We start from the raw sequence: 115,343 nt of genomic DNA, 5'->3' as shown, positions 1-115,343 counted from the left end.
CGCCGGGTCCTCGAAGCCGTCGCGGCGGCAGGGCAGTTCGGTATCGGCGTCGGTTTCGGTTTCGGTGTCGGCTTCGGTGTCGGCGGGGCCACGGGGGCCGAGCCGGACCACGCGTACGGCCGCGGCGGTGTCCGGCGCCCGCCAGGTCCCGGTCACGCCGGAGCGACCCGAGGTGACCTCCAGGTCCGTCACCTCGGGGGCGACCAGCAGCGGCGTGCTCGTCCGGGGGAGGCCGGCGATCCGGCCGTCGCCGATGGGCAGGACGGAATAGCGCACCCGGGTGCCGGTCACCGCGCCGGTGTCGAGGATTCCCGCGCGGCCGTGGCCGGACCCGAGCCGGACCGACTCCTCGGGGTGGTCGGCGAGGTGGCGGACGACATGGAAGCCGAGATCGGTGTGGTCGACCGGAGCGGTGTCGTCGGTCCAGCCGGTCCAGTCGGTCCAGCGCACCCGTAACGCGTCGCCTTCCCACTCGGCGCGCACCTCGGGGGCGGGGGTGTCCGGGGTCGTCCGCAGCAGGCCGGCCAGCGCCCGCTCGTCGTCGGCCGCCAGCCGGGCGGCCCGCAGATAGGCGCGGGCGGCGGCCGCGTCGTCGCCGCCGTCCGCGCGGCGGGCCGCCTCCGCCAGCAGGGCGTCGGCCTCGCGGGCGGCCCCGGCGATCGCCGCCAGCAGCTCGGCCAGCAGGGGGTCGGCCGGAGCGGCCGGCAGCCTGGCGGCCAGGGCGGTGGCGCGCCGCAGCCGTCCGTGCTCCCAGGCGCTCTGGACGCCCTCGGCCGCCTCGCGGTCCAGCCCGCCCAGCGGCAGGGCCGCACCGAGGGCGGCGGCGAGGATGTCGGCCTCCCCGGCGGCGAGCCCGAGCGATATCGCGGTCCGGGCGCGTTCCGGGCCCGGCTTGTCCTGGAGCAGCACGGCGAGTTCGTAGAGGACCACGCGTCGCAGGCACATCGCGTCGGCGGCCAGCGCCGCGTCCAGGCGGTCGGCGAGCGCCTCGGCGGCGGCGGCGCGGCCCTGGCGCCAGCGCGCGACATACGCCCGGTCCACCCGCTGCCAGGCCAGCCCCCGGCCCCGGAACCACAGACCGTCCAGCACTTTGAACCCGGCGGCCGGCGCGCCGGCCGCGGCGGCGGGGAGCAGCGCCTGCGCGGTGTGCCGTACGCCGAGGTCGTCCAGCCGCGCGGCCCAGTGCGGATAGTCGGCGACCCCGGGGAAGAGCGGTATCCCGGGCAGCACCGCAGGCCGCCGCCGAGGATGCCCCGCACCCCCGTGGCCTGCCCCCCGTGCCCCCTCGTACACCAACCCCTCGGCCCCCCAGCTCGCTCCGCCCATTCCACCAGACCCCGCCTGGCGCCGGGTCACTTTCCGTCAACCCATCCCGGGGGCGGGGGTGGCGGGGCCGGCCGGGGCCCTGGCTACGGGGGTGTCGCCACGGTGGGGCTTCCGGCGGACCCCGGGCCTGATGCCATCGTCATCCATGCCGACGACAGCGACTCCGAGCGCCGGCAGCGGACCCCAGGGGCCGCTGCCGGTCAGGCCGGGCGCCGGCTAGGCCACGCCCAGCCATGTCTCCAGGCCGAAGCTGCCCTTGATCTCCGAGGCGATCGTCTCGTGGTTGACGAGGAAACCCAGCTCGTAGACGGTGGTCTTCTCGCGGCCCTGGACGCGGACGCGGACCGGGCTTTCGCCGGGGTGGGCGGCGAGGATGCGGCGGAGTTCGCTGATCGCGGGGGGATTGACCTTGTGGGCGCGCATGAAGAGCTGGACCGGGGGTTTGCCGCCGAACTCGGCTGAGGAGATGTCGAGTTCGAGGAGTTCCTGGCCGGCGATGTTGATGGAGCCGTCACGGTCGTTGATCCGCCCGGTGACCGCGACCACGCTGTCCTCGATCAGCGCGTGCTGGACGAGCTGGTAGGACGCGGGGAAGAAGCACACCTCGATCGAGGCGTCACGGTCGGAGAGGTAGACGATCGCCCAGGCGTTGCCCTGTTTGGTCATCCGGCGCTCGACGCCGGTGATCAACCCGGAGAGTTTCACCACGCCCTGGGTCTGGCCGGAGGCGATCAGGTCCGCGATGGAGGTGCTGCGGTTGCGCGCCAGGATGTGCTCGGCGCCGTCCAGCGGGTGCGCGGAGACATACAGGCCGAGCATCTCCCGCTCGATGGTGAGGAGTTGCTTGCGCGGCCACTCGGTCTCCCCGATGGCCACATCGAGGCCGAAGCTGGCCTCGGCGTCACCGCCGCCGTCGTCGAGCGAGCCGAACAGGTCGTCCTGGCCGTAGGCCTCCGCCTTCTTCACCGGGATCACCGCGTCGATCGCCACGTCGTGGGCGGCCGACAGGCCCATCCGGGTGTGGCCGAGGGAGTCGAACGCGCCGGCCTTGATGAGGGATTCCACCGCGCGCTTGTTGAGCGCGTTGATCTCGGACTTCTGCAGGAAGTCGGCGAACGAGGTGTACTTGCCCTTGGACTTGCGCGTCCCCACCAGCGAGTCGATGACGCCGGTGCCCACATTGCGCACCGACTTCAGCCCGAACCGCACGTCCTCGCCGACGGCGGTGAAGTCCGCCACCGACTCGTTCACATCCGGCGCCAGCACCCGGATGCCCATCTTGCGGGCGTCGGCCAGATAGACCGCCGCCTTGTCCTTGTCGTCGTCCACCGAGGTGAGCAGCGCGGACATGTACTCGGCCGGGTAGTTGGCCTTGAGATACGCGGTCCAGTAGGACACCAGTCCGTAGCCGGCGGTGTGCGACTTGTTGAACGCGTAGCCGGAGAACGGCAGCATGACGTCCCACAGCGCCTTGATGGACTCCTCGGAGTAGTCGTTCCCGAGCATTCCGTCGTGGAACTTCTGCCACTGCGCGGCCAGTTCGGCCGGCTTCTTCTTGCCCATCGCGCGGCGCAGCACATCGGCGCCGCCGAGGGTGTAACCGGCCAGCTGGCGGGCGATGGCCATGATCTGCTCTTGGTAGACCAGCAGATGGAAGGTGGTGCCGAGGATCGGCTCCAGCGGGTCCTTGAGTTCGGGGTGGATCGGCTCGATGGCCTGCCGGCCGTTCTTGCGGTGCGCGTAGTTGGTGTGCGCGTTGGCCGCCATCGGGCCGGGACGGTAGAGCGCCAGTACGGCGGCGATGTCCTCGAACCGGGTGGGCTCCATCAGCCTCAGCAGCTGCCGCATCGGGCCGCCGTCGAGCTGGAAGACGCCCAGGGTGTCGCCGCGGGCCAGCAGTTCATAGGTCTTGACGTCGTCCAACGGCATGCTCTCGGTGGACAGTTCGATGCCGCGGTTGTCCTTGATGACCTTGATCGCGTGATCGATGATGCCCAGGTTGCGCAGACCCAGGAAGTCCATCTTGATCATGCCCATGGATTCGCAACTGGGGTAGTCGAATCCGGTGATGATCACGCCGTCCTTGTCCCGCTTGTGCAGCGGGATCAAGTCGAGCAGGGGGGTCTTGGAGAGGATGACCGCGCAGGCGTGCACGCCGGTGGTGCGGACCAGGCCCTCGATGCCCTTGGCGGTGTCGATGACCTTCTTGACGTCCGGCTCGTTGTCGTACATCTGCCGGACCTCGCCCGCCTCGCCGTAGCGGGGGTGGCCGGGGTCGAAGATGCCGTCGAGCGGGATGCCCTTGCCCATCACGTCGGGCGGCAGCGCCTTGGTGATCCGGTCGCCCATCGAGAAGGGGTAGCCCAGGACCCGGGAGGAGTCCTTGATGGCGGCCTTGGCCTTGATGGTGCCGAAGGTGTTGACCTGGGCGGTGTACTCCTCGCCGTACTTCTCGGTGACATAGCGGACCATCCGGTCGCGCTGGCGGTCGTCGAAGTCGAGGTCGACATCGGGCGGGCTGATCCGCTCGGGGTTCAGGAACCGCTCGAACAGCAGCCCGTGCTCCAGCGGGTCCAGCTCGGTGATCCGGGTGGCGTACGCGACCAGCGATCCGGTCGCCGATCCGCGGCCGGGGCCGACCGGCACGCCGTTGTCCCGCGCGTACTTGCAGATGTCGGCGACGACGAGGAAGTACGAGGAGAAGCCCATCGGACCGATGACCTTCATCTCGATCTCGAAGCGCTCCATCACCTCGGCCGGGATCGGCGAGCCGTAGCGCCGCTCCAGCCCGCGCATGCACTCCTTGCGCAGCCACGACTCCTGGGTCTCGCCCTCGGGGACGTCGAACTGCGGCATCTGGTCGACTTCGCCGAAGACCTCGTCGTAGGACTGGATCCGCTCGGCGACCAGCAGGGTGTTGTCGCACGCCTCGGGCAGCTCGGCGAACAGCTCGCGCATCTCGGCGGCGGTCTTGATGTAGTAGCCGGTGCCGTTGAAGCGGAAGCGGTTCGGGTCGTCCTTGTTCTTGCCCACGCCGATGCACAGCAGGGTGTCGTGGGAGTCGGCTTCGCTCTCGTGCACGTAGTGCGAGTCGTTGGTGGCCAGCAGCGGGATGTTCAGCTGCTTGGCGATGCGCATCAGGCCCTCGCGGACGTTGCGCTCCAGGTCGAGGCCGTGGTCCATCAGCTCCAGGAAGTAGTTTTCCTTCCCGAAGATCTCCTGGTATTCGGCGGCCGCCTTCAGCGCCTCGTCCTCCTGGTTGAGACGCAGCCGGGTCTGGACCTCGCCGGAGGGGCAGCCGGTGGTGGCGATGATGCCGCCGGCGTGCTCGGAGATCAGCTCCTTGTCCATCCGGGGCTTGCTGTAGTAGCCCTCGAAGGAGGCGAGCGAGGACAGCCGGAAGAGGTTGCGCAGCCCGGTGGCGTTCTCGGCCCACATCGTCATGTGGGTGAACCGGCCGCCGCCGCTGACGTCCTTGCCCTCGCCGTCGTCGGAGACGGCCCGCTGACCGCCGGGGCCCCAGAAGACGGGCTTCTTGTAGCGGCGCGACTCGGGGGCCAGATAGGCCTCGATCCCGATGATCGGCTTGACCGGGGTCTTCTTCGCCACCTGGTAGAACTCGTACGCGCCGAACATGTTGCCGTGGTCGCTCATGGCGACCGCCGGCATGCCCTCCTCCTCGATCTTCTTGAAGAGGATGGGCAGTTTCTGGGCGCCGTCGAGGAGCGAGAACTGCGTGTGATTGTGCAGGTGGACGAAGCTGTCGGACACCGGACAGTCACCTCCGGGGCTGGTCTCGGGAAGGCTCCACCCTATCCCTCCGGGGCGGCCGGCGAGGAGCCCGGCGGGGTGTCGGCCGGCGGCCGTTCACCGCCGCCGGGGCCCCGGGCGCGGCGACGGCCCGCCCCCGCGCCGGAAGGGGCGGGGGCGGGCCGTCAACGGAAAGACCGACGGAAAGACTGAGGAAAAATCAGCCTTCGAGCTTGCTGACGTCGCGCACCGCGCCCTTGTCCGCGCTGGTGGCCATCGCCGCGTAGGCGCGCAGCGAGGCCGAGACCTTGCGCTCGCGGTTCTTCGGGGCGTAGACGCCGTTCAGCGCGGCGCGGCGGGTGTCGAGGGTCTCCTGGGGAACGAGGAGTTCCATCGTGCGGTTGGGGATGTCGATCCGGATGCGGTCGCCGTCCTCGACCAGCGCGATGGTGCCGCCCGAGGCCGCCTCCGGAGAGGCGTGGCCGATGGACAGGCCCGAGGTGCCGCCGGAGAAGCGGCCGTCGGTGATCAGGGCGCAGGACTTGCCGAGGCCGCGGCCCTTCAGGAAGGACGTGGGGTAGAGCATCTCCTGCATACCGGGGCCGCCGCGCGGGCCCTCGTAGCGGATGACGACGACATCACCGGGGGTGACCTCCTTGCGGAGGATCTTGTCGACGGCCTCCTCCTGGGACTCGCACACCACGGCCGGGCCCTCGAAGGTCCAGATCGACTCGTCGACCCCCGCGGTCTTGACCACCGCGCCGTCCACCGCCAGATTGCCGCGCAGCACCGCGAGGCCGCCGTCGGCGGAGTAGGCGTGGGCGACGTCACGGATGCAGCCGCCGGCCGCGTCGGTGTCGAGGGTCTCCCAGCGCTCGGACTGCGAGAAGGCCAGCGCGGAGCGGACACACCCGGGCGCGGCGTGGAACAGCTCCACCGCCTCCGCGGAGGGTGAGCCGCCGCGGACGTCCCAGGTCTCCAGCCAGTCCTTGACCGAGGCCGAGTGGACGGTGTGCACGTCCTCGTTGAGCAGCCCGCCCCGGTAGAGCTCACCGAGGATCGCCGGGATGCCGCCGGCCCGGTGCACGTCCTCCATGTAGTACGTACCGCCGGGCGCGACATTCGGCGCCACCTTGGCCAGGCAGGGGACCCGCCGGGAGACCTCGTCCATCTGGGTGAGGCCGTAGTCCAGCTCGGCCTCCTGGGCGGCGGCCAGCAGGTGCAGGATCGTGTTGGTGGAGCCGCCCATCGAGATGTCCAGGGCCATGGCGTTCTCGAAGGCGGCCGTGGTGGCGATGGCGCGCGGCAGCACCGTCGCGTCGTCCTGCTCGTAGTAGCGCTTGGCCAGGTCCACCACGGTGGCGCCGGCCCGCTGGTAGAGGGCCTTGCGCGCGGTGTGGGTGGCGAGCACCGAGCCGTTGCCGGGCAGCGCCAGGCCGATCGCCTCGGTGAGGCAGTTCATCGAGTTGGCGGTGAACATGCCGGAACACGAACCGCAGGTGGGGCAGGCGTTCTCCTCGATACGGAGGATGTCCGCGTCGGACACGTTCTCGTTCACCGCGTCGGAGATCGCGTTGATCAGGTCCAGCTTGCGGACCGTGCCGTCGACCAGGGTCGCCTGGCCGGCCTCCATCGGGCCGCCGGAGACGAAGACGGTCGGGATGTTCAGCCGCAGGGCCGCCATCAGCATGCCGGGGGTGATCTTGTCGCAGTTGGAGATGCAGATCAGGGCGTCGGCGCAGTGCGCCTCGACCATGTACTCCACCGAGTCGGCGATCAGGTCCCGGGACGGCAGGGAGTAGAGCATGCCGCCGTGGCCCATGGCGATGCCGTCGTCCACCGCGATGGTGTTGAACTCGCGGGGCACCGCGCCCGCGGCCGAGATCGCCTCGGAGACGATCCGGCCGACCGGCTGGAGGTGGGTGTGCCCGGGTACGAACTCGGTGAAGCTGTTGGCGACCGCGACGATCGGCTTGCCGATGTCGGCGTCGGCGACGCCGGAGGCGCGCATCAGCGCGCGGGCGCCCGCCATGTTCCGGCCGTGGGTGACCGTACGTGACCTCAGCTCGGGCACGGTGTCCACTCCCTTGGGTTCACTCGCGAATCGGCTCGCCGCCGGGGCTGATCCTTGCTGATCGGTGCCGGGCGGTTCGTTCCACCGGCCGCCCCGCGGCGTGCTGACGAGGGTACGCCGGTCGCCCAGGATTCGGACATACGGTCCGCGATACGGGACGAGGGGGGACGTACGTGCTATGCGGTGCCGGAGGTGGGGACCGGTCCGGCGGGGCTCAGCGGCTGACCTTCGCGGCGGCGGCGGCCAGGTGCAGCCGGGTGAAGGCCAGCGCCTCGGCCAGGTCGGTCTCCCGCTCGGCCGCGGACATCGCCCGCCGGGTGTTGACCTCGACCACGATATGGCCGGTGAACCCGGAGCCGGCCAGGGACCCCAGCAGCTCGGCGCACGGCTGATTGCCGCGCCCCGGCACCAGGTGCTCGTCCTTCGCCGAGCCGACGCCGTCCGCGAGGTGCACATGGGCGAGCCGGTCACCCATCCGGCGCACCATGGCCAGCGCCTCCACCCGCGAGGTGGCGGTGTGGGACAGGTCCACGGTGAAGTGGCGGTAGTCGTCCTGGGAGACGTCCCAGTCGGGGGCGTAGGCGAGCATTTCGCGGTCGCGGTAGCGCCAGGGGTACATGTTCTCGACGGCGAACCGTACGTCGGTCTCGTCGGCCATCCGCCAGATGCCGGCCACGAAGTCCCGGGCGTAGCCGCGCTGCCAGCGGAACGGGGGGTGCACCACCACGGTGGAGGCGCCGAGCAGGTCGGCGGCCTTCTTGGCGCGCTGGAGCTTGACCCAGGGGTCGGTGGACCACACGCGCTGCGTGATCAGCAGGCAGGGGGCGTGCACGGCGAGGATCGGGATGCCGTGGTAGTCCGAGAGGCGCCGCAGCGCGTCGACGTCCTGGCTGACCGGGTCGGTCCACACCATCACCTCGACGCCGTCGTAGCCGAGCCGGGCGGCGATCTCGAAGGCGGTGGCGGTCGACTCCGGGTAGACCGAGGCGGTGGACAGGGCGACCTTGACGTCCGGCACGCAGGCGTCGCGGCCGGCGTCCGCCGTGCCGCCACGTCGCTGGGAATCCCGTCGTCGAGCCACGCCTCACAGCGTACGGTGCCCTACGGGCGGTCCCACCGGTCAGGCTCCGGGTGGCGCCCCGGGGCGCGCGATCCTTTTGCCACCGGGGACGCGGGGTGCGCCCGAACCCGCCCCACCGGCCGGTGGGTGGCTTCTCGCGCAGTTCCCCGCGCCCCTTCCACCCGGGGCGGTGGGCCGCGGTCGTACCCGCCCCACCGGCCGGTGGGTGGCTTGTCGCGCAGTTCCCCGCGCCCCTTCCACCTGGGGTGGTGGGTTGGGGTTGTTTCCGGACCTTCTGCCCGGTGGCGGGTTACTCGCGCAGTTCCCCGCGCCCCTGCGGGGCCGCGACCCCGCGGGGCCACCGACCCGACCGGCTGCCGCGCCCCGTCACCGGACCACCGGCCGGTGACCGGTTGCCCGCGCAGTTCCCCGCGCCCCCTTGGGGCGGGTCCGCCTCCGCAGAGACATCCGCCCCGTCAGGGGCGCGAGGAACTGCGCGACCAGCCCACCGCCGGACAGAAGATCCGGACACGACCGCAACCCACCGCCCCGAGCGGAAAAAGGGGCGCGGGGAACTGCGCGACAAGGCGCCCACCGGGCGGGAGGTCCGGACGCGGCCGGGACCCAGCACCCCGGGCGGGCCCCGTCACGGCGTGGGGCGGCGCCTGCCGTGGGCGACCGCCGTGACGGACGTGCCGCGTTCGGCCACCGTGTCCGGCTCGGCCACCGCCTTCGACGGCTCGGTGACCATGACGTCGAGCTTGCGGAGGATGACGCCCTCCCGCAGCGCCCACGGGCAGACCTCCAGCTCTTCGACGCCGAAGAGATCCATCGCCCCCTCGGCGACCAGCGCGCCCGCGAGAAGCTGGCGGGCGCGGCCCTCGGAGACGCCCGGGAGGGCCGCCCGGCGGGCCGCGGTCATGGCGGACAGCTTCGGCACCCATTCCTCCAGCGCGGAGCGCCGCAGCGTGCGCTGGACGTAGAGCCCCTCCGCGCTGCGGGCCGCGCCCGCGATCCTGGCCAGCTGGCGGAACGTCTTCGAGGTGCCGACCGTCAGGTCCGGGCGGCCCAGCCGGGCGAAGTCCGCGACCGTACGGGCGATTTCGGCCCGGACATGGCGGCGCAGGGCGCGCACGTCGTGGTGGGAGGGCGGATCGCCGGGCAGCCGGGCGACGGTCAGCCGGCCGGCGCCCAGCGGCAGCGACACCGCCGCGGCCGGGTACTCGTCCATGCCGAAGCCGACCTCCAGCGAGCCGCCGCCGATGTCCAGCACCAGCAGGCGGCCGGCCGACCAGCCGTACCAGCGGCGTACCGCCAGGAAGGTCAGCCGGGACTCGTCCTCGCCGGACAGCACGGTCAGCCGTACCCCGGTCTCCCGCTCGACCCGGGCCAGCACCTCCTCGCCGTTGGCCGCCTCCCGCACCGCCGAGGTGGCGAACGGCAGCACGTCCTCGACGCCCTTGTCCTCGGCGACCCGGACCGCGTCGGCCACCGTGGTCACCAGCCGGTCGACGCCCGCCTCGCTGATCGCGCCCCGCGCGTCGAGCAGCTCGCCCAGCCGCAGTTCCGCCTTGTGCGAGTAGGCGGGGAGCGGGCGCGCGCCCGGATGCGCGTCCATCACCAGCAGATGGACGGTGTTGGATCCCACATCGAGCACTCCGAGTCGCATGGGCTGACGCTAGCGCGAGCGGCCCCGCGTTCGCCGGGCGGACGACCGGCGTATACGAGTCCCGTTGTGGCATTCCGCGCATTCCGGTCGTACGGCATACGCTTGGGCGCGTGGCGAAGGCGAAGACCCGTAAGGGCGGCGGCAGAAGCAGGGGCAATGGCGGCGGTGACGGCGAGCGCGCGCCGGACGAGGCGGAGCTGGACTTCCCGCGGGCCTGGGTGGAGTTCATGGACCCGGCCGACGAGGAGCAGGTCTTCCGCTGCGACCTGACCTGGCTCACCTCGCGCTGGACGTGCATCTTCGGCAGCGGCTGCCAGGGCATCGTCGCCGGGCACGGCGCCGAGGGCTGCTGTTCGCTGGGCGCGCACTTCGCCGATGACGACGACGAGAAGCGGGTCGCCTCCCATGTGGCGCGGCTCACCCCGGAGACCTGGCAGTTCCACCCCTTCGGCGCCGGGGACGACGGCTACTGGGCCGAGGAGAACGAGGACGGCGAGCGGCAGACCCGGGTCGTCGACGGCGCCTGCGTCTTCGCCAACCGGGCCGGATTCCCCGGCGGCCAGGGCTGCGCGCTGCACGCGCTGGCCCTGCGCGAGGGGCGCGAGCCGCTGGAGACCAAGCCGGACGTCTGCTGGCAGCTGCCGATCCGCCGCACCTTCGACTGGGTGGACCGGCCGGACGACAGCCGCGTGCTGGTCGTCTCGATCGGGGAGTACGACCGGCGCGGCTGGGGGCCGGGCGGCCACGACCTGCACTGGTGGTGCACCTCGGCGACGTCCGCGCACGGCGCCGGCGAACCCGTCTATGTGTCCTACAAGCCGGAGCTGACCGAGCTGATGGGCCCGGCCGCGTACGAGCAGCTGGTCGGCCTGTGCGACGCGCGGGTGGCCGCACCGGGCCTGCCGCTGGTGGCTCCCCACCCGGCAGACCCGGTGGCCTGAACGGCCGGCGGCGCGGTCCCGGGGGTCAGGGCTGCGGGGTCCACAACGCCGCGTGGTAGGCGCCGTTCGCGGTGAAGATGTCCGGCGGCGTGGTGGCCGCCTGGCCGACGATCTCGCCCGCGTGGTCGGTCCCGACCGCCTGGGAGTTGAGGCCGCCCAGTGACGGGAGCTTGGTGAGGGTGCCGGTGTCGGCGCGGTAGGCGAAGCCGAAGGAGTTGGCTGCGTAGTAGTTGCCGACGACGAGATTCCCGCTGATCGCCTTGGGCTCGGTGACGCCGATCCCGCCGACCAGGGCCTGGGTGTTGGTCTTCAGGTCGTACGCCCAGCCGACCATGCTGTCCGACCCGACGACGGTGTGCCCGCCGACCAGCGGGTGCACGAACAGATTCGTGCCGAGGTCGGTCCACGCCCCGGTCCGCACGTTGTACGCGAAGCCGTGGGTGCCGCCGAAGTTGCCGCCGCCCAGCGGGTAGGTCCCGACGACGGTGTGGCCGGCCGCGTCGTTGACCGTGCTGCTCGCGGCGCCGTGCGTGCCGATGTCGGTGAAGGTGCGCGTCCGCAGGTCGTAGACATAGCCGTGCAGCACGGTCGAGGGCTGGCCGGTCACGGTGGAGTTGCCGACGACATAGCGGTCCTGGAGGATCTCGCCGGCGCCGCTGCCGCCGGTCGGTCCGGCGAGGGAGCCGATGTCCTTCATCCGGTGGGTTCTGACGTTGTAGACGAAGCCGTGGGTGAGGGTGTCGCCCGCCAGGCTCGAACTGCCCACGAGAATGTTCCCGCTCAGCTCGCCGACGGTGCTGGTGCTGCCGCCGAGGGTGCCGATGTCGGTCAGGGTGTGCTGGCGCAGGTCGTAGACGAAGCCGTGGCTCGCGCCGGTGGCGGTCGGGGAGTTCCCGATGACATAGCGGCCGTGCACCGCGACGGCCGTGCTGCTCGGGCCGCCGAGGGTGCCGAGGTCCTCGATCTGCTGGGTGCGGCGGTCGTAGGCGAAGGCGTGGGTGGTGGTGTTGCCGGTGAGCTGGGAGTTGCCGACCACCGTGTCGTGGTCGACCGCGACGGCGAGGCTGGAAGTGCCGCCGAGGGTGCCGAGATCCTGGATCGCGTAGGCGGGCGTGTCGGCCCGGGCCGGCCCGGCGGTCAGGCCGAGCAGTACGGACGCGGCGGCTAAGCCGGCCGCGCTGGCGGTGGAACGTGCCGAACCTGCTGAACGTCCTGCCCGTGCTGAACGAATCGTCCTCACGATGCCCCCTGAAGGCGTAGGCGGCCGGCGCCGCGGCCCTTGGGCGCCCGGCCGGTCCCTTTCCTACCCCTGCGGCTTCCCACGCGGCCAGTTCCGGTGGCGGATCTGCGCTCGCCGCATGAGCGGGGGCTGCGGCTTACGGCCCGCGTGTCCTGCTTTCGCCTGCGGATACGACCCGGGAGTGGTTACGGCGATCAGCCGGCGGTGGGCGCGGGGGTGGTGGGCGGCGGTGGCGAGGACGGTGGCGGCGACGGGGAGTCGCTCGGGGTGGGGGTAGGGCTCGCGGTGGGCGGCGGCGGTGCGGGCTTGGGTGTGGTGGGGACCGGGGCCGGGGTCGTCGGCGCGGGGGCCGGGGAGGCCGGGACCGGGGGCGGGACGGACCGGGTGGACGAACCGTGCAGGATGACCGTCGCGTGGCCCGGGGTGAAGCCGATCCGGGCGTCCCAGGAGCCCTCGGGTTCGAGGGAGCGGTCCGCGGTGATCGCCACGGTGACCGACTGTCCGGGCTGGAGACTGCCGCCCCGGTCCGACAGCCGCAGCCAGTAGGCCGAGGTGGACGCCTGCCACCGCACCGGCTCGTCGCCCACCGCGGTGAGGACGACCACGGTGCGCCCCGTCCCCGCGTGGGCGGCGACCGTCACATATCCGGAGCCGTCGGCGGGCGGCGGCGCGGGGGGCGAGGACACGGCGACCGTGGTGGCCGTGGGAAGGCTGAGGCCGGGCGCGCCCGACCCGCCCCCGAGGCCCGTCCCGCGCCGCGCCGCCCCCGAACCGCCCGCTCTCTCGTAGGACACGCCGTCGAGCCCGTCCGGCTCGCTGGTGGCGCGGTCCGAGGCCTGGCCCTCTCCGAGCGGCGCGGCGTGGTAGGCGGCCCACAGGGCGAGCACGGGCGCGGCGATCACCGCCGCCACCACGGTGCCGGTCACCGCCCGGTGCCGCAGCCGCGCCCGCCGGGCGGCCCGGTCCTTGAGGCCGAGCGGAAAACCGCGCCGGTCGAAGCGGGGCGTGGCGTCGCGGGTCCGGCCGAGGCCGGCGTCCATCGCGTACAGCTGCGCCGCGTACGCCGCCGAGCGGGGCGCCTCGACCAGGGCGAGCACCGCGGTCGCGTCGGCGGTGTCCGACGGGCCGGCCGCCCCCGGCCAGGGGCCGGCCGCCACCACCCGCTCGGCCGTGCGCCGACACGCCCCGCAGTCGTCCACGTGCCGCACCAACTCGTCGCGCAGCGCCGGGCCGAGCAGGACCCGGGCGTCTCCGGCGAGTCGGACGAGGGCCGGGCAGCGCCCGGTGTCCACCACCGCCAGCGCCGTACGGGTGCGCTCCACCGCGCAGGCGGCCTGGGCCAGCAGCGCGCGGGCCGCTTCCGGGTCGAGGCCGAGCACATGGGCGACCTCGCGGGCCGACAACTGGTGGCGCACCGCGAGTTCGAGCGCCTCGCGCTGCTCGGGGGTGGTGCCGGCCGCCTCGGGCCAGGCCAGCGCGGCCAGTTGGGCCCGGCGCTGCTCGGCCACCGCGTCCGAGGCGGGCGGTACGGCGGGCGGGCCGGCGGCGAGCCGCCGCAGGCAGGCCCAGCGGGCCAGCGCGTACAGCCAGGGGGGCCGCAGCGCCGGATCGCGCAGCTTGGCCCGCTGGCGCTCGGCCAGCGCCAGCACCTCGCCGAGGGCCGACGCGGCGGCGTCGTGCTCGCACAGGACGGACAGGCAGTACGTGAACAGGCCGTCGAGATACGGCTCGTAGTGGGCCGGCGGCTGCATGGGCAGCGTGCCCTGCGGGCGCCGGTCGCGGCTCCGGGCGCCCTGCTCCCTGCCGTGGCCGGCGTCCGGGAACGGGGCGCGCGCGGTGGCGGTCGCGGAGCCGGTGTCACCGGTGGTCCCGCGTCCGCTGTCCCGGCCGCTCCGCTCCCGTCCGGCCGGCGCGCGGTGCTTGCGGTGCGCGCCGGTGCTCTGCGTGGGGCTCTCCTGCCTGCTCATCACCGGGCGACGGTAGGCCAACGAGGGCCCGCGCCGCGGCGTTCCGGGCTGACATTAATCCTTATGGGTAGCGATCTGCCCCAAAAGGGGACAGGACGACCCCTCACACGGGTGATCGTACGATCGCGCGCCCGACTCTCTTTCCGCTCGGTTTCCGCCCGCCCCCGGCCCGGACCGACCCTCGCGCGGTCCGCGCTGTCGTACCCGACCGCTACGGTGAACCGCATGGCCACCCGTAAGCCCGCCCCGAAGGACCGTCCCTCCTACCGCTGCGCCGAATGCGGCTGGACCACGGTCAAGTGGCTCGGCCGGTGCGGCGAGTGCCAGGCCTGGGGCACCATCGAGGCGTTCGGCGGCGCGCCCGCGGTCCGTACGACGGCGGCCGGCCGGGTCACGACCGCGGCCCAGCGGATCGGCGATGTGGACGGCCGGCAGGCCACCGCCCGCTCCACCGGCGTGCCCGAGCTGGACCGGGTGCTCGGCGGCGGGCTGGTGCCCGGCGCCGTGGTGCTGGTGGCGGGCGAGCCGGGCGTCGGCAAGTCCACCCTGCTGCTGGACGTGGCGGCGAAGGCGTCCTCCGCCCAGTCGCCGACGCTCTACATCACCGCCGAGGAGTCCGCCTCGCAGGTGCGGCTGCGCGCCGACCGGATCGGCGCGCTGGCCGACCACCTGTTCCTGGCCGCCGAGACCGATCTGTCGGCGGTCCTGGGCCACTTGGACGATGTGAAGCCGGCCCTGCTGGTGCTGGACTCGGTGCAGACCGTCGCCTCCCCGGAGATCGACGGCGCGCCGGGCGGCATGGCCCAGATCCGCGAGGTCGCGGGGGCGCTGATCCGGGCGTCGAAGGAGCGCGGCATGTCCACGCTGCTCGTCGGCCATGTCACCAAGGACGGCGCGATCGCGGGTCCGCGGCTGCTGGAGCACCTGGTCGACGTGGTGCTGAGCTTCGAGGGCGACCGGCACGCCAGGCTGCGGCTGATCCGCGGCATCAAGAACCGCTACGGGGCCACCGACGAGGTGGGCTGCTTCGAGCTGCACGACGAGGGCATCGTGGGGCTGGCCGACCCGTCGGGGCTCTTCCTGACCCGGCGTGACGAGCCGGTGCCCGGCACGTGTCTGACGGTCACGCTGGAGGGCCGCCGCCCGCTGGTCGCCGAGGTGCAGGCGCTCACCGTGGACACCCAGATCCCCTCGCCGCGCCGCACCACCTCGGGTCTGGAGACCTCCCGGGTGTCGATGATGCTGGCGGTGCTGGAGCAGCGCGGCCGTATCAAGGCGATCGGCAAGCAGGACATCTACACGGCGACGGTCGGCGGGGTGAAGCTGTCCGAGCCGGCCGCCGACCTCGCGGTGGCGCTGGCGCTGGCCAGTGCGGCGATCGATACGCCGCTGCCGCAGAATCTGGTGGCGATCGGTGAGGTGGGGCTGGCGGGGGAGGTGCGGCGGGTCACCGGGGTCCAGCGGCGCCTGTCCGAGGCGCACCGGCTCGGCTTCACGCATGCGCTGGTGCCGCCGGATCCGGGGAAGATTCCGGCCGGCATGAAGGTGATTGAGGTCGCGGACATATCCGACGCGTTGCGGGCGCTTCCGCAGCGGGCGTCCCGCCCGTAGGCCGGCGGGGCGCCCCCGGGAGCGCCTTCTCCGCCTCGGGGCGGCGGGTCACGGTCCTATTTCCGCCCGAGGGGGCGAGTTGCGGTCGTACCCGGTCCTACGGCCAGTGGGTGGCTTGTCGCGCAGTTCCCCGCGCCCCTGTCTCCGCCCGAGGGGGCGAGTTGCGGTCGTACCCGGTCCTACGGCCAGTGGGTGGCTTGTCGCGCAGTTCCCCGCGCCCCTGACGGGGCGGATGTCTCCGCGGAGGCGGACCCGCCCCAAAGGGGCGCGGGGAACTGCGCGAGCAGCCGCTCACCGGACAGAAGGTCCGGGCACAACAGCCACCCACCACCCCCGGCGGAAAAAGGTGCCCACCGAGCGGAGGTCCGGGGCCGGCAACGGACAAAGCGGGACGCGTCGGTGCGCGCCGCGCCCGTGGTTGGGGTGGGGGGAAGTCGTGATCGGCGGCGGGGTCGGGGAGGCGGGCCCCCGGGCCCAGGGGGCGGCGTGGGCCGGTAGGGGGCGTGACGGAGGGCCGCCGGGAGGCGGGACCGCGGGGGGAGGGGGCGCCGGGGGCAACCCCCACCACCTCCGCCGGAGTCCTCTTCTCCGCGCCCCACAGCGCGGACGACGTAAACTTTGCCCTGGTCTCGCCTCTCGCCGAGCAGGCAATGGGCATCCGTAGCTACCGGAGGATTGCAGAGTGGCAGCCAACGACCGGGCCGGGGGCACCACCCCGGCCCGAAGGGCAGCGGGGGACTCTGCCGGCAGGTCCGGCGGCGCCCTCGGCGCCGACGGCGGGCTGATGCGCGCCTCACTGAGCGCCGTCGCGCCCGGCACCGGCCTGCGCGACGGCCTGGAACGGATCGTCCGGGGCAACACGGGCGGCCTCATCGTGCTGGGTATGGACAAGACGGTGGAGTCGCTGTGCACCGGCGGCTTCGTCCTCGACGTGGAGTTCTCCGCGACCCGGCTGCGCGAGCTGTGCAAGCTGGACGGCGCGCTGATCATCGACAAGGACATCACCAAGATCCTGCGGGCCGGGGTGCAGCTCGTGCCGGACCCGACGATCCCCACCGAGGAGACCGGCACCCGGCACCGCACCGCCGACCGGGTCAGCCGGCAGGTCAACTTCCCGGTCGTCTCGGTCAGCCAGTCGATGCGGCTGATCGCGCTCTATGTGGACGGCCAGCGGCGGGTCCTGGAGGACTCCGCGGCGATCCTGTCCCGGGCCAATCAGGCGCTGGCCACCCTGGAGCGCTACAAGCTGCGGCTCGACGAGGTGGCGGGCACGCTGTCCGCGCTGGAGATCGAGGACCTGGTGACGGTACGGGACGTCACCGCGGTCGCGCAGCGGCTGGAGATGGTGCGCCGGATCGCCACCGAGATCGCCGAGTACGTCATCGAGTTGGGCACCGACGGCCGACTGCTCTCACTCCAGCTGGACGAGCTGATCGCGGGCGTCGAGCCCGAACGCGACCTGGTGGCAAGGGACTACGTACCCGAGCCGACCGCCAAGCGGACCCGTACGGTGCCGGAGGCACTGGCCGAGCTGGACGCGCTGCCGCAGAACGAACTGATCGAACTCACCACCGTGGCAAGGGCGCTGGGTTACACCGGCTCGCCCGAGTCGCTGGACTCCGCGGTCTCGCCGCGCGGTTACCGGCTGCTGGCCAAGGTGCCGCGGCTGCCCAACACGGTGATCGAGCGGCTGGTGGACCACTTCGGCGGACTGCAGAAGCTGCTCGCGGCGAGCGTGGACGATCTGCAGGCGGTGGACGGCGTCGGGGAGGCACGGGCCCGCTCGGTCCGCGAGGGACTCTCCCGGCTGGCCGAGTCCTCGATCCTGGAGCGCTACGTTTGAAGCAGGTTCGTCTGAGCGCTTGACCGGTCGGCCACGCCGACCCGGGTCCGTACGGCTCCGGGTCAGTCGGTCGACAGCACGAAGGACACCTGCTTGGCGCCCCAGCCCGGCAGCGCCGCCTGCACCAGGTACGTGCCCGGCGTGGCCTGCTGCCCCTTGGGCTTGGCGCACTTCGGCGAGCTGGTCTTCTCGTTCCAGCGCAGGGTGTACGCGGTGGTGCTGTGGGCACTCACCTGGAGCAGGTAGGAGCCGCTGGCGGGACAGTCGTTCGACGCCCATACGTGGGTGTTGTCCGGGCCGCCGGTGATGGTGAACACCGCCTTGGCGGGCGCGAAGTCCATCTTGCAGGTGATATCACCGGAGTTGGTGGCCCGCAGCTGGAAGGACGGGACATCGCCGGGCGAGTACGCGTTGTGCGCGCTGGCCAGCGACAACTGCACCGAGCCCGGGGAGCAGTCGGGGAGCGACGAGCCGGCCGGCAGCCGCACGGGGGCGGCCGCGCCGCCACCGGACGAGCCCGCGGTGCCGCCGGAAGTCGCCTCGGCGCCGGCCGAAGTGCCCCCAGTCGAGCTGCCGGCGACCGAGCCGGACCCCGAACCCGCGTCCGTACCACCGCTGGTGGTCGTGTCGCCGGTCGCGCCGCTGGTGGCGCCCGCACCGGGCGTACCCGCTGTGGCGCCCGAACTCGCGCCGCTGGAGCCGCCGTTGGTCGAGCCGTCGTCGGCGGGCGAGGTGTCCCGGCCGCCGGGGCGCCCGCTGATGTGGGTGCCTGTGGGGGCTGGTCCCGCGGTGATCGTGCCCAGCGGGGTGTGCGAACTCGTGGGCACCGCCGAGCCCTTGCCGTCCCCGCCGCCACCGGAGTTGAGCCCCCAGAGGACGAGCGCGGCCACCAGTGCGAGCAGGCACACCGCGATGACCCGCCGCCTCCAGTAGATGGTGGAAGGCAGGGGTCCCACGGGATTGCGCATCGAGCCCACGCACGAACTCTAAGGGAGATCACCCGGCTGCCGCCGCATCACCCGCCGCTCGTCTTACGGTCTTTGCCGATCATCACGTTTACTCGTGCGGGTGATCGGTTCCGCGCGGCCGTACGGTCGCGGTCCGTGATCCTCCCTCGCCGAGTGTCGCCGACTGTCGCCGGCATGTCGCGGACGTCGCGGAACGTCGCCGATCGTCACGGTCCGTTCGGGTCCGGTCTCCCGCGTATGCGAGGATCGAACCGTCATGAGCACAGACTTCCGCGACACCGCCGCACCCTCGTCCTCCCCCCTTGGGCCCCTCGGGCCCACCGCGACCGCCCCCGCCCCGGCCTCCGCCGCGACGACCGAGCTGCACGGCCTGGTCATCGACTGGTTCGACGAGCACGCCCGGGACCTGCCGTGGCGCCGCCCGGACGCGGGCGCCTGGTCGGTGATGGTCAGCGAGTTCATGCTCCAGCAGACCCCGGTCAGCCGGGTGCTGCCGGTGCACGCCGAGTGGCTGGCCCGCTGGCCGCGCCCGGCCGACCTCGCCCGGGAGTCACCCGGCGAGGCGGTACGCGCCTGGGGCCGGCTGGGCTATCCCCGCCGCGCGCTGCGGCTGCACGCGGCGGCCACCGCCATAGCGCAGCAGCACGGCGGCGAAGTCCCGTACGACCACGCGGAGTTGCTGGCGCTGCCGGGTGTCGGCGAGTACACCGCGGCGGCGGTGGCCTCGTTCGCGTACGGGCGGCGGCACATCGTGCTGGACACCAATGTCCGCCGGGTGTTCGCCCGGCTGGTGACCGGCGTGGAGTATCCGCCGAACGCGACGACGGCCGCCGAACGCCGCACCGCGGGCTCGCTGTTGCCCCCGGACGAGGAGACGGCGGCCCGCTGGGCGGCGGCCACCATGGAGCTGGGCGCGCTGGTGTGCGGGGCCCGCTCCCCCGAGTGCGGGGCCTGTCCGGTGGCGGCACGCTGCGCCTGGCGGCTGGCGGGTTCCCCCGCGCACGAAGGGCCGCCGCGCAAGGGCCAGTCGTACGCCGGCACCGACCGCCAGGTACGCGGCCGGCTGCTCGCCGTCCTGCGGGCGTCGACCGGGGCTGTGCCGAAGGCGGCGCTGGACACGGTGTGGCACGAACCGGTGCAGCGGGCCCGCGCGTTGGACGGCCTGGTCGCCGACGGGCTGGTCGAGCCGCTGGACGGCGACCTGTTCCGACTGCCGGTCTAGCACCCGCCGGTCCACCCGCTCCGCCCCCTTTGTCCTCGCCGTTACACAACCGATGGGCCGCTGAGCGTCCGCCGAGCGCTCACGGTGAGGAAAGCCCAACATCCGCTCCGTAGCGTCGCATCGTCGGCCGGTGGGAGAGCATCCCCGCCGGCCGCGGCACGAGGCGACAGGCGATGGGGTGGAGGCACCGATGACGGCGAGCGGCGCGGTACTGGAGTTCGAGGAGTATGTGAGGACCCGGCAGGACGCCCTGCTGCGCAGCGCGCGCCGGCTGGTCCCCGATCCCACCGACGCCCAGGACCTCGTGCAGACCGCGCTGGTGCGCACCTTCCCCCGCTGGGACGGCATCAGCGACAAGGCCCTGGCCGACGCGTACATGCGGCGCGTGATGATCAACACCAGGACCGAGTGGTGGCGCGGTCGCAAGCTGGACGAGGTGCCCACCGGCGAACTGCCGGACGCCAGCGTGGACGACGGCGCCGAGCAGCGGGCCGACCGCGAGATGCTGCGCGACGTGCTCCAGGTGCTCGCGCCCAAGCAGCGGCAGGTCGTCGTGATGCGGCACTACGGCCAGCTGACCACCGAGGAGACCGCCCGGGCGCTCGGAATGTCCACGGGTACGGTGAAGAGCACCCTGCACCGGGCGCTGGCCCGGCTCCGCCATGAGCTGGAGCACGGCAGATACGGATATTCGCGCAAGGAGGACGTGTGCGCCGCATAGCCCCGATCGCCACGGCCTGCGCGCTGAGCTGCGCGTGTGTCGTGGCCGCGGGCTGCGGTACGACCGCCACCGGCGCCCGGCGGGAGGGTCCGGCCCCCAGCGTCACCATGAAGACCCCGCCCACCGCGGCGCCCGCGATCGCCTCCGACCCGGCGGCGCTGGCCGGGATGGTCCGCCGGGACACCAGCATCAGCGAGGACGTCCGCGAGGATCTCACCCCGTGCCGGGACGACACCTACCCGATGGACACCGACGCGGGGAATCTCACCGCCGGCGACGGCCCCGACCTGGTGGTCAACGTCACCACCTGCGGCGAGGGAATCGGGATCGCGGCCTATGTGTACCGGATGGTCGGCGGCAAGTACCAGTGCGTCTTCGCCGACGAACGCGGCCCGGTCTACGGCACCGTGGACGACGGCCGGCTGGAGGTGGTGCACGAGGTGTATCCGAGCGACGACCCGGTGGCCTTCCCGACCGGCGAGGACGCGGTGACCTACGTCTGGAGCGTCGACCGCTTCGTGCAGACCGCCCGCTCCTTCACCGACTTCGCCGCGGCCTCGCCGACCGCCTCGCCGGAGCCCACCTCGACCGAGCCGGCGGCGCCGCCGGACGCCGCGCCGCTGGACCCGGACCTGCCCGGGCCGGCCGCGACCCCGGCCGGGAAGGGGCACTGACCGCGTGACCGCCTTCCACACCCACCGTGCCACCCATGTGCTCTTCGTCGAGGACGACGACGTGATCCGCGAGGCGACCACCCTCGCCCTGGAACGCGACGGCTTCCAGGTCACCGCCGCCCCCGACGGCCTGACCGGCCTGACCGCCTTCCGCGCCGACCGGCCGGATCTGGCGCTGCTCGACGTGATGGTGCCGGGTCTGGACGGGGTGAGCCTGTGCCGCCGGATCAGGGACGAGTCGACGGTCCCGGTGATCATGCTGTCCGCGCGGGCCGACTCCATCGACATCGTGCTGGGCCTGGAGGCCGGGGCCGACGACTACGTCACCAAGCCGTTCGACACCGCCGTGCTGGTCGCCCGGATCAGAGCGGTGCTGCGCAGATTCCGCGCCAGTACGGCCCCTGAGGAGGACGGCGCCCCGATGTCCTTCGGCGACATCGCGATCGACGCCGAGGGGATGGAGGTCACCCGGGGCGGCGAACGCCTCGCGCTGACCCCGACCGAGATGCGGCTGCTGCTGGAGTTCGCCGCCTCGCCCGGCACCGTGCTGTCCCGCGAGCGGCTGCTGGAGCGGGTGTGGGACTACGAGTGGGGCGGCGACACCCGGGTGGTGGACGTCCATGTGCAGCGGCTGCGGGCGAAGATCGGCCAGGACCGGCTGGAGACGGTCCGCGGCTTCGGCTACAAGCTGAGGGCCTGATGTCCGGTTTCCCGCGCTTCCTCCGGCCCCGCCGCGGCTTCTTCCGCGGCGGGCTGCGCTGGAAGATCAGCGCGGCCATCGCCGTGGTCTCCGCGCTGGTGGCGCTGGCGCTGAGCCTGGTGGTGCACAACGCGGCCCGGGTCAGCATGATCAACAGCACCCGCGACGTCCAGGACGAACGGGTCCAGTCCGCGCTGCGGATCTACGAGGCCACCGGTCGGCTCGTCTTCTTCGCCGAACTCGACGACCGCGACCTGCCCAAGGAACTCAAGGCGTACGCGGCCAAGGGCCAGCGCGCCACCTACGTCCAGGACAACAACGCCGAGTCCCCGACCGTCTGGGCGGCCACCCCCGCCTCCGACGGGCACATATTGTCGCTGAAGAGCACCTTCAGCGACCGCTATTCGGTGCTGGACGACCTCGACCAGGCGCTGGTGGCCGGTTCGCTGGCGGTGGTGGTCGGCGGTACGGCGCTGGGGGTGCTGATCGGCGGCCGGATGTCGCGGCGGCTGCGGCTCGCGGCGACCGCCGCCCGCAAGGTGGCCGACGGCGACACCGAGGTCCGGGTCCGGGAGGCGATCGGCGGCCGGCGGGTGCGGGACGAGACGGACGAACTGGCCCGCGCGGTGGACGCGATGGCCGACGCCCTCCAACTGCGCCTGGAGGCCGAGCGCCGGGTCACCGCCGACATCGCCCATGAGCTGCGCACCCCGGTGACCGGGCTGGTCACCGCCGCCGAACTGCTGCCGCCCGGCCGCCCGGCCGAACTCGTCCGCGATCGGGTCCGCGCGCTGCGCACCCTGGTGGAGGACGTGCTGGAGGTGGCCCGGCTGGACGGCGCCGCCGAGCAGGCCGATCTGCAGGAGGTGGGTCTCGGCGACTTCGTGCGGCGCCGGGTGCGGACGCTGGCGCCGGAGGCGACGGTCGTGGTGGACGAGGACGCCGTCGTGCAGACCGATCCCCGGCGGCTGGAACGCATCCTCGGCAATCTGCTGGCCAACGCGGACCGCCACGGCCTCCCGGTGATCGAGGTGGTGGTGGACGGGCCCTTCGTCCGCGTCCGCGACCACGGCCCCGGCTTCCCGCCCGATCTGCTGCGCGAGGGGCCGAGCCGCTTCCGTACCGGCGTCCCCTCGCGGGCCGGCAGCGGCCACGGCCTGGGCCTGACCATCGCCACCGGCCAGGCCCGGGTGCTGGGCGCCCGCCTCACCTTCCGCAACGCGCCGCGCTCGGACGGCGGCGGCGCGGTCGCGCAGTTGCTGCTGCCCCGCGCGTGACGGTCCGGGGCCGATGGACCGGTGGACTACGCCGGCTCACCCGGGTTCGGTGCCCGGGTGCGGGCCAGCAGCAGCGCGATGTCGTCGTGGGTGGACTGCCCCTTCATCATGCCGGGCAGCACCACGCCCAGATTGCGCCGCGCCTGCGGCATCGCGCCCGGCGTCATCGTGGCGATCACCTCGGCGCACCGCCGGTCCAGCGAGCCGCAGGGGCGGGCGAGGGCCTCGCCCAGCCGGCGCATCCCGTCGTCCAGATCCGCGGTCCGGGTCTCGATCAGGCCGTCGGTGTACAGCGCGATGACGCTCCCCAGCGGCAGCCGCACCGTCACGGACTCGTAGGGCGTCTGGCCCAGGCCGATCGGCGGGCCGGTGGGCACCTCGGGGAAGGTGACCTGTCCGTCCGGCAGGACGATCGCGGGCGGCGGGTGGCCTGCGGACGCCATCGTGCAGCATCGGGTGGCGGGGTCGTACACCGCGTACAGGCAGGTGCCCGCCATCACCAGGGACGGCCGGCCGACCTCGCTGTCCTCCCCCCGGCCGCCCTGATTCCCCTCGATCAGGCGGACCACGAGCCGCTCCAACCGGGCGAGCAGGCCTTCGGGCGGCAGGTCCTGGTCGGCGAGCGTCTGGACGACCGTACGGAACTGGCCCATCATCGCCGCGGCGCTGATGCCGTGCCCGACGACGTCGCCGACCACCAGGCCGACCCGGTCGTCGTACAGCGGGATCACGTCGAACCAGTCGCCGCCGACGCCCTGGTGCGAGTCGGCCGGCAGATAGCGCCAGGCCACCTCGACCGCGCTGCCGCCCGACAGGTGCTGGGGCAGCAGATTCTGCTGGAGCGCGATGGACGCCGCCCGTTCACGGGTGAAGCGGCGCGCGTTGTCCAGGCTCAGCGCGGCCCGCCCGACCAGTTCCTCGATGAGGACGAGTTCGTCCCGGGAGAAGGCCATCGGATTGTCGGTGCGGACGAACACCGCTTCGCCCAGGACCTTCCCGCGTGCCTGGAGCGGGACGATGATCAGCGAGTGGACGCCGGTCGCCGCGATGACCCGGGCGCGGTCCGGGTCCTGTTCGAGCCAGGACCCCGGTGAGGTGTCCAGCACGGGTTCGTAGTGGCTCTCCCCCGAGAACAGCGGCCGGGTGAAGGGGGACTTGGGCGGTACGAAGACCACGTCGCCGATCTGCCACAGGGACTCCGGCGTGCCCTCGTGGATGGACGCCATGCCGGCCCGCCGGAAGACCGGGATCCGCGCGTCGGTGGACGGCAGCCGTTCCAGCGGTTCGCCGCCGAGCTGGACGGACTCCGCGAGGTCGACGGTGACGTAGTCGGCCATCAACGGCACCGCGACATCGGCGAGTTCCTGGGCGGTCCGCAGCACGTCCAGGGTGGTGCCGATCCGTTTGCTGGCATCGCTGAGCTGGAGGAAGTGCTGGCGGCCGCGCGATCGGGAGACATCGGTGGCCATGGTGCACACGCCCAGCGGCTCGCCGTCCGCGCCGTCGAGCCGGAAGTAGCTGGCCGAGAAGACCCGCTCCTGATCCTCGCCCGGCGGTGTCCAGCGGTACTCCCGCTCGATCACCGGCTCGCCGGTCTCGAAGACGCCGCGCTCGACGGCCTCGACCGCCCTGCCCTCGTGGCCGGGGTAGACCTCGGTGATCGTGTGTCCCAGCCGGTTCCGGCGCATCTCGGCGTCCCAGCGCCGGGACTCCGCGTTCATCCAGACGCAGCGCCCGTCGCGGTCGGTGATGGCCAGGGCGATCGGGGCGCGGTCCAGCAGCGCCGCCGATACAGGAGCCGGGCCCGGCGGCCGGCTGGCGGCCTCGGGCGGTACGTCCGCCGCCACGAACCAGTCGGTCCTGCCCTCGCCGCCGGACAGCGGGGTGACCTCGATCCCCAGGGCGACGCCCTTCCCGTCCCTGCCGCGCAATTCCGCCACCCCCGCCCACGCCTCCCCCATCCGGGTCCGCGCCGTCCACTCCGCCAGGTCCGCGCCCGCCCGGCCCGGCATCAGCAGGCAGGCGGCGGACCGGCCGACGACTTCCGCGGCGCGGTATCCCAGCAGGTCCCGGGCGCCCCGGGTCCAGCCCAGCACCGTGCCCCGGCTGTCGACGACCGCCGCCGCGACACCCGTACGGGAGGGCTCCGGTGTCCCCTCCCCGGGGTACCGGCCGGTGGGGTGGCCCATCAGAACCGTTTCCGGGCGGCGGCCTCCGCCGAGGTCAGCACCCGGGTACGGGCCAGCAGCAGCGCGATGTCGTCCTCGGAGGCCCCGCCCGTGCGCGGGTCGTCGGGGCTGCTGGCGGCCTCCTGCCAGGCGTGCGGTGTCATCGCGCCGACGACCTGCGAGCACAGCCCTTCCAGTGAGGTCCCGGCCCACGCCAGCGCGGCGCCCAGCCGGCCCATGCCGACGTCGAGGTCGGCGGTACGGGTCTCGATCAGGCCGTCGGTGTAGAGCGCGATCACGCTGTTCTCGGGCAGCTCCAGCGCGAAGGGCTCGTAGGACATCATGCCCAGGCCGATCGGGGGCCCGGCCGGCACCTCGGGGAAGTGGACCATGCCGTCCGGGTAGAGCACCGCGGGCGGCGGGTGGCCGGCCGAGGCCATGGTGCAGCGGCGGGTGACCGGGTCGTAGACCGCGTAGGCGCAGGTGCAGCTCATCACCGGGCCGGCGAAGCCCTCGGCATTGCCGTCCTGCTCGGTCATCAGGATGACCAGCCGATCCAGCCGGGCCAGCAGTTCCTCGGGCGGCAGGTCCTGGTCGGCGAGGGTGCGCATCACCGTGCGCAGCTGTCCCATCAGCGCCGCCGCGTTGATGCCGTGCCCGACGACGTCGCCGACCACCAGGCCGACCCGGGCGTCGGGCAGCGGGATCGCGTCGAACCAGTCACCGCCGACGCCCTCGTGCGTATCGGCCGGCAGATAGCGCGAGGCCAGCTCCACCGCCCCGCCGCCGGACAGGTTGTGCGGCAGCAGATTGCGCTGGAGCGCGATCGAGGCGGCCCGCTCGCGGGTGAAGCGGCGCGCGTTGTCCAGGCTCAGCGCGGCCCGGCCGACCAGTTCCTCGAGAAGCAGCAGATCGTCCGCGGAGAAGGGCGTCTTGTTCTCGGACCGGAGGAAGACGGCCTCCCCCAGCACCGTCCCGCGCGCCTGGAGCGGGACGACGATCAGCGAGTGCAGCCCGATGTCCTCGACGGTCGCGGCGCGGGCCCGGTCCTCTTCGAGCCAGCTGCCCGGCGACATGTCCAGCACCGGCTCGAAGTAGGTCTCGCCCGAGAACAGCACCCGGGCGAAGGGCGATGTCGGCGCGACGAAGACCGCTTCCCCGACCCGCCAGGGGGATTCCGGGATCCCCTCGTGGATGGAGGCCAGCCCGGCCCGGCGGAAGACGGGGACGCCGGACGCCGATGACGGCACCCTTTGCAGGGGTTCCTCGCCCAGCGGGACGGTCTCCCCCAGGTCGACCGAGACATAGTCGGCCATCAGCGGTACGGCGGCGTCGGCCAGCTCCTGAGCCGTCTTGATGACGTCCAGGGTGGTCCCGATCCGGTTGCCCGCCTGGCCGAGGATGAGCAGGTGCTGGCGGGCCCGGGACTTGTCGATGTCGGTGGCCATGTTGACCACGCCGATCGGCTCCCCGTCCGCGCCGTCCAGGCGGAAGTAGGACGCGGACAGCACCCGCTCCTCGTCCTCGCCGGGGATGTGCCAGGTGTACTCCCGCTCGATGATCGGCTCGCCGGTGTCCAGCACCTGCCGCATGGCGGACGAGATCGCCTTGCCCGGGTTGCCGGGCTGCACATCGGTCATCAGCCGTCCCAGCCGCTGCCTGCGCAGGACGCCGTCCTGGCGCTCGGCCGCGCTGTTCAGCCAGATGCAGCGCAGATTGGTGTCCCAGATGGACAGCCCGATCGGCGAGCGGGCCAGCAGCGCCGCCGACACGGAGGACCCGGCCGGCGACCAGGACGAAGCCTTGCCCGAGGGATCACTGCCAGTGACGAACCAGTCCGTTCGGCCGTCCCCGGTCAGCGGCGAGGCCTCCAGCATCATCCGTACGACCGATCCGTCCTTCACCCGGACCTCCACCACCCCCGACCACGGCTCCCGTGTCTGCTCCCGCCCGGCCCACGCCACCAGCTCGGCGGCCGTCCCGGAGCTCGCCAGCAGCCGCCCGGCCGACTGCCCGACCACCTCTTCCGCGCTGTACCCCGTGGCCCGCTCGGCGGCCCCGGTCCACCCCAGGACCACCCCTCGGGCGTCGACCACCGCGGTCGCGGCCCCGACCAGCCCGAGGGTGTCCTCGGCGGACCATGCGGTACCTCTGGTGGAATCGGCCATCACCTGCACCCCATCGATCGATGCGGTTACCTACGATTTACTCCTTTTTCGGCAGTCCTCACCAATTGTCCGTCACATCCGCCGGTGGCGCGGCCCGGGCGGCGCCGGACCCCGGCGGGCGGGGCGGGCCCGCCGAACCGGCTCCGACCGGCGCCGGCGGCTCAGGGGGTCAGGGGATCAGGACGATCCGCCGGCCGGGCTCGGCCGGGGTGTTCCACGCCTGCTCGACCCGGGCCAGCGGCATGGGCAGCGGGTCAACGGCCAAGGTGCCCGCGGCGATCTCGGCGGCGAGGGACGGGAGCTCGGCGACGATGCCGGCGGTGCTGACGGAGCCCTGACCGCTGCCCAGCACGGTGAGGTTCGCCGCGCGGAGCAGCGCGGCGGGCAGGGTGATGTCCTGGCCGGCCATGGAGCCGATCTGGATCCAGGCCAGGGCCCTGGAGCGGTCGGCGCGGGCGGTCAGCAGCGCGCGCATGGCCTGCTCGGTGGGCCGCCCCCACACGTAGTCGATGACGACGTCCACCTCGGCGGCCACCCGTCCGAGCCGCTCGGCGACATCCTTGTCGTCGCCGTCCAGAGCGACCACGTCGTCGGCTCCCAGACCCTTCAGCAGGTCGAGGCGCCGCGGATCGCGGCCGGCGCCGACCACGTGGCCGGCCCCGAGCTGCCGGGCGATCCGGACGGCCAGCCGCCCGGCGCCGCCGGTGGCCCCCAGGACCAGGACGGAGTCGCCGGGCCGGAAGGAGACCCGGCGGCGCAGGGCCACCCATGAGGACATGCCGGGGTTCATGGCGGCGGCCATCGGGACCGGGTCGGTGCCCGGCGGCAGCGTGACGGCCCGGCGGCGGTCGACGACGGCCCGCTCGGCCATGGTGCCCGGCCCGGTGTCCGGGGCGACGAAGTAGAGGAGCTCGCCCTGCGGGGTGCGGCCGACCGCGTCGATCCCGGGGACCAGCGGCAGCGCGCCGTCGGAGGTGTAGTGGCTGCCGTCGGCGGCCGAGCGCACCCGGGGGTGCAGGCCGGCCGCCAGGACGTCGACCAGGATCTCGTGCTCGCCGGAGGCGGTGGGGGCCGGGAAGCGCTCGAAGCGGGGCGGGGCGCCGAAGGAGCGGACGACTGCGGCGTACATGAGGGGTCTCCTGTCCGCCCCCGCCGTCGTGGCGGCCGGAAGCGCGAAGGGGTGACTGCCGCGACCATCTGGTACGCGGCACGAACTACTTCGAAGATAGTTCGCGCCGCGTACCAGGTCAACTAGAGTGACCCCATGACCACCGAAGCCACCCCGGCGGCGACTCCCGACGACCGCCCGCTGAACACGGTGGACGCCCTTGTGCAGCTGTCGTTCCTGACCCAGCGCGTCCTGTCGCTCACCGGCGCCGAGCACGACCTGTCGGTCGTCCAGATCAGGCTGCTGGGCATCCTGCGGGACCGGCAGGCCGGCATGCTCGAACTCGGCGGCCATCTCGGCCTGGACAAGTCCTCGATGACCGGCCTGGTGACCCGCGCCGAGAAGCGCGGCCTGGTCCGGCGCTCCCCCTCCCCGCACGACGGCCGCGCCGTCCTGGTCTCCCTGACCCCCCTCGGCCGTCGGCTCACCGCCGACTGCACCGCCGAGATCACCCGCCGCCTCACCGCGCTCACCGACCGGCTGACGGCCCCGCAGCGTGACCGGCTCACCGAACTGGCCACCGCCCTGCTGGACGCCCCGGCCGCCGGCTGATCCGGCCCGGAACGCACCCGGCCCCCGCCGTGACTGCCACGGCGGGGGCCGGAACACGGCCGGAGCGGCCGGGAGCGGGTGCTCAGATCGCGTCCGCCATCACCGGCGGCTCCTGCGACGACCCGGACTTGGGGGCCGCGCCGCGCAGCGGGGTCTCCACCAGGAACCAGGCGGCGACGAAGCCGATGACGCTGACCACCGCGCCCCACAGGAAGACGATGTGGGTGCCGGAGGCGACCGCGTGGAAGTAGGAACTCTTCAGCGCGGGCGAGAACTTGGCGATGGTGGCCGGGTCCAGCTGGGCGCCGTTCGAGGTGGCGGACGCGCCGGGGGCGCCGGCCATGCCGTCCTGGATCTTGTGGGTGAACAGCGCGCCGAACAGCGAGACGCCGAACGAGCCGCCGATCGTACGGAACAGGGTGGCGGAGGACGAGCCGACGCCGATGTCCTTCAACTCCACGCTGTTCTGGGCGATGAGCATGGTGATCTGCATGATGAAGCCCATGCCGGCGCCGAGCACGGCCATGAACACACCGGAGGTGAACCTGCTGGTGTGGACGTCCATGGTGGACAGCAGATAGAGGCCGACGGTCATCAGGCCGCCGCCGATGATCGGGAAGATCTTGTACTTGCCAGTGGCGGTGGTGACCCGGCCCGCGATCATCGAGACCGCCATCATCCCGAGCAGCATCGGCAGCAGCAGCAGACCGGAGTTGGTGGCCGAGGCGCCCTGGACCGTCTGCTGGTAGAGCGGCAGGAAGGTCATCGCGCCGAACATCGTGAAGCCGACCAGGAAGCCGATCAGCGAGATCAGCGAGAAGTTGCTGTTGCGGAAGATGTGCAGCGGCATCACCGGCTCGGCGGCGCGGGTCTGGCTGTAGATGAAGGCGGCGAGGCTGACCAGGCCGAGCACCAGCAGACCGAGGATCATCCCGGAGCCCCAGGCGTACTGCGTACCGCCCCAGGTGGTGAGCAGCACCAGCGAGGTGATGGCCACGGTCAGCAGCGCCGCGCCGAGGTAGTCGATCCGGCCCTGGCCGCGCTTCTTCGGCAGGTGGAGCACGATGGTGACCATGGCCAGCGCGACCGCGCCGATCGGCAGGTTGATGTAGAAGCTCCAGCGCCAGCCCCAGTTGTCGGTGATGGAGCCGCCGACCAGCGGACCGCCGATCATGGCTATCGCCATCACACCGGCGATCAGGCCCTGGTACTTGCCGCGTTCACGCGGCGGGATCAGTTCGCCGATGACCGCCATCACACCGACCATCAGACCGCCGGCGCCCAGGCCCTGGATGGCCCGGAAGGTGATCAGCTGGTCCATCGACTGCGAGGCGCCGGACAGCGCCGAGCCGACCAGGAACAGCACGATGGAGGTCAGGAAGATCCCCTTGCGGCCGTACATGTCGCCGAGCTTGCCCCAGATCGGGGTGGAGGCGGCGGTGGCCAGGGTGTAGGCGGTGACCACCCAGGACAGGTGGTTCAGGCCGCCGAGTTCGCCGACGATGGTCGGCATCGCGGTGCCGATGATCATGTTGTCGAGCATGGCGAGCAGCATGGCGATCATCAGGCCGACCATGACGACGCGGACACTGCGCTGGCGCGGCCCGGTCTCGGCCGCCGCCGCGAGCGGCACGCCTTCCGACGACTTCGAGTCTGTTTGGGACATGACCGGTTTGCCTCCCCCGGAGAGGGCGGTCGCTCCAGCCTCACGCGGCACGCGGCTCCGTGGCCGCGCGTCCACCCCGTGCTACTTACCTGCCGCCCGACTAGTTATCTGTACGGCATCAAGCTACGGACCTTACTAGCCGGGCGTCAAGTAAGTGCGTAGGGTCGGGGACAGGCCGTAACGTTGGCCGCTAGACATGTCACACCGTGACCGCGTTGTGACGCGCAGTACAGCAGGAGAGCGACGCCATGGCCACACCGCATCACCCGCGCCGGAGTGACACCCGGCGGCGTATCCAGGATGTCGCGCTGGAGCTGTTCTCCGAGCACGGTTACGAGAAGACCTCGCTGCGCGAGATCGCCGAACGGCTCGATGTCACCAAGGCGGCGCTCTACTACCACTTCAAGACCAAGGAAGACATCCTGGTCAGCCTGGCCGACGACCTGGCCGGGCCGGTGGACGAGCTGATCGCCTGGGCCGAGTCGCAGCCGCGCAATCTGGCCACCAAGCAGGAGATGCTCCGCCGCTACAGCGACGCGCTGTGGAACGCCGCCCCGCTCTTCCGCTTCATCCAGGAGAACCAGGCGACGGTCCGCGATCTGTCGATCGGCGAGTCGATCAAGAGCAGGGTCAACGCGCTGAACGAGATGCTCAAGGAGCCGCGCTCGTCGGTGTCGGCGCAGGTCCGCTGTATGACCGCGCTGTTCGCGATGCACGCGGGGATGTTCGCCACGCAGAACATCGAGGGCGACCCGCAGGAGAAGCGCGCGGCCATCCTGGAGGTCGCCCTCGATCTCGTCGCCCAGGCGGAGGCGAGCGTCGTCCCGGGCTGAGCCGCCGGTGGGGGAACCCGGGAGGGTCCCGCACCGACTCGGTCGTTCATCCTTACGGGTCCCCGTCGGGTTCCCGTCCGGGTTCGCCGCGGGTCGCCTTACGGGTTCACGCCGTGCGCCCGCAGGAAGTGCAGGGGCTCGACGGAGGAGCCGTAGTACGGCGTGGTGCGGATCTCGAAGTGCAGGTGCGGGCCGGTCGAGTTGCCGGTCGAGCCGGACAGGCCGATCGTCTGGCCGGTGATCACGCGCTCACCCAGCGAGACACCTATGTGCGACAGGTGGCCGTACTGCGAGTACGTGTGGTCGTCGTGCTTGATCACGATGTTGTTGCCGTAGGCGCCGCCCCAGCCGGCCTCGACCACGGTGCCGGTGTGCGCGGCCCGGACGGTGGTGCCGGAATTGACCACGAAGTCCTGGCCGGAGTGCTTGTGCGCCCAGTGCGGTCCGGCCTGGTCGTAACCCGCGCCCAGCACATAGTGGGCGGTCGGGGTCTCCCAGGAGGCGATGCGGGCCTTGAGGTCGGCGGCGGCCTTGGCCGCGGCCTTCTCCTTGGCCTGCTCGGCGGCCCTCTTGGCCGCGACCGCGGCCTGGCGGGCCTGCGCGGCGTGCCGCTCGGCGGCCAGGTGCGAGGCCTTCGCCTTCGCGGCGGCGGCCTCGGCCTTGGTGGCGGCGGCCTTCTGCGCGGTGGCCTGATGCTGCACGGCCGCGGAGACACTGCTGGCGGGCCGGTCGGCGAAGGCACCGTCGTGGTGGTGTCCGCCGTCGGCGGCGAACGCCGCTGTCGAGCCCAGCGCGATCGCCGCGACCACTCCTCCGGTCACCACGGCGACCCGGCCGCGCGTGACGGACTTCGGGGTGCGGTTCTTCCACGTCGAGTTCAAACGCATGGCGAAAACAACCTCACTGCTCGGGGAAGCAACAGGAGAGCGGCAGTTTCCGGCTGCCTTCTGTTGCCAATCCTTGGTAACCCGGCATTCCACGGGTGACAAGGACCCCCATTACTACCCGCGGCCGTAGTGCGGGCCGCCGCGATCACCGCGCCCCGCCTCGACGAAAACATAGGGAAAGTCCGAAATGCACCCACGGGACATCGGGCTAAGCGGGCCATAAGGGGTCGCCCGCCTTCACCCGCGCGGTCCGGCACCGAGCGGCGAACGGAACGCGGTGGATCGACCACTATTCCGATTAGTAAGTGGTCCGGCTCACGTGCCGTACATCACCGGCGCCCTCCGCCGACGCCGAATCCGCGCACCGGAGACCTATGCCGGGGGCCACATTGCCCGCCCGCTATTCCGCGGAATTCGTGGCGCCGGTCACATTCGCTCGACTAGCGTTGGCCTCCGGGACGGTTTCACGAGGGGGAACACCATGGGGACACAGGACGACGGCCTGGTGCCGGTGACCGGTATGGAACTGGCCGACGCGGTGGAGGCGATCCGGCACGGCCTGCTGACCGGAGCCGCCCGCGGCGCGGGATCGGCGGTGCGGTTCGAGGTCGGTGAGATCCGGATGGAGTTCGCGGTCGAGCTGCGCCGCGAGCGCGGCGGCCACGGCGGCGTCAAGGCCTGGGTGGTGGAAGCGGGCGCCGACGCCTCCCGCACCGCGGGCCGCACCCACACCGTCTCCGTCTCGCTGCAGCCGAAGGACGCGGCGACCGGTGGCCACCTGGACATCGGCGCCCCGCGCGAGGGCGACCCGTCCGGCCTTTCCTACGAGGGGTGAGGGCGCGGTGACCGGTCCGGTACGGGAGCGGCTGGCCGTCGTCCAGTGCGGCGGCCGGCAGGGCAGCGGATATCTGCTGACCCCGACGGTGGTGCTCACCGCCGCCCATGTGGTCGCGGGCACCGAGGAGGTGCGGGTCACCACGCCGGGATCGCGGGGCGAGGTGGTCTGCGGCCGGCTCGGCTCCTGGTACCGCGAGCAGTCCGGCGTCGATGTGGCGCTGGTCGCCGCCACCGAGCCGCTGACCCCCGAGCAGCACTTCTTCGGCTGGGCGGACCGCCACTGGGCCGACATCACCGCGCTCGGCCAGATCCCGAACTGCACCGCGATCGGCTTCCCCTACGCCCAGCGCGGCCCCGGCGGCCTGCTCGACAGCGAGCAGGTCAACGGCACGTACAAGCCGGGCTCCGGCCTGTTCAGCCGGCGCAATGTGCTCACCGTGGACGGCACACCGCCCGCCGCCCGGCCCGACGGCGTCTCCCCCTGGGCCGGCATGTCGGGCGCGGCCGTCTTCGTCGGCGGCGTCCTGCTCGGCGTGATCACCGCCGACCCGTCCGGCTGGCAGCACGGCCGGCTGACGATCACCCCCATGCACCGGCTGCTGGGCGAGGAGGGCTTCCTGGCCGTCCTCGACGCCCTCGACTTCCGCGCCCGCCGCACCTCACCACCCGGCCAGATCATCGACGAGTCGGCCGAGTTCGAGCAGCGCTACGGCGCCTACCTGGGCAAACACCACGGCGCGCTGCGGATCTTCGGCATCGACCTCACCGCCCGCCGCCGCGCCACCTGGCCGCTGGACACCGCCTACTACAGCCTGGAGGCGACGCGCACGGCGCTGCCGGTCGCCCCCGTCCTGGGGCCGGCCGAGGAGCCCGGCGACCTGCCGGGACCGCCGGACAGCGCCGGCCAGGACTGGACCGCCCTGCTGCCGGCCCCCAGCGGCCCGATGCCCGCCGAGCAGGCGCTGGCCGGGCACAAGCGGGTGCTGCTGCGCGGGGTCGCCGGGTCGGGGAAGACGACCCTGGTCCAGTGGCTGGCGGTCGCCACCGCCCGGCGGGACCTCGGGGAGCACCTCCAGCACTTACGGGACCTGGTGCCGTACGTCCTGCCGCTGCGCACGATCGCCCGCCGCGACCACCTGCCCGCCCCCGCCGACTTCCTCGCCGCGGTGGACGCGCCGCTCACCCCGCCGGCCGGCTGGGCGGAGAAGGTGCTGCGCGACGGCCGGGCCCTGGTGCTGATCGACGGCGTGGACGAGATCGACGAACGGGCCAGGGAACGGGTCGGCGGCTGGCTGCGGCGCCTGCTGGCCGCCTATCCCGGCAACCACTGGCTGGTGACCTCCCGCCCGTCGGCGGTCGCCGACTCCTGGCTGGCCGACGAGGGCTTCACCGAGCTGACCCTGTCCCCCATGAGCCGCCGCGACGTCCGCGCCTTCGTCAACCGCTGGCACGACGCCGCCCGCGGCACCCCGGGCGGCGACCCGGAGGAGCTGTCCCGGCTCGACCACTACGAACGCACCCTGCTGGACGCCCTCCAGACCAAGCAGGACCTGGCCCGGCTGGCCGCCAACCCCCTGATGTGCGGGCTGATCTGCGCCCTGCACCGCGACCGCAGCGGCTATCTGCCCACCGGCCGCAAGGAGCTGTACGACGCGGCCCTGTCGATGCTGCTGATCCGCCGCGACCGGGAGCGCGACCTGGGACCCCAGCTCACCGAGGAGCCGCAGGTCCAGCTGCTGCAGAAGCTGGCGTACTGGCTGGTGAAGAACCGCCAGGCCGAGATGGACCGCAGCGACGCGGTGCGGCTGATCGCGGGCGCGCTGCCGTCGATGCCGACCGTGGCCACCGCGGTCGGGGACGCGACGGCGGTCTACGACTACCTGCTCAACCGCAGCGGGCTGCTGCGCGAGCCGACGGTGGCCACCGTCGACTTCGTCCACCGCACCTTCCAGGACTATCTGGCCGCCCGCGCCGCCGTCGAGGAGCTCGACTTCGACCTGCTGGCCGACAACGCCCACCACGACCAGTGGTCCGATGTGATCCGGATGGCGGTGGCCCACGGGCGCCCGGCCGAGCGGGCCCGGCTGCTGCGGAAGATCATGGACCGCGGCGACCGGTTCCCGGACCACAGCACCCGGCTGCACCTGCTGGCCACCGCCTGCCTGGAGCACGCGACCGAGCTGGACCCGCAGATCCGGGCGTCGGTGGAGGCACGGGCCGAGACACTGATCCCGCCGCAGACCACCGTGGACGCCCAGGTGCTGGCCGGGGTCGGCCCGATCGTGCTGGAGCTGCTGCCGGGCCCCGAGGGGCTGGCGTCGGCCGAGATCGAGGCGGTCATCCACACCGCCTGGCTGATCGGCGGGGACGCGGCGGTCCCGCTGCTCGCCCGCTACGCGGCGAACGCCTCCCGCGCGGCCCGCTCCCAGCTGGCGCTGTTCCCGCGCGCCACCGACCCCGATCTGTACGCGACCGAGGTGATCGGCCGGGTGCTGGGGCGGGATCTGATGGTCAGCGCCGGGTCGGTGGAGGAGCTGACCGCGCTGACCCGGCTGACCGGCATCCGGCGGCTGAATCTGCGCAGCGCCCGGCTGACCCGCCAGGTGGAGCTGCTGGCCGCGCTGCCGGCGCTGAACTGGCTGTCCATCACGCACCACACGGCCGTGCTGGACCTCGCCCCGCTGAGCGCCCTGCCGGAACTGGCCAAGATCGACTCCTTCGGCCCGGTCCGCAACGAGCACCTGCTGTCGTATGTGAAGGTCACCGTCCACGAGCGGGCGTAGCGGCCCCCGGGCGGGAAGACGCGGGTAACGCCGAAAAGCGGTCGGCCCCGGGGTCCTGGGACCCGGGGCCGACCGCTGAGTGCGTCGCGTCCGGCCTCCGCCGCCGGCTCGGCGGCGGAGGCCGGCTCGCGCTACGCCTCCTTGGAGAGGTTCGGCGGGCCGCCCGCCGTCTCGATGGGCGGGGCGTCCGCCACCGTGACCTTCTCCTCACCACGGAAGGTGAACTTCGCCTTCTCGTGCTCGCCCTCGCCGGTCGCACCCTCGACGTCCACGACGACGATGTGGCCGGGGCGCAGCTCCCCGAACAGGATCTTCTCGGACAGCGAGTCCTCGATCTCACGCTGGATCGTGCGCCGCAGCGGACGCGCGCCCATCACCGGGTCGTACCCCCGCTTGGAGAGCAGGACCTTCGCCTCGGTGCTGAGCTCGATGCCCATGTCGCGGTCGCGCAGCCGCTCGTCCACCCGGCCGATCATCAGGTCGACGATCTGCAGGATGTCGGACTCGGTGAGCTGCGGGAAGACGATCACGTCGTCCACGCGGTTGAGGAACTCCGGGCGGAAGTGCTGCTTCAGCTCGTCGCTGACCTTGGCCTTCATCCGCTCGTAGTTGCTCTTGGTGTCGCCCTGGGCGGCGAAGCCCAGGTTGAAGCCCTTGGAGATGTCCCGGGTGCCGAGGTTGGTGGTCATGATGATCACCGTGTTCTTGAAGTCCACGACCCGGCCCTGGGAGTCGGTCAGGCGACCGTCCTCCAGGATCTGCAGCAGGCTGTTGAAGATGTCCGGGTGGGCCTTCTCGACCTCGTCGAAGAGGACGACGGAGAACGGCTTGCGGCGCACCTTCTCGGTGAGCTGCCCGCCCTCCTCGTACCCGACGTAGCCGGGCGGGGAGCCGAAGAGCCGCGAGACGGTGTGCTTCTCGCTGAACTCCGACATGTCGAGGGAGATCAGCGCGTCCTCGTCGCCGAACAGGAACTCGGCGAGCGCCTTGGACAGCTCGGTCTTACCGACGCCGGACGGGCCGGCGAAGATGAACGAGCCACCGGGACGCTTGGGGTCCTTCAGACCCGCGCGGGTGCGGCGGATGGCCTTGGAGAGCGCCTTGACGGCGTCCCGCTGGCCGATGACGCGCTTGTGGAGCTCGTCCTCCATCCGCAGCAGCCGGGAGGACTCCTCCTCGGTGAGCTTGAAGACCGGGATGCCGGTGGCGGTGGCCAGGACTTCGGCGATCAGCTCGCCGTCGACCTCGGCGACGACGTCCATGTCGCCGGCCTTCCACTCCTTCTCCCGCTTGGTCTTCGCGGCGAGCAGCTGCTTCTCGTTGTCCCGCAGCGAGGCGGCCTTCTCGAAGTCCTGCGAATCGATCGCGGACTCCTTCTCGCGCCGCACTTCGGCGATCTTCTCGTCGAACTCGCGCAGGTCCGGCGGGGCCGTCATCCGGCGGATGCGCATCCGGGAGCCGGCCTCGTCGATCAGGTCGATCGCCTTGTCCGGCAGGAAGCGGTCCGAGATGTAGCGGTCCGCCAGCGTGGCCGCCTGCACCAGGGCCTCATCGGTGATGGACACCCGGTGGTGCGCCTCGTAGCGGTCCCGCAGGCCCTTGAGGATCTCGATGGTGTGCGGCAGCGACGGCTCCGCGACCTGGATGGGCTGGAAGCGGCGCTCCAGGGCCGCGTCCTTCTCCAGGTACTTGCGGTACTCGTCCAGCGTGGTGGCGCCGATGGTCTGCAGCTCACCGCGGGCCAGCATCGGCTTCAGGATGGAGGCCGCGTCGATCGCGCCCTCGGCCGCGCCGGCGCCGACCAGGGTGTGCAGCTCGTCGATGAACAGGATGATGTCGCCGCGGGTGCGGATCTCCTTGAGCACCTTCTTCAGGCGCTCCTCGAAGTCACCGCGGTAGCGGGAGCCGGCGACCAGGGCGCCCAGGTCAAGCGTGTAGAGCTGCTTGTCCTTGAGCGTCTCGGGCACCTCGCCCTTGACGATCGCCTGGGCCAGGCCCTCGACGACGGCGGTCTTGCCGACGCCGGGCTCGCCGATCAGCACCGGGTTGTTCTTGGTGCGGCGGGACAGCACCTGCATGACCCGCTCGATCTCCTTCTCGCGCCCGATCACCGGGTCGAGCTTGGTCTCACGAGCGGCCTGGGTGAGGTTGCGGCCGAACTGGTCCAGGACGAGCGAGGTCGAGGGGGTGCCCTCGGCCGGCCCGCCGGCCGTGGCCGACTCCTTACCGGTGGAGTATCCGGACAGCAGCTGGATGACCTGCTGCCTGACCCGGTTGAGGTCGGCGCCCAGCTTCACCAGGACCTGGGCGGCGACGCCCTCGCCCTCGCGGATCAGGCCGAGCAGGATGTGCTCGGTGCCGATGTAGTTGTGCCCGAGCTGAAGGGCTTCGCGGAGCGACAGCTCCAGCACCTTCTTGGCCCGGGGCGTGAAGGGGATGTGACCGGACGGGGCCTGCTGCCCCTGACCGATGATCTCCTCCACCTGCTGACGGACCGCCTCGAGCGAAATCCCGAGGCTCTCCAGGGCCTTAGCGGCGACACCCTCACCCTCGTGGATCAGGCCCAGGAGGATGTGCTCGGTGCCGATGTAGTTGTGGTTGAGCATCCGGGCTTCTTCCTGAGCCAGGACGACAACCCGCCGCGCACGGTCGGTGAACCTCTCGAACATCGTTAATCGCTCCTCAGAGCGGTCGGGCAGTGAGGGGTCGGTCCCCTCCCAGTCCTTCCGCATGCTAGTCCCGCACAGCGGCGCCGCTCACGTATCACCCCCACTCGCGCGAGGGAAGCTGCGCTACCGGCTGACGTCACTCCCACAACCTCGATGGTGCGAGACGATGTTCCCGCAGGCCAGGCGAATAGCTCGTTATCAAGTACGCCCGTGGCGAACGCCCGCCCCACCTGCTCGAACACCAGCCCTTCTCACTAGGTACTTCTTACCCTCAGCCGCTGGTAATCCACACCGCGCCACCACTTCTCGTGCGCTAAGGGCGAACAAGCTCAGCGCCCCCCGGTGCTTCCAGCGTGCGCCCCCGTCCCGCCGCCGCGCTACCCGGGCACCACCGGCCGGGAATCCGGCCCCGCTCCGGCCGCCGTGCGTCACCGAAAGCGGCCGAACAGAAACGTTACGTAACCCCCGCCGCCTGCGGCAGTTGCATACGGCATGGGCTGGTACGAGCAGGAGCTGGGGTGGCCGGTGACACCGGGGCCGCCCCCGGGGCTGGTCACGGGGGTGCGGTTCGACGCGCTGGAGGTGCCGGCGACCGCGGGCTTCGCGATGCTGAGCAGATTCTCCAAGCCGGACGAGCTGGGTCCGGTCGCGCTGGACGGCCACCGGATCAGGCTGCTGGTCGCCGCCGGGTCGGCGGAGGAGCTGCCGGGGCTGCTGGAGTGGCTGGAGTGGGGCGGTATCCCGCTGGATCTGACCGCGCTGGGCGCCGGGCAGCGGATGCGGGCGCCGGCGCACCCCGAGTGGGCCCGCCGGGAGGCCGCGTACGACCGGTCGGCACCGGTGTGGCTGCGGCCTCCTCGGCCGGGATTCGACGTGGAATCCACCGTGCCCGCGCTCTGTGTCACGGGCGAGGCCGATGGCGACGGAACGCCCATCGGTCTGCCGGCACTGGTGGCCGCCCTGGCGACGGCCTGCCATCGGATCACTCTGCGAACGGGCCGCCAGGATCAGCCGTGGGCCTTCTCGTACGCCTCACGGATGGTCGCCGGCACACGGCCGCGGTCATTGACCTCGTAGCCCTTCTCCTTGGCCCACGCACGGATCTTCGCGGTGTCGGGGCCGGAGGCCGCGGCGCCGCGAGGCGCCTTGGTGCGGCCCCGCCCGGCCCGCCCGCCGGTACGCCGGCCACTGTCCGTGTACGGGTTGAGCAGCCCGCGCAGCTTGTCGGCATTTTCCGTAGTGAGGTCGATCTCGTACGTCACACCGTCGAGTGCGAACGTCACGGTCTCGTCCGCCTCGCCACCGTCGAGGTCGTCAACTAGAAGGACCTGAACCTTCTGTGCCACCGGCTTCCCTTTCATCGAAAACGGATTAACGGTAAAAGCAAAGCGCCTTTCCGCGAAAAACACAAACCCCTTGCACGAACCCTTGCACGAAGAGGCCCCTCCGGGGCAGCGAGATCCGGACAAACCGGATCCTCAGAGTTGCAGCAGCATGCGGCTGTTGCCCAAGGTGTTCGGTTTCACTCGCTCCAGGTCGAGGAACTCGGCGACGCCCTCGTCATTGGAACGCAGCAGCTCCCCGAACACATCGCCGTCCACCGGGGTCTCCCCGATCTCCACGAACCCGTGCTTGGCGAAGAAGTCAACTTCGAAGGTGAGGCAGAAAATGCGCCGGACTCCGAGCCAGCGCGCGGTGTGCAGCAACTTCCCCAGCACCTGGTGTCCGAGACCTTCGCCACGCAGCGTCGGGTCCACCGCCAAGGTCCTGACCTCGGCGAGGTCTTCCCACATCACATGCAGTGCGCCACACCCCACCACGGTGGCGTCCTCATCACGTTCGGCCACCCAGAACTCCTGGATGTCCTCATAAAGGGTCACCGTCGGCTTGTCCAGCAGGATGCCGTCGCGGACATAGGAGTCCAGCAGCCGCCGCAGGGTGTGGACATCGCCGGTGCGGGCGCGGCGGATCGTGACCTCATTCGACTTCAGCGGCATGGGCGGACGCTATCGCCCTTCGGGTTCCTCCGTGCCGGAGGGGTCCACGGACTGGATGACGCGCAATGCGTCCCGCACCGCTTCCCGCTGTTCCGGGGTCATCATGCCGAAGAAGTGGACGAGGGCCTCGGCGCGGTTGTCACTCGCCGCCCATCCTTCGTTCATCAGTGCGGCCGAGTAGGCGGCTCTCGTGGATACCGCCTCATAGCGATAAGCGCGGCCTTCGGCGGAGCGGCGCAGCCAGCCCTTCTGCCGCAGGTTGTCCATTACGGTCATCACCGTTGTGTACGCGATGGATCGTTCCTGCGTCAGGTCTTCCAGTACCTCACGAACCGTGACCGGGCGGTTCCAGTCCCATACTCGGGTCATCACGACGTCTTCGAGCTCTCCCAGTGGTCGTACCACACCGGAAATAGTACGGCTCGATGCACGGAAATGCCCGAATTAGGACGTTCGGTGATCGTCGGCGGTCGCCTGCTTCGCCGCTTCGGCGCGGGCGAACGCGGCGTCCACCGCCGCGTCCTCCTTGGCCTTGTTGGCCCCGCCCTGGTTCTTGATGATCGTGACGATGACGCCGATGAAGAGGACGGCCATCACCAGCGGCGGCACGAGCGCGGAAACGTAATCCATAGGTGCAGGGTAGCCGCGGCCCCCACGGCGTCTTCGCCCGCCCTGGGGGCACTGGGGGCACAGGGGCATGAGCCTCAGGCGCTGCGGGCCTGGTCCGGTTTGCCGGGGGCGGCGGGACGGCGGTGCGGCGGCCAGATCTCGGCCGGGGTGGGGGTGCGGCGGGCCGGCTCCTCGGGGGCGGGCTTGGTCTCCGGCTTCTGCGGCGGGTTCCCCTTGGGCTTCTGCTCGGGCTCGTCGGCCAGCGCCGGACGGTTCGGCAGCAGAGTGAGCAGGCGGCGCGGCGCGGGCATGGGGGCCTCCAGGCGCAGTCGTACGTCGTTCTCCGCGAGGGTCTCGCACTGGCGCAGCAGCGCGGTGCGCCGCAGGTGCTCCGGGGCGGCGCAGGGCAGCGAGCGCAGCTGTCGCAGAGCGGCCAGGTCGGCCGGCGTCGGTACGTAGCCGCCGGCGAGGGCGGTGTCGAGCCGTTCCAGATAGCCGACCGAGCCGCCGGGCAGCGCGTCCCGGTAGCGGCGCAGTTCGTCCAGGAGGAAGGCGCGCAGCCGTCCCGCCTCGTGCGCCGTCTCGTCGACGGCCTCGACGAGCCGCAGATAGTCCTGGACGTACTCGGCGGGGCGGGACACATCGGGTGCGGAGACGCTCCGGCTGGGGTGCAGCACCTCGGCGAGGGCGCGACGCACCACGCGCAGCTCGTCGGCGCTGAACGCCATACCGCCTCGGGTTCCGTGTGGCGTGGGCATGCGTGAACTTTAATTACTTACCGGACAAACTTGGTGTAATACGGCAAGCCCGGGTGCGTCGCGGTCCGGACCGATGCCGATCAGCGGCGATCGGCATCGGTCGGAGCCGGTCAGGTCAGGTCAGGGTTGAGGTCAGGGTGCGGTCAGGTCGGCTCAGGTCACCGACACATTGCGCTCGTACACCAGCCGCAGTCCGATCAGCGTCAGCCACGGCTCGTGCTCGTCGATCAGCGAGGCCTCGCCCAGCACCAGCGGTGCCAGCCCCCCGGTGGCGATCACCGTCACGTCGTCGGGGTCGTCGGCCAGCTCGCGGGCCATCCGCTCGGCGATGCCGTCCGCCTGGCCGGCGAAACCGTAGAGGATGCCCGACTGCATCGCCTCGATGGTGTTCTTGCCGATCACGCTGCGCGGCCGGGCCAGCTCGATCTTGCGCAGCTGCGCCCCGCGCATGCCCAGCGCGTCCACCGAGATCTCGATCCCAGGCGCGATCGCCCCGCCCACGTACTCACCGCGGGCCGAGACCGCGTCGAAGGTGGTGGCGGTGCCGAAGTCGACCACGATGCACGGGCCGCCGTACAGATGCACCGCGGCCAGCGAGTTGATGATCCGGTCCGAGCCGACCTCCTTGGGGTGGTCCACCAGGATCGGCACGCCGGTCTTCACACCGGGCTCCACCAGGATCGCCGGCACGTCACCGTAGTAACGCCGGGTCACCTCGCGCAGCTCGTGCAGCACCGAGGGCACGGTGGAGCAGATCGCGATGCCGTCGATGCCGTCCCCGAGGTCGCCGAGCAGCGGATGCATGCCCATCAGGCCCTGGAGCAGTACCGCCAGTTCGTCGGCGGTACGGCGCGGGTCGGTGGAGATCCGCCAGTGCTCGACGATCTCCTCGCCGTCGAACAGTCCGAGGACCGTGTGCGTGTTGCCGACGTCGATGGTGAGCAGCATCCGCCTCTACGCTTCCGCTCGCAGGTCGAGGCCGATGTCCAGGATCGGGGAGGAGTGGGTGAGCGCGCCCACCGAGAGGTAGTCGACACCGGTCGCGGCGTAGGCGACGGCGTTGTCCAGGGTGAGCCGCCCGGAGGACTCCAGGAAGGCCCGGCCCGCCACCAGCGCGACCGCCTCGGCGGTCTGCTCGGGGGTGAAGTTGTCCAGCAGGATCAGGTCGGCGCCGGCCTCCAGCACCTCACGCACCTGCTCCAGGGTGTCCGCCTCGACCTCGATGGCGACCTCGGGGAACTCCTCGCGGACCAGCTTGAAGGCGTTGGCCACGCCCCCGGCCGCCACCACATGGTTGTCCTTGACCAGCGCCGCGTCGGACAGCGACATCCGGTGGTTGACGCCGCCGCCGCAGCGCACCGCGTACTTCTCCAGCGCCCGCAGGCCTGGGGTGGTCTTGCGGGTGTCGCGGACCTGGGTCGTGGTGCCCTGCAGGGCGTCCGCCCAGGCCCGGGTGGCGGTGGCGATGCCGGACAGCCGGCACAGCAGGTTCAGCGCGCTGCGCTCGCCGGTCAGCAGATCGCGGGTCCTGGCGGTGACGGTGAGCAGCTTCTGCCCGGCGGCGACCCGGTCGCCGTCCTCGACATGCCGCTCGACCTCGAACTCGTCGGTGCAGACCACCGACAGCACGGCCTCGGCGACCCGCAGCCCGGCGACCGTACCGGCCTCGCGGGAGGTGAAGTCGCCGATCGCCCGGGCGTCCTCGGGGACGGTGGCGACGGTGGTGATGTCCACGCCCTGGTCGAGGTCCTCCTCGATGGCCATGTGCGCGACGTCCTCGACCTGGACCGGGTCGAGGCCGGCATCGGCCAGCAGCTGCGCGAGGTCGGGGTCGAGACCGCATTCCAGCGGGTCCAGCTCGTACTCGTCGGCGTCGGAATGCCCGGCACCGCAGCCGCAGCCGTCGCCGCAGCCGCCCCCGCCGGTCTCCGCGGGCGGGCCGAACTGCGGCATTTGGAGGGACACGGGCCCAGGACGGTCGGGGGTGCTCACGGAAACTCCTTCATATTCGGGGCGGCCGCCCCATCATCCCCGAATCCGGGGCCTTCGGTGGTACGGACGTCCAGGGTGCGGTCCGCGGTCAGCCGTACCACCAGGTGACGGCGCCACCGCTCGTCGTCGCGGCCCGGACGGTCCTCCCGCCAGTGGCAGCCGCGGGTCTCCTCGCGGCGCCGGGCGGCGGCCACCAGCACCCGGGCGACCAGGCCCAGATTGGTGGCCTCCCAGGTCTCCACGCACGGCTCGGCGGTCTTGCCGTCCCGGTCGTACGCCTCCACCGCCGCGGTGTCCAGCCGCTCCAGCGCGCCGGCCGCGACCGCCAGGCTCTCCGCGCTGCGCAGCACTCCCGCGCCGGCCGCCATGATGCGCTGCACCTCGAACCGCGCCTCCGAGGCCAGCAGCGGGCCGCCCACCGGGCCCGGCAGCACCGGTCTGCCCGGCGCGGCCGGGTCGGCCAGGACGTCGGCCGCGATCCGCTCGGCGAAGACCAGGCCTTCCAGCAGCGAGTTGGAGGCGAGCCGGTTGGCGCCGTGCACCCCCGTACAGGCCACCTCGCCGCACGCGTACAGCCCCGGCACGCTGGTACGGCCGCGCAGGTCGGTGACCACCCCGCCGGAGGCGTGGTGGGCGGCCGGCGCGACCGGGATCGGCTGCGTCACCGGGTCGATGCCGTGCGCCCGGCAGGCGGCCAGGATGGTCGGGAAGCGCTGCTCCCACATCGCGGCGCCGAAATGCCGGGCGTCCAGGAACATGTGATCGGCGCCGGTCTCCAGCATCCGCCGCATGATGGCCTTGGCCACGATGTCGCGGGGCGCCAGCTCGGCCTGCTCGTGCTGCCCGAGCATGAAGCGCACCCCGTCGGCGTCGACCAGGTGGGCGCCTTCGCCGCGGACCGCCTCCGACACCAGCGGCTGCTGGCCCTCGGCGTCCGCGCCGAGCCACAGCACGGTCGGGTGGAACTGCACGAACTCCAGGTCGCTGACCTCGGCGCCGGCCCGCAGCGCCAGCGCGACACCGTCGCCGGTGGACACCGCGGGGTTGGTGGTGGCCGAGAAGACCTGGCCCATGCCGCCGGTGGCGAGCACCACCGTCCGGGCCCGCACCGCGCCGACCCCGTCGCGCCGGCCGGCGCCCATCACATGCAGGGTGACGCCGGCGGTACGGCCCTGGGCGTCGGTGAGCAGGTCCAGGACCAGGGCGTTCTCGATCAGCTCGATGTCCCGGCCGGCCGCCGGGGCGGTGTGCGCCTCGCGTACCGCCTCGATCAGCGCCCGGGACACCTCGGCGCCGGTCGCGTCCCCGCCGGCGTGCACGATCCGGCGGCGGTGGTGGCCGCCCTCCCGGGTGAGCAGGACGTCGCCGTCGGCGCCGGTGTCGAAGTGCGCGCCGGTCGCCATCAGGCGGCGCACCGCCGCCGGGCCCTCGGTCACCAGGGCCCGCACGGCCGCCTCGTCGCACAGGCCGGCGCCGGCGACCAGGGTGTCGTCCAGGTGCTGCTCGGGGGTGTCGCCCTCGCCGAGGGCGGCGGCTATGCCGCCCTGGGCCCAGCGGGTGGAGCCGTCGTCCAGCCGCGCCTTGGTCACCACAGTGACCTTCGCGCCGGACGCGGCGCAGCGCAGCGCGACGGTGAGGCCCGCCACCCCGGAGCCGACCACGACCACGTCCGCGTCGATCGCCCAGCCGGGCGCCGGGGCGTGCAGGCGTATGCCGGTACTCGCGTTGACGGGGCCGGCGGCGGTACTGGTCATGCGGCTGCTCCGGGCTCAGGGGGCGCTACGGGCGCACCGGCGGGGAATTCCAGCGGGACGTTGTCGATCAGGCGGGTGGTGCCCGCCTTCGCCGCGACGGCCAGCACCGCCGGGCCGGTGTGGTCGGCCTTGGCCTCGGTGAAGCCGGCCGGGTCGATCAGCCCGAGGTATTCGACGTCGAGGCCGGTGGCCCCGGCCAGGATCTCCTCGGCGGCCTCGCGCACCGCCCGCGGGCCGCCGGCCAGCGCGTCCCGGCCGGCGAACAGCGCGCGGGACAGGGCCAGCGCGCTGTCCCGCTCGGCGGGCGACAGATAGCGGTTGCGGCTGGACAGGGCCAGGCCGTCGGCCTCCCGCACGGTCGGCACGGCCACGATCTCGACCGGGAAGTTGAGATCGGTGACCATCCGGCGGACCAGCGCGAGCTGCTGGGCGTCCTTCTGCCCGAAGACGGCGGCGCCCGGCCGGGTGAGGTGCAGCAGCTTGGCGACGACGGTGAGCATGCCGTCGAAGTGGCCGTGCCGCGACGCGCCCTCGTACCCCGCTCCCATCGAGCCGGCCAGCACCGTCACCCGCGGCGGGCCGCCCGGATACATCTCGGCCACGTCGGGCGCGAACACCAGGTCGGCGCCCGCCTGTTCGGCGACTTTGACATCGGCGTCGAGGGTGCGCGGATAACGGTCCAGGTCCTCGTTCGGCCCGAACTGCAGCGGGTTGACGAAGACGGTGACCGTCACCAGGCCGCCGCCGGCCCGGGTGCGGGCGGCCCTGATCAGGGCGGCGTGGCCCTCGTGGAGGGCACCCATCGTCATGACCACGGCCGAGGAGGGGGCGAGGTCGCGGGCGCGGTGCACCAGTTCGGTCATCGGGTCACCAGTTCCGTCATCGGGTCGGTGTTGGGGTCGGTGTCGGGGTCGGTCACAGGGCGGGTCTCGGGGTCGGTCACGCGGTCACCGGGTCCCGTCGTCCGCGAGGGCGCCCAGCAGCGCCTCCGCGTACTCCGCCTTCAGCATGCCGTTGGCCAGCGCGCGGTCGGCGGTGGCCCGGGCCATCGCCACATAGGAGGCGACCGCCTCCGGGGCGTGGAGCCGGAGCTCTCTCAGATGGGCGCTGACCGTGCTGGCGTCGCCGCGGGCGACCGGGCCGGTCAGGGCCGCGTCGCCGGACCGCAGCGCGTTGTCCAGGGCGGCGCCCAGCAGCGGGCCGAGCATCCGGCCGGGCTCGGCGACACCGGCCTCCCGCAACAGGTCCATCGACTGGGCCACCAGGGTGACCAGGTGGTTGGCGCCGATCGCCAGGGCCGCGTGGTACAGCGGGCGGGCGGACTCCTCGATCCACTCCGGCTCGCCGCTCATCTCGATGACCAGCGCCTCGGCGGCCATCCGCAGGGCGTCCGGCGCGGTCACCCCGAAGGGGCAGCCGACCAGCCGCTGCACGTCCACGGCCGTGCCGGTGAAGGTCATCGCCGGGTGCAGCGCCAGCGGCAGCCCGCCGGCCCGCAGCGCGGGGTCCAGCACGGCCGTTCCGTACCGCCCCGAGGTGTGCACCACGAGCTGGCCCGGACGTACGGCCCCGGTCTCGGCGAGGCCTTTCACCAGTGCGGGCAGCGCGTCGTCCGGCACGGTGAGCAGGACGAGGTCGCTGCGGGCCAGCACCCCGGCCGGGTCCATCAGCGGGACCCCGGGCAGCAGATTCTCGGCCCGCCGCCGCGAGGTCTCCGAGACCCCGGACGCGGCGACCACATGATGCCCGGCCAACCCGAGCGCCGCCGCCAGCGCGGCGCCCACCCGCCCGACCCCGACAACCCCCACGGCCAGCCTCGCCGGCTTCTCCTCCACAACCACCACGCCTCCCGGGCCGCCTTCTCGTCAATCCTACGCGAAGCCGCTGCCGCTGGGCCCGACCGTAAGGGGTGACCCCGCCCACCCGCACCTCGCGGGGTCCCCCCGGGGGGGTCCGCGGGCGGCTCGTCGCGCAGTTCCCGCGCCCCCATTTGCGGCGCTCACGCAGCGGGATCCCACCATCGCCGGCCACCGGCCCGTGCGTGGCTGGTCGCGCAGTTCCCCGCGCCCCCATGGGGGCGCACCTCGCGCTCGACGGCACCCCCGCCGCACCGTACAGGCCGCCGGGTCCCTAGCGCCCCGCGGCAACGGAACCGCCCCAAAGGGGCGCGGGGAACTGCGCGACAAGCCACAACGCACCCGCACCCGGCCACCGACCCCGAGGGCCCCGAGGGGGAACCGACCCCCCAAAGGTCCACCCAAGGGAGTAGCGGGGATCGCCCTGGCGGCTGACCCCCGGGCCCGGTCCGCTCCCTACGCTGGGCTGTGTGCAGCGCATCTACGACTTCTTCCGACGGCACCCGACGTGGGTCGACAGCTTCTGGGCCGTCGTCCTGCTCGGCGTGTGCGCCGTGTGGGTCGTCGCGGAGCGCCAATTCGCACCGGCGGCCGGCCCCGCCGCGGCCGTGCCGCTGTCGCTCGCGCTGGCCGCGGTCGTCGCGCTGCGGCGGCGCGTGCCGGAGCGGATGCTGCTGCTGGCGATCGGGACGGGGCTGATCCAGCTGGCGCTGGACGTGCACACGAATCCCGGCGACGCCGCCTTCGTGGTGATCATCTACACCTGCGCCTCGAACGGCACCCGCTGGTCCTCGCGCCTCGCGCTGGTCGCCGGGCTGGCCGCCGCGCCGCTGTCCACGCTGCGCTGGCCGTCGCACGACCGGGAGTCCACCGCCTGGACCTGGCTCATCCAGACCTTCTTCCTCACCGTGATCTTCGCGCTGTCCTGGGTGGTCGGCGACCGCCTGCGCACCCGGCGGGCGTACTACGCCGAGCTGGAGGAGCGCAACGCGCGGCTGCACCGGGAGCGTGAGGCGCAGTCCAGGGCCGCGGTCGCCGCCGAGCGGGCACGGATCGCCCGGGAGCTGCACGATGTCGTGGCGCACAACGTCTCGGTGATGGTGGTCCAGGCGGACGGCGCCGCCTATGTACTGGACGCCGCCCCGGACCAGGCCAAGCAGGCGCTGGCCACCATCTCCACCACCGGCCGCCAGGCACTGGCCGAGATGCGCCGGCTGCTCGGCCTGCTGCGGGCCGGGGACGACGCGGGCGGCGAATACGTACCGCAGCCCGGCGTGGAGCAGCTGGCCGACCTGATAGACCAGGTGCGCGGCGCCGGCCTGCCGGTACGGTTCGAGGTGGCGGGGGACGCCCGCCCGCTGTCCAGCGGGGTCGAGCTGACCGCGTACCGCATCGTGCAGGAGGCCCTGACGAACGTCCGCAAGCACGGCGGCGACGGGGCCAGCGCCAGCGTCCTGCTGGGCTTCGGCGACTCCGCGCTGGACCTGCTGATCGAGGACGACGGCCGGGGCGCCCGGCACGAGCTGTACGAGCAGGGCGGCCGGGACGGCCTCGGCCAGGGGCTGATCGGCATGCGCGAACGCATCGGCATGGTCGGCGGCACCCTGGACGCCGGGCCCCGGCCGGGCGGCGGCTTCCGGATCAGCGCCATGCTGCCGCTGAAGGCCAGCAGGTGACCCCGGCCGAGGCCGCGCACCCCTTTGATCATTTCCCACCCCGTCAGAAGGGCCCCCGAAGAAGATGGCCATCCGCGTCATGCTCGTCGACGACCAGGCACTGCTGCGCACCGGCTTCCGGATGGTGCTGAACGCCCAGCCGGACATGGAGGTCGTGGCCGAGGCGGGCGACGGCGCGCAGGCGATCGAGGTGCTGCGCTCCACCCGGGTGGACGTGGTGCTGATGGACGTCCGGATGCCGCGGATGGACGGGGTGGAGGCCACCCGCCGGATCTGCGGCGGCGACCGCACGCCCGACGAGGGCGACCCCCGGGTGCTGATCCTGACCACCTTCGACCTGGACGAGTACGCCTTCTCCGCGCTCAAGGCGGGCGCCAGCGGCTTCATGCTCAAGGACGTGCCGCCGGACGAGCTGCTGACCGCGATCCGGGCGGTGCACAGCGGGGACGCGGTGGTCGCGCCGTCCACCACCCGGCGGCTGCTGGACCGCTTCACGCCGATGCTGCCCAGCTCCGGCACCGAGAACCGGCACCAGGAGCTCGACCGGCTCACCGACCGGGAGCGCGAGGTGCTGCTGCTGGTCGCGCAGGGCCTGTCGAACGGTGAGATCGCCCGCAAGCTGGTGCTGTCGGAGGCCACCGTGAAGACGCATGTGGGCCGCATCCTCACCAAGCTGAATCTGCGCGACCGGGTGCAGGCGGTGGTGCTGGCCTACGAGTCGGGGCTGATCAGGGCCGGCGGCGGCTCGCTCTGAGCCGCCGCGCGGACCACTCCCCCGCGAGCGCTAGGAGGTCGCCTCGGCGGCGACCGGCAGCCGCTCGCACAGCACCAGTTCCAGCAGTCCCGGGAAGCGGGCCCCGAACTCCGCCTGCCGCAGCCGGTTGAAGCGCTTGGGCCCGATGTCCCGCTGCTCGACCAGCCCGGCGGCGCGCAGCGCGGCGAAGTGGTGGCTGAGGGCCGCCTTGCCGACCGGGACGTCGAAGGAGCCGCAGGAGCGCTCCCATTCGGCCGACGCGGCCAGATCACGGACCAGTTTGAGCCGTACCGGATCGGCGAGCGCGGACAGCGCGGTCAGCAGGGGTACGTCGTCGGGGTGGGTGTGCTCGGGGGGTGACCGGTGGGCGCGGGGCGGCGGAGCCATCAGAAAACGTCCTCCCGGGAAGAACGCAAGCGCTTGCAAGTACTTGCGTGCGATTACCTGTTGCGGACCGTTCGATCAGAACCATACAGTCCTGAGTGTTCGGTTTCCATTGAACTTAGTTTTTCATTGAACAGAACAGCCACGGGGAGCACCATATGCGCGCCATCGTCTTCGAAGAGCTCGGCGGTCCCGAGGTACTCAAGGCCGTCGAGGTGCCGGAGCCGGAGCCGGGTCCCGGCGAGGTCACCATCGAAGTCGCCTACGCGGGGGTGAACTTCGCCGACATCAAGGCCCGCGCGGACGGCTACCGGGTCGAGTCCCTGCCCTTCCGCCCCGGCCTGGAGGTCTCCGGGCTGATACGCGCGGTCGGCGCGGACGTCGGCGACTTCACGCCGGGTCAGGAGGTCGCCGCCTTCATCAACGGCGGCGGTTACGCCGAAGTGGCTCTCGCCCCGGCCAGTTCCGTCTTCGCGATCCCCGGCGGCCTGTCGCTGCGGACCGGCGCGACCCTGCCCAGCGTGCTGCCCACCGCCTACGCGCTGCTGCACGAGGTGGCCCGGCTGCGCGAGTGCGACACCGTCCTGGTGCGCGGCGCGGCCGGCGGGGTCGGCACGGTGGCGGGCCAACTCGCCCGGATGGGCGGCGCGTCCGCCGTCTACGGAGTGGTGTCCTCGCTCGACAAGGCCGAGCACGCGCTCAAGTCCGGCTACGACCAGGTGTTCCTGGCCGACACCTTCGACCTGGACGTCCTGCGGGTCACCGACGGGCGCGGTGTGGACATCGCGCTGGACCCGGTGGGCGGCGAGAGCTTCCGCCGCACCCTGTCGGTCGTCGGCCGGTTCGGCCGGCTGGTCTCCTTCGGCAACTCCAGCGTCGAGGAGCCCTGGCGGATCGGCCCCGGCGACACCTATCCGCTGGGCGTCTCGGTGGCCGGCTTCTCCATCCTCACCCTGGCCGCGACCGACCCGCAGCGGCTGCGCGAGCTCGCCGAGCGGGCCTTCCACACCGTCACCGAGGGCGGGGTCGAGCTGCCGGTGAGCGCCGAGTTCGCGCTGGCGGACGCGGCCGGGGCGCACCGGCTGCTGGAGTCGCGCACGAGCACCGGCAAGCTGCTGCTGCGGGTCTGACCCCGGACCGCGCCCGAGGGGTGGCCGCCTACGCGGCCGGCGCCAGGTGGCGGGCGAAGGACGCCGCCGCGTCCCTGACGTCCCGCTCGGTCCACTCCAGCGCGTCCGCCGCGACGGTCATCTCGATCATCGACAGGCCCGGCAGCCCCGGCTCGCGGAACAGCCCGCGGCCGAAGAGGCTGACCCGGTCCTGCTCGGCCTGCCGCAGCGACGCCTCGTTGAGCGCGTCCGCCGGATACGGCAGCCACAGCTGGAACTGGTGGGTGTGCGGCTCCGCCGGGTGGACGCGGGGCCAGGCCAGACCGCCGTCGGCGAACCCTTCGCGCAGGGCGCGGGCCACCGGCCCCGCGTGGGCCACGTACGAGGGCAGCCGGGGCAGTTCGTCCCGCAGTCCGGCCAGCGCGGACAGAGCGGCGGGGAACTGCTGGAAGAGCAGGCCCCCGTACCGGTGCCGCCAGGCCTTGGCTTCGGCGATCAGCTCGGCGGGCGCGCCGAGCGCGGCGCCGGAGATGCCCTCCAGCGACTTGTAGAAGCTCACATAGACGCTGTCGGCGAGGGCGGCGATCTCGGCCAGCGGGCGGCCGAAGTGCGGTGCGCACTCCCACAGCCGGGCGCCGTCGAAGTGCACCACGGCGTCCCGCTCCCGGGCCGCGGCGACGGTCGCGGTCAGCTCGTCCCAGCTGGGCAGGACGAAGCCGGCGTCGCGCAGCGGGAGTTCGAGCATCAGGGTGCCGAAGGGCTCCTCGAAGTCCCGTATCTCCTCGGCGGCGGGTATGCGGGCCGCGCGGGTCGGATACACCGTGCGCAGCCCGCTGACCACCCGCAGCGCGCCCCGCTCGTGCACCTCCGGGTGCGCGAGCGGATGCAGGGCGACCACATCGCTCCCGGTACGGCCGGCCCACGACCGCAGCGCGGCCTGCTGGGCCATCGTCCCGGTCGGGAAGAACGCGGCGTCCTCGGTGCCGAGCAGCTCCGCCACCCGCCGCTCCAGCTCTTCGACGAGACCGTCCCCGTAGAAGTCGGCCGGCTGCTCCGGCTCGGCGAAGTCCGCCGCCGCGGCCGTCAGCCGGGCCATCGCCTCCCTGATCCCGGGCCGCCCGCGCCCGCTCAGCACCCGCCCGCATCCGGCTACCGCCGCGGCCCGCCGCGCCTTGTCCTCGTCCTGTGCCATGCCGCGATCCTCCCCCGGCCGCCCGCGGGGTGCGGCGCCGGGGGCCGGGAGGCCCGTCAGCCGGCCCGGCGGTGGTTGTTCCGGGTCGAGGCGGATCTGCTGCGCTTCTCGATGTACATCCGCTGGTCGGCGCTGTGCAGGACTTCCTCGGCCGTCATGCCGCAGCCGGCCCAGCCGATGCCGAAGCTCGCGCCCACCCGGACCGCGCGGCCGTCGACGCGTATCGGCGGGATGATCGCGTTGCGCAGCCGGACCGCGAGGTCGGCGGCGTCGGCCGGGGCCAGGTGGTCGGCGAGCACGACGAACTCGTCACCGCCGAGCCGGGCCACCGTGTCGCCGTCCCGGACGACCGCGGTCAGACGGCGGGCCACCTCGATGAGCACGGCGTCGCCCGTGTGGTGACCGAAGCGGTCGTTGATGGACTTGAAGCCGTCCAGGTCGCAGAAGAGGACCGCGAGCCCCTTGCTGCCGCCGTCCTCGTCCGTCTCGTCCGGCGGCACCGTGTGCGTGTGGGAGTCCAGGGTGCCCAGCGGCGCGGCCAGTTCGTCGGGCCCGTAGCCGTAGCTGAAGGCGAAGTCGTCCACGTCCTCGGTCCGCTCCAGCACGTCCGCGGTGTCGTGGGCGTCCCGCTCCTGCGGGCGGGCGCACAGCCGGGAGGACAGCCGGGAGCGCAGCTCGGCGCTGTTGGGCAGGCCGGTCAGCGAGTCGTGGCTGGCCCGGTGCGCGAGTTGCAGTTCGCGGCTCTTGCGCTCCTCGATGTCCTCGACGTGGGTGAGCAGGAAGCGCGGTCCGTCGGTGGTGTCGGCCACCACCGAGTTGCGCAGGCTGACCCACACATAGGTGCCGTCCCGCCGGGCCAGCCGCAGCTCGGCCCGCCCGCCCTCCGCCGAGGTCCGCAGCAGCAGGCCGACATCCTCGGGATACACCAGGTCCGAGAAGGAGAACCGCCGCATGGTGGAGGCGGAGCGCCCCAGCAGCCGGCACAGCGCGTCGTTGGCCCGCAGCAGCTTGCCGTGCTGGTCGCCGCCCATCTCCGCTATGGCCATGCCGCTGGGCGCGTACTCGAAGGCCTGCCGGAAACTCTCCTCGGAGGCGCGCAGCGCCTGCTGGTCGCGCTCCAGCCGGACGAGCGCCCGCTGCATGTTCGCCCGCAGCCGGGCGTTGCTGATCGCGATGCCGGCCTGGAAGGCGTACATCTGGAGCGCCTCGCAGCCCCAGGGCCCCGGGTGGCGCCCGCTGACCGGCCGGTCCACCGAGATGACGCCGATCAGCTCACTGCCGACGGACTGCGAGGAGTGCATGGGGGCGTAGAGCCGGTCGCCGGGGTGCCACTCGTCCGGGAACCGCGGCAGCGGGCCCTCGGTGTGCCACTGCGGCACGTCGTCGTCGATCAGCACCCAGCCCTCGGTGTGCGGGATGAACCGCAGCGACCCCCAGCGCTCGCCCATGGTCAGCCGCCGGTCCCACGACGTACGCGAGCCCGCGCGCCCGAGCAGCAGCGCCTCGCCGGCCGCGCTGCCGGCGAAGGCGGCCACCACGAGATCGCCGTCCGGCCGGACCAGATTGACCGCGGCCAGCTCATAGCCCAGCCCGCGCACGATCCCGTCGGCCACGGCCTGCAAGGTGTCGGCGAGACTGCGCGCGGTGTTGAGATCCGCCACGACCTGATGCAGCTGACGCAAGGTCGCGAGACGGACATACGGCTCCGACTCGGTGTCCATGCCCCTCCCCACGCCTTCGACAGCGACTCCTAGGTGGTGCGGTTCCGATCCCCGTCATCGCGGCTGTGCACGGTGTAATTCACAGTCTTCCAATTACACCGCAACTGAATCACAGCGAGCTGTCCGTTCGGTACACAGGGTCAACGATTCTTGCCGCTTGTGACTCAAGTCACACCTTCCCGTAGTCAGTTGGGCACAGAGTGTAGAACCGTGGTCTCAGCGCCCCGGCGGCTCCCGGCGCACGGGCCGGACCCGGGCCGGACCCGGGCCGGACCCGGGCCGGACCCGGGCCGGTCCTAGGTCCGGACGGCGTACGAAATGGGACCGAAGCCCGATACCCGCCTTCCGTACCGACCCGTACCGTGAAGAGCGTGCTTCGAACTCCGCCGGAACGGCATCCTGGGACCACCATGGGTCAGACCGTCACCACCGATGACTTCCGCGCCGCCATGACCCGCCTCGCCGCGGGCGTGGTCCTCGTCACCGCGCACGACCCGGAGGACGGGCCGCGCGGCGAGGATGTCGGCATGACCGCCACCGCCTTCATGTCGGTGTCCCTCGAACCGCCCCTGGTGCTGGTGAGCGTACGCGTCGGCGCACGGATGGACGAACTGCTCGAACGCCAGCCGCGCTGGGCGGTGTCGGTGCTCAGTGAGAGCCAGCGGCACATCGCCGGCCGATTCGCGATGCGCGGCCGGATCAGCGACCGGCTGCTCTTCGAGGACATCGCCTACTACCGGGGCGAGCAGACCGACGCGCCGATCCTGGGGGGCGCGCTGGCGATACTCGAGTGCGAGACCGACCAGCGCGTCGTGGCCGGCGACCACACACTGGTCATCGGCCGGGTGCTCGCGGCCCGCACCCCGAGCGCGGAGGGCGGCCCGCTGACGTATTTCCGGGGCCGATACCGCCATCTGAGCTGACGTGCCGGCCGGACGGCCAGTCCCACGCCCGGACGCGCCAGTCCCACGCCCGGACGCGCTAGTCCCAGCCCTCGCCGCTGCGGCCCTTCTTCGTCTGGCCGCGCTGCTTCTTCACCCGCAGCCGCCGCTCATTGATGCCGCGGGGGATCTTCGTCGGGCGGCGGGCCTTCGGGGGCGGGGCGGTGGCCTGGGCCAGGATCGCGGTCATCCGTGTCACGGCGGCCTCGCGGTTGCGCCACTGGGAGCGGTGCTCGGAGGCCTTCACGGTCAGCACGCCGTCGGCGGTCAGCCGGCCGGCCAGCCGCTCCAGGGCGCGCTCCTTCCACACCAGCGGCAGCGACTCGCTCGCCGCCAGGTCGAAGCGCAACTCCACCTGACTGTCACTGGTGTTCACATGCTGTCCACCGGGGCCGGACGACCTGGAGAAACGCCACTCCAGCTCGGCCTCCGGCACGGAGACCGAACCGCGGATGAGCAAGGGACCGGACATACCTCCATGATCCCGCTTCCGCGCCGCCGCGTCACGGGGATTTCGCCGCCCGGACGGCCCTGATCCCGCCCGCCGGGGAACCAGGGCATCCCCGGTCCGCGTTCTGACGAATGACGGTACTTTCGTCGGCAACATCTACGACCACAAAAGGGGACTTCCCATGGCGGTAAGCCTGTCCAAGGGCGGCAACGTCTCGCTCACCAAAGAGGCGCCCGGTCTGACGGCCGTGACGGTCGGCCTCGGCTGGGACGTCCGGACGACCACCGGCACGGACTTCGACCTCGACGCGAGCGCCATCGCCGTCAACACCACCGGGAAGGTCTACTCGGACGGCCACTTCGTCTTCTTCAACAACAAGCAGAGCCCCGACCAGACCATCGTGCACACCGGCGACAACCGCACCGGTGAGGGCGAGGGCGACGACGAGCAGATCAACGTCAACCTCGCGGCCCTGCCGGCCGACGTCGACAAGATCGTCTTCCCGGTCTCCATCTACGACGCCGAGACCCGCAGCCAGAACTTCGGCCAGGTCCGCAACGCGTACATCCGCATCATCAACCAGGCCGGCGGCGCCGAGATCGCCCGCTACGACCTGAGCGAGGACGCCGCCGTGGAGACCGCCATGGTCTTCGGCGAGCTGTACCGCAACGGCGCCGAGTGGAAGTTCCGCGCGGTCGGCCAGGGCTACGCCTCCGGCCTGGTCGGCATCGCCACCGACTTCGGCGTCACCCTCTGAGGCCTCCGCGGCCGGACGGCCCCCGCTCCGAGCAGTTCCGGAGCGGGGGCCGTCCGCCTCCCGGCGCGGCCCGGCGGCGGCGTCTGGCAGCATCACCGGGGTGATCGACCTCGGATACGCCCTGTCCCGCCGCTTCCCCGACCCGCCGCAGACCGACTACCGGCGCGCCGACGTCAAGGCACTGCGGCACGACCTCTTCTGCGGGGACGTGTTCCTGGCCGAGGGCGAGCGGGAGCTGTCCACAGCCTGGGGATGGGTGCCGGTGCTGGACTTCGCGTGGGCGCTGTGCGACATCGTCGAGCGGCTGGACCAGGACCCGCGGGGCAGCAGGGCCGCGCGCCCGCAGCACGCCGAGTTCGACTTCACCGAGTCCACCGACCGGCTCCGCTTCGTGCGCCGCTTCGGGCATGTGGACGTGACCGCCGACTGGCAGCCGGCCAACGCGATACCGCTGACCCTGCACCACGGCGAGCTGCGCCGCGAGGCCCGCGACTTCCTGCACGACCTGACCGCCGACCTCACCGACATGCACGAGGGGCTGGACGGCAACCCGGTGGTCTGGGAGCTGCTGGCCCGCTTCCCCCGGCTGTGAGGGCGGCCGCCCGGCTGTGAGGACGACCGCGCCGCCCCGCGACCGGCAAGGGCCGGTGTTCGCTCAGAGCGAACGGCGCCTACCACCTCCGGCGGCCGCCACACGCCGGGCGAAGCGGGGATGAGACACCCGCTTGGGAACTCCTTTACGCTCGCCGAGAGTTCTCAAAGCGCAATCGAACCCCGTCGAGGAGAGACCAGCCATGGCCCTGTGGGACCGCTTCAAGGAATCCGCCCAAGGCATGCAGACCCAGCTCACCGCCAAGAAGAACGACCTCAAGAGCGGCGCCTTCCGTGACGCCAGCATGGCCATGTGCGCGCTGGTGGCCGCCGCCGACGGCACCGTCGACCCCGCCGAGCGGCAGCGTGTCGCCACCTTGATCGGCAGCAACGACGTCCTGCAGAACTTCCCGGCCCTGGACCTCCAGCGCCGCTTCGACGACTACCTGAACAAGCTCACCGCCGACTTCGACTTCGGCAAGGTGGCGATCCTCCAGGAGATCGCCAAGGCCAAGAAGAAGCCCACCGAAGCGCGGGCCGTGATCCAGATCGGTATCGTCATCGGCGGCGCGGACGGCGTCTTCGACAAGTCCGAGCAGGCAGTGGTGCGCGAGGCGTGCTTCGCGGTGGGCCTGAACCCCGCGGAGTTCGACCTCTGAACCGCTGATCGCGTTGATTGCCCGAGCGATTCCTTGAGTGATTACTGAGCGGTTGTCCGGAGGGGCCGTCCGATGCAGGACGACGACGAAATACCTGCACTGGCGCTCTACCAGGCGCTGCGGGCCCGCGGCACCGCCGCCTCGGAAGCCGAGCTGTGCAAAGCGGCGGGTCTGGACCCGGATCAGGCCGAGCGCGGCCGGCGGCGGCTGCAGCGGCTGGGCCTGATCCGGTTCGAGGGCGACGTCCTCGAACCGGTCGACCCGGACACCGCGCTGAGCCGGACGATGGACGCCTATCACGCGACGGCCGCCGCCCAGGTGCGCACCGCGGCCGGCCTCCAGGAACTCACCGACTCGCTGCTCACCGTCTACCGCCCGGCGGTCGCCCGCGAGGCGTCCCTGGTGGAGGTGGAGTACTACAGCGAGCCGCGCAAGAAGGCGCGGCTGCTGCGCGAACTGGACAGCACGGTCCGGCACACCTCCGACTCGGTGCACCCCGGCCCGGTGGCCCCCGTCGAGGTGCTGAACGCGTCGGCGCGGCAGGACGAGGAGATGATCCGCCGGGGGGTGCGCAACCGCACCCTCTATCCGCAGTCGGCCGTCCAGATATCCGCGTTCAACCGCCATCTGCGCGAGCTGTCGGAGCTGGGCGTCGAGGTCCGGCTGATCGACCACGCGCCGTACGACATGATCATCTACGACGGGCAGGTGGCCTGTTTCCGCGGTGATCCGCTGGTGCCCGGCGGCGCCAGCCTGATCGTCGTCGTCCGCGGCTCGGCGCTGATCCAGGCGCAGATCGCGGTGTTCGAGGACCTCTGGCTGCGCGCGGTCCCCTACGAGCCGTCCGCGCCGTCCGCCACCGGCGACACCGAGCTGACCCCGCAGGAGCGGGTGGTCATCCGGCTGCTGGCCGGTGGGCTCAGCGACGACCAGATCGCCCGGAAGATGGGCGTCAGCCGCCGTACGGTCCAGCGCGCCGTCACCAAGCTGATGGAACGGCTCGGCGCCAGCAGCCGCTTCGAAGCCGGCTTCAAACTCGCCCAGGACCCCGACTTCACCCGGTCACGGGGAAAGACGGCCTGACGCCGGACGGTCGGCGCCGCCGCTGGGTGGAGCTGGGTGAATCCGCCGAGCGGTTGGGGGCGTTGGGGCGTTGGGGGTGGTGGGGACCAGCGGGCCGTGCCGATCCCCACCCTCCGCCGGATGGCTCCCCCCCGGGAAACCGGGCGAGCGTGCCGGTTGCTGCCATCGGCGGAACCCGAGCGCGGCGACTCGGGGGAGCCGCGTCCGGGCGCACCTCGCGGTGCTGCGGCAATTCCCGTCAGGTGAGTGCCACCTGCATCTTGCCGCTCCAGATAAGTACCTGATGCCGTCCCCTCGCGACCAGCGGGTTTCGCCGGGGCGGCGGTCCCGTTACGCGGCGAGCACCCCTGCGAGCTGGGCGTTTCCGCCCGGCGGGCCCGCCGTGTCCAAAAAGGGACACGTCCCGATCTGGACACGCCGGGCCCGCGCGCCGGGCCGGCCGCGCGCCGCCGGACCCGCCGGGCGGGGAACGCCGGCTTCCGCCGGGGCCCGGTCCTGCTCGCCGAGCGCACGGCCGGCGGCGGGTCACGGTTCGATTCCGGCCACTTGCGTGGAACCCGAGCGGCCTGATCCGGCGTCGAGACCTGCGACGCGCGCGTGCGCGGCGACGGCTCCCCACCCGTACGGATTTACGGACAGACGTACGGGCGGGAGGAGGAGGGCCGTCGGGGGGTCCGTGAGGGGGACGGCAGACGATGGACGACAACGGCGGGTCCGGCAGATCCGGGTACGGCGGCGGGCCGGAGGTGGGCGCGCCGAACGGGGGCCTGCCGGACGGCGCCGGGCAGTGGCGGGTGCCCGGCTACACGCACGAACGCGAACTGGGCGCGGGCGCCTCCGGGTTGGTGGTGCTGGCGCGGCACGACGCGACGGGCACCCCGGTGGCCGTCAAATACCTGGCCGCCCAGTTCGGCGAGGATGCCCACTTCAGGGAGGCGTTCCGGGACGAGGCGCTGCTGCTCGGCGACCTCGACTCGCCGTACATCGCGCGGTTCTTCGAGTACGTCGAGGACGGCCCGGACGCGGCGATCGTGATGGAGCTGGTCGACGGCATCGCGCTGCACACCCTGCTGCGCCAGGAGGGCGCGACCGACCCCGAGCCCGCCCTGGCCGTCCTCAAGGGGTCCCTGCTGGGCCTGGCCGCCGCACACGCCTCGGGCGTCGTGCACCGCGACTACAAGCCGGGGAACGTCCTGGTCGCCACCGACGGCGGCTCCAAGCTGGTGGACTTCGGCATCGCGGTGCGCAGCGGCGAGCGCGCGGGCGTGGCGGGCACGCCCGCGTACATGGCCCCTGAGCAGTGGTCCGGCGCCCCGGCCACCGCGGCCACCGACGTCTACGCGGCCACCGCCACCTTCTACGAGTGCCTCACCGGCAGCAGGCCGTACGCCGGTTCGACCCTGTTCGAGCTGGCCGTGCAGCACGCCGAGGCGCCCATCCCCAACGAGCGGGTGCCGGAGCCGGTCCGCCCGCTGATCCGGCGCGGCCTGGCCAAGACCCCGCCGGAACGGCCGCAGAGCGCGGCCGAGTTCGTCGTCGAGCTGGAGGCCGTCGCCTCGGCCGCGTACGGGGAGGACTGGGAGGAGCGGGGGCAGCGCAAACTCGCCGCCCTCGTCGCCCTGCTGCCGCTGCTGCTGCCGTCCGGGGGCGCCGGCGGCGCGGCGGGCACGACGGCGCTGGCGCACACCGAACTCGGGTCCGGCGGATCGGCCGGCGGGGCGGTGGGCGGGGTCGTGGGTGCGGCGGCCGGTGCGGCGGCCGGAGCCGGGCTCGCCCACGGTCCGGCCCACAAGGCGCGCCTCGCCGGACGCGGCAAGCTGCTGGTGGGCGCCGTGGTCGGCGTACTGATCGCCTCCGGGCTGGCGGTGACGGCGGTGGCGTCCGGCGGCAAGGGACCGGCGGCGGACGCCCTCACGGCGACGCCCTCGGCGCTGACCTCGCTGGTCTCCGGGACGCCCGTCGTGGTCACGACCGCGCCGTCGACCGGCGGTTCACCGTCGTCGTCCGCCTCGGCCTCCGCGTCCGTCTCCGCCTCGGCCTCGGCGAGCGCGTCGACCGGCGGCCCGGCGACGACCGGCGCCCCGGCCGCCACGCCGGCCGGCGGAACGACCGGCGGAACGATCGGCGGTACGGGCGGCGGTACGGGCGGCACCGGGGCCGGAGGCACGACAGGGGGCCCGGCCGGCGGGACCACGGGCGGCAGCCGAGGCAGCACCGGCGGCGGCGGAAGCACAGGCGGCACGGCCGGAGGCGGGACCGGCGGCGGGACGGCCGGAGGGACGACCGGCGGCGGCGGTCCCACCGCGGCCCCGACCACCACCGCTCCCCCGTCGAAGTCGCCCGTGGCACCGCCGACCACCGCCCCGCCGCCCCCGCCGCCGAAGCTGCACGTGATCTCGGTGGCCATCCCCAGCTACGGGTGCAGCCCGATCGACGGCTACACGACCCTGGCGACGGTCACCGTGCGGTCGGACGGCGCCGCGGCCGGCACGCTCTATCTCACCTGGTACCACGGCGGCCGGACCCCGCAGACCGCCACGACGGTGCAGACCGGCACGGTGGATCTCGCCAAGGGCCAGACATCGTTCTCGGGCACCTACGCGCACGACTTCGGCCCCGAGGACCGCACCGAGGACTGGGGGCTGGCCGCCTCCACGGATCCGGTCGCGGATTCCGGGACCGTCTTCAAGGTGGTCCCGTACTGCGGCCCCGTCATCACCTGATCCCCGCCCTTTCGCCCGCCACCAGGGAAGACACACCCATGCCGAACCACGATGACCCCCGCCTGCGGTTCTCCGGCCGGTCCGACGACCCCGCGCCGCCGGACGAGGCCACCTTCCGGCTCGGCGCGGCCGGCGCCGCCCCCGCGCCTCCCAGCGGCGGGCCTCCCACTCAAGCGCCTCCCACTCAAGGGCCTCCCACCGGCGGCCTGCGCCGGTTCGGTCCCGGCGTGCCCGACCCGGACCCCTCCGCCGGCACCGCGCAGACCGCGGCCGTCTGGCACGGCACCGTACGGCCGGGCGAACCGGTGCTCCCGGCGGGCGCGGGCAAGCGGCGCCGCCGGGTGCTGCGCGGATGGCTGCTTCCGCTCGTGGTGCTGCTCGCGGTGCTGGCGTTCCTGGCCTGGCAGCGCTTTCCCGCGTCGGTGCGGGTGGACGGGGTCTCGGTACGCGCCGGCGGCGCCGTCCAGGGCTGCCACAGCACCGCGCGGATCATCGGGACCCTGCGGACCAGCGGCGGCGCCGGGACCGTCCGCTACCGCTGGCGGCGCAGCGACGGCACGGTGTCCGACGAGCTGCGACAGCGCGTGGCGAAGGGACACCGCAGCACCGATGTGCCACTGCTCTGGAGCTTCGACGGGCCGGGCTCGCTGACGGCGACCGCCACCCTTGAGGTACTGGGGCCGCAGCAGCGGTCGGCGTCCACGACGTTCCGGTACCGGTGCGGCTGAGGACACGGGGGCAGCCGGTGTGGCGATGGGGCGGTGCGGCGGAGTGCCCCGCCGCGCCGCCAGCGTTTGCGGTGCGGCCCGGTGGGCGTGAGCATGGGGCCGTCGAGCCGTACGCATTCCGTCGGGGCCGTCGCGCGATGGGCCTCCACCGGGCGCGGCACAGCCCAGGGAGATCCCGATGAGGCTTCTGATCGTAGGCGCCGGTGCCACGGGCGGTTTCTTCGGCGTCAAACTCGCCCGGGCCGGCCGGGACGTCACCTTTCTCGTACGGCCTGAGCGGGTCGCCGTGCTCCGGGAACACGGGCTGCGGATCAGCGGCCCCGGAATGGACGACCGGATCACTCCGCGATTGACGACGGCGGCCGAGATCGACGGCTCCTACGACCTCATCCTGCTCACCGTCAAGGCGACGGCACTGGACCAGGCGATGGAGGACATCGCCCCCGCGGTCGGTCCGGACACCTCGATCATTCCGATTCTGAACGGAATGGACCACCTCGACCGGCTCAATTCCCGATTCGGCAGGGACACGGTGCTCGGCGGAGTCGCCCTGGTGGCCACCTCCGTCCGCGGTCCCGGCGACATTCTCGTGCTGTCCCCCGACGCCTCGCTGACCATCGGCGATCAGGAGGGCGCTGTCACACCCCGTACCGAGCGGGCCCGCGCGTTTCTCGCCGACGCGGGATTCGACGCCAAGGCGACGGACGCCATTCTGGCCGCGATGTGGAGCAAATGGGTCTTCATCGCCGGCGCGGGCGCGATCACCTGTCTGATGCGCGGCACCATCGGCGATGTCGCCGCCGTCCCCGGCGGCACCGCGTGGGCCCGGGACGTCCTCACCGAGGCGGCCGATATCGCCGCCGCCGCCGGATTTCCCGTCGCGGAATCCGAACGCGGCCGATACGAGGGCACCCTCACCCAGTCGCATTCCCCCTATGCCCCGTCTTTCTACCGGGACATGATCAAAGGCCACCCGGTCGAGGTGGAACACGTCTTCGGCGATCTCAGCCGCCGCGCCGCCGAACTCGCCGTCGCCAGCCCTTTCCTGGACCTGGCGACCATGAATCTGCGGGTCTTCCAGCACCAGTTGGACAGCCACTCCGGCTGACGGTCTGCCGGGCGGCCAGCCGCACGCGGCGCATGGATCACGGCGGAGGCCCGGGCCCCGGTCGTACGGATCCCCCATCGATGGACGACGCGCCGCGGCGCCCGCACAGATCAGCGCAGCGGTCCCCACTCCCGCCCAATCAGCGATCATCATGGAACAACGGGACGCCGCCCTCTCGCATCTTCACCTCGGTACTCGATACACTCACCCCCGCGGATGCCACCGCGTGACATACGTCACGGTGTATCGAGGGGGAACGGTGGAATTAGTCTCAGCCTCTTCGGAACGGAAAGCGGAATTACTCCGCGTCTACGGTGGCGGACTTTCGTTCGCGATATGCACCAATCGGCCGGAGAATCTGCACAACGCCGCATCCGTCGCCCGGTCCATCGGCAGTCAGGACGAATTGATCGTCGTCCTCGACCTCCCACCGGACGCACTCCGGGACGCCCTTCCGGACGCATTGCTGTCGCCGAAGGTCCGCCTGCTCCAGAACCCCGCCAACAAGGGCCTGTCCTACAGCCGCAACCGCGCCCTGGCCGAATGCGCCAACAGCACACTCGTCTATGTGGACGATGACGTCACCTTTGCCGCGGAAACCGTCGAGGCCATGCGGGCCGCCCGGACGGCCGGAAGCGGAATCGTCGGTGTGCTGCTCGTTCCCGAATTCGGCGCCTCGCGCGGGGGCTGGTGGCTGAGCGGTGGCCAGTATCACTATCTCGGCGTCCACCACCGCGCCGATCAGGCCAGGCCCTGGGGCGCCTGTATGGCCGTCGACGCGCGCTTCGCCAACGCACGCGGTATCCGCTTCCGCGAGGAACTCGGCCGCCGCGGCCGGGCCCTGCAGTCCGGGGACGACACGTCGTTCCTCGGGGAACTGCGCGCGGCGGGGGCGAGCGAATCGGTCCTCACCGACGTACGGGCCACGCACCACATCAGTACGGATCGGGTGCGGCTCGCCTATCTGCTCCGACGGGCCTGGTGGCAGGGGCGCTCGGAATACCGGCGCGGCACATTCCTCCGCGCGCTGGCCAAGGAGTGGCGGCGCAATGTCGGTCCGGGTCCCGCGCAGGCCCCGGGTGCGCGCCGTTACGCGCTCGGCGCGCTGTTCGTGTCGTCGGTTATCGCGGGCGGCCTGTCCGAGGTCGTCTCGGCGCCGCCCGGCAGGCGGTCCGGCGGATGAGGCTGCTGCTCGCGACCGACGTGACCACGCGGGGCGGCGTGGACGGTTATGTGCTCGCCCTGGCCGACGCCCTGCGGCGCGGCGGGCACAGCGTCGTACTGCTGCTGGAGGAGAGCACGACCAGCGCGCTGCGCGAGGACGCGGCACGCCGGGGGCTCGATGTCAGATTCGCCAAGCAGTACCACCGCCGGCACAGCGCGGCGGAGATCCGCGCCGACTCGACGCGGGTGCTCGACGAGCTGAGCCCGGACGGGGTGCATGTGACGTGCGGTTCGCCGTGGTCCTGCCTCGGACTCCGCGAGGTCGCGGTGGCGCGCGGTCTGCCGTTGATCGTGACGGAGCAGCAGGTGCATGAGGCCCTGGTCCTCGACGCGGATGCCCGGGAGCGGATGCGGGCGTCCTATCTGGCCGCGCGGGCGGTGATTTTCGTCAGCGAGGGCAATCGCGCCACCATGCGGCGGGTGGTGGGCCTGGACGGCGTGCGGAACTGCGTCATCCCCAACGGGGTGGACACGGCCCGGCTCCCGATGCCGGACCGGCCGGCCCTGCCGCGCTCGGACCACGCCGGCGCGCGGCTGATGACCGCCGCACGGCTCGCTCCGGAAAAGGCCCTTCATCTGCTCATCGAGGCGGTTTCCGCGCTGCCGGCCTCGATGGTGGGCACGGTGAACCTCTTCGGCGAGGGTCCCGAGCACGACCGGCTCGACCGGCTCGTCCAGGAGCTGGGACTGCGGTCGCGCGTCTTCCTCCGGCCGTGGAGCGACCGGATCGCCGAACACCTCGCGGAGCACGATCTGTTCGTCCTCCCCAGCCGGGCGGAGGGCATGCCCTTCGCGCTGCTCGAAGCGATGGCCGTCGGCCTGCCCGTCGTCGCCTCCGATGTCGCGGGCAACGCCGAGGCGCTGCTGGACGGAGCCGCCGGAACGCTGGTGCCGCAAGGGGATTCCACCGCCCTGGCCGACGGGATCCGGCGCGCGCTCACCGACCCCGCGGAGACCCTGCGGCGCTCCCGGGTCGGCGCGGCCCATGTCCGCTCGCACCACGACCTGCCGCGGCTGCTGCTCAAGACCGTCGACCTGTGGACGCCGCCATCCGAGCGAAAAGGGAGCACGCCTTGGCCAAGGTATTCGTAACCGGGATCGCGGGTTTCCTGGGCAGCCATGTCGCCGAGCGCTTCCGCGACATCGGGTGGGAGGTCTGCGGGATCGACAACCTCCGCGGCGGGCGCGCGGCGAACGTGCCGGAGGACGTCCGGTTCGAGGTCGTCGACTGCCTGGACCGGAGCGGTTATCTCCCGCTGCTGGCCGGCTCGGACCTCGTCTACCACTGCGCCTCGGCCGCGTACGACGGGCTGAGCGTCTTCTCGCCCGCGTTCGTCTACCGCAACACGGCCCAGGCCACCGTCGAGGTCGCCAGCGCCTCGGTCGCCTCGGGCGTCCGGCGCTTCATCCACTGCTCCTCGATGGCGCGCTACGGCGCGCTCCCCGCTCCGTTCACCGAGGACATGCCGCCCGCGCCGGTCAATCCCTACGGTCTGGCGAAGCACGCCTCCGAACTCATCGTCCGGAATCTCTTCGAAACGCACGGCGGCGAATACACGATCGCCGTACCGCACAACATCATCGGTCCGCGTCAGCGCTACGACGACCCCTACCGCAATGTCGCGTCCATCATGATCAACCGGATGCTGCGCGGCCTCCAGCCGGTCATCTACGGCGACGGTTCGAATCTGCGCTGCTTCAGCTTCGTGCAGGACGTGCTGTTCTGCCTGGAGCGGATGGGCACTTCCCCCGAGGCGGCCGGCGAGACGATCAACATCGGCCCCGACGAGGGCGCGGTGTCGATTCTCCGGCTGGCCGAGGAGATCGCCGGCCTGCTCGACTTCGGCCTGGACCCAGTCTTCGTCCCGTCCCGGCCGCTGGAGGTGGAGGTCGCGACCTGCAGCGCCGACAAGGCCCGCCGGCTGCTCGGTTACAAGACGTCGACCTCGCTGCGGGACGGCCTGGAGACCATGATCCAGTGGATCGCCGAGCAGGGCCCCAGCGAGTTCAGCTACGACATCGACATCGAGATCAACTCCGCGCTGACGCCGTCGACCTGGGTGGGAAAGCTCATATGACCGGCTCTGAGGCCGGTGCCGGGCGCGGCTTCCTGGCGGCCGGCGCGGAGGACACCGAGGACTCGGGGGTGCGGGTCTCCTTGCGTTCTCCGGCCGGTGCGTGGGAAGTGGGCTTCGCGGGGGCGTTCCTCGACCGGCGCGCGGACGACGACTTCCTGCTGCCCCTGACGCTGCTTCCCGCGATGGCCCAAGGCCTCGATCTCGCCCTGCCGGAGGTGCGGTCGGACCGACTGCGCGGCAGCCTGCCGGAGTTGCGGGAGACCTACGCGTCCTGGTTCACCGGATTCCGCCCGGCGGCCGTGACGACCCGGGCCGGCGCACGGGCCGGGTGTCCACGGACCGCCGGCCCGCGGGGCCGGGGCACGATCGCGCTCTTCTCCGGCGGCGTCGACTCCTTCCACACGGTGCTCGCCGAACGCGAGCGGCTCGACGCCCTGCTGTTCGTATCGGGCTTCGACCTGGCTCTCGGCCGGTCCGAGGAGCCCGACCACCAGCACGTGCTCGCCGCCCTCGGCTCGGCCGCCGAGCGGCTGGGCCTCCCGCTGCTGCACCTGCGGACCGATCTGCGGGCCTTCTCGGACACCTGGCTGCTGTGGGGCGACCATTACGTGGGCTCCGGGCTCGCCGCCGTCGCCCTGCTGCTCACCGGGGAGTACGACGAACTGGTCATCCCCTCCACCCACGCCGCGCCGGACGACTTCCCCTACGGGACCCACCCGCGAACCGACCCGCTGTGGAGCACCGAGCGGATGCTGATCCGCGTCCACGGCGCCGACACCCCCCGCCCGGCGAAGGTCGCGGAGATCAGCGGATCCGGGGTCGTCCTCGACACCCTGCGGGTGTGCTGGGAGAACCGCGGCGGCGCGTACAACTGCGGGGTCTGCGAGAAGTGCCGGCGCACGATGGTCGAGCTGTATCTCGCCGGGTCCCTCGAACGCTGCGCGACGCTCCCGCACACCATCGACACGGACGCGCTCGCCGCGACCAGGACCGACGATCCCAGCCGCCGCAGCTTCACCCTGGCCCTGCTGCGCGCCGCTCAGCGGTCGGAGCTGCCACTGGCGGCGGACATCCGTGCCGCTCTCACCTCGGCCCTGGGTGGATCATGACCGGCCCCGCGCACCGGGAGAGCGACGACGGTCCGGAGCCGGAGATCCTCGTCTCCGTGATCACTCCCACCCGGGGCAGGCTCGACTCCCTGCGCCGGGCGATGGAATCCGTGCGGCGCCAGACGCTGCCCCGGGTGGAGCACATCGTCCTGGGCGACGACTGCCCCGATCTCGGCCGCGGCGGGATACGGGAGGCGCTGGCCCGCGAATTCCCGGCCGCCCGGATCGGCAACCTTCCCCCGCGGGCGGACGGTCCGGCCTACCGCCCCGCCCGTACGGCGCGCGTCCGCAACCGCGGCATCGCGACCGCGCGCGGTCGGTTCATCGCGCACCTGGACGACGACAACGCCTTCGAGCCCGGCCATCTGGCCTCGCTGACCGCCGTACTGGAGGCCGACGCCGAGGCGGTCGCCGCGCACAGCTGGCGGCGGCTCTTCGATCCGGAGGGCCGGCCGTTCGTGCCCGCCGGTCTCAATCCGTGGATGGCGGACCGGGCGGCCTCGGCACGCAACTACGCGGACCTCGCCGGTTCGGATGTCTTCCGGCCCGGATCGAATGTCATGCGGGACCGTATCCGCGGCAGGAACGGCGAGCGCTTCCTGCTGGTCGACACCAGCGAACTCATGGTCCGCGCCGGATTCCACCGGGAGCACCCCTTCCGCACCGCCTACACGGACCACGAGATGGAATCCGGACTGTGCGAGGACCGGGCGTGGTGCGTCGATGTCATCGGTTCGGGGCACCGGATCGCGGAATCACGACAGGTGACGCTCAGCTACGCCATGGGCGGCTATTCCAACGCGGTGGCGGGCTCCGCCCTTCGGAGCGCCCCGGACGGCAAGGACGACAAGGACGGCAGGGACCCCTCATGATCCGCACGGTGGGCTTCATAGGCGCGGGGACGCACGTCCGGGAGGTGCTGCTGCCCGCCGCGGTCGCGGCGGGACTGCGGCCGGGCGCGGTCGCGGCGAGAACGGTCCCATCGGCGCGGGCCGCCGCCGCGCCTTACGGAGCGCGGGTGTTCGCCGACGTCGAGGAGCTCGTTCGCTCGCCGGAGATCGACGCGGTGGTGGTGGCCGTGCCCCCGGACCAGTCGGCGCGGGTCATGAGCGCGGTCATCGCCTCCGGAAAGCCCTGCTACGTCGAGAAGCCCGCCGCCGTGTCGAGCGCCCAGGCCGGGCAGCTGGCCGAGCTCGCCGACGAGCGCGGCTGCCGCGTGCACGTCGGCTACATGAAACGCTACGCACCGGCGTATCTGCGCCTTTTCGAGACACGCGACCACCGGGACATGGGGCCGCTGTCGCTGGTCACCGTCCGCTGGGCGATGGGCCCGTTCGGTGGCGGCAGGGAACTGGGCGACTGGCTCACCGAGAACGCCGTGCACGCTTTCGACCTGGCGCGCTATCTGCTGGGGGACATCCGGATCGAGAACATCCTGACCCGGCGGTCGGCCGGCCAGCATGTCGTCCTCGTGCACGGGACCGGTCAGCAGGGGACGCCGCTCGCCCTTCAGCTGTGCACGACCGGCCCCTGGTGGCACGACAACGAGACGGTCGAGGTGTTCGGACTCGGCTCCTCACTGCTCGCCCGCAACGCCACGGAGCTGACCTTCCGGCGGAACGACGGTCCGGAGGAGGTGTGGCGACCGAATTTCACCATTCCCGTCGACCGCAATCTCACCGGTACGCTGCTCGGCTTCACGCCCGCGTTGCGGGCGTTCGCCGAGCCCGATTCCGCACCGATCCCGGCCCCGACCCTCCGCGACGCCGCCGCCGTACTCGCGCTGGTGGAAGAGGTCCTGGACTCCGCGGCGGCTCCGGATGGGCATTGACAGGCTGCTGCTCATCGCCGACGCGGGGGGTCTCGGTGACGGCGACCGCTGGCATGTCGGCGACGAGGCGATGCTGGCCGGGACGATCGGCTGGCTGCGGACGGCCGCGCCGGGCACGGAACTCGTGGTGGCCTCCTCGTCGCCGGAGTGGACCCGGCGCATCCACGGCGTCGACGCCGTGCCGTGCCTGGACTTCGGTGACGACTCCGACACCGCCGCGTCGATCGCCCACTACCGTGCCGTGATCGGGGCGTTCGGACCCGCGGCGGCCATGAGCGACATGTCCGGCGCCGCGCCGCCGCCGTTCGTCACGGCGCTCCGCGCGGCCGACGCGGTCCTGTTCTGCGGCGCCGGCAATCTGTGCAGCGCCTTCCCTAACCGGCTCTACGAGCGGATCACCGTCGCCGCGCTGGCCCGGGTCCTCGGCAGGCCCTACGCCTTCAGCGCGCAGACCATCGGGCCCCTGTGGGGCGAGGCGGACCGGGACGAGGTCGCCCGGGCGCTGGCCGGCGCCGTGATGGTCGGCACCCGCGACGACGCCTCCGCCGCGCTGGCCGCCGAACTGGGCGTGGCCGCCACACCGATGGCCGACGACGCGCTGCGCCTCACCGCGCCGCCGGGCGCCGGCGCGCGGGCCCTGATCGGCGTCACCCTGCACCGATCACCCCTGGCCGAGCGGCCCTACGACACCGGCACGGTGGCGCGGGCGCTCGACCGCCTCGCGGAGGCGATCGGCGGCGAGATCCTCTTCATCCCGCACTTCCGCGGCCCCGGCGGCCGGTGGAGCGACGCGGCGGCGGGCGACGAACTGGCCGGCCGGCTCAGCGTTCCGCTGCGGCACGCCCCCTGGGAGGATCCCGTCGCGGTGATGCGGACCACCGCGGCGTGCCGGGTCGTGCTGAGCACCCGCTACCACCCGCTGGTCTTCGCGCTGGGGAGCTGTGTGCCCGCTCTGGGGCTCTACCAGGACGAATATCACCTCATCAAGATGGGCGGCCTCATGGAGAAGTTCGACCGGCGCTCGTGGCTGCACGCCGCCGACGTACCCCGGGGCGGCGCCGCGCTCGGCGAAGCCCTCACCGCGCTGCTGGACGAGCGCGCCACGGCCGGCCGGCCGGCGGAGAACGCGCCGGCGAGGTCCCGAATCCTCGCCGCCGACAAGGCCGCGCGGGCCGGCCTGCTCGCGCGGCTGGCGGCGTCATGAGCGGGCGGCGTGCCGTCGTCGTCGGCTGCGGCTCGATCTGGCCGACCTGGAGCCGGCTGCTCAAGGACCGCGGCATCGAGGTGGCCGGGTTCGTCGACCTCGATCGCGATCGGGCGGCCCGCGCGGCGGCGGCGTTCGGCGGCGGCGTCGCGGCAACCGACCTGGGCGAGGCGCTCGAAGCGCTGGCCGGCCAGGGCGTGGAGCTGCTGGTGAACCTCACGCCTCCGCCGGCCCACGCCCGGACCATCCTGGACGGGCTGAGCGCCGGCCTCGATGTCATCACCGAGAAGCCCCTGGTCGTGGAACCCGCGGACGGACAGCGGGTCATCGACGCCGCCCGGGCGGCCGGCCGCAGTGTCAGTGTCATGCAGAACCGGCGGCACGAGCCGACCTTCGGCCCGCTGGCGGAATTCGCCGCCGCACTGCCGGGCCCGGTGCACCTGTCCTGCGACTTCTTCGTCCCGTGGACCTACGGCGGATTCCGCGACACGGCCGGGAGTCCGCTGCTCGAAGATCTGCTCATCCACACCATGGACCAGGCGCGCTGCCTGGTCGGCTCGCCCCCCGCCTGGGTCTTCTGCCACGAGTCGACCATCGCCGGGTCGTGGATGGCCGGCGACGCCGTGGTCACCGCCACGGTGGGCTTCGAGGACGGTTCGGTGCTCGGCTACCGCGGTTCGTGGTGCGCCGGCGGGGAGCGGACGTCGTGGAACGGCCGCTGGCGCCTGAGCGCCCACGACTGCTCGGCGCACTGGGACGGCGAGCGGCCCGCCACCGTCGTCACCTCCGAACTCGACGACAGCGGACGGCCGACCGAGCGCCTCACCGAGCGCGAACTCGGCTCGTACCCCGGCGCCGGCGGCCATGAGCGCGGGCTGGACGAGATACTCGGCGCCCTCGCCCGGCGGTCCCCGTCGCAGACCGACGCCGCGGCCAACCTGCTCAGCGTCGCCATGATCGCCGCTGCCCGGACCAGTTCCCGTGAACACCGGGTCGCGACCATCGCGGAGGTCCTGGACGGCGGGAACAGCCGGCCATGACCCTCGTATGCGGGATCAAGCTCACCCACGACGGCGGGATCGCGCTCATCGAGTCCACGGCGGGCGGCGGCGCGCGGCTCGTGGCGGCGACCGAGGTGGAGAAGCACGGCAATCGCCGCCGGCACGCGAGCCTCACCGACGCGGACCTGATCGTCGAGCTGCTGGCCCAACTGGGCCGCGCGCCCGACGAGGTGGACGAGTTCGTGGTGGACGGGTGGGGCCACGACGCCCGTACGTCGGGCCTGGCGCTCAGCGGGTCGGCGGGCGGCCGGCTGATCCGTACCGGGCCGTACCGCCAGTCCGACGACGACACCCCGGTCCTCCACCGCTACCGGCCCGACTCGCCGCTGCCGCTCGGCGGCCGGTCGTACGGCTACTCCAGCTTCCGGCACGTCGAATCGCATCTGGCGGCCGCCTACCTCACCAGCCCCGCCGCGGCGCGGGGCGGACCCTCGTGGGTTCTCGTCTGGGACGGCGGGGTCTTTCCCGAGCTGTACGCCGTCGACCCGGACCGCCGGAGCGTCGGCCACATGGGCCCCCTTTTCGGCATTCCGGGCAGCGTCTACTCCGGCTTCAGCTGCAACGTCCCGCCCTTCCTGCCCGATCCGGCCTGGGACCGGCAGCGCCGCCACGACTTCCACCTGACCATGCCGGGCAAGGTGATGGCCTATGCCGGCCTCGGGCAGGTGAGCGAGCCGCTCGTCCGCGAGCTGAAGCGGGTGATCGCCGCACTCGACGGGCGCTGGGACGCGCCCGGGGTGCTCCACGGCCTGACCGAGCCCTTCGCCGCGCGGCTGCGGCTGGCGGGGGCCGACATTCTCGCCAGCTTCCAGGAAGCCGTCGCCCGGCTGCTGGTCGAAGGTCTGGCCAGGGCGGTGGAAGCGGCGGAAACGCCCGTCGACACCCTGTGCTTCGCCGGTGGCAGCGCGCTCAACATCAAGTGGAACAGCGCGATCCGGGACAGCGGGCTGTTCGACACCGTATGGGTGCCGCCCTTTCCGAACGACAGCGGGTCCGCGATCGGTACGGCGTGCGCGTATCTCCTGAGCGAGGGGCGCTTCGACGGGTTGCGGTGGAGCGTCTACTCGGGCCCGGCCCTCGCAGCGGGGGCGGCGCCGGCCGGATGGCGGAGTACGCCGTGCTCCGTCGAGGAGTTGGGCGCGCTGCTGGCCACCAGCGGCTCTCCCGTCGTGGTGCTCGGCGGCCGGGCCGAACTCGGACCGCGTGCGCTCGGCCACCGCAGCATCCTGGCGTCGCCGGTCGAGGCCGGGATGTCGGCGGTCCTCAACCGCATGAAGGGCCGGGAGAGTTACCGTCCGGTCGCGCCCATCTGCCGTGCGGAGGACTCCGCACGGATCTTCGATCCCGGCGGCGCCGACCCCTACATGGTGTTCGACCACCGGGTCCGGCCCGAATGGCTGGACCGCATACCGGCCGTCGTCCATGTCGACGGCACGGCCCGGCTGCAGACCGTGAACGATCACGACTCACCGCTCGCGGCGTCCGTCCTGCGTGCCTTCGCCGAGCGCACCGGGATACCGGTGCTCTGCAATACGAGTGCCAACGAGCCCGGCGGCGGCTTCTTCCCCGACGCGGCGTCCGCCATGAACTGGGGCCGCTCGCCGTATGTTTGGGCCGACGGCGTGCTCCACACCCGGCGGGCGGCGCAGCGGTGAACGCCAACGCCCGCGATGACAGCGGGCCTTGCCGGAGCTGTCCGCGGAGAACAGCCCCGATGCTAGATTCCCGTCATGCATGAGCTCGTTGAACAGCGGTTGGACGACCTTGCGACCCACGGCTTCGTCGTCATCGAGGGGGCTCTCGGCCCGGACGAATGCGCGGCGCTGTCCGGGCGGCTCCGCGCTCTGCACGCCGAGGGGCATCCGCGCGGTTCCAACGATGTGGGCACCGTCTGGTTCGACGACGTCCTGGACGTCGACCCCGGCCTCTTCGGCGGCCTGATCGCGCATCCTTCGGTGCGGGAGGAGCTCCGGGGCCTGTGCGGACGGCAGTTGCAGCTGCGCAGCCTGCGCGGCCATGTCTACCCCGGTGCCTACAAGCAGCACTGGCACATGGACTTCTACGGCTACTGGGACCAGGCGGCGGAGGGCCGGCTGGCGAGCCGGGGCACCGCCGTCAACACCACCTTCTACTTCCAGGACGGCGGCCCCGCCACCTCGCACCTGGAGTTCGTGACCGGCGGTCATCTGCGCCCGCCCGAAGGCGTCAAGCGGGGCGAGGTCGTCGCGACCGAGGACAACGCCTTCACCCGGTGGTGCGAGGAGCAGCCCCGTACGGTCGTCTATCCCAAGGCGGGCGACTGCGTGCTGTTCTTCAGCCACATCCCGCACCGGGGCGTCAAGACCGACGACACCACCGAGCGGAGCAACGTCGTCTGCCACTACCAGGTCAACCCGTTCTACCCGGGCGTGTGGTTCCTGTCCGAGACCCTGGGCGACGACGGGGTGTACCCGCTGGCCGGCGGCTCGACGGCATGAGTCCCTCCGCCCCGGAGCAGCACTTTGACCATCCGGTCGGGCCGCAGCAGGCTCTGCGGCGGCGCCACCAGGCCGGTGACCCGGACGAACGCCTCGGACAGTGCGGGGTCGGCCTCGGCGGCGGCGTGCAGCCGCGCCAGATAGGCGTTGACGAAGCGGATACGGGGTGTGCGCCGCCCCTGGACGCCCGGGAACAGGAGGTCGGACCCGGTCGAGATGGTCCACGGGTCGTCCACCGCGGCCGCGGCGGCCCGGAAGAAGCTCCGCCGGTCCGGCGGCTGTCCGCCGGCCAGCAGCCGACCGAGCGCGCGGGCCTGCAACGCCGACGACGTGATGCCCTGCCCATAGGCCGGGTTGAAGGCGCACGCCGCGTCGCCGAGGACGAGCAGGCCGTCGGGGAAGTCCCGTACCCGTTCGTAGTGGTGCCGGACATTGGCCGGGTAGCGGAAGGCGACCGCCTCGTCGAGCGGCTCACCCGCGCGGACGGCGTCCGCGATGTCCGGGAAGTGGAGCGTCCCGGCGAATTCCTCGAACGCCCGGGGATCGGTGGGCGGGTGGTCGCCGAGCAGTCCCGCCAGGGTCACCAGGTGGCGGCCGCCCTCGACGGCCACGATCGCGCCCGCCCTCGGGCTGCGCGGCGTCCAGCCGTGCAGCACGAGCCGGTCCTCGCCCAGGAAGCCCTCCGGTAACCGGTAGGCCCGGGTGGAGTATCCGACGTCGACGGTCACCTTTTCGACGGGCGCGGGCCGGTAGCCGAGTTCCTGGAGCCAGCGCGGGGTACGGGACCCGCGACCGGTCGTGTCGACGACCAGATCGGCGCCGATGACGCGGTCGGCGCTGCCCTCGGCGCCGATCCGCACCCCGGTCACCCGCCGCCGGTCCGCCGAAGCGGTCAGCCCGATGACGTCCTGCCCGTCGGCGAACGCGACGCCCGGCAGCTTGCGGACCCGGTCCCGGACCTGGCCCTCCAGCAGTTGGCGGCCGCAGAACAGCATCGGCTGCCCGATGTCGGTCCGGCTCAGCCGGTGTTCGGAGAACAGCCAGCGGATATTGGCGAGCAGATCGCCCTGCCGCGCCCCGGCCGCGACCAACTCGGCGCGCAGTCCCGGCAGCAGCTCCTCCAGGACCCGGACGCCGCTGGCCAGCAGGGCGTGCGTGTGACGGCTCTGCGGGACACCGCGCCGGTGTCCGGGCCCGGCCGGCAGGACATCCCGCTCCACCAGCGTCACCGAGCCGTAGACCCGGCTCAGCACGGTCGCGGTCAGCAGACCCGCCATGCTGGCGCCGAGCACGACGGCGTGGTCCTTCCCCTCGTCGGGCATCGCTCATCCTCCGTGTCGGCGGGCCTCCAGGAAGAGCGTCGTACGGGCGCGGTGGGCGCGGCCACTTCGAGGGTGCGGAGAAGACCGGTGGCGGCGGCGCACGGTCGGAGGCGATGTGACGGCGCCGCAGGGAAAGAGGGGCGCCGAAATTTATCGGATGATATTCAATTCAGCTACCCGGTTCACCAGTTGGCCAACTCCCTTCTCCACCAGGCCAAAAGCAGCCGAACAGCACGTCCCATACACTCGAAAGAATGAATAAAGGTGTGGCGCGTCATGAGGTGAAATGGATTTGGGCACGACTGTGATAGCGGGCGCGCGTCCCACGTCAAGGCCCGCTCGTCGGCGGCGATCGCCGCCGACGCGTGTTGACCGCCCGGGACCCGGGCGGCAGCCGAACTGGAGGAAACACCATGTCTGCCCAGACCATCACCCGCAGGTTCACGGCACCGGCCGACGCCCCCGAGCGCGCGGCCGTCGACGCGCTGATCACCGAGCCGGAGGCGTCGATCAGTGGCGCGCCGGCCTACTCGCCGCAGGCGAGCGTCCTGCTCCTCCTGCTGCTCCTGCTGTCGCCCAAGGAGCCGGCCGAACCCCGCGAGAAGTAAGCGCGTCCCGTAAGGGAAGCGTTCGTCGGGCCATTCGGTAGAAGTCGGTTTCGGTAGCGGAAAGAGTGGAGTGCCAATGTCGCATCTCGACTCCGCATCGTCGGTTGATTATCCGGCGGCGGTGGAGAGCTTGACCGGACATGTTCTGCGTGCCCTTCGGGGCACAGCGGAGCATTCCGGTCTGGCGGTTCATGTCGCGCAGGCGGCGGACACCAAGGCGGCGTTGGCCGCGGTGCGGGTGCTGGGACCTGATGTCTTCGCGCCCGCACTGCTTGCCTCGGCACCCTTCGGCCCGGACGACCAGGAGGTGGTCGCCGAGGCGCTGCGGGTCTTCCCGCCCTCCCCCGAGGACGCGCCGGAGACGGCCGGCCTCGGCTGGGCCACCGGCACCCTGCTCGCCCGGTTCGGCGGCGAGGTCCTGGCCGTGCGGGACCTGCGGGACGTGGCGGGGTACGAACCCGCCGGGGCCGCCGAGAGAGTACCGGCCGCGCGGGACACCGGGCCGGTGGCGAGCTGCGCGCACTGGCGCGACTGGTCCCGCTCGATGGCCCGGTTGGCGCCGCTCGCCCTGCCCGGACTGGAGGGGCCGGCCCACCAGCAGGCCCGCCGGCGGACCCTCGCCCTGAGCCGGGGAGTGGTCCGCTCGATGCTGCGCCGCGACTACCCGACGGCCGCGCGGCTGATCCGCTGGGCCGCGCTGGCCCGCGGCGGCGATCTCCCGGCGTCGCTGGACATCGCCACCCTCGTGACCCACCTGGAGCTGTGCGGCGCCGGCGGCAGCAGGACGGCGCTGAACACCACCATCGCGCGTCTGCTCCTCAGCGAGCAGCCGGAGCCGGAGGAGCGGGCGGCGTGAACACCTCCCCGACCGGAGCGCCGGTGCCGGCCCGCCAGGCCGCCCACCTGGTGGCCGCCCGCGCGCTCGGCTGGCTGCACCGCAACCGCAGCCTGGGCGCGCTGCCGCCCGACACCACGGCCGAACTGGCCGATCCCGACAGCGTCTACAAGCCGCTGGGCGAATCCGCGCTGGCCGCCTCCCTGGTGCTGCGCGAAGGAATGGCCTCGGTCGCCGACCAGCGGGCCGCCCGGGACATGATGGACTTCGCCTGGACACAGTTGGGCTCCGGCGACCTGCTCTACGAACGGCAGCTGCGCTATCCGCTGATCACCGATCCGCTGGAGGTGTACGCCTACTTCGCCCGGGTCGGCTACCGCCACCAGCGGCTGGACACGCTGCTGGACCACCTCGGGAGCCTGACGGCGCACCGGGGCACCGAGATGCTGCCCAACCGCCGGCTGGCGGTGGCGAACGCGGCCCGGGTGGCCGGAGTTCCCCGCCAGGTGGACTGGGGGGAGCTGATCGACGCCACCTGGCTCGGCCGGGCCCCCGAGCCCTGGATGATCGACTGGCTCACCGCGTACTGCATGACCCACTCCGTCTTCAACGCCACCGACTGGGGAGCGCGCGCCGACGAACTGCCGCCGGTGGCCCGGGACTATCTGACCGACTGGCTGCCGGTCTGGATGGACATCTGGCTGGAGACCCAGGAATGGGACCTGGTCGGCGAGCTGATCATCGTCGACGCCTGCCTGCCCCGGCCGAGTTGCGAGCCGGAGGTCTGGGAGCGGTTCGCCGCCGCCCAGCATCCGGACGGACTGATGCCGCGCAACGGGGAGCCGGTCGACGAGGACCCGGCGAAGGCGTTCCGCGACCACCATCACACCGTGGTCGTGGCATCCGTGGCCGGCACCCTCGCCCTGTCCCGCTACCACGATGCCGCCGCCGTCTGACCCGGCCCGGCCGGCCCGGGTGCCCACCGGCCGGCTGGAGCCGGTGGTACGGGCCGCCGGCCGCCGCTCCGCCGCCGTCGTAGCGGTGTACGCGGCCGGCGACTCGGCCACCTTGTGCCACGGATTCACCGATCGTACGGACACGCAACCCGTCACCGACCGGACCCGCTTCGAACTCGGCTCCATCACCAAGACGTTCACCGCGCTGCTGCTCGCCGACCTGGCGGCGCGCGGCACGGTGCGCCTCGATCAGCCGCTGAGCGCCCGGATCCCGGTGGGGTCGCTGCCGCGGGGGGCGGGCGCCGGACACATCACCCTGGAGCACCTGGCGACGCACACCTCCGGGCTGCCCCGGCTCCCGCCGGGTCTGCTGCGGACCGCGATCCCCTCCTGGAGCGTCAACCCCTACCAGGCGTTCACCCCGGACCGCCTGCTGGAGTCGCTGGCCGGCACGCGGGTGCGGCATCTGCCCGGCAGCCGGGTGCGCTACTCCAACTTCGGCGCCGGGCTGCTCGGCCACCTGCTCGCCGAAGAGGCCGGCGTCGGCTACGGCGCGCTGCTGCGTACGCATGTGCTGGACCCGCTGGGCCTGGCCGACACCAGCGCCTCCGCCACCGAGCCGCAGGCCACCGGCCACTGGCACGGCCGGCCCCGCCCGCCCTTCGTCATCCCGGCGATGCCGGGCGCCGGCGCGGTGCGGTCCAGCGCGCGGGACCTGCTGCGGTACGCCCGCTGCCTGATCGCGCCGGACACCCACACCCGGCCCGGAAGCCCGCTGCGTACCGCGCTGTACGAAGTGACCAGGCCCCGGCCGCGCAGCCCCGGCGGTCCCGAACTCTGCCTGGCCTGGACCCGGCGCGGGGAGACCAACCCCCGGACCTACGCCCCCGCCCTGTACTTCCACTCCGGCGGCACCCGGGGCTTCACCGCGTTCGTCGGCTTCAGCCGGCACCCCGCGATCGCCGTGGTGGCCCTGACCAACACCGCCCCCGCGCCCCACGACCGCTTCGTCCAGAGCGCCTACCGCCTGCTGTGGACCCTCGCCCGCGAACCGGGCATCGGCCCGGCGCCGGCGCCGGCCCGGGGGTGAAGTGATGCGGCTGAGCTGCTACTTGGACTCGACCCGTCCCAGCGGATTCGGGCCGGCCGCCAGCGCCTCGCACGCCGACCGCCAGGCCGTGTCGCCGGGGAAGAACTGGGTGCGGAGGTAGGCCCAGGTGAGCCCGGCCACCGCGGCCACCCGCCCGGGGTTCTCGTCCGTGGTCTCGGCGACGTCGTATCCGGAGACGCCGCCGAGCCCGTGTTCCGCGTCGAAAAGGGTGAGCAGGGACTTGGGGCCCGGGGAGAGGACGTACGGGTCGGTGTGCCAGTCCGGGCCGCGCACCGTCAGGTGGGTGGAGGTGTCCTTGTCGCCGGCGACCACGAGCGCCGGGGTCGTCATCGCGGAGAAATCCGGGCTGCGGAAGACCGGGTAGTTCCGGGCCGCGAAGTCGCTGAGGGCGTCGCCCCCTCGGCCGGGCGCGGCGAGCAGCACGCCTGCCCCGATCCGGGGGTCGGCCAGGTCCACCACCTCTCCGTCGTCGGGATCGGTGAGCCGCGCGCCCAGCAGCAGGCTCGCGGTGTGGCCGCCCATCGAGTGCCCGGCCACGGCGACCTTGTGCCGGTCCAGGCGCCCGGAGAGCCGCGGGACGGCGGCCTCGATCGCGTCGAGCCGGTCGAGGACGCTCGTCATGTCCTCGGCCCGCGACCGCCAGTACAGCGGGGCCCCGGGGGTGGCGGGATCCAGCTCCAGCGTCCTGGAGCTCAGATGGGTCGGCTGGATCACGACGAAGCCGCGCGCCGCCCAGAAATCGACCAGCGGCGCGTAGCCGTGCAGCGAGGAGAGGTGGTTCGAGTGGCCCTGGCCGTGCGAGAGGAGGACGACGGGCAGGTCGCTCCCGGTCACGGGCGCGGAGACCCGCACCTCCAGGTCCACCGCCCGGCCGGGCACCGGCAGCACCACCGGACTGACCGAGAGGACGGGGGCGGGCGGGCCGAAGCTGTCGGCCGGGTGAATCGATGCGGTCATGACGCGGATGTCCCTTCGAGGGCCGCCGCTGCCGGTCCCGACCCACGGCGCCGGCCGGGCCGGGTGGGGCGAGTCGGGTGCGGCGAGTGGGAAGCGGCCCGGTTCGGCTACGATGAAAGCGGATCGTTGTTCCGTTTACGACGATACGGAGCAGCGTTCCGTTTTGTCAACGGCAGTCGGAGGGAGAGCGCGGTGTCCGCTGCGAGGCAGTCCGGGGAGGTGCCGGCCCGGAGCAAGCGGGCCGACGCGGTGCGCAACCAGCAGACACTGCTGGACGCCGCCGCCGCGGTGTTCGTCACCTCCGGGGTCGACGCGCCGATCCGTGAGATCGCGGCCAGGGCGGGCGTCGGGATGGGGACGATCTACCGCCACTTCCCCACCCGGGCGGATCTCGTCGTCGCCGTCTACCGCCACCAGGTAGAGGCCTGCGCCGAGGCCGGGCCGACCCTGCTGGCCGGCGCCGGCTCCCCGCTGGCGGCGCTCCGCCAGTGGGTCGACCTCTTCGTCGACTTCCTGGTCACCAAGCACGGCCTCGCCAACGCGCTGCGGTCGGACAGCGGCGGCTTCGAAGCGCTGCACAGCTACTTCCTCGACCGCCTGGTGCCCGTCTGCGCGCAGTTGCTCGACGCGGCGGCCGAGGCCGGTGAGATCAGGCCCGGTACGCAGGCCTACGAACTGATGCGCGGCGTCGGCAACCTCTGCGTCGGACGCGACAGCGACCCCCGCTACGACCCCCGCCGGCTGGTCGAGCTGCTCCTGCGGGGGCTCCAGCGGTGTTGAAGCGGTGTTGAAGCGGCGTTGAAGCGGCACGGCGCGCCGTGGTCGGATACACCCGTCGTCCGCAGCACCCCTCGCCCCGGGAGATCCGCCGTGCCCTACTTCCTGCTGACCGTGGAGAGCTCCCAGCGCACCGATCTCGGTCTCCAGGTCAAACCCACCGTGCGCATCAAGGAGTTGGCGGCGCGGGTGAAGGAATTCGACGTGCCGATGCCGGGTGACCGGCTGCTGCTCCTCTTCCCGGGCACCGGGACGTGGCAGGCGCCGCTGGCGGACTTCGGTATCGAGGCGTGGCAGCGGGACGGGGTGGTCTACAGCCGCAGCGATCCGTCGGACCCGGAGTTCACCCTTGCCATCGGCGGTGACCGCGGGCCCGAGGATCTGCCGGTGGGCACGGAGATATGGCTGGACGACCACGCCCCCACGAGGGGCCACCGCACGAAGGGCTGGCGGCGGATCATCGAGGGGATCACCGCGGCGCCATGGGTTCGGACAGAGCCGGAGGACGGCGGGCCGCCGAGCCCGTAGACCCGCCGAGCCCGTAGACCCGCCCGGCCGCCGCCCGCCCGGCTTACCCGGCGGCTTCGGGTCCCGCCCCGCCGATCCGGCCGGCCTCGATGGCCTCGATGTCCTCCAGGGAGAGGTCCGGGTCGGGCCCGTCGGGATTCCACCGGTACCGCAGGTCGTCGTCCTTCAGCAGGACTTCCGCCGCCACCATGCTTTCCAGCATCTCGTCCAGCATCTTCGCGACCGGATAACCCTCGATCCAGAAAATCCCTTTCAAGGACAGGAATGAACGGTCCGCCGGCAGGACGCCGATGAACTTGCCCAGCCGATAGGCCGCGACGTCGAAATCCGTCCAGTCGGCCAGGATTTCCCGCAGTTCCGCAGACTCCATCTCGTCCCTTGTCCGTTTCTTCCCGCATCAGGAGAATGGGCCCTCCGGCGCCACTCTAGCCGTGCCGCGAACGCCGGTCCGGGAGCGGATTCCCACCCGCTCCCGGACCGGCGGCGCTCACTCCTCCGCCTCCATCTCCGCCATGAACGCCTGCACGTCCTCCATGGACTGGGCCTGCGTGTTGATCCACAGGTCCTGGGTGGACTCGATGGCCGAGCCGTAGTCCTCCGGCGAGGTGCCGGACTCATTCGGGCCGAGCAGGATGTGGTAGGTCTTGCCGACCTGCGGTCGCGGAGTGACGCCGGTCTCTTCGAGGGAGCTGCCCTTGATCGCCCACAGCGGGTCCTTGGACTTGCCGCCCGGGAGCCAGTTGGGGCGCACCCCGGGAACCATCTTCGTCGGACTGGTCGCCGTCGAGAGCCCCGGGGGGACGACGCCGGGCTCGTCGACGACGATGTTCCCGTCCTCGTCGAGGTTCTCCTCGTAGTCCGGCGGACGGGCGCCGAGGTTGCGCGACCCGCTGCCGATCATGGGCTTTCCGTCCGGCCCGGCCCGCATGGTCCGGAAGAACACGGTCGCGGCGGCGGTGACCTTCGCCCAGTGGCACTGGCCGAAGAAGATGCACATCGTGCCGCGCTCGTTGGCCTTGGCCTGTTTGTCCAATGCCGCGTGCAGGCCGTTGACTTCGGCCGCGAACGACTTGGAGCACAGATCGGGATGCCCGGTGCAGACATCGTCCCAGGTCCCGACCTCATTGCCGTAGGAAAGCATGGCGTCGGGCATCTTGTACGTCGAGGCCCGCGGGTCGAACTCCTTGTCGTAGTGGGCCTTGAGCGCCTTGGAGAACGCCGCCGCCAGCTTCTTCACATTCGGCGTGTTCGCGCTGAAGCCGAAGTGGGGCGTGATGAAGACCGGGTGGGGATGGTAGTTGGAGCAGTTGCTGGCGTTGCACAGGCTGCCGAAGCCCTCGGCGTCGGCCAGGCTCTGCTGGATCGGCGGCGCGCCCGCGACGACCGGCTTGTTCATGGTGGGGTCGGCCCACCAGTTGTCCAGCCCCGTCGGGTCGGACAGCGTCACCGGGTCGTTGCCCGCGTAGTCGTAGCCGGACAGCTGATTGGTGTCCATCGTCTCGAAGACGTTGTCCTCGGAGATGAACCTGCCCGTGACGGCGTCGTACTCGCGGGCCCCGAGGTTCTCCAGGTTCGTCGCCGGGTCGGCGGTGCCGCCGACGAAGCCCCGGTTGCCCGGCCACGCGGTCGCCGAGCCGCCGCGGTCCTGCCCGAAGGGGAGGTACTGGCGGCGGGTGACCGACTGGGTCTGGTAGTCGATGGCGAGGGTGTCGGTGCCCTGCCGGTTCGGGATCAGATACTGCACGTCCCCGGTGCTGCTGCGCTCGGCGATGGTGACGCCGGCGATGGAGTAGTAGCGGTTGGCGGTGAGGGCGTGCGTCGAGAGGTCTTCCACGATCTGCGCGTCGCCGATCAGCAGCGTGGCCTGGTTCGGGTCCGTGCGCAGCACGAGGGCGCCGTCGGCGTCGTAGAGATAGCTGGTCGTGCCGCTGCTCGTGGTGTCGGTGGCCAGCTTCCCCTGGTCGTTCCAGGTCATGGTCTGGGCTCCGGCGGCGCCGCCGCTGATGCTCAGCGTGTTGCCGTCCGCGTCATAGGTGTAGTCGGCGGTGTTCGCGGCGGCGGCCGGGCCGACCGCGCTGGTGCTGCTGAGGGTCTGCGGCTGGTCGGTGGCGGAGCCGGCCGCCGGGTAGTTGTACGTGGTCGTCGTGTCGGCGGCGGTGTTGCCGCCGGTGTCGTGGTCCGTCTGCGTCTTGCGCTGCCCGTCGGCGGTGTACGTCCAGCTCTGCCAGTACGGGCTCGGCCCGCCGACGGTGCTGCTCGCCGCCGAGGTCGGGGTGGCCGCGCAGTTGTCGGTGGCGGTCCAGGCGCTGCTCAGCCGGTCCGACCAGTCGTAGGTGTAGCACTGGGTGTCGGTGCTGGCGCCGCTGTTCTGCGCGTCGGTGGTCGAGGTGAGCAGGCCCGCGCCCTTGGAGACCGCGGTGTTCTGCCAGCTGTACCTGGTGTCGTCCACCACGGTGGTGCTGCTGGAGTCCGTGGTCTTGGCGTCGGTCAGGGCGGCGGTCTGCGGGTCGTAGCTGAGCGTCAGCGCCGCCCAGTCGGTAGTCGGCCCGAAGGTGTACTGCAGCGGCTTGCCGTACTCGTCGTAACCGACGGCGCCGACGTAGGTCCAGGCGTTGGTGCCGCCGCTGGCCAGACTGGTCGGCTCGCCCAGGGCGTCGTAGCCGAAGTCCAGCGACTCGGCGGGAAGGCCCCCCTCGGCCGGATCGCCCTGGGTGGCCAGCGCGCCGGTCGACTCGTAGGTGTAGGACGTGGTGTAACCGGTGGACGGGGCGAGCGCCGCCTCGTCGGCCGGCAGATTCGCCAGGGTCGTCTTGTTCGCGACGACCTTGCCGAAGGTGTTGTAGGCCAGGGCCGTCGAGGTGATCGACGGGCTGGCGGTGCCCAGCTGGTAGGAGGTGCTGCCGGTCAGCAGGCCCTTCTTCAGCGTGTCGTAGGTCCACGAGCCGATCTGGTCGCTCGCCGACTTGGCCGCGTTCCCCGTGGTGTCGTAGGCGGCCGTCTTGCGGCCGTCCGCGTCGTAGGAGTACGAGACCTGCTTGCCCCGGGTGTCGGTCGTGCTCGTCACCTGGCCGGCGTTGTCGTACGCGGTGGTGCCGGTGCCGCTGTCCGGGTCGGTCGCCGAGACCTCCTGACCGAGCAGGTTGTACTGCCAGGACCAGGTGTTGCCGGCCGCGTCCGTCTGCGAGGCCCGCGTCCCGCTGGGGTTGAAGGTGTAGTGGGTGTCCGAGTAGTCGGCGGCCGGGTCGGTCGGGTCGGCCGGCACACCGGAGTGGTACTCGTACAGGTCGGTGACGCGGCCGCGGCCGTCGGTGAGCAGGCTCTGGGCGGTGGCGCCCGCCGGCGGCACGGTGGTGGTGAAGTCACCGCCGTAGATGGTGCTGGTGTGCCAGGTCGCGGTGCCCAGCGCGTAGGCGGTGCTGACCGTCTTGCGGCCCGCTCCGTCGTAGGTGTAGCCGGTCTCGGACGGTATCTGGCCGTCCTGCGCCTGGACCAGGGTGCCGTCGGGGGCACCGGAGGCGTTGTACGGGCTGGAGTCCTTGGCCACCCAGCCGTCGGTGTTGTATGTGGTGTCGCTGACGTCGCGGCTGCCGTCGGGCGTGGGGGTCTGGGTCTCCCGTACCCGCAGCAGCGCGTCGTAGATCATGGTGGCGCTGCGGTAGGTGCCGTCGTCGTTGAGCGACTGGGTCGTCACCACCGACGGGTCGTCGTTCTTGACCGCGTAGGAGTATTTGGTCACCGCGGAGCTCACACCGGGCTCGAAGACCTGGATGACGCGCCCGAGCGCGTCATAGGTGCCCGAGGCCTTGTAGCCGGCCGCGTCGACCGTGGTCAGCGGGACGTCGCGCAGCGGGTCGTAGGTCTTGGTGGTGACATGGGTGAGCGGGTCGGTCCAGGTGATGGTGGTCGGCTCGGCGCCGGTGGCCGGCGTGTAGGCGGTGGAGACGGTCCGCTGGTCGGCGTCGGTCGAGGTGAGGCTGCGCCCGTACTCGTCCACCGTGGTGCTCGCCTCGGTGGTGTAGACGGGCGTGGAGCCGGTGTAACCGGTCGCCGACCGGGTCTCGGTGGGATCACCGATGGTCGGGGTCGCGGTCAGGCTGGTCGAGTTGTCGTAGTACGTCAGCGTGTCCGACACCGCGTCCCTGGGCAGTGAGGGAGTGGTCGCGCACTTGACGGCGACGGTGCGGACCTCGTTCACGGTGTCGAGGATCCAGGCCGCGGTGTTCTGGGTGTAGCCGGTCGTGGTGCACAGGTCGTCGGCCGCCGTCGAGGTGTCGCCCAGGTCGTCGGTCGTGGTGACCCGGCCGTCCGCGTCATGGCCGAAGGCCGTCTCGGTCGTCCGGGTGGCCCCGGACGCCAGGGGTGTGTAGACCTTGCTGTCGGCGGTGCCGGTCATGAAGGCCTGCTGGGACGGCAGTCCGCCGCCCAGCGCGTGGGTGGCGGTGGCCGCGGACGTCCACGGGGTGACGACCGTGTCGCTGACGACCTTGCCGCTGCCGCTGCCGTTGTAGGTGATCGTCTCGTAGGTCTGCCCGGCGAACTGGCCGGAGTCCGTCACCGGGGTGTCGCCCCGGGAGTCGGCGATCGTCACCGAGCGGCTGCCGCCGCTCGGCAGGGTGTCGCCGTCCATGCCGCGGAAATAGGTGTAGTCGGTCTCGGTGACCGGGTCCGGGCTGGTGCCGACGCTGACCTTCATGCCCTGGTAGCCGCGGAACTGGTTCCAGGTGCGCTGGCTCGACAGGGTGAGCGGATTGTCGTCGTAGTGCCAGGCGGGCAGGCCGATCGGGGTGTAGCTGGTGGCGATGGTGTCGTTCACCCCGCCGCCGAAGGGGTCCTGCTGGGTGACGCCGGTGACGATGTACTTGTTGAACCAGTCCTCGATGGGGGCGGCGGCGCCGGTGGGCGTCCAGTAGGCGGGATAGCACAGCTTGGTGTTCTGGCTGGGGTCGCTGGGCGTACCGGAGCCGCAGGCGGGTGCCGAGTAGCCGACGCTGATGACGGCGCCGGTCTCCGTGGTGACCGTGTTGAGCCGGTATCGGGTGATCGGCGGGTAGCCGTCGGTCAGATTCACCCGGTTCGACAGCGGGGTACCGGCGAAGACCATCGGCTTCATCGCGATGGCCGAACTGGAGCCGCCGCCCGTGGTGTCCTGGCCGGTGTGCACGAGGGTCGACAGCCACAGCGACGGTGTGGTCACGTCACCGGTCGGCGGGAAGGAGTAGGTGAACGCCCAGTTGTCCACGTTGTACGTGGTGGTGCCGGACAGGGCCTGGGTCTGCACCGAGCTGAGCTCGTACTCCGACCAGAAGCTCGGCGAGTTGACCGAGCAGGACGCCCCGCTCGCGCAGTACAGGTCGTAGGGGACGTCCGGCCAGTTCGTGGCGGTGGACGAGGTCAGCGTCGAGGTGGCGCAGCCGGTCGCGGAGGTGCGGCAGCGACCGTTGTAGCCGAAAGTCACCTTGGCGGACGGGGTGGTGGTGTAGACCGAGCCGTCCCGCTGGCCGTACTGGATGGTGCTGAGGCGGGAGTCCCGGCTGTAGGACGTGTTCGCCGTGGTGCCGAGGTCGCGGGCGTAGTAGCCGGTGTCGACCGTGTAGAAGTAGGACATCACGTCGCCGTGGGTGTCCTTCACATAGTCGAGGTTCCAGCGGTACGCCTGCTGGCAGTAGGAGCTGGCGAAGGTCGCGTTGTAGCAGGGCTGCCCGGACGCGGTGGCGTACACCGGCTCGGTGAGCACCGAGTTCGTCTTCGTGTCGCCGCTGGCCCAGCCCGGCAGCTCGTCCAGGCCGAAGGTGTACTGGGTGCCGTCGTCGGTGGTGACCCGGAAGTACTCACCGCTCTGGGCGCCGTTGCTCGCCCCGGTCAGGTACTGGACCCGCTCGTTGGAGTCGCCCATCGGGTGGTACGTGCCGGTGGTGTCGTCCTTGATCAGCGCGGAGGTCTGGCCGTTCAGCGACAGGGTCAACTGGTTGTTGGCCGACCAGCAGTTGTCCCAGGTCTTCGTGGTGCCGGTGGGATTCTGGTGGCAGGACTGGTAGGAGCGCTCGACATAGCTGGACGGCAGGCTGAAGCCGTCGCCCGTGATGGGCGCCTGGTTGTTGGTGGAGGAGACAAGCCCGTCCACCGCCTGGGAGTCGTAGCCGAGGCCGAGCTTCGGGGCGAGGCCGCCCGGGGCCCCGGGGACCGAGAAGGGGTACGACCAGTCGAAGGCGTCGGAGCTGCCGCCGGCCTGCCAGGACCCGGCCGGGCTGAGCGTGGTTGCGGAGAAGTCGCCGCCGCCGCCTCCGGCGGAGGAGAGCGCGGCGAGCACGGTCTTCGGGGTGACCGCCCCGGCGGAGCGCGCCTCGGCCGCGGGCGCCGCCGCGGCCACGGCGACGGGCGCGGTGAGGGTCTGCGTCTGGGCGTTGTCGGTCGAGGCCAGCGGCGTCTGCGTTCGGCACTGGGCCAACTGCGGGGTGGTCAGGACGCAGGCCGGCAGCGAGACCAGGTGCAGCCGGGAGGCCCAGTCGCCGCCGAAGGCGGTGGCGAACGAGCCGTAGCCCAGGGTGAGGCTCACATCGGCGGGCGTGGCCACGCCGTCCGCGCGGTCGAGGCTGAGGAGCACGCCGCTGACTCCGGCGGCGCTCGCCCGGTCGCGGGGCAGCAGGTCGACGTCGACAGCGGCGGGGGCGGAGGCAGAGGCGGGGGCGGGGGTCTCCGCGGCGGTCTTCCCGCCGGTCCCGGCGGCGGTCCCGGCGGCGGTCCCGGCCGTGGTCTTCGCCGCGCGGCCGGTCTTCGCCGGGCCGATCCAGACCGGGAGCGAGCCGGCCCGTACCGGCGCGGCCGCGGTCGGCGCGGCGTCCGTACGGCCGGACGGCGTGTCCGTACGCGCGTCCGCCCCGGCGCCCGCGGCCGGTGATCCCGCCGCGGGCAGGGCCACCCGGGCCTCGCCGACCGGCCAGGACACCGGGGAGGGACGGTAGTCGGGCACCGTGACGGGGCGGTGGTAGTGCGACGCCACCGCGGTCACCGGTACCGGCTTGCCGTGCGGCGGTGCCGGCGGTTCGCGCACGGCCGCGGTGGCCGTCGTCGCCGTGCCCAGCAGGGCGGCGCAGACGGCCAGCGCGCCGACCACGGCGGTCACCGCCCGCCCGCCGCCCCATGGACGCCGGGGGCCGCCCCCGCCCCCCGCCCTGTCCGACCTCGTTCTGTGAAAGCCGTTGCCCGGCATCACGGCGTCCCGCCCTTCGCTTGTCGACGCTGCCCGATGTCAATCGGCTGGGAAACTACCAACGCCAAACAAGCGAATAACTCCCGCGACCAATTACAGACCCACTCTTTACCCTTTACCTCTTCCCCACGTTTTCCTCACACTCGTACCGATTAATGCGCCACAAGCATCCCGATATGCACCCTTTGGACGCCCGGCGGGCAGCGACGACCGCTCCTTTCCGGCCCCACCACGACGCTGCCCGGTCACAGGAAACACACAGCCAATGCACAGGAGAAGAATCAAGCGGAATGCCGGTCTCCAATTTCCGGAACGGGAAGTTCCGAATCCAAAAAAGCGGACCTTACCATTTCTTTGAAATGGACATATGCGCCTTTGCGGTGATCCATGACCACAATTGAGCACCGCAGGGCGAAATGACGGCCTAGGCAGAGATCACCACCCGCACCTAGGTTCAGCCCGACCGGACCCCGGCTGAACCTGGGAGACCACGAACCGATGAACAGACGACTCACCAAGCGGAAGCGGCACTGGGGCAGAACAGCCCTCACCGCCGCGGCGGCCCTGTGGGTGGCGGGCGCCGCAGGACTGACGTCCGCCCAAGCGGACGCCCCCGGCGCCCCGTCGAAAGCCGCCGGTCCTCCCGGCCGCAACGCGCCGGTCACCCACAACGCCCAGGACGCCCCGGTGCCGGAGAACCTGACACCGCTGCCGAGCGGCTACGGCCTGACCCCGGCCGACCAGGACGCCATGCGGACCGCGGCCGCCACCGCCCGGCGGACCGGCGTCCGTACCGCGGTGGACTCGCTGACGACCCCGACCGACGAGGTGCTCGCCGACCCGTCCGGCACCTTCCTGCTGGACGCGAACGCGCAGCCCGTCCGGGCCCGTAAGTCCGACCGCTGGGTGCCCGTCGACCTGCGGCTCAAGCAGCGGAGCGACGGCAGTTGGGCGCCCGCGGCCACCGCGTACGGCACCGTCGCCTTCTCCGGCGGCGGCGACGCCCCGCTGGCCGTGACGAGTTCGGGCGGTACGTCGCTGGCCCTGACCTGGCCGACCGCCCTGCCGGTCCCGGCGGTCTCGGGCAGCACCGCGACCTACCGCTCGGTGCTGCCGGGCGTGGACCTGGTGATGTCCGCGACGGCCGACGGCGGTCTGAGCGACGTCCTGGTGATCCACTCCGCGCAGGCGGCCCGCAATCCGGCGCTGCGCTCCCTGCGGCTGGGCTCGTCGGTGCGCGGCGGAAAGCTGGCGGTCGCCCGCGACGGCGGACTGGCCCTCACCGACAGCCGCGGCGATCTGGTCGCCGACGGCGCGACGCCGCTGGCCTGGGACTCCAACACGGTCCTGCCCGGCTCCGCGCAGCACAACCACCAGGCGAAGCTCGCGGCGGACCCGTCGGACTCCGGGCATCCGGGACTGGCCGCCCGGATCGCCCCGGTCCGGGTCAAGGCGGCCGGCGGCTCGCTGACGCTGGCGGCCGACCCGGGCCTGCTGGCGAACACGTCCACGGTCTGGCCCGTCTACGCCGACCCCTCGGTGAACTGGCACCCCGTCACCGCCGGTACGCCGATGTTCGACGAGGTCAAGCAGGGCTGCCCCGGCAACTCCTTCGTCAACAAGACCTCCGACCTGGCGGACAACGGCTATCTCGGTGTCGGCTACAACGGCTGGCAGGAGGGCTCCTGCTACACCGGTGACGAGCACGCCGTCTACCAGTGGAATCTGCCCAAGTCGATCTGGGGCGCCGACATCCACAGCGCCGAGGTGGACGCCACCGACATCTACTCCGCGTCCTGCGCCACCACGGCGACGGTGAACCTGCACTGGTCCAAGGGCATGGGCTCCGGCACCGACTGGAGCAACCGGCCCGGCTACAACAGCTACTCGACCTCGGCCAGTTTCGGCCCGGCCTACAACCCGACGTACTGCCCGAACAACGGCAGCACCACCAACGGCTTCAACGTCCTGACGCCGATCAGGAGTTCGGCCAGCGCGCACTCCAGCACCTTCACGGTCACGCTGAGCGAGGACTCGCTGGAGTCGAAGCACAACGACCTCGGCTTCAAGCGCTTCGAGCACAACCCGACCCTGCAGATCTTCTTCAACAACGCCCCGAACGCGCCGACCGCGAGCACCATGTCGGCCGTCTCGGGCGCCGACGACGCGGCCTGCGACACGGTGTCGCCCTACCCGTACATGGGCAAGACCATCGCCACCACCCCGCCGGTGCTCAAGGCGAAGGTCTCCGACCCCAACTCGGACAAGCTGCAGGCCACCTTCCAGTACTGGATCAACGGCCAGACCACGATGCACACGGTGACCAGCGGCGACAACCTGTCCAGCGGTACGTTCGCCACCACCTCGCTGACCTCCGCGTTCATGTCCTCCCTCACCAACGGGCAGACCGTCGACTGGAACGTCAAGATCACCGACGGGATGGACTCCACCGCCTACAGCCAATCCCCGACCTGCCACTTCACCGCCGAGCCCACCGCCCCCGACGCCCCGACGGTGACCTCGGAGAGCAATCTCTACCCCAACACCGACACCACGGACGCGGTGGTGGGCGCCACCGCCGGCACCGCGGGCAGGTTCGACATCGCCGGGGCGGGCACCGCCGCCACGAAGTTCGTCTACAACCTCGACGTCCCGCCGGCCAAGACCAGTCCGCCCGCCGCCGAGACGATCACGGCGACCGGCAACGCGGCCGTCGTCACCGTCACCCCGCCCTCCCCCGGTCCGCACACCCTGTGGGTCTACGCGGTCGACGCCGCCGGTGACGCCTCCGGCGACTTCGCCTACCCCTTCCTGGCCGCCGGACATCCCAGCACCACCTGCGCGACGCTGACCGCCTGCTTCAACAACACCGGCATCAGCTCCGACACCGCCACCACCCAGGCCGACATCGACGGCAGCGGTGACAGCTTCTCCGCCACCGACCTGGCCGGCGCCGGCTGGGCCAGCGGCGGAAAGGTCACCGTCGACGGCGCCACCTTCACCCTGCCCGCCTTCGGGGCCGGCCAGAAGGACAACGTGGTGGCGGCCAACCAGACCGTCACCTACAGCGGTTCGGGCAGCGCCCTGGAGTTCCTCGCCACCAGCACCTACGCGACCCTGGCCACCCCGGGGGCCATCGCCGGCGACGACACCGCGCCCTACGTCCCGGCGGGTACCGGGGTCTCGGGCTCCTACTGCTTCAGCAGCACCGACGGGCAGGCCCCCTGCGCCGCCTCGGGCACCGTCACCTACACCGACGGGACGTTCACCACCTACGACCTGACCGTCCCCAACTGGTGGGACATCTCCTCCTCGCTGCCCGCCGTCGTACTGCCGCACCGCAATGACGCCAGCGGCACGCACGCCAGCGCGCACGGGCTCTTCGCCTTCTCCGTGCCCACCGACCCGACCAGAACCATCGCGTCGGTGACCCTGCCGGACGTGGGCACCAGCCACGCCGGCTACAACGCGCAGAACCTGCACATCTTCGGTATGACCACCCGCAACACCACCGCCGGCACGCCCGAGGTCAACGGCACGTACAAGGCCCCGGCCGCGGGACAGTCCTGGACCGGCGCCTGGGCGAACCCCAACGAGAGCAACTCCAACCTGCTGACGGGCGGCGTCAACTACAGCAACCAGACCTTCCGCACCGCCCTGCAGCCCTCGATCTCCGGCAGCACCGTCCGTGTCAGGCTCGACAACAGCCTGGGGACGACCAAGATGAGCGTCGGCCACGCCACCATCGCGCTGAGCTCGAACGCCACCGCCTTCACCTCGGTCCCCACCGGCACCCCGACCACGCTGACCTTCGGCGGCGCCCAGGCGGTGACCGTCCCGCAGGGCGGCATGGTCTACAGCGACCCGATCAACTTCACCGTCACCGCCGGGCACTACCTGCTGGTCTCCTTCCAGCTCACCAACTCGGTGCCCTTCGTGGTGACGCACTCCTACGCCAACGGCTCGTACACCTATGTCGCCGCCGTCGGCTCCGGGGACCTGACCACGAGCACCAGCGCCACTCCGTTCACCACCAACGCCGGCGCCTACGGCAACTTCACCCAGCTGATCACCGGGCTGGACGTCCAGACCACCGGCGTGCCGACCGAGGCCGTACTCGGCGACCACCTGGTGGACCCCTTCCAGCCCAACACCACTCCGCCCAACTCCAACGGCTTCCGGGTCTCCGACGCCCTGGCCGGCGCCGAACCCACCACCGCCGCCCCCTTCGGCGTGCTCGCCGAGGGCATCGAGTCCAACCAGCTGATGACCGACAACCCGGAGACGTACAACGGCGGCGCGATCGGTGGACCGGCCGTGCTGTCCCGGATCGACCGGGACGTCCTGGACCAGCCGGGCATCAACACCGTCGTCGTCGACGAGGGCCTGGAGGACCTGCTCGGCGGCACCACCACGAGCGGCGACCTGGAGGACAACGGCTACACCGCGCTGGTGCAGCAGCTGCAGAACTGGGGCATCAACGTCGTGCTCACCTCGCTGACCCCCTGCGAGGGCTACAACGGCGACGGCGCCACCCCCAACGACCCCTGCACCTCGACGGTCGACGACAACCGGACCGACGTCAACGCCTTCCTCGGCGGCATGAACCTGGGCAACCCCTGGTCCGCCCCCGCCGTGTACTTCGCCGACCTCGACGCCGCCGTCGCCGAGCCGGACGCCTACAACGGCGAGGAGCGGCTCGCCCCCTCCGCCGACAGCGGCGACCACGTCAACCTGAGCCTGCGCGGCTACGGAGCGCTCGCCAACGCGATCATGTCACCGCAGGACAACTGGGCGGTCGACGACGGCGACGGCATGCCGGTGGCCACCGACACCGCGGCCACCGACACCCCCCAGACGCCGGGCACCATCCTCAACCCGAACACCGGCAACTCCACGCTCACCTTGTCCGCCACCGGCTCCACCTGGGGCGACGATCCGCTGCGCGGCACGGTCCTGAACCTGGACGGCACCGCGGGCAACGCCACCAGCGCCACCCCGGTGCTGGACACCAGCGGGAGCTTCGCGGTGTCCGCGTGGGTCAAGCCGACGTCGCTGCCCACCCACAACATGACCATCGCCGCCCAGGAGGGGACGACCAACAGCGCCTTCGCGCTCCAGTACAACTACTCGCACACCACCGCCCCCACCTGGGCCTTCGCCACCACCAACGGCGACGCCACCGGGCCCGCCTTCACCTACGCCTACGCCACCGGCCCGTCCGCGAACCTGTGGACGCACCTGGTCGGGGTGTACAACGCGGCGGCCCACACCACCCAGCTCTACGTCAACGGCGCGCTCGCCGGCTCGGCCACCGGCGTGACGCTGTGGAACGCGCCGGACGCGTACACCGTCGGGCGCGGCCTCTACAACGGCAACCCGACCGACTTCCTGTCCGGCGCCGTCAGCGGCGTCCAGGTCTACGACTACGCGCTGACCGCCAACCAGGCCGGCGCGCTGTACGGGCAGGGCGCGGCGGGCGGCGGGCCCTACACCTTCGCCGACACGGTCGACTTCAACGGCGACGGGACCCCGGACCTGGTGGCCGAGACCCCGTCGGGCGACCTGTGGATGTTCCCCGGTGACGGCACCCACGGGCCGGACACCGCCGACGCCACCCTCGTCGGCTGGAGTTTCTCCACCTACACCATCGCCGGGATCGCCGACTTCAACGGTGACGGCTACCCCGACATCGTGGCCAAGGACGCCTCCGGCCTGCTGTGGCTCTACCCCGGCGACGCCGACCACGACACCTCCACCGCCCGGGTCGAGATCGGCACCGGCTGGGGCAGCTACGTCTTCGCCGGCGTACGCGACTGGAACGGCGACGGGCACCCCGACGTCATCGCCAAGGACTCGACCGGCAACCTCTGGATGTACCCCAGCGGCGGCACCATCAACGGAACCAGCACCCTCGGTGCCCGCAGCCAGATCGGCACGTCCTGGAGCACCTACACCCTGGAAGGACTCGCCGACTGGGACAACGACGGCCATATGGACCTGCTCGCCATGGACTCCACCGGAGTCCTCTGGCTCTACCCGGGCGACACCGCCCACGACACCTCGACCGCCCGGGTCCAGCTCGGCACCGGCTGGACGAACTTCCCCTTCGCCGGCCTCGCCGACTGGAACAGCGACGGCAACACCGACATCATCACCCGCGGCCCCGGCAGCATCCTGTGGGCCTACCCGAGCCGGGGCACCCGCACCACCACCGGCACCCGCTACGAGATCGGTCTGAGCTGGTGAGCGGGCGCCCGCGGCGCTAGACCAGGGGCACAACAGGGGGGCAGGGCCGGACGGAGGTGTCCGGCCCTGCCCCCCGCTCCTTCAGGCGGCGAGACCCGCTCGCACCCAGGTCCGGTCGTCGGTCAGATACGCCTGCGCCGTCAGGCCCTCCTCCGCCAGCGCCGCGTCGAACTGCTCGTCCGTCAGCGGCCGGGACAGGAAGGTCTGCGTCCAAGTGGCGTCCGGGAACACATACTCCGCGTACACCGAGTTCACCCCGTCGCCGACCGGCTCGGCGGACGCGATCCGCACCGTGAGGCCGCTGGGGTCCGCCCGCTCACGCGGCACATTCGTGTGCCAGTCCGCGCCCTCCCGCTGGATCAGTACGCAGCCGCCCGCCGCGAGGTGCCGGACGCAGGTGCGCAGCAGCGCCCGCCGCAACCCGACGTCCGCGCTGTGCACGAGGAAGGACGTGAGCATCACCACGTCGAAGCTCTCCCCCAAGTCCAGATCCTCGATCGGGGCGCACACCGTGCGGGCCCCGCGGACCCGGTCGAGCATCTCCGGGGACTCGTCCACCGCGGTCACCGTGAAGCCGCGTTCCAGGAGCGGGTGCGTCACCCGTCCCACCCCGCAGCCCAGTTCCAGGATGTGCGCGCCCGCCGGCACGGCCGCGGCGACGATGTCCGGGTCGGCCCCGACCGGCAGCCGGGAGTACAGCTCGACCGCGCAGCCGTCCGGCGTGATCGTCCCCGGCCCGGTCCCCTGATGTCCTGCTCGCATCTTCAGCCCCATGCGGGTCGAACGGCCCGCACCGGCCGCCGGGTTCCCCGGCCGTGCGGGGGCTCGCCCGCAAGGTGCCTCAGGCGGCAGCTTCGCCCGCGCACAGATCGTTACCGGGCCCTTGCCGAAATCCACGTCCGGCTGCCAGCCTGTTCCGGCCAGGCCCGTATCCCGTGAGAGGGAGAACAGCCGTGACCAACGTGCGTACCGCGAATGCCGGACGGGCCGATGGCGACGGCGACGGGACAGCCGGTCCGGTCGCGTTACCCCGGGCCACCGAGCGGGTGGCGGTCGACTTCGCCGGGGACGGGGCCGGGGCGGACGAGATGTCCTGGGGGATGTGGGAGATCTGGCACGCGATGGTGGGCCAGCGCAGCGCCCTGCCGCTCGGTGGCCGGGCTCCGCTGGCGGCGGGGACCACCGTCGAGGGCGTGGTGGAGGAACTGCGCTACCTGATGGGCCGCTTCCCTTCCATGCGCACCCGGCTGCGGTTCGACGCCGCGGGCCGGCCCACCCAGGAGCTGTTCGCCGCCGGCCGGATGGACCTGGAGATCTACGACGCCGGAGCCGCCGCCGATCCGGACGATGTCGCCGCCGCGGTCGAACAGGACTACAAGCGGACCGCCTTCGACTACGCCGGCCAGTGGCCGCTGCGGATGGCCGTGGTACGGCAGGAGGGCCGGCCCACCCACCTGGTCGCCGTCATGAACCACCTGGCCACCGACGCCCTCGGCGGGCTGATCATGATGCGGGAGGTGAAGGCGCGCAAGACCGCGCCGGCCACCGGACAGCAGCAGTTGGAGCAGGCCCGCTGGCAGGGTTCACCGGCAGGACAGCGGCAGAACGAGCGGGCGCTGCGGCACTGGGAGGACGTCCTGCGGGCCTTGCCGGCCCGGCAGTTACCCGGTCCGCTGGAGCCGCGGAGCCCACGCCACTGGAACGCCGACTTCTACTCACCGGCCATGACGGCGGCCCTGCCGGTGATCGCCGCGCGCACGGGCACCGAACTGCCGGCCGTCCGGCTGGGCGTCTTCGCGGTCGCACTGCACCGGGTCACCGGGATCAGCCCCGTGGCGGTCCGGCCGGTCGTCAACAACCGCTTCCGGCCGGCCCTGGCGGATGTGGTGTGCATGGCCGCCCAGGCGGGCGTGTGCGCCCTGGATGTCGACGGCGCCTCCGTCGAAGAGGTGGTCAAGCAGGCCAGGCGCAAGGCCTTGGCCGCGTACAAGCACGCCTACTTCCACCCGGAGCGGATGCGTGAGCTGGTCGCCCGCGTGTCGCGGGAACGCGGCGCGGACGTCAGCGTCGGCTGCTTCTTCAACGACCTCACCGAGCAGCTTCCTCCGCCCCCGGGCACCCGGGTCCGGACCGCCGAGGAGCTGGCCGAGGAACTGGCGGCCGCACTGCCGGCGCTGCGCGACGGGAGCACCTTCACCTGGACCGCCCGGCAGGACGTCCCGATCGAACGGCTCTTCTTGAGCATCGAGGACACCCCCGCCGGCCAGCGGTTCGAGTTCCGCGTCGACACCGGTTACATCTCCCCCGCCGACACCGAGGCACTCGCCCACGCCATGGAGGCGGTCGCCATCGAGACGTCCCTGGCCCTGTCCCCGACCGCGGCCCGAACCGGCCGGGCCGGCTGATCCGCCCGCCACCGTCTCGATCGCCGCTTCCGTCGGCACCCGACGTCCAGGGCGAAAACGCCGTCGCCCATGTCGTCCCACGACGCGGCGCTCCACCGCCCGGTCGAGTGCGGCGGTGATCGGGTCGGCCCCCGACTGCCGGAACTGGGTGTCGGTCCGCGCGGACTCGCGGCGCTCGCGGGTCTCGTGGACCGCCAGGCGCGGGCGCGGGCCTTGCCGCTGCCGCCGTCCGCCGGGCTCCGGGCTCCGGGCTCCGGGCCGCAGCCGCCGGCTCCCGTCGCCGCGGCGCGTGTGCCATCGTGGCCGTATGGGTGAGGCGGCGGACAAGGGGCGGCCCGACGTCGTCGTGATCGGGGCGGGTGTCAGCGGGCTGACCACCGCCGTGTGCCTGGCCGAGGCCGGGTTGGCCGTACGGGTGGACACCGAGCGGTGGCCGGCCGACACCACCTCGGCGGCGGCCGGGGCGGCGTGGGACCCCTTCATGGTCGAGCCGCAGGACCGGGTCCGGGAGTGGAGCGCGGTCTCGCTCGCCGAGTTCACCGCGCTGGCCGGACGGACCGAGGCCACCGGAGTACGGCTGCTGTCCGGCACCCACCAGTCCCGGCTGCCCCGGCGGGCGCCCGACTGGGCCGAGTCGGTCGGTGCCCGGCCCTGCGCGCCCGGGGATCTCCGGCCCGGCTATGTGACCGGGTGGCGCTATCGCGCCCCGGTGATCGACATGCCCCGCTACCTCGGCTATCTCGTCCGGCGGCTCAGCGACGCCCGCGGCCGGCTGCGGCAACGCCGTTACGGCTCCCCGGCCGAAGCGCTGGCGGAGGCGCCCGCGGTGGTCAACTGCTCGGGCAGCGGGGCGCGGGAGCTGGTGCCCGACCCGGCGATGACCCCGGTCCGCGGCCAGATCGTCGTGGTCGAGAACCCGGGCATCACCGAGTTCTTCTGCGACGACACCCCGGACGCCGAGGAACTCGTCTACGTCTACCCGCAGGGCGACACCCTGGTCCTCGGCGGCACCGCCGAATCGGGTGAGGGCAGCCTGCTGCCCGATCCCTCGGCCGCCGCCGCCATCCTCAGCCGCTGCGCGGCCGTCCTGCCGTCGCTGGCGGCGGCCGGCGTCGTCGGCGGCCGGGTCGGACTGCGCCCGGTGCGTCCCGAGGTGCGGCTGGAGGCCGAGGAGACCCGGCTCGGCCGGCTGCTGCACAACTACGGCCACGGCGGCGCCGGCGTCACCGTGTCCTGGGGGTGCGCCCGGGAGGTCGTCCGGCTGCTGCTCGGCACGGCGCCGGTCACCCCCTGATCTGCCAGGTGCGCCGGTGTTCGGAGATGCCTGACTCCGGTCCGCGGCGGAAGAGATAGATCACGGTCCGCGCCGCCAGCGCCGCCACCAGCGCTCCCGTCCACGGCCAACTGGGCAGTCCGCAGGCCGCCATGATGACGCAGCCGGTCGGTGCCAGGCTGGTGAAGGCCGCCAGCGCCCTGGTGGTGACGGTCCACTGGAAGCGGTGCGCGATCGAGAACTCGGACCGCTCGTACACCACCAGCCCCGCACTGAGCGCCGCCCCGGTCACGACCGCGAACCAGACGGCCCCGGTCAGCTGCGCGTAGGTGATCGGCAGCGACACCAGGAACGGCAGCACCCCGCCGTACTCGGACAGTACGTTCCCCCACTTCATGATCTTCCCGAAGGCGTTGGAACGGATCCGGGCCAGCTCACCGGCGGCGCTGGCGTAGATGATCAGCGACATCGTGGTGGCGAAGGTGGCCCCGATCAGCAGCAGCCGCACATCGTCGGGGTAGCGGGAGGAGGCGAAGGAGAAGCCGACCAGAAAGGTGATCGCGGCGAGCACCGAGCCCGAGAAGGCGATCCCCGCCTGGGCCTCGCCCGACTGCAGCGACGCCGGGTCGTCCTGCTCGAACCGCGATATCTCGAAGGCGGGTTCACCGGCGAGCACGGCCAGCGCGGTCACCGCGTGGTCCCGGGGCGCGATCGACTCGACCAACTGCTCGGTGTCGGCCACCGGGACGAGGTGGCGGGCGTCCGGGTCCACGTACTCCACTCGGATCTTGTGCTGGTAGTAGAGCCGCAGGACCCGGCCGTCCGGCCCGGTCCGCATGGTCCGGGTGCCGAGGAAGCCGTTGGACAGCAGGAGACCGGCGATCGCCGTCCCGGCCGGATCGGAGACGGCGGAGACCGTGCCGCCGGTCGCCTCGGTCTCCCGCGCCTCGTCGAACAGGCGATCGAGCAGCGCGGAGGCGACGCCGCGGCGGCGGGAGCCGGGGCGGACCCCGATGTCCGAGAGCCGGATGTGACGGGGCAGCGGACGCTCCAGCACCGCGTACCCGATCAGGTCGCCCGCCAGCTCGGCGACCCGGACCAGCCCGCCGCGCACGGCGTCCTCCAGCCCCGCCGTCGCCGTACCGGAGCCGCCGTGCACCGCCTCCGCGAGCTCCCGTAAGGGCTGGAGGTCCTCGGACCGGGCGGTGCGCGTGCTGGGGCTCGGGGCCGTGGTGTCCGGGCTCGGACGGGGGCTCGGGCGCGGGCCGTGATGTGGGCTCGGAACCGTGCTCATCGTGATCGTGCTCCCCCCGTGGCACCTCCGGTAAGAGGCCAAGCCTGCCGCTGAAAAGCCGGGCCGACAAGGGTACGGTCACACATCTCGTGTCGGCGGGTCCCGGGCTCGGGCGGCTCGCTTGTGGAGCGTTCCCGCTGGTGGCGGCAGGTCCGCACATCGCCCCCCGTCGGCCGTCTACTGTACGGACACGCAGAGCTGCCCATTGCAGCCATCTGAGGAGGAATCGAATGCCATCGACCTACGACCCCGAGCACGCTCCCGTCGGCGATGTGGGCGCTGCGCTCATGATGATCGACTCCCGGCTCAAGGGCATCCACGACGGCAAGACCGAGACCAGCCAAGAACAACAGGACCTGATCGACCAGTTCACCGCGTCGCTGGGCCCCAAGGCCGCCAATGACGTGCTGGACGGCGCGTGCACCCTCATCTTCATGTTCATGACGTGGCTGCGCGAGGCCCACGAGGACCACGACAAGGACGTCATCGCGTACGTGGTGCCCACTCTGGTGGCCACGATGCGCATGATGCCCAGGAGCGTCCCGCCCGAAGCGATCCCCACCATGTCCGGCCTGGTCATCGCCGCGGGCACCGGCCTGAGCCCCAACCTGTGGCGCAAGCAGTACGGCGAATGGACCGAGGAGGAGATGACCCCCCTGGAAGTCACCGCCCTCCTCCTGGCCGAGCACATCAACCGCATCACCGACGACCCCGACTTCGCCACCCGCATGATCAGCGAAGCGCTGACCTCCACGGAGGAGAACTGATCCGCCCCCTCCCCCCGCCCATGTCCTCCCGGCCGGCGGCCCTCACCCGCTGACGCCAACGAGCCGGTCGCGCGCCCGGCCCGCCGCCCATCACAAAAGGGCGGCGGGCCGGGCCGACGTCAGCCCCGACCTCCTGGTCGCCGCCACCGCGGAGCAGAACCGGCTGACCGTCCTTCACTACGACGGCGATTTCGACATGATCACCTCCCTCGCCGGCCAGCCCGCCGAATGGGTCGTCCCACCCGGCAGCGCCGACCGCTGATGAGGCAAGAAGAGAAGAGCCTCTGTCGGATGCGAACCGACGACCTCCGCTTGGACGAGTTTCCAGCCCCATGTGTGCTGAATCCATGTGCTCCGACAACGGCCCACGCCGCGCGCGGTCGACGATTCAGGAGTAAGGCAACAGCGCCGACGTGTCCAAGTCGAAGCCGAACGGTCCGGGGATGCCGAGGCTTTCACCGAAGTCGGCGTCGTCGCGGCGGTGATATTTTCCGCCGTCGGGGCGGCTGAAGAGAGTGACGGACTTCAGCCTCGCATCGACCACGAGGTACAGCGGGATTCCCATCAGCGGGTAATCCCTCACCTTGCCGACCCAGTCATTCTCAGGGTTCGAAGGCGAGACCAACTCAACCGCGATTGCGGCGGCCTCCGCGGGGACCTGGTTGTCCGTGGTCTCCAGGACGTCAGCCGGCAGGTAGGTCAGATCGGGGTTGCGGCTCTTGCCCGCACCAGGAGAGACCAGGTCGGTGTTCTCACTCGGCAGCAGGTCGACCGGGCAGTGCGCGTCGAACTGACGCCGGACCACGAGAAGATTGCGCTGGTGAATGCCGGAGGACCCGACCATCATGACAATGGTGTCGCCGGAGATCTCCGCCTTGAACCCGTCCGGCAGACTCCTGCGGGCCTCATCGAGGAGTGCGAAATGCGGGGGGTCCATGCTGCTGCGCCTCCCAAGGGCGGGCCGACCGTCCTTCAAGACTATCGGGGGACCAGCGCCCAGGAGCGTACGCCGCTCGTTGACGCCTGCCGCCACCCTCCGCTCCGAGCCACCGTCGCAGTCGCAGTCGCACGGCTCATCCGCTGGACGCGGAGCGCTGCCCACGATCTGTCGCTTCCTGGGTCCCTCCTCACTCCTCCGCTCACCACGGTCAGGCGGTCCACCTGCGTCGCGGCCTCGGTGATGCTGTCGGTGTCCGTCACGTCGAGGACCAGGAGGCGGGCGTCACCGCCGATCTCCTCGACGGCCCACCGCCCGAGGCCGACATCGCGGGAACCCACGTACACGGTGAAGCCCTCCGCGGCGAGCCGGCTGCTGCTGCGGCTGCCGGAGACCGGCGCGATCGTCACCGACGCGACCTACGGCGTCGTCGCCTGGAATCCCCTCGCGCGGGCTCTGCTCGGGGCCATGACTCGGCCATGGGTAGAGGCCTGCGGAGTCGCGGCTGCGCATGGGCGGCTTCGACGACGAGCGGGTCCCCTTGCCGGGTTCCCGGAGTACGTTCAAGAGCACGTGTACCCAAGATCGTCGGCCGTACGGCGCAGCCTGGCGACGTCCCACGCGGCACGGCTGTTCGGCGCGGCCAGCCGCAACGCCTCCGCAGTCACACCCTCGTTCGTCCCGGCGGCGAATGAGCAAGCCGCCCGCTGCTCGGCCGACAGGCATGACGACCCGCTCGCCGTAGGGGCGTTGCCCTCCCGGGCCGGCCGTCCTTGGCGAAGACGTGCCCCGCGCCGAGCCGGGCGGTGGGCCGCGGAAAACCTGGCGGTGGTGTCAGCGGGAGCGCATATCCTGCACCGGACGATCACGCGGGACCAGGGGAGGGCGCGGCATGTTCGGCAGGTTGTTCGGCGGGAGGAGCACGGAGAGACCGGCGGCGGATCCGCACGCCCTTCCTGTTCCACGCCGGCAGAAGAACGGGGTGTACACGCTGCGCGCGCTCGGCGACAAGCGGGTGCTCGCGCTGACGGACGCGGTGCGCGCCAATGACTGGGACGCGTTCAAGGCGGCGCTGGCTCCGTTCGATCTCGGCCGCGACCACCATGTCCTCGACGTGTTGGCGGACTTGGGCGGCGTGCAGAACTGGATCGTCGAGGCCGCCGACGGCGACACGGAGCACCGGGCGACGGCCCTGCTGATAGCCGGGGCCCGCAATATCATCTGGGCGTGGGAGGCGCGCACCGGCGCGTATGCCAAGAACGTCACGCGGGAGCAGTGGCGGCTCTTCCACGAGCGGCTCGAAATCGCCGAGGAGCAACTGCTCGAAGCCGCCGAACTGCGGCCGGAGTGGGTCGCGCCATGGCGCCGCCTTCTCACCTCCGGCCGCGGCATGTCGCTGGGCTCCGCCATCAATGAGACGCGGCGCGACGCGGCCCTGCGCCGGGACCCGCTGGATCCGGCGACCCATATCGAGTGGGTGTCGTACCTTCAGCCCCGGTGGAGCGGCGAGCCCGGTCAGGCGCTGGCCTTCGCCCGCGAGGCGTTCGCCCGCGCCCCGCAGGGACACCGCCTCGGGTGCGTGATCGCCTTCGCCCACATTGAGGACTGGGTGGAGTCGGACCGGGGGGCCAGCCTCAAAATCTCCCGCGTCCAGGCCGAGTTGCGGGCAGCGGCCGAGCACAGCATTCTCCACCCCGCGTACACGCGCTCCCCGGGATGGCAGCACGACTTCAACCTTTTCGCGATGGCACTGTCGCTGGCGGATGAACGCCAGACGGCCCGGCGCGTGTTCCGGACACTCGATGGCGCCTTCACCACGAGGCCGTGGTCCTATTTCGCCCAGCCCGAAGAGCAATTCGCGCGCCGCAGCCGCGTCTGAGCGCAATGCCGACCGGCCCCTCCACGGCCCGGCCGAACATCCGCGTCCGCCGCTCCGCCCGTTGCCGCCCAACCGGTTGCCGCTCAACCGGTTGCCGCTCAGCCCGCCCGTCCCCCCGCCGCCGGTCCGTCGGCCACTCGCCACCCGCCGCCCCTCCCACCCCCGGATTGCCCCATGACTCCGCACGACAACGCCGCCCACCCCGGCCCGGCCACCGACCGCACCTTCCAGGTGGATCTGCGCGGCCTCGTCGACCTCCTCTCCCATCACCTCTACTCCAGCCCCCGCGTCTACCTGCGTGAGCTGCTGCAGAACGCCGTCGACGCGCTCACCGCCCGGCGGAAGCTCCAACCCGGCGTCCTCGCAGGCGCCTTCGGTATCCGCCTGTATGCCGACGGCTCGGTGATCCGCGTCGAGGACGACGGGGTCGGACTCACCGAGGACGACGTCCACACCTTCCTCGCCACCATCGGCCGCAGCAGCAAGCGCGCCGACCGCATCGCCGAGCAACGCGCCGACTTCATCGGCCAGTTCGGCATCGGCCTGCTCTCCTGCTTCCTGGTCGCCGACGAGATCCACGTCCTCAGCCGCTCCGCCCGCACCCCCGACGCGCCCGCCGTGGAATGGCGGGGCCGCGGTGACGGCAGCTACAGCGTGCGCGTCCTGCCCGTCTCCGCCCGTCCCCGGCCCGGCACCACCGTCACCCTGACGCCGCGGGCCGACGCGGGCGAGTGGACGCGGCCCGCGCAAGTTCACGCGCTGGCCCGGCACTTCGGCTCCCTGCTGCGCCACCCGGTGACCTTCGACGACGGCAAGGGCGATCCGGCCACGCCCGTCAACCCCGAGCCCGCGCCCTGGGCGGCCAGTTACCCCACCCCGGGTGCCCGCTCGCGCGCGCTCGCCGCCTACGGCGAGGAGATCTTCGGCTTCGCGCCGCTGGACACCATCGAGCTGGACCTGCCGGCCGTGGGCCTCAGGGGCATCGCCTGCGTGCTGCCCGACACGGTCGCGGCCGGGCGCCGCCACGGCCATCGCGTGCACGTCAAAGGCATGCTGCTGTCTGACCAGGCCGAGGAGATCCTGCCCGACTGGGCGTTCTTCGTCCGCTGTGTCGTCGATGCCGAGAGCCTTCGCCCGACGGCTTCGCGTGAGTCGCTGTACGAGGACGACACCCTCGCCGCCGTCCGTGACGCCCTCGCCGAGCGGCTGCGCGGCTGGATCTCCCAGGCCGCCGCCAGCGACCCGGACCTGCTGGCCCGCTTCCTCCAGGCGCACCACTTGGCCGTGAAGTCGCTCGCGGTGCACGACGACGAGATCCTGCGGATGCTGCTGCCCTGGCTGCCCTTCGAGACGACCGACGGGCACACCACCCTCGACGAGTTCGCGCGCACCCACCGCACGGTGCTGATCACGTCGAGCGTGGAGGAGTTCCGGCAGGTCGCCGCGATCGCGTCGGCCGCCGGCCTCGGCGTCGTCAACGGCGGCTACACCTACGACCGCGAACTCGTCCACCGGCTGCCCGAGGTCAGGCCGGGGACCACGGTCGCCGACCTCGACCCCGCGACCCTCACCGCCCACCTCGACCCCGTCGAGCGGGAGACGGAACTGGCCGCGGCGGCCTTCCTTGCCCTGGCCCGTGACGCCCTCGCCGTCTTCGACTGCGATGTCGCGCTGCGTACCTTCCACCCCGCCTCCGCCCCGGCCCTGCTCGTCGACAGCCGCGAGGCGCGCCACGAGCGCACCCGCTCCCAGCTCGCCCGAGAGCAGCAGGGCGGCCTGTGGGGCGACATCCTCGGCTCGCTGCGCCAGGAGGCGCCACGAGCCCAGCTGATCCTCAACCAGCTCAATCCGCTGGTCCGCACCGCCGTCGCGATCAGCGAGCCCGAGCTGGCCCGTACCAGCGCGGAAGCCCTCTACGGGCAGGCCGTGATGCTTTCGCGGCGCCCGCTCAAGCCCGCCGAGTCGAGCCTGATCAACCGCTCCTTCCTCGATCTTCTCGCCCACGCCCTCCGCAAGGACAGCTGAGATGCCGACCGCACCCCGGACCACCGACGAGCTCCAGCAGGCGCTCATCGCCAATCAGCAGCTCCCCTACGGCCGCACCCGCACGGTCGGGGCGGAGGAACTCGTCGACGCGGCCGAGCAGTTCGACGAGCCCATAGCGCTCGTACGGACCCTCTTGGAACTCCAGAGCGCCTACGTCTACGGCTCCGAGCCCCGAAAGTCCCCCGTTGTCTTCGCCCGTCTGCTCACCCTCTTCGACGAGCACCCCGACCTCTTCGACGAGCGCCTGCGGCACGAGCTGTTCTGGCGGTTCAAGTGGGTGGCCAACGCCCTGCGCCAGCTGCCCGAGATGCCGCTGGCGAGCATCCAGCAGTGGCTGACGGAGATGCGCGCCCGGTACGAGAAGGCCGGTCTCGGCCTCCAGCCCTACTACGGGCAGGCGTATCAGCTCGCCGCCCACGTCGGCCAGGACAGCGCCCCGGCCTACGAGCTGTGGGCGGCCCGTACCCGGACACCGCTCAGCGACTGCGAGGCGTGCGAGATCTGCGAGCGCGCCCTGTACCAGCTCCATGAGGGCGACGACGAGGGGGCGCTGGACACCTGGGAGCCGGTCCTGGCCGGCACGGCGTCCTGCCAGGAGGAGCCGGCCCGCTCCGTCTCCTACGCGCTGCTGCCCTTGCTGCGCACCGGACGTACCGACCGGGCCCGCGAACTGCACCTGGCCGGCTACCGCGCCTGCCGCCACCGCCCCTCGATGTCCGGGGAGGTGGGCCGGCACCTGGAATTCTGCGCGCTGACCGGCAATGAGGCCCGTGGCCTGGAACTCCTCGCCGAGAACCGCGGTCTGTTCGACGAGGTGGAGTCGCCGCACGCCGGATTCGACTTCCTCACCGGCGTCGAAGTCCTCCTGCAGCGGGTGGAACGGCTCGGCCACGGCGAGCTGCCCGTCGCCGGATATGCCGGCCGTGTCTGGTCGGTGGCCGAACTGCGCGCCGAAGTACGGGCCCGCGCCGATGATCTCGCCACCCGCTTCGACGCCCGCAACGGGACGACGGCCCACACGGACCGCCGCCGGGCCCGCCTGGACCGAGCCCCGCTGCTGGACGCGCTGGAACTCACCCTGCGTACCCGCGGCCTCGGTGTCGCGGCCCAAGCCGGGCCGGCCGCCGCACCGGCCGGCCGCACGCCCGCCCCCGTCTCCGACACCTTGCCCGAACTCATCCTGCAAGCCAGGAACTTGGACGAGCGGGCACACCCGGACGCGAACGCCTGCTGGGCTCGGCTGCGCGCCCTGGTCGCCGCCCCGGACTACGCCCACCCCGATGATCCGGCCGTGGGCTCGCTCGTGCGGTTGCGCGCCGACCTGCTGGCCGACGAGGCGACCCTGGCATACGACAAGGACGAGTACGCGGTCGCGGCGACCCTGTTCACGCAGGCAGGAGACCTGTACGAGGAGGCCGGGGAGCGCGGCCACGCCGCCTTCGCCCGCGGCTACGCCCTGCTCGCCGAGGCCGAGAAGCGTGAGAAGCCCGCCGAGCCGGTAGAGCCGGCGGAGGGCGCAGGCGGAGCCGAAGGACCGGAGAAGACGGAGAAAACGGAGAGGACGGAGAAGGCGGAGAAGACGGAGGGCGCGGACCTGGCGCAGGCCACCGAGGCGAAGGTCGCCGCGCTGAGCGATGTCCACGCCGCGGTGGTCCGTCTGCAGGAGGACACCCCCGATCTCGCCCCGTATCAGGAGGCCCGCCTGCTGCGCCTGCGGGCGACCGCGCTGGTTCTGCGGCTCCAGACGTCGGGGAGCGAGGAACACGCCGCGCCGGTCCTCGCCGAGGCGGACCTCCTGCGGACCTTCGCCACCCTGCACAGCCTCGTCAGTCAGATCTCCGGCGCCCGGTTCCTGCGAGCCACTACCCACGCCGTCTGCGGCGACCTGCCCGCCGCCCGCACCGAAGTCGACGGCCTGCTCGACGAGTTGGAGGAGCACGGTCCCGCCTGGCACCTCCCGCGCGCGCTCGGGCTGCGCGCCCGGCTCCGGCTCGGCCTGGGTGAGGCACCGGGCGCACACGCCGATCTGACCGAAGCCCTGCGGCTGGCCGCCGACTGGCCCGCCGAAGCCGTGCACACCTCCCGCCTCCACGGCGATCTCGCCGAAGCGTGCATGCACCTGGGCCGCCCCGACGAGGCGCTGCGCCACCTGACCCGCTCGGCGGAGCTGGAACTGCGCGCGGACCGGCGGGCCCAGGCCTTCAACACCTATGGCAACGCCGCCGCCCTCAGCCTCGACCTGGGCCGCGTGGAGGACAGCATCGCCCTGCTCGACTCCCTGCTGGCCGAACCGGAGGCCGCCACCGGAGAGCTGGACGACCGGCTCCTCGCCCAATTGCGCCTGACCCGCGCCCGCGCGCTGCACGCGGGGGAGGATCTCAAGGCCGCCACCGCGGAGTTCGTCGCCCTCGCCGCCGAGTCGGCCGGTTGGGACGACGACCCGGGAAGCCACGCCATGATCGCAGCGGAGACGGCCGTACTCCTGGGCGAAGCCGGCGAGTTCGGCCCGGCCCGGCAGGCGGCGGAGCAGGCGCTCGCCGCCCATGCCCGTGCGCCCCGCTACGAACAGCTCAGCAACAGCCTGCGCGAACTCGCCCGCCTCCAGGCCGAGCAGCAGGGCCCCGACGGTCTCGCCGGCGCCCTCGCCTTCCTCACCGACGCCGACCGGATCGCCAGCGAGGCCCGCGCGGCCGGCTTCGAGGCCCGCGGCCGCTCCCTGGACACCGCTCTGGCCTACGAACACGGCCGGGTCAACGCCTACGCCGGCGCGTACGAGGACGCCTTGGCCGCGCTGGACAAGGCCCTCGACCTGATCGGCGAGCCGGCGCCGGGGGACGACCGCGCCGGCGAGTGGGCCGAGTGCGTCCGGCTGGCGGCCGTCGTCGAGGGCATCTACCTCAAACGCGCCGCCCCCGCCCTCACCCGCCTCGACGCGGCGATCACCCGCCTGACCTCCCTGGGCCGCACCGACGAGGCCACCTCGCTCACCTCGCTGGCGACCCGGCTGCGCGACGGCAAGTAGGGCAGGCAGCCCGCAGTCCGCCGGGCGGCACCCCGCACCTGGTGCCGCCCGGCTCTGCGCCAGCACCGTCGAGACTCGCGCGACGGGTGCCGCGTGTGTGCTGGACGGTGGGCGACCGGCCGCCCGACCCGGCGCCCGCTGACTCCTGTACGCAGGTCGGCGGCGCACTCGTACGGCCGGGTGAGTGCCTCCGCCCGCTGTCCCGGGGTGCCGCTCAGCTGAAGTAGTGACCCTGCTCGATGTCCTCGATGAGGCCGGGGTGGGTGGGCGTCCAGCCGAGGAGTTCCCGGGTGATGGCGCTGGAGGCGGGCATGTCGGTGCTGAGCAGGGGCGCGGGCAGGCCGCTGAGTTCTTCGGCGGGCACGGACCTGACGGGCAGGTCCAGCTGCCGGCCTATGGCCTGGGCGATCGCCCTCATGGAGACGCCCTCGTCGCCGACAGCGTTCAGCACCGCTCCGGCGGGAGCCTGCTCGACGGCCAACCGGTAAAGACGCGCGGCGTCCTTCACATGGACGGCGGGCCAGCGGCTGTCCCCGTCACCGACGTATCCCGCGACGCCCTTGGCCCGGGCGGCGGCGATGAGCCGAGGCACGAAGCCGTGGCGTTCGCCCTGGCCGTGCACTGAACGGGGCAGCATGACCAGGCAGGTGCGTACGCCCCGGTCCGCGGCCGCGAGCGCTGCCCGCATGGTGGTGATGCGGGCCGCGATGGGCCCGGCGGCGATGAGTTCGTCGCGTTCGGTCGAGGGCCGGCCGGGTGTGACGAGCGTCGCACCGGAGACGACCAGGGGCTTGCCGGTGCCGGCGAGGCCGGCGGCGAACGTCTCGACGGCCGTGGCGTCAGTCCGTGTCGCCGCCTCGGTCATGCTCGGCACGACGAAGGCCAGATGGATGACGCCGTCGCTGCCGAGGGCACCGGCCCGCAGTGCGTCGGTGTCGTCCAGGTCGCCGCGCAGCACCTCCGCGCCCATGTCGGCGACGGCTTTGGCGGAAGCGTCCGAGCGGGCCAGCCCGAGGACCTGGTGGCCGGCGCCGATGAGTTCGGGGACGACGGCCGATCCGATCCAGCCGGAGGCGCCGGTGACGAAGATGCGCATGGGAGTTCTCCTTGGCGGTGCTTCAGGCGATGCGCGGCACGAGGGCCGCGGCCGGAGCAGTGATGCGATCCGGTCGCATCACCCTAACACCGCATGCGACGCAGTCGCATCACTGTCCGCCCGCGTGATGCGATCCAGTCGCTTCGCTTACACTCCGGGGATGAGCAGATGGGCACCGGACGCGCGAGAGCGCCTGGAGAGCGCCGCCCTCGACCTGTTCGTGGAGAACGGGTACGAGGAAACGACCGTCGCGCAGATCGCGGATCGCGCCGGCCTGAACCGCGCCACGTTCTTCCGCCACTTCGCCGACAAGCGGGAAGTCCTGTTCGGCGGCGAGGACCTGCTGGCCGACCTGTTCGCCGAGGGCATCCGTACCGCCCCACCGGACGCGACACTCACCGGATGCCTGCATGCGGCGTTCGCATCCTCCGGGGTCGCGATGACCCCGCAGCAGCGGGCCAAGGCCGCCCAGCGCGTCCAGGTGCTCAGGGCGAACACCGAAGTGCAGGAGCGGGGACTGCTCAAGCACACCCGGATCACCAACTCGATCAGCACCGCCCTGCGCGAACGGGGCGCGGACGACCTCACCGCGCGGCTGGGCGCGCAAGTGGCGATGCTGGCGTTCTCCATCGCCGTTGAACGCTGGATGGGTTCCAACGATGACGAACCGTTCCCGGCCCACGCCGCAGCGGCCCTGAGCGACCTGCACGAACGCGCGGCCGAACTGAACTCCCGCTCCCCTCTCTCAGCCTGACGCGTGGCGCCCGCCACGATCTCCACGACCATCCCGCCGACGGCGGTGGTGAAGAGCTCGCCGGTACCGGCGCGGGCACGGCTGCCGGGACCGACGGTGCCGAGTCACTCGGCGACGCGGCGGCCAAGCAGCGGGGTCAGCGGCCGGCTGAGCACGGTGCGGCCCTCGGGGAACCGCAAGAGCGGTTGACTGACGGCTGTCCCGTTAATCCCTGGCTGCGTAAGAGTGGAGCTGACACGACGACGGCCATGACCGCAAACCGAAGGGCCGATGCCGCGTAGGCGGCCTGGCGACCTGCGCGCCCAGCGGCATGGTCCTCGCATCCGGGAGGAGCCCCCACCGGGTCGGATCCACGGGCTCTCCGCCCGTACCCGTCTGGCGATACATCGGCTGGAACGCCTCTCCGGCGACTATTACGTCTTCCCCGGTGCCACGACCCGCGCGCTTCGGCGTTATCGAGCGTTCTTGCAACCGCCTGGGCGGCGGCCGTTGTATCCCGAAGACTCCCACTGCTCGTGCCGCGGCTGCTCCTTCGACGACGTGCGGCATGCCCGCGACGTGCTTGAGGAAGTCCTGCAAAAGCTGACCGCCCGGTCTCGCGCCGAGCTGAACCACCGAGTGGCCTCCCTGGACGCCGTATACCTCGACCGGACTCTGCCCGATCCCTTCGCTGATCGCCGACGGTGGCGGGCTGACCTCTGGTGGCATCGCCGTCTCACGGCAGGCGGGGAGGCGATGTGAGGCGCATGGTCCGAAGCAGCTCGTCCTCATCGTCGTCGCCCGTCGCGGCGACGAACCGAGGATGCGTGGCCGCCGGGGACTGACCGGTGAAGGGCAACGGCAAACCTGGCCGGAGCGCACCCGGAGCGCGGCGTCCCTCACCGAGAGGCGAAATTGCTCGACGCAGGCCGCCCTGGCGCGTGGACGTGAAGCGGCTTTCGTCCAGCGGGCACCGCGTGATCATGGGACAGGGCATCGGGCCCCTGCCGACGCAGCACCCCGCTCAGCCCGTCGCCGCGCAGAAGGCAGCCCCGCGTACTCGCCAGCCGGGATGCCCCGGGCCGCGCTTCCTCGCGGGGCACCGGGGATCCTGCGGCGGGGTTCGGTCCGATCGGTCAGCGTTCGAGAAGGGCGATACGGATGGCCCGCTCCACGTGGGCGGCGGTGTTGGCGTGTCCTTCGGCGTTGGGGTGGACCAAGGTGACGCGCTTGCCGATGACGCCGCAGTTCAGCAGCGTGCCGGGAAGGCTGGCGGGCCAGTAGTCCCGCGCGTCGCCGCAGAGTCCCTCGACCCACTTGGTGCCCGCCGCCTGACAGGCGTCGTGTCCCACGCTGGAGGAGTACACGTCGACGTAGCGATCACCGAAGAACGACGTGACCCGTTGGATCGTGCTGTTGAGCTGCTTGAGGACATCGTCACGGAGCCAGTCGATGTCGGCGTGGGTGATCGGGCCGAGTTCGGAGAGGGACAGGCGGTTGCAGTCACTGCTGTTGTCGGGCAGGACGGCCGGGTAACCGACCGTGATCACCTTGGCGTCGGGTGCGGCCTGGTGCACCTGGGCCAGCATCTCGATGTACTCGTCCTGGACCCGGGCGAGCTTGTCCTGGACACTCTCCTCGCCCTCGGGGGGATTGGTGTAGTGGTCGCGGCAGGACTTGCCGCCCGCGCCCAGTTCGAGGCACTTGAGGAGCATGCCGCCGAACGGCAGGCTGTTGCCGCCGACACCGATGGTGACCACGTCGGTCTGAGCATTGAGGCCGGCCCGCTTGATCTGCGTGTCCACCGCGGGCCAACCGCCAGCGGGGGGCTGGACCGGACTGATCGGTGTCTGCTTGACGGCGGCGATGTTGGCGATCGTGGCGTTGCCGCAGCTGACGTTGGTCAGGTGGACGGGCTTGCCCGGCGGGAACTCGGCGAGCTCCCGGTCGACGACATCGGGATAGGCGTTGGTGGTGCGGTCGCAGCCGTCCCGCGACGCGTCACCCAGAGCGGGCTGCGGGTCCCCGACGAAACCGCCGGCGGTGTACGAGTCGCCCAAGGCGGCCCACTCGTACTGATCAGCCGCACCAGCGGAACCCGAGGGCAAAAACGCGGCCGCTGCCAGCGCGAGCCCCAAGGCCAGTGCTCCCGCACGCAGGCGGAAGACAGGGTGTCGCATGGATCCTCCATGGTCTGGGGAAGACGCCCGGGGCCTGTACTGACCCCTGGCGAATGGCACTTCGACCAAGATCATCCACGCTGGCCGCCTGCCTCTCTGGCGAACCAGACCTACCGACCCCAATCGGGCTAAATGATCAGATCTTTCGTGTCGCCGTCGGACGTTATTCCGGGGTCAACCCAGCACCGCCGTAGACCTGACCCAAAAGTGACTTCAACCAGATCCGTGCGCGCCGCCCGAGGGGCGGCATGCAGCCGACGACGTCCGGACATACTGGCCGGACCCGCAGGGCCAGCAAGCCACCGATGGGCCACCGCACGCTGCTAACCGATACGCGCCTGGCCCGCGCCGCGGGATACGGCGGCCTGCAGAAAGGCGAGGACCACGCGTTTCTGATCGGGTGCGCCCGCGGTCGAGCGGCGAGCTACTGCCGGATGTGGTGTGGTCACATGATCGGCCGGACAGGCACTAGGGAACCCCCACAACGGCGACGAGACCGATCTCGCACCTCCGGCCGGAGCTTCAGCCATCCGACCCGGACTGGACGGCCAGCACTCCCGCCCTCACCCGTCCACCGGTCGGCACGCCCTCCGCACGCGTGTCCACCGGTTGTCCACCGGAGACGGCCGGATGCCCCCACAGCGCGGTACGCAGCGGCTAAGGAAAACTCGCCCAATGGAAAACCCCAGGTCACAGCGAGTGCGCCCTGGGGTTCGCGAGAGCCCCCTGCCGGATTCGAACCGACGACCTTCGCTTTACAAGTCCCCTCGGGATGGGGGGGCTGACCTGCGGCGATGCGAGCTATCAGCCCGCTGACCAGCCAAAACACCGTCCATCAGTTGCCATCAGTTCGCGTCGGTTTCCAGGCCCATGTGTGCCGAGTACGTGCTGTCAGGAGGAAGGTTGGCAAAGCGCTGACCGCCCTCCAGCAGCCCAGCGGAGTCCACTCGCGCCGCCCAACCGAGCAACTCTTCGGCGGCTGCGGAAACCGATGGAAACAGTGTTGTAGTCAGCTGACCGGACAGTTTGGATCCTCGCATGGAACGTCTGGAAGTCGAACTCCTCACGGATGCCGGTAACGACGCCGTGCTGCACCTGCCGAACCGCAAGTTCCCGGGCCTCCTGGTGCAAGACGACTCGCTGAGCATCCTTCGAGCTCAAGTTGCCGAACTGTCAGAACTCTGCAAGGCCCGCGACCTGGCGGAGGCAAGAGAAGCGGCGAGCCTTCTCCTATCCGAATAGACCTCCGCCTCCAGAGGTACACCGAAGCCCGGGGTGGGGCACACTCACCCAGCACTTCGGTCCACTTCCAGACTCGCTATGGCTCTCAACCCCTCTGTCCGCGCGCTCGCGCTTCCAAGGTGCAGGTTTCACTGGAGAGGAATAGCGTTGGCGTAGCTAGTCGACTCGCAATATGTCGACGGAAAAATGCCCTCGCATCTACAACGCGAGTATGACGGGCTGTGGGGAAAGGGCGATGCAGACGACGATTCGGGGTGCACGACATGCTTTTCTACGTCCAGATGCGCTGGAACATCGAGGGCCGCATGAGCTTCGATGAAATGTGGGATTATCAAGTAAGAGAACAAGAGAAGGTCAGCGGTAAGGTAAACGTCGTCCACATGTACAAAGTGGCTGGCCAGCGGCGCGTCATGGCCATTATCGATGCGGAATCCGCAGATCACCTGGATCGTATCTTCATGGCAACGCTCCCACTGAGAGAATATCTCGACATCGAGATTATCTGGGCGCTACGCGAGTTCTCTAGCTTCGTCGAGGACTGCAAACGACATTTCCGTGAATAGACACCCTCCCTGCGGCCGTTCCCTGCCGACGGTTGACCTGCAGGACGGATTGGGCACACTGCTCGACACCATCAAGCCAAACTGACGACGCGAGCGCACCTGGACCTGTTCGGGGCGGTTGGTACTCAAACTGTAGATCGCTCTTGATTTGCTGGTGCCTACGCTTCCCGTGGCTTATGCCGCTTGCCCATCTGCCCTGCGGCCGGTTTCCAGTCGTGGGCCGGCATCGACGCCACGAACTGGGCTTTGCTGCTCGCTGCTCGGGGTTCAGGGACGAGCGCGGTCGCCGTCGATCGCCACGGGGCGCCCGAGGCCCAGCCGACCACGGGTACTGGCAAGGTGCGGCCACCGTTGATCATCGGTGTGTGAAGACAAACGATCACGCGGTGGCCGTAGGTCGCAGCGTAGACGCTGCCCGCTGGCAGGAGGCGTTCGAGGGTCCGATGGACCGTATCGCGGGCAGGTTCGACCGGGTCGAACCCTGACTTCGGACACGGCACCTAGTCCTGGGACTGCTCGCGGACCTGCGTCGGAAGAACTGCTGGACCAAACCGTGCCGGCCACGCCGAGTACGTCGAAGCGGTTGCCCGAGCCAAGAAAGCGAAACGGATTCCGCCGGGTCGTTACCGGGTCCGCTGGTACGGCCCCGACGGCAAGCCGAAGATGAAGACGGTCCAGCGAAAGGTGGACGCCGAGGCCGAGCGGACCCGGATCGAATCGCGCCTGGGCGACGGCTCGTACCGCGACCCGGCCGC

87 protein-coding genes and 4 pseudogenes (1 of these 91 running past the window's edge) are annotated in these 115,343 nt (G+C 72.0%); 53 read left to right on the top strand and 38 right to left on the bottom strand.

The features are described 5' to 3' along the window. The 5 genes from ACFO3J_RS35785 to ACFO3J_RS35765 all read right to left on the bottom strand — a co-directional run. Window positions 1-1,230 carry the 5' portion of a hypothetical protein gene (locus tag ACFO3J_RS35785; RefSeq protein ID WP_386439020.1) on the bottom strand. Its footprint begins 1,041 nt before the window's first position, so the window shows 1,230 of its 2,271 coding nt (coding positions 1-1,230); the start codon lies at window positions 1,228-1,230; its stop codon lies beyond the left edge, outside the window. A gap of 312 nt (window positions 1,231-1,542) precedes the next feature. Next, window positions 1,543-5,097, bottom strand: a complete 3,555-nt coding sequence (dnaE, locus tag ACFO3J_RS35780; RefSeq protein WP_386439017.1) for a DNA polymerase III subunit alpha — start codon at window positions 5,095-5,097, stop codon at window positions 1,543-1,545. Between the two features lie 199 nt (window positions 5,098-5,296). Continuing rightward, window positions 5,297-7,150, bottom strand: a complete 1,854-nt coding sequence (gene ilvD / locus ACFO3J_RS35775) for a dihydroxy-acid dehydratase (RefSeq protein WP_386439015.1) — start codon at window positions 7,148-7,150, stop codon at window positions 5,297-5,299. Between the two features lie 214 nt (window positions 7,151-7,364). Continuing rightward, window positions 7,365-8,168 carry a sugar phosphate isomerase/epimerase family protein gene (locus ACFO3J_RS35770; RefSeq protein WP_386439067.1) on the bottom strand — a complete coding sequence of 268 codons (804 nt, stop codon included), beginning with the start codon at window positions 8,166-8,168 and terminating at the stop codon, window positions 7,365-7,367. Window positions 8,169-8,856: 688 nt separating this feature from the next. Beyond that, a complete protein-coding gene (locus ACFO3J_RS35765; protein ID WP_386439013.1) occupies window positions 8,857-9,879 on the bottom strand; it encodes a Ppx/GppA phosphatase family protein in 1,023 nt (340 codons plus the stop codon). Between the two features lie 227 nt (window positions 9,880-10,106). Between ACFO3J_RS35765 and ACFO3J_RS35760 the strand changes: the two genes are divergently transcribed. Then, the gene (locus tag ACFO3J_RS35760) at window positions 10,107-10,820 is read left to right on the top strand and encodes a hypothetical protein (RefSeq protein ID WP_386439064.1); all 714 of its coding nucleotides are present in this window, start codon (window positions 10,107-10,109) and stop codon (window positions 10,818-10,820) included. 25 nt (window positions 10,821-10,845) lie between these two features. On the opposite strand, the gene ACFO3J_RS35755 is transcribed toward ACFO3J_RS35760, so the two are convergent. Then, window positions 10,846-12,060, bottom strand: coding sequence for a hypothetical protein (locus ACFO3J_RS35755; protein ID WP_386439010.1), 1,215 nt, complete (start codon window positions 12,058-12,060; stop codon window positions 10,846-10,848). A 194-nt stretch (window positions 12,061-12,254) separates the two neighbouring features. Continuing rightward, a complete protein-coding gene (locus ACFO3J_RS35750) occupies window positions 12,255-14,027 on the bottom strand; it encodes a BACON domain-containing protein (protein WP_386439007.1) in 1,773 nt (590 codons plus the stop codon). A gap of 225 nt (window positions 14,028-14,252) precedes the next feature. Here ACFO3J_RS35750 and radA point away from each other — a divergent pair, with 225 nt between their 5' ends. Continuing rightward, window positions 14,253-15,638 (top strand): DNA repair protein RadA, encoded by a 1,386-nt coding sequence (gene radA / locus ACFO3J_RS35745; RefSeq protein ID WP_386439004.1) that lies wholly within the window; start codon window positions 14,253-14,255, stop codon window positions 15,636-15,638. Between the two features lie 682 nt (window positions 15,639-16,320). Further along, on the top strand, window positions 16,321-17,481 hold the full coding sequence (gene disA, locus ACFO3J_RS35740; protein ID WP_386439001.1) for a DNA integrity scanning diadenylate cyclase DisA: 1,161 nt from the start codon (window positions 16,321-16,323) through the stop codon (window positions 17,479-17,481). 62 nt (window positions 17,482-17,543) lie between these two features. Here the strand turns inward: disA and ACFO3J_RS35735 are convergent, their stop codons facing one another. Then, the gene (locus ACFO3J_RS35735) at window positions 17,544-18,437 is read right to left on the bottom strand and encodes a hypothetical protein (RefSeq protein ID WP_386438998.1); all 894 of its coding nucleotides are present in this window, start codon (window positions 18,435-18,437) and stop codon (window positions 17,544-17,546) included. A gap of 268 nt (window positions 18,438-18,705) precedes the next feature. Here ACFO3J_RS35735 and ACFO3J_RS35730 point away from each other — a divergent pair, with 268 nt between their 5' ends. The 5 genes from ACFO3J_RS35730 (at window position 18,706) to ACFO3J_RS35710 (ending at window position 23,043) form a co-directional block, all read left to right on the top strand. Beyond that, window positions 18,706-19,671, top strand: coding sequence for an A/G-specific adenine glycosylase (locus ACFO3J_RS35730; RefSeq protein ID WP_386438995.1), 966 nt, complete (start codon window positions 18,706-18,708; stop codon window positions 19,669-19,671). A 190-nt stretch (window positions 19,672-19,861) separates the two neighbouring features. Next, entirely contained in the window at window positions 19,862-20,392 is a 531-nt protein-coding gene (locus tag ACFO3J_RS35725; protein ID WP_386438992.1) for a SigE family RNA polymerase sigma factor, read from the top strand. Beyond that, on the top strand, window positions 20,380-21,066 hold the full coding sequence (locus ACFO3J_RS35720; protein ID WP_386438989.1) for a hypothetical protein: 687 nt from the start codon (window positions 20,380-20,382) through the stop codon (window positions 21,064-21,066). The genes ACFO3J_RS35725 and ACFO3J_RS35720 overlap by 13 nt, the downstream gene beginning before the upstream one ends. 4 nt (window positions 21,067-21,070) lie before the next feature. After that, window positions 21,071-21,766: a two-component system response regulator CseB gene (gene cseB / locus ACFO3J_RS35715; RefSeq protein ID WP_386438986.1), complete on the top strand. Its 696-nt coding sequence runs from the start codon at window positions 21,071-21,073 to the stop codon at window positions 21,764-21,766. Next, complete coding sequence (locus ACFO3J_RS35710; RefSeq protein WP_386438983.1) at window positions 21,766-23,043, top strand: ATP-binding protein; 1,278 nt, start codon at window positions 21,766-21,768, stop codon at window positions 23,041-23,043. The genes cseB and ACFO3J_RS35710 overlap by 1 nt, the downstream gene beginning before the upstream one ends. A 26-nt stretch (window positions 23,044-23,069) precedes the next feature. Here ACFO3J_RS35710 and ACFO3J_RS35705 read toward each other — a convergent pair whose 3' ends face one another. The 3 genes from ACFO3J_RS35705 to ACFO3J_RS35695 all read right to left on the bottom strand — a co-directional run bounded on the left by ACFO3J_RS35705 (window position 23,070) and on the right by ACFO3J_RS35695 (window position 28,508). After that, the gene (locus tag ACFO3J_RS35705; RefSeq protein WP_386438980.1) at window positions 23,070-25,232 is read right to left on the bottom strand and encodes a SpoIIE family protein phosphatase; all 2,163 of its coding nucleotides are present in this window, start codon (window positions 25,230-25,232) and stop codon (window positions 23,070-23,072) included. Continuing rightward, window positions 25,232-27,379, bottom strand: a complete 2,148-nt coding sequence (locus tag ACFO3J_RS35700) for a SpoIIE family protein phosphatase (protein WP_386438977.1) — start codon at window positions 27,377-27,379, stop codon at window positions 25,232-25,234. The genes ACFO3J_RS35705 and ACFO3J_RS35700 overlap by 1 nt, the downstream gene beginning before the upstream one ends. Before the next feature lie 169 nt (window positions 27,380-27,548). Further along, window positions 27,549-28,508 carry a quinone oxidoreductase family protein gene (locus ACFO3J_RS35695; protein ID WP_386438974.1) on the bottom strand — a complete coding sequence of 320 codons (960 nt, stop codon included), beginning with the start codon at window positions 28,506-28,508 and terminating at the stop codon, window positions 27,549-27,551. A gap of 135 nt (window positions 28,509-28,643) precedes the next feature. On the opposite strand from ACFO3J_RS35695, the gene ACFO3J_RS35690 reads away from it, so the two are divergent. Further along, entirely contained in the window at window positions 28,644-29,099 is a 456-nt protein-coding gene (locus tag ACFO3J_RS35690; protein WP_386438971.1) for a MarR family winged helix-turn-helix transcriptional regulator, read from the top strand. Between the two features lie 82 nt (window positions 29,100-29,181). Here the strand turns inward: ACFO3J_RS35690 and ACFO3J_RS35685 are convergent, their stop codons facing one another. After that, window positions 29,182-30,765 carry an MDR family MFS transporter gene (locus tag ACFO3J_RS35685; RefSeq protein ID WP_386438968.1) on the bottom strand — a complete coding sequence of 528 codons (1,584 nt, stop codon included), beginning with the start codon at window positions 30,763-30,765 and terminating at the stop codon, window positions 29,182-29,184. Window positions 30,766-31,013: 248 nt separating this feature from the next. Between ACFO3J_RS35685 and ACFO3J_RS35680 the strand changes: the two genes are divergently transcribed. After that, window positions 31,014-31,598: a TetR/AcrR family transcriptional regulator gene (locus ACFO3J_RS35680; protein WP_386438965.1), complete on the top strand. Its 585-nt coding sequence runs from the start codon at window positions 31,014-31,016 to the stop codon at window positions 31,596-31,598. Window positions 31,599-31,696: 98 nt separating this feature from the next. On the opposite strand, the gene ACFO3J_RS35675 is transcribed toward ACFO3J_RS35680, so the two are convergent. Continuing rightward, window positions 31,697-32,485, bottom strand: coding sequence for a M23 family metallopeptidase (locus ACFO3J_RS35675; RefSeq protein WP_386438962.1), 789 nt, complete (start codon window positions 32,483-32,485; stop codon window positions 31,697-31,699). 481 nt (window positions 32,486-32,966) lie between these two features. On the opposite strand from ACFO3J_RS35675, the gene ACFO3J_RS35670 reads away from it, so the two are divergent. Both ACFO3J_RS35670 and ACFO3J_RS35665 read left to right on the top strand, forming a co-directional pair. Then, window positions 32,967-33,320 carry a trypco2 family protein gene (locus ACFO3J_RS35670; protein ID WP_386438959.1) on the top strand — a complete coding sequence of 118 codons (354 nt, stop codon included), beginning with the start codon at window positions 32,967-32,969 and terminating at the stop codon, window positions 33,318-33,320. 7 nt (window positions 33,321-33,327) lie between these two features. Further along, a complete protein-coding gene (locus ACFO3J_RS35665) occupies window positions 33,328-36,105 on the top strand; it encodes an NACHT domain-containing protein (RefSeq protein WP_386438956.1) in 2,778 nt (925 codons plus the stop codon). 131 nt (window positions 36,106-36,236) lie between these two features. On the opposite strand, the gene ACFO3J_RS35660 is transcribed toward ACFO3J_RS35665, so the two are convergent. After that, complete coding sequence (locus ACFO3J_RS35660) at window positions 36,237-38,774, bottom strand: ATP-dependent Clp protease ATP-binding subunit (protein WP_386438954.1); 2,538 nt, start codon at window positions 38,772-38,774, stop codon at window positions 36,237-36,239. A 492-nt stretch (window positions 38,775-39,266) separates the two neighbouring features. Here ACFO3J_RS35660 and ACFO3J_RS35655 point away from each other — a divergent pair, with 492 nt between their 5' ends. Beyond that, on the top strand, window positions 39,267-39,851 hold the full coding sequence (locus ACFO3J_RS35655; protein WP_386438951.1) for an SCO3374 family protein: 585 nt from the start codon (window positions 39,267-39,269) through the stop codon (window positions 39,849-39,851). Here the strand turns inward: ACFO3J_RS35655 and ACFO3J_RS35650 are convergent. From ACFO3J_RS35650 to ACFO3J_RS35605, 10 genes are all read right to left on the bottom strand, one after another. Continuing rightward, window positions 39,782-40,120 (bottom strand): histone-like nucleoid-structuring protein Lsr2, encoded by a 339-nt coding sequence (locus ACFO3J_RS35650; protein WP_386438948.1) that lies wholly within the window; start codon window positions 40,118-40,120, stop codon window positions 39,782-39,784. The genes ACFO3J_RS35655 and ACFO3J_RS35650 overlap by 70 nt on opposite strands. A gap of 132 nt (window positions 40,121-40,252) precedes the next feature. Further along, window positions 40,253-40,771 (bottom strand): amino-acid N-acetyltransferase, encoded by a 519-nt coding sequence (locus ACFO3J_RS35645; protein ID WP_386438945.1) that lies wholly within the window; start codon window positions 40,769-40,771, stop codon window positions 40,253-40,255. A 9-nt stretch (window positions 40,772-40,780) separates the two neighbouring features. Then, window positions 40,781-41,176, bottom strand: coding sequence for a BlaI/MecI/CopY family transcriptional regulator (locus ACFO3J_RS35640; RefSeq protein WP_386438943.1), 396 nt, complete (start codon window positions 41,174-41,176; stop codon window positions 40,781-40,783). Between the two features lie 39 nt (window positions 41,177-41,215). Further along, complete coding sequence (locus ACFO3J_RS35635; RefSeq protein WP_386438940.1) at window positions 41,216-41,401, bottom strand: hypothetical protein; 186 nt, start codon at window positions 41,399-41,401, stop codon at window positions 41,216-41,218. 74 nt (window positions 41,402-41,475) lie between these two features. Continuing rightward, window positions 41,476-42,138: a hypothetical protein gene (locus ACFO3J_RS35630; protein ID WP_386438937.1), complete on the bottom strand. Its 663-nt coding sequence runs from the start codon at window positions 42,136-42,138 to the stop codon at window positions 41,476-41,478. A 153-nt stretch (window positions 42,139-42,291) separates the two neighbouring features. Beyond that, a complete protein-coding gene (locus ACFO3J_RS35625; protein WP_093742551.1) occupies window positions 42,292-43,086 on the bottom strand; it encodes a type III pantothenate kinase in 795 nt (264 codons plus the stop codon). Window positions 43,087-43,092: 6 nt separating this feature from the next. Next, complete coding sequence (gene nadC, locus ACFO3J_RS35620; protein ID WP_386438934.1) at window positions 43,093-44,130, bottom strand: carboxylating nicotinate-nucleotide diphosphorylase; 1,038 nt, start codon at window positions 44,128-44,130, stop codon at window positions 43,093-43,095. Next, window positions 44,127-45,884 carry an L-aspartate oxidase gene (locus tag ACFO3J_RS35615; RefSeq protein ID WP_386438931.1) on the bottom strand — a complete coding sequence of 586 codons (1,758 nt, stop codon included), beginning with the start codon at window positions 45,882-45,884 and terminating at the stop codon, window positions 44,127-44,129. Before ACFO3J_RS35615 ends, nadC begins: the two co-directional genes overlap by 4 nt. After that, window positions 45,881-46,747, bottom strand: coding sequence for a pantoate--beta-alanine ligase (gene panC / locus ACFO3J_RS35610; protein ID WP_386438928.1), 867 nt, complete (start codon window positions 46,745-46,747; stop codon window positions 45,881-45,883). The genes ACFO3J_RS35615 and panC overlap by 4 nt, the downstream gene beginning before the upstream one ends. 84 nt (window positions 46,748-46,831) lie before the next feature. Continuing rightward, entirely contained in the window at window positions 46,832-47,728 is an 897-nt protein-coding gene (locus ACFO3J_RS35605) for a Rossmann-like and DUF2520 domain-containing protein (protein ID WP_386438925.1), read from the bottom strand. A 482-nt stretch (window positions 47,729-48,210) separates the two neighbouring features. Here ACFO3J_RS35605 and ACFO3J_RS35600 point away from each other — a divergent pair, with 482 nt between their 5' ends. Next, window positions 48,211-49,416 carry a sensor histidine kinase gene (locus tag ACFO3J_RS35600; RefSeq protein WP_386438922.1) on the top strand — a complete coding sequence of 402 codons (1,206 nt, stop codon included), beginning with the start codon at window positions 48,211-48,213 and terminating at the stop codon, window positions 49,414-49,416. A 64-nt stretch (window positions 49,417-49,480) separates the two neighbouring features. Beyond that, entirely contained in the window at window positions 49,481-50,170 is a 690-nt protein-coding gene (locus tag ACFO3J_RS35595; RefSeq protein ID WP_386438919.1) for a response regulator, read from the top strand. 30 nt (window positions 50,171-50,200) lie between these two features. Here the strand turns inward: ACFO3J_RS35595 and ACFO3J_RS35590 are convergent, their stop codons facing one another. Next, window positions 50,201-50,557 carry an ArsR/SmtB family transcription factor gene (locus ACFO3J_RS35590; RefSeq protein WP_386438916.1) on the bottom strand — a complete coding sequence of 119 codons (357 nt, stop codon included), beginning with the start codon at window positions 50,555-50,557 and terminating at the stop codon, window positions 50,201-50,203. A 155-nt stretch (window positions 50,558-50,712) separates the two neighbouring features. Here ACFO3J_RS35590 and ACFO3J_RS35585 point away from each other — a divergent pair, with 155 nt between their 5' ends. Beyond that, window positions 50,713-51,684, top strand: a complete 972-nt coding sequence (locus tag ACFO3J_RS35585; protein ID WP_386438913.1) for a quinone oxidoreductase family protein — start codon at window positions 50,713-50,715, stop codon at window positions 51,682-51,684. 28 nt (window positions 51,685-51,712) lie between these two features. Here ACFO3J_RS35585 and ACFO3J_RS35580 read toward each other — a convergent pair whose 3' ends face one another. Next, window positions 51,713-52,855: a threonine aldolase family protein gene (locus ACFO3J_RS35580; RefSeq protein ID WP_386438910.1), complete on the bottom strand. Its 1,143-nt coding sequence runs from the start codon at window positions 52,853-52,855 to the stop codon at window positions 51,713-51,715. A 56-nt stretch (window positions 52,856-52,911) separates the two neighbouring features. Then, window positions 52,912-54,576, bottom strand: a complete 1,665-nt coding sequence (gene cdgB / locus ACFO3J_RS35575; protein WP_386438907.1) for a diguanylate cyclase CdgB — start codon at window positions 54,574-54,576, stop codon at window positions 52,912-52,914. Between the two features lie 410 nt (window positions 54,577-54,986). Between cdgB and ACFO3J_RS35570 the strand changes: the two genes are divergently transcribed. Next, a complete protein-coding gene (locus ACFO3J_RS35570; protein WP_386439061.1) occupies window positions 54,987-55,499 on the top strand; it encodes a flavin reductase family protein in 513 nt (170 codons plus the stop codon). A 58-nt stretch (window positions 55,500-55,557) separates the two neighbouring features. Here the strand turns inward: ACFO3J_RS35570 and arfB are convergent, their stop codons facing one another. Beyond that, a complete protein-coding gene (gene arfB / locus ACFO3J_RS35565) occupies window positions 55,558-55,989 on the bottom strand; it encodes an alternative ribosome rescue aminoacyl-tRNA hydrolase ArfB (RefSeq protein WP_386438904.1) in 432 nt (143 codons plus the stop codon). Window positions 55,990-56,149: 160 nt separating this feature from the next. Between arfB and ACFO3J_RS35560 the strand changes: the two genes are divergently transcribed. From ACFO3J_RS35560 to ACFO3J_RS35480, 17 genes are all read left to right on the top strand, one after another. After that, entirely contained in the window at window positions 56,150-56,725 is a 576-nt protein-coding gene (locus tag ACFO3J_RS35560; RefSeq protein ID WP_386438901.1) for a TerD family protein, read from the top strand. A 100-nt stretch (window positions 56,726-56,825) separates the two neighbouring features. Beyond that, complete coding sequence (locus ACFO3J_RS35555) at window positions 56,826-57,317, top strand: hypothetical protein (protein ID WP_386438898.1); 492 nt, start codon at window positions 56,826-56,828, stop codon at window positions 57,315-57,317. 202 nt (window positions 57,318-57,519) lie between these two features. After that, the gene (locus ACFO3J_RS35550) at window positions 57,520-57,975 is read left to right on the top strand and encodes a tellurite resistance TerB family protein (protein ID WP_386438895.1); all 456 of its coding nucleotides are present in this window, start codon (window positions 57,520-57,522) and stop codon (window positions 57,973-57,975) included. Between the two features lie 72 nt (window positions 57,976-58,047). After that, entirely contained in the window at window positions 58,048-59,058 is a 1,011-nt protein-coding gene (locus ACFO3J_RS35545; protein WP_386438892.1) for a helix-turn-helix transcriptional regulator, read from the top strand. A gap of 695 nt (window positions 59,059-59,753) precedes the next feature. Further along, entirely contained in the window at window positions 59,754-61,781 is a 2,028-nt protein-coding gene (locus ACFO3J_RS35540; RefSeq protein WP_386438889.1) for a serine/threonine-protein kinase, read from the top strand. Between the two features lie 38 nt (window positions 61,782-61,819). Continuing rightward, window positions 61,820-62,509 (top strand): hypothetical protein, encoded by a 690-nt coding sequence (locus tag ACFO3J_RS35535; RefSeq protein ID WP_386438886.1) that lies wholly within the window; start codon window positions 61,820-61,822, stop codon window positions 62,507-62,509. A gap of 178 nt (window positions 62,510-62,687) precedes the next feature. After that, complete coding sequence (locus tag ACFO3J_RS35530) at window positions 62,688-63,617, top strand: 2-dehydropantoate 2-reductase (protein WP_386438883.1); 930 nt, start codon at window positions 62,688-62,690, stop codon at window positions 63,615-63,617. A gap of 151 nt (window positions 63,618-63,768) precedes the next feature. Next, a complete protein-coding gene (locus tag ACFO3J_RS35525) occupies window positions 63,769-64,800 on the top strand; it encodes a glycosyltransferase family 2 protein (RefSeq protein ID WP_386438881.1) in 1,032 nt (343 codons plus the stop codon). Next, window positions 64,797-65,933 carry a glycosyltransferase family 4 protein gene (locus tag ACFO3J_RS35520; RefSeq protein ID WP_386438879.1) on the top strand — a complete coding sequence of 379 codons (1,137 nt, stop codon included), beginning with the start codon at window positions 64,797-64,799 and terminating at the stop codon, window positions 65,931-65,933. Before ACFO3J_RS35525 ends, ACFO3J_RS35520 begins: the two co-directional genes overlap by 4 nt. Further along, a complete protein-coding gene (locus ACFO3J_RS35515) occupies window positions 65,915-66,919 on the top strand; it encodes an NAD-dependent epimerase/dehydratase family protein (RefSeq protein WP_386438877.1) in 1,005 nt (334 codons plus the stop codon). Before ACFO3J_RS35520 ends, ACFO3J_RS35515 begins: the two co-directional genes overlap by 19 nt. Next, a complete protein-coding gene (locus ACFO3J_RS35510; protein WP_386438875.1) occupies window positions 66,916-68,028 on the top strand; it encodes a hypothetical protein in 1,113 nt (370 codons plus the stop codon). The genes ACFO3J_RS35515 and ACFO3J_RS35510 overlap by 4 nt, the downstream gene beginning before the upstream one ends. After that, a complete protein-coding gene (locus tag ACFO3J_RS35505) occupies window positions 68,025-68,900 on the top strand; it encodes a glycosyltransferase family A protein (protein WP_386438873.1) in 876 nt (291 codons plus the stop codon). The genes ACFO3J_RS35510 and ACFO3J_RS35505 overlap by 4 nt, the downstream gene beginning before the upstream one ends. Beyond that, window positions 68,897-69,859: a Gfo/Idh/MocA family protein gene (locus ACFO3J_RS35500; protein ID WP_386438870.1), complete on the top strand. Its 963-nt coding sequence runs from the start codon at window positions 68,897-68,899 to the stop codon at window positions 69,857-69,859. The genes ACFO3J_RS35505 and ACFO3J_RS35500 overlap by 4 nt, the downstream gene beginning before the upstream one ends. Further along, on the top strand, window positions 69,849-71,063 hold the full coding sequence (locus tag ACFO3J_RS35495) for a polysaccharide pyruvyl transferase family protein (RefSeq protein ID WP_386438867.1): 1,215 nt from the start codon (window positions 69,849-69,851) through the stop codon (window positions 71,061-71,063). Before ACFO3J_RS35500 ends, ACFO3J_RS35495 begins: the two co-directional genes overlap by 11 nt. Beyond that, complete coding sequence (locus ACFO3J_RS35490; protein ID WP_386438865.1) at window positions 71,060-72,103, top strand: Gfo/Idh/MocA family oxidoreductase; 1,044 nt, start codon at window positions 71,060-71,062, stop codon at window positions 72,101-72,103. The genes ACFO3J_RS35495 and ACFO3J_RS35490 overlap by 4 nt, the downstream gene beginning before the upstream one ends. Beyond that, a complete protein-coding gene (locus tag ACFO3J_RS35485; protein WP_386438862.1) occupies window positions 72,100-73,779 on the top strand; it encodes a carbamoyltransferase N-terminal domain-containing protein in 1,680 nt (559 codons plus the stop codon). Before ACFO3J_RS35490 ends, ACFO3J_RS35485 begins: the two co-directional genes overlap by 4 nt. Window positions 73,780-73,854: 75 nt before the next feature. Continuing rightward, complete coding sequence (locus tag ACFO3J_RS35480) at window positions 73,855-74,601, top strand: phytanoyl-CoA dioxygenase family protein (protein ID WP_386438859.1); 747 nt, start codon at window positions 73,855-73,857, stop codon at window positions 74,599-74,601. Here the strand turns inward: ACFO3J_RS35480 and ACFO3J_RS35475 are convergent. Further along, window positions 74,523-75,923, bottom strand: a complete 1,401-nt coding sequence (locus tag ACFO3J_RS35475; protein ID WP_386438856.1) for an FAD-dependent oxidoreductase — start codon at window positions 75,921-75,923, stop codon at window positions 74,523-74,525. The two genes, ACFO3J_RS35480 and ACFO3J_RS35475, sit on opposite strands and share 79 nt — an antisense overlap. Window positions 75,924-76,336: 413 nt before the next feature. Here ACFO3J_RS35475 and ACFO3J_RS35470 point away from each other — a divergent pair, with 413 nt between their 5' ends. The 4 genes from ACFO3J_RS35470 to ACFO3J_RS35455 all read left to right on the top strand — a co-directional run bounded on the left by ACFO3J_RS35470 (window position 76,337) and on the right by ACFO3J_RS35455 (window position 79,412). Next, window positions 76,337-76,531, top strand: a complete 195-nt coding sequence (locus tag ACFO3J_RS35470) for a hypothetical protein (protein WP_386438853.1) — start codon at window positions 76,337-76,339, stop codon at window positions 76,529-76,531. Window positions 76,532-76,661: 130 nt separating this feature from the next. Beyond that, a complete protein-coding gene (locus ACFO3J_RS35465; RefSeq protein ID WP_449343671.1) occupies window positions 76,662-77,387 on the top strand; it encodes a hypothetical protein in 726 nt (241 codons plus the stop codon). Continuing rightward, window positions 77,384-78,322, top strand: a complete 939-nt coding sequence (locus ACFO3J_RS35460; protein WP_386438847.1) for a DUF6895 family protein — start codon at window positions 77,384-77,386, stop codon at window positions 78,320-78,322. Before ACFO3J_RS35465 ends, ACFO3J_RS35460 begins: the two co-directional genes overlap by 4 nt. Then, the gene (locus ACFO3J_RS35455) at window positions 78,306-79,412 is read left to right on the top strand and encodes a serine hydrolase domain-containing protein (protein WP_386438844.1); all 1,107 of its coding nucleotides are present in this window, start codon (window positions 78,306-78,308) and stop codon (window positions 79,410-79,412) included. Before ACFO3J_RS35460 ends, ACFO3J_RS35455 begins: the two co-directional genes overlap by 17 nt. 18 nt (window positions 79,413-79,430) lie before the next feature. On the opposite strand, the gene ACFO3J_RS35450 is transcribed toward ACFO3J_RS35455, so the two are convergent. Then, a complete protein-coding gene (locus ACFO3J_RS35450; protein WP_386438841.1) occupies window positions 79,431-80,390 on the bottom strand; it encodes an alpha/beta hydrolase family protein in 960 nt (319 codons plus the stop codon). 192 nt (window positions 80,391-80,582) lie between these two features. On the opposite strand from ACFO3J_RS35450, the gene ACFO3J_RS35445 reads away from it, so the two are divergent. Both ACFO3J_RS35445 and ACFO3J_RS35440 read left to right on the top strand, forming a co-directional pair. Beyond that, the gene (locus tag ACFO3J_RS35445; protein WP_386438838.1) at window positions 80,583-81,170 is read left to right on the top strand and encodes a TetR/AcrR family transcriptional regulator; all 588 of its coding nucleotides are present in this window, start codon (window positions 80,583-80,585) and stop codon (window positions 81,168-81,170) included. Between the two features lie 90 nt (window positions 81,171-81,260). Further along, complete coding sequence (locus ACFO3J_RS35440; RefSeq protein WP_386438835.1) at window positions 81,261-81,695, top strand: hypothetical protein; 435 nt, start codon at window positions 81,261-81,263, stop codon at window positions 81,693-81,695. A 43-nt stretch (window positions 81,696-81,738) separates the two neighbouring features. On the opposite strand, the gene ACFO3J_RS35435 is transcribed toward ACFO3J_RS35440, so the two are convergent. Both ACFO3J_RS35435 and ACFO3J_RS35430 read right to left on the bottom strand, forming a co-directional pair. After that, window positions 81,739-82,065 (bottom strand): hypothetical protein, encoded by a 327-nt coding sequence (locus ACFO3J_RS35435; RefSeq protein WP_386438832.1) that lies wholly within the window; start codon window positions 82,063-82,065, stop codon window positions 81,739-81,741. A 117-nt stretch (window positions 82,066-82,182) separates the two neighbouring features. After that, window positions 82,183-88,815 carry an RHS repeat domain-containing protein gene (locus ACFO3J_RS35430; RefSeq protein ID WP_386438829.1) on the bottom strand — a complete coding sequence of 2,211 codons (6,633 nt, stop codon included), beginning with the start codon at window positions 88,813-88,815 and terminating at the stop codon, window positions 82,183-82,185. Window positions 88,816-89,400: 585 nt separating this feature from the next. Between ACFO3J_RS35430 and ACFO3J_RS35425 the strand changes: the two genes are divergently transcribed. After that, the gene (locus ACFO3J_RS35425; protein WP_386438827.1) at window positions 89,401-95,151 is read left to right on the top strand and encodes a LamG-like jellyroll fold domain-containing protein; all 5,751 of its coding nucleotides are present in this window, start codon (window positions 89,401-89,403) and stop codon (window positions 95,149-95,151) included. 81 nt (window positions 95,152-95,232) lie between these two features. Here the strand turns inward: ACFO3J_RS35425 and ACFO3J_RS35420 are convergent, their stop codons facing one another. Next, window positions 95,233-95,913: a class I SAM-dependent methyltransferase gene (locus tag ACFO3J_RS35420; RefSeq protein ID WP_386438824.1), complete on the bottom strand. Its 681-nt coding sequence runs from the start codon at window positions 95,911-95,913 to the stop codon at window positions 95,233-95,235. Window positions 95,914-96,104: 191 nt separating this feature from the next. On the opposite strand from ACFO3J_RS35420, the gene ACFO3J_RS35415 reads away from it, so the two are divergent. Together ACFO3J_RS35415 and ACFO3J_RS35410 are read left to right on the top strand one after the other, a co-directional pair. Further along, window positions 96,105-97,556 carry a condensation domain-containing protein gene (locus tag ACFO3J_RS35415; RefSeq protein ID WP_386438822.1) on the top strand — a complete coding sequence of 484 codons (1,452 nt, stop codon included), beginning with the start codon at window positions 96,105-96,107 and terminating at the stop codon, window positions 97,554-97,556. 307 nt (window positions 97,557-97,863) lie between these two features. After that, entirely contained in the window at window positions 97,864-98,850 is a 987-nt protein-coding gene (locus tag ACFO3J_RS35410; protein WP_386438821.1) for an FAD-dependent oxidoreductase, read from the top strand. Here the strand turns inward: ACFO3J_RS35410 and ACFO3J_RS35405 are convergent. Further along, window positions 98,840-100,123 (bottom strand): GNAT family N-acetyltransferase, encoded by a 1,284-nt coding sequence (locus ACFO3J_RS35405; protein WP_386438819.1) that lies wholly within the window; start codon window positions 100,121-100,123, stop codon window positions 98,840-98,842. The two genes, ACFO3J_RS35410 and ACFO3J_RS35405, sit on opposite strands and share 11 nt — an antisense overlap. A gap of 230 nt (window positions 100,124-100,353) precedes the next feature. Here ACFO3J_RS35405 and ACFO3J_RS35400 point away from each other — a divergent pair, with 230 nt between their 5' ends. Both ACFO3J_RS35400 and ACFO3J_RS35395 read left to right on the top strand, forming a co-directional pair. After that, the gene (locus ACFO3J_RS35400) at window positions 100,354-100,890 is read left to right on the top strand and encodes a hypothetical protein (protein WP_386438816.1); all 537 of its coding nucleotides are present in this window, start codon (window positions 100,354-100,356) and stop codon (window positions 100,888-100,890) included. A gap of 109 nt (window positions 100,891-100,999) precedes the next feature. Beyond that, a pseudogene (locus ACFO3J_RS35395) lies at window positions 101,000-101,152 on the top strand (VapC toxin family PIN domain ribonuclease); the annotation flags it as partial. A gap of 126 nt (window positions 101,153-101,278) precedes the next feature. On the opposite strand, the gene ACFO3J_RS35390 reads toward ACFO3J_RS35395, so the two are convergent. Beyond that, window positions 101,279-101,827 carry a Uma2 family endonuclease gene (locus tag ACFO3J_RS35390; protein WP_386438814.1) on the bottom strand — a complete coding sequence of 183 codons (549 nt, stop codon included), beginning with the start codon at window positions 101,825-101,827 and terminating at the stop codon, window positions 101,279-101,281. A gap of 203 nt (window positions 101,828-102,030) precedes the next feature. Next, window positions 102,031-102,237 (bottom strand): annotated as a pseudogene (locus ACFO3J_RS35385) (hypothetical protein); the annotation flags it as partial. On the opposite strand from ACFO3J_RS35385, the pseudogene ACFO3J_RS35380 reads away from it, so the two are divergent. The 4 genes and pseudogenes from ACFO3J_RS35380 to ACFO3J_RS35365 all read left to right on the top strand — a co-directional run. Next, window positions 102,197-102,295 (top strand): annotated as a pseudogene (locus ACFO3J_RS35380) (MmyB family transcriptional regulator); the annotation flags it as partial. The pseudogenes ACFO3J_RS35385 and ACFO3J_RS35380 sit on opposite strands and share 41 nt — an antisense overlap. 424 nt (window positions 102,296-102,719) lie before the next feature. Next, complete coding sequence (locus ACFO3J_RS35375; RefSeq protein WP_386438812.1) at window positions 102,720-103,706, top strand: hypothetical protein; 987 nt, start codon at window positions 102,720-102,722, stop codon at window positions 103,704-103,706. A 174-nt stretch (window positions 103,707-103,880) separates the two neighbouring features. Continuing rightward, a complete protein-coding gene (locus ACFO3J_RS35370; RefSeq protein ID WP_386438809.1) occupies window positions 103,881-105,731 on the top strand; it encodes an HSP90 family protein in 1,851 nt (616 codons plus the stop codon). Window position 105,732: 1 nt separating this feature from the next. Continuing rightward, window positions 105,733-108,774 (top strand): hypothetical protein, encoded by a 3,042-nt coding sequence (locus ACFO3J_RS35365; RefSeq protein WP_386438806.1) that lies wholly within the window; start codon window positions 105,733-105,735, stop codon window positions 108,772-108,774. Between the two features lie 214 nt (window positions 108,775-108,988). On the opposite strand, the gene ACFO3J_RS35360 is transcribed toward ACFO3J_RS35365, so the two are convergent. Continuing rightward, a complete protein-coding gene (locus tag ACFO3J_RS35360) occupies window positions 108,989-109,870 on the bottom strand; it encodes an SDR family oxidoreductase (RefSeq protein WP_386438805.1) in 882 nt (293 codons plus the stop codon). Between the two features lie 160 nt (window positions 109,871-110,030). Between ACFO3J_RS35360 and ACFO3J_RS35355 the strand changes: the two genes are divergently transcribed. Continuing rightward, complete coding sequence (locus tag ACFO3J_RS35355) at window positions 110,031-110,624, top strand: TetR/AcrR family transcriptional regulator (RefSeq protein WP_386438802.1); 594 nt, start codon at window positions 110,031-110,033, stop codon at window positions 110,622-110,624. 1,115 nt (window positions 110,625-111,739) lie between these two features. On the opposite strand, the gene ACFO3J_RS35350 is transcribed toward ACFO3J_RS35355, so the two are convergent. Next, window positions 111,740-112,783 carry an SGNH/GDSL hydrolase family protein gene (locus ACFO3J_RS35350; RefSeq protein ID WP_386438800.1) on the bottom strand — a complete coding sequence of 348 codons (1,044 nt, stop codon included), beginning with the start codon at window positions 112,781-112,783 and terminating at the stop codon, window positions 111,740-111,742. 1,038 nt (window positions 112,784-113,821) lie between these two features. Between ACFO3J_RS35350 and ACFO3J_RS35345 the strand changes: the two genes are divergently transcribed. The 3 genes and pseudogenes from ACFO3J_RS35345 to ACFO3J_RS36000 form a co-directional block, all read left to right on the top strand. Further along, window positions 113,822-114,025: a DUF6959 family protein gene (locus ACFO3J_RS35345; RefSeq protein ID WP_386438797.1), complete on the top strand. Its 204-nt coding sequence runs from the start codon at window positions 113,822-113,824 to the stop codon at window positions 114,023-114,025. A gap of 263 nt (window positions 114,026-114,288) precedes the next feature. Continuing rightward, a complete protein-coding gene (locus ACFO3J_RS35340; protein ID WP_386438794.1) occupies window positions 114,289-114,588 on the top strand; it encodes a muconolactone Delta-isomerase family protein in 300 nt (99 codons plus the stop codon). Window positions 114,589-114,974: 386 nt separating this feature from the next. Next, a pseudogene (locus ACFO3J_RS36000) lies at window positions 114,975-115,136 on the top strand (IS701 family transposase); the annotation flags it as partial. Window positions 115,137-115,343: the final 207 nt, after the last annotated feature.

Origin of the sequence: Streptomyces polygonati (assembly GCF_042650325.1) — a bacterium.
GTDB classification, from domain to species: Bacteria; Actinomycetota; Actinomycetes; order Streptomycetales; family Streptomycetaceae; genus Actinacidiphila; species Actinacidiphila polygonati.
The sequence above is the reverse complement of the archived record's forward strand: the minus strand, read 5'-3'. Positions and strand labels throughout refer to the sequence as shown.

What these genes read in the sequence shown, in the direction of transcription:
- ACFO3J_RS35765 (WP_386439013.1), bottom strand. Translation starts at nt 9,879, where the DNA reads ATGCGACTCGGAGTGCTCGATGTGGGATCCAACACCGTCCATCTGCTG.
- ACFO3J_RS35760 (WP_386439064.1), top strand. Translation starts at nt 10,107, where the DNA reads ATGGACCCGGCCGACGAGGAGCAGGTCTTCCGCTGCGACCTGACCTGG.
- ACFO3J_RS35750 (WP_386439007.1), bottom strand. Translation starts at nt 14,027, where the DNA reads ATGAGCAGGCAGGAGAGCCCCACGCAGAGCACCGGCGCGCACCGCAAG.
- radA (WP_386439004.1), top strand. Translation starts at nt 14,253, where the DNA reads ATGGCCACCCGTAAGCCCGCCCCGAAGGACCGTCCCTCCTACCGCTGC.
- ACFO3J_RS35730 (WP_386438995.1), top strand. Translation starts at nt 18,706, where the DNA reads ATGAGCACAGACTTCCGCGACACCGCCGCACCCTCGTCCTCCCCCCTT.
- ACFO3J_RS35725 (WP_386438992.1), top strand. Translation starts at nt 19,862, where the DNA reads ATGACGGCGAGCGGCGCGGTACTGGAGTTCGAGGAGTATGTGAGGACC.
- ACFO3J_RS35710 (WP_386438983.1), top strand. Translation starts at nt 21,766, where the DNA reads ATGTCCGGTTTCCCGCGCTTCCTCCGGCCCCGCCGCGGCTTCTTCCGC.
- ACFO3J_RS35705 (WP_386438980.1), bottom strand. Translation starts at nt 25,232, where the DNA reads ATGGGCCACCCCACCGGCCGGTACCCCGGGGAGGGGACACCGGAGCCC.
- ACFO3J_RS35700 (WP_386438977.1), bottom strand. Translation starts at nt 27,379, where the DNA reads ATGGCCGATTCCACCAGAGGTACCGCATGGTCCGCCGAGGACACCCTC.
- ACFO3J_RS35695 (WP_386438974.1), bottom strand. Translation starts at nt 28,508, where the DNA reads ATGTACGCCGCAGTCGTCCGCTCCTTCGGCGCCCCGCCCCGCTTCGAG.
- ACFO3J_RS35690 (WP_386438971.1), top strand. Translation starts at nt 28,644, where the DNA reads ATGACCACCGAAGCCACCCCGGCGGCGACTCCCGACGACCGCCCGCTG.
- ACFO3J_RS35685 (WP_386438968.1), bottom strand. Translation starts at nt 30,765, where the DNA reads ATGTCCCAAACAGACTCGAAGTCGTCGGAAGGCGTGCCGCTCGCGGCG.
- ACFO3J_RS35680 (WP_386438965.1), top strand. Translation starts at nt 31,014, where the DNA reads ATGGCCACACCGCATCACCCGCGCCGGAGTGACACCCGGCGGCGTATC.
- ACFO3J_RS35675 (WP_386438962.1), bottom strand. Translation starts at nt 32,485, where the DNA reads ATGCGTTTGAACTCGACGTGGAAGAACCGCACCCCGAAGTCCGTCACG.
- ACFO3J_RS35670 (WP_386438959.1), top strand. Translation starts at nt 32,967, where the DNA reads ATGGGGACACAGGACGACGGCCTGGTGCCGGTGACCGGTATGGAACTG.
- ACFO3J_RS35660 (WP_386438954.1), bottom strand. Translation starts at nt 38,774, where the DNA reads ATGTTCGAGAGGTTCACCGACCGTGCGCGGCGGGTTGTCGTCCTGGCT.
- ACFO3J_RS35655 (WP_386438951.1), top strand. Translation starts at nt 39,267, where the DNA reads ATGGGCTGGTACGAGCAGGAGCTGGGGTGGCCGGTGACACCGGGGCCG.
- ACFO3J_RS35645 (WP_386438945.1), bottom strand. Translation starts at nt 40,771, where the DNA reads ATGCCGCTGAAGTCGAATGAGGTCACGATCCGCCGCGCCCGCACCGGC.
- ACFO3J_RS35635 (WP_386438940.1), bottom strand. Translation starts at nt 41,401, where the DNA reads ATGGATTACGTTTCCGCGCTCGTGCCGCCGCTGGTGATGGCCGTCCTC.
- ACFO3J_RS35630 (WP_386438937.1), bottom strand. Translation starts at nt 42,138, where the DNA reads ATGCCCACGCCACACGGAACCCGAGGCGGTATGGCGTTCAGCGCCGAC.
- ACFO3J_RS35625 (WP_093742551.1), bottom strand. Translation starts at nt 43,086, where the DNA reads ATGCTGCTCACCATCGACGTCGGCAACACGCACACGGTCCTCGGACTG.
- ACFO3J_RS35615 (WP_386438931.1), bottom strand. Translation starts at nt 45,884, where the DNA reads ATGACCAGTACCGCCGCCGGCCCCGTCAACGCGAGTACCGGCATACGC.
- panC (WP_386438928.1), bottom strand. Translation starts at nt 46,747, where the DNA reads ATGACCGAACTGGTGCACCGCGCCCGCGACCTCGCCCCCTCCTCGGCC.
- ACFO3J_RS35595 (WP_386438919.1), top strand. Translation starts at nt 49,481, where the DNA reads ATGGCCATCCGCGTCATGCTCGTCGACGACCAGGCACTGCTGCGCACC.
- ACFO3J_RS35590 (WP_386438916.1), bottom strand. Translation starts at nt 50,557, where the DNA reads ATGGCTCCGCCGCCCCGCGCCCACCGGTCACCCCCCGAGCACACCCAC.
- ACFO3J_RS35585 (WP_386438913.1), top strand. Translation starts at nt 50,713, where the DNA reads ATGCGCGCCATCGTCTTCGAAGAGCTCGGCGGTCCCGAGGTACTCAAG.
- ACFO3J_RS35580 (WP_386438910.1), bottom strand. Translation starts at nt 52,855, where the DNA reads ATGGCACAGGACGAGGACAAGGCGCGGCGGGCCGCGGCGGTAGCCGGA.
- cdgB (WP_386438907.1), bottom strand. Translation starts at nt 54,576, where the DNA reads ATGGACACCGAGTCGGAGCCGTATGTCCGTCTCGCGACCTTGCGTCAG.
- ACFO3J_RS35570 (WP_386439061.1), top strand. Translation starts at nt 54,987, where the DNA reads ATGGGTCAGACCGTCACCACCGATGACTTCCGCGCCGCCATGACCCGC.
- arfB (WP_386438904.1), bottom strand. Translation starts at nt 55,989, where the DNA reads ATGTCCGGTCCCTTGCTCATCCGCGGTTCGGTCTCCGTGCCGGAGGCC.
- ACFO3J_RS35560 (WP_386438901.1), top strand. Translation starts at nt 56,150, where the DNA reads ATGGCGGTAAGCCTGTCCAAGGGCGGCAACGTCTCGCTCACCAAAGAG.
- ACFO3J_RS35550 (WP_386438895.1), top strand. Translation starts at nt 57,520, where the DNA reads ATGGCCCTGTGGGACCGCTTCAAGGAATCCGCCCAAGGCATGCAGACC.
- ACFO3J_RS35545 (WP_386438892.1), top strand. Translation starts at nt 58,048, where the DNA reads ATGCAGGACGACGACGAAATACCTGCACTGGCGCTCTACCAGGCGCTG.
- ACFO3J_RS35540 (WP_386438889.1), top strand. Translation starts at nt 59,754, where the DNA reads ATGGACGACAACGGCGGGTCCGGCAGATCCGGGTACGGCGGCGGGCCG.
- ACFO3J_RS35535 (WP_386438886.1), top strand. Translation starts at nt 61,820, where the DNA reads ATGCCGAACCACGATGACCCCCGCCTGCGGTTCTCCGGCCGGTCCGAC.
- ACFO3J_RS35530 (WP_386438883.1), top strand. Translation starts at nt 62,688, where the DNA reads ATGAGGCTTCTGATCGTAGGCGCCGGTGCCACGGGCGGTTTCTTCGGC.
- ACFO3J_RS35525 (WP_386438881.1), top strand. Translation starts at nt 63,769, where the DNA reads ATGGAACAACGGGACGCCGCCCTCTCGCATCTTCACCTCGGTACTCGA.
- ACFO3J_RS35520 (WP_386438879.1), top strand. Translation starts at nt 64,797, where the DNA reads ATGAGGCTGCTGCTCGCGACCGACGTGACCACGCGGGGCGGCGTGGAC.
- ACFO3J_RS35510 (WP_386438875.1), top strand. Translation starts at nt 66,916, where the DNA reads ATGACCGGCTCTGAGGCCGGTGCCGGGCGCGGCTTCCTGGCGGCCGGC.
- ACFO3J_RS35505 (WP_386438873.1), top strand. Translation starts at nt 68,025, where the DNA reads ATGACCGGCCCCGCGCACCGGGAGAGCGACGACGGTCCGGAGCCGGAG.
- ACFO3J_RS35500 (WP_386438870.1), top strand. Translation starts at nt 68,897, where the DNA reads ATGATCCGCACGGTGGGCTTCATAGGCGCGGGGACGCACGTCCGGGAG.
- ACFO3J_RS35495 (WP_386438867.1), top strand. Translation starts at nt 69,849, where the DNA reads ATGGGCATTGACAGGCTGCTGCTCATCGCCGACGCGGGGGGTCTCGGT.
- ACFO3J_RS35490 (WP_386438865.1), top strand. Translation starts at nt 71,060, where the DNA reads ATGAGCGGGCGGCGTGCCGTCGTCGTCGGCTGCGGCTCGATCTGGCCG.
- ACFO3J_RS35485 (WP_386438862.1), top strand. Translation starts at nt 72,100, where the DNA reads ATGACCCTCGTATGCGGGATCAAGCTCACCCACGACGGCGGGATCGCG.
- ACFO3J_RS35480 (WP_386438859.1), top strand. Translation starts at nt 73,855, where the DNA reads ATGCATGAGCTCGTTGAACAGCGGTTGGACGACCTTGCGACCCACGGC.
- ACFO3J_RS35475 (WP_386438856.1), bottom strand. Translation starts at nt 75,923, where the DNA reads ATGCCCGACGAGGGGAAGGACCACGCCGTCGTGCTCGGCGCCAGCATG.
- ACFO3J_RS35470 (WP_386438853.1), top strand. Translation starts at nt 76,337, where the DNA reads ATGTCTGCCCAGACCATCACCCGCAGGTTCACGGCACCGGCCGACGCC.
- ACFO3J_RS35455 (WP_386438844.1), top strand. Translation starts at nt 78,306, where the DNA reads ATGCCGCCGCCGTCTGACCCGGCCCGGCCGGCCCGGGTGCCCACCGGC.
- ACFO3J_RS35450 (WP_386438841.1), bottom strand. Translation starts at nt 80,390, where the DNA reads ATGACCGCATCGATTCACCCGGCCGACAGCTTCGGCCCGCCCGCCCCC.
- ACFO3J_RS35435 (WP_386438832.1), bottom strand. Translation starts at nt 82,065, where the DNA reads ATGGAGTCTGCGGAACTGCGGGAAATCCTGGCCGACTGGACGGATTTC.
- ACFO3J_RS35425 (WP_386438827.1), top strand. Translation starts at nt 89,401, where the DNA reads ATGAACAGACGACTCACCAAGCGGAAGCGGCACTGGGGCAGAACAGCC.
- ACFO3J_RS35420 (WP_386438824.1), bottom strand. Translation starts at nt 95,913, where the DNA reads ATGCGAGCAGGACATCAGGGGACCGGGCCGGGGACGATCACGCCGGAC.
- ACFO3J_RS35410 (WP_386438821.1), top strand. Translation starts at nt 97,864, where the DNA reads ATGGGTGAGGCGGCGGACAAGGGGCGGCCCGACGTCGTCGTGATCGGG.
- ACFO3J_RS35405 (WP_386438819.1), bottom strand. Translation starts at nt 100,123, where the DNA reads ATGAGCACGGTTCCGAGCCCACATCACGGCCCGCGCCCGAGCCCCCGT.
- ACFO3J_RS35400 (WP_386438816.1), top strand. Translation starts at nt 100,354, where the DNA reads ATGCCATCGACCTACGACCCCGAGCACGCTCCCGTCGGCGATGTGGGC.
- ACFO3J_RS35390 (WP_386438814.1), bottom strand. Translation starts at nt 101,827, where the DNA reads ATGGACCCCCCGCATTTCGCACTCCTCGATGAGGCCCGCAGGAGTCTG.
- ACFO3J_RS35375 (WP_386438812.1), top strand. Translation starts at nt 102,720, where the DNA reads ATGTTCGGCAGGTTGTTCGGCGGGAGGAGCACGGAGAGACCGGCGGCG.
- ACFO3J_RS35370 (WP_386438809.1), top strand. Translation starts at nt 103,881, where the DNA reads ATGACTCCGCACGACAACGCCGCCCACCCCGGCCCGGCCACCGACCGC.
- ACFO3J_RS35365 (WP_386438806.1), top strand. Translation starts at nt 105,733, where the DNA reads ATGCCGACCGCACCCCGGACCACCGACGAGCTCCAGCAGGCGCTCATC.
- ACFO3J_RS35360 (WP_386438805.1), bottom strand. Translation starts at nt 109,870, where the DNA reads ATGCGCATCTTCGTCACCGGCGCCTCCGGCTGGATCGGATCGGCCGTC.
- ACFO3J_RS35355 (WP_386438802.1), top strand. Translation starts at nt 110,031, where the DNA reads ATGAGCAGATGGGCACCGGACGCGCGAGAGCGCCTGGAGAGCGCCGCC.
- ACFO3J_RS35350 (WP_386438800.1), bottom strand. Translation starts at nt 112,783, where the DNA reads ATGCGACACCCTGTCTTCCGCCTGCGTGCGGGAGCACTGGCCTTGGGG.
- ACFO3J_RS35345 (WP_386438797.1), top strand. Translation starts at nt 113,822, where the DNA reads ATGGAACGTCTGGAAGTCGAACTCCTCACGGATGCCGGTAACGACGCC.
- ACFO3J_RS35340 (WP_386438794.1), top strand. Translation starts at nt 114,289, where the DNA reads ATGCTTTTCTACGTCCAGATGCGCTGGAACATCGAGGGCCGCATGAGC.